Source organism: Bradyrhizobium sp. 14AA, assembly GCF_054185205.1.
Genome location: NZ_JAVAYM010000026.1, coordinates 1 through 111,757 on the forward strand (window position 1 = coordinate 1; position 111,757 = coordinate 111,757).

The window sequence follows — 111,757 nt, forward strand, 5'->3', positions numbered from 1 at the left end:
TGCCAGCTCAAACACTTCCGACGCTTGGCAACCCGCTATGACAGGCGAACCGCCAACTTTACCGGCTTCATCCATCTCGCAGCCGCAATGATCTGGATGCAATGAATGTCGATCGGTCCTAGTGCGCAATTGCGCACGGGGGCCGGGACCCACCGCGTGATCTATCGAACGAGACCGGTGGCAATACCGAACGACCAGTCCTCGCCAAACATCTCCCTGTGGTTATGGGTCCCGGCCTACGCCGGACGACTTGAGGATAAGTCTTGGCGCTTCTCACGGATGACGAACTCGTTGGTTGGTTCGCACCACGTGAATGCGCTAGGATCACCCCTGCCGCCGTGCCGTAAGCCCGCGGCATTCCGGGACGCGCATCCCGTTCTCCAACAAGCCTGACCGCACGCCTCGCGCCGTTCGCGTGGCCAACGATGGGATTTCACATGCGCGTCCTCGCCTTCCTCGCTGCGCTTTCGCTCGGCGCAAGCTCCGCCCTCGCCGCCGAAGAACCGAGCGGCTGCGACAAGTTCAAATGGCCGATCGAGCGCGAGCGCGCGGCGCTGACCGCGCCGGATCGCGCCAGGCTCGCATCGGAGAGCGAGCAGGCCGTGCTGCCGACATCGGCCATCACGCTGGGGCTGGTCGCGCCTGCCGACGCAAAACTGCCGACGCCGCCGGAGCGGGCGCCGAAGGAGGGCACATTTGCCGGCTTCACTTGCATCAAGGGCGCGAAGGCCGGACTCTACACGATCAGCCTCTCGGCCGGCGCCTGGGTGGACCTGGTGCAGGACGGGCATGTCCTCAAGCCCATCGCCTTCAGCGGTGCCACGGATTGCGACGGCATCCGCAAGACCATGAAATATTCGCTGTCGGCGCAGCCTTTCGTGGTCCAGGTCAGCGGGGCCAGGGAGAATTCACTCTCGATCGCGATCCTGCCGGTCTTGCCTCTGGAATAGGCCCCTCGGTTAGACAAACGGTCGCCTTTGACCCGGGCGCTCATCCTGCTATCTTCGCAGCTGCGATATCCTGGCCGGCCGTAAGCCGCTGCCGGGGCCCCGTGGAGCAGCGCTTCCGCCCGTCGCGACCTGACCCACCAACGCCAGATTTGCGCGTGCTTCTTGCGCGCGCGAGCTCGCAAGGAGCGCATCCATGATTCGTATTGCCGGACTTTTCACCGCCTTCGTCATCCTCGCGGGCGCGAGCCTCTCGCCGGCCATCGCCGAGGACAAGACCATCACCGTGTTCGCGGCGGCGTCGATGAAGAACGCGCTCGACGAGATCGACGCGGCCTACACCGCCAAGACCGGCGTCAAGTTCAGCGTCAGCTATGCCGCGAGCTCGGTGCTCGCCAAGCAGATCGAGCAGGGCGCGCCCGCCGACGTGTTCGTCTCCGCCGACACCGACTGGATGGACTACGCCATCTCCAAGAAGACCATCAACGAGCCGACCCGCGTGAACCTGCTCGGCAACAGCATCGTGCTGATCGCACCGAAGGATTCCAAGGTCGACAACGTCACCATCGCGCAGGGCTTCGACCTCGCCAAGCTCGCCGGCGACGGCCGGATCGCAACCGGCGACGTCAAGTCCGTGCCCGTCGGCAAATACGCCAAGGCCGCGCTGGAGAAGCTGGGTGCCTGGCAGGCGGCCGAGCCGAAATTCGCCATGGCCGAGAGCGTGCGCGCCGCGCTGACGCTGGTTGCCCGCGGCGAGGCGACGCTCGGCATCGTCTATTCCACCGACGCCAAGGTCGAGCCCGGCGTGAAGATCGTCGGCACCTTCCCGGCGGACTCGCATCCCGCGATCATCTATCCGGTCGCAGCAACGACGACCGCAAAGCCCGAGACCAACGACTACCTCGCCTTCCTGCGCTCGTCGGCGGCCAAGACCATCCTGGAAAAATACGGCTTCAAGTTCCTGGTCAGCCCGACAACCTGATTCTTGCAACCTGATTTTTCGTGTTCAACATCTCTCCCGCCGAATGGACCGCGATCCTGCTCTCGCTCAGGGTCGCCATCATCGCCACGCTGGTCGCAACGCCGTTCGGCATTGCGCTGGCGTGGCTGCTTGCCCGCAAGGATTTTTGGGGCAAGTCGGTGCTCGACGCATTCGTGCATCTGCCGCTGGTGCTGCCGCCTGTCGTCACCGGCTATCTCCTGCTCCTCACCTTCGGCCGCAAGGGACTCGTCGGCGGCTTCCTGGCCGACACTTTCGGCATCGTCTTCGCGTTCCGCTGGACCGGAGCTGCGCTGGCCTGCGGCCTGATGTCGTTCCCGCTGCTGGTCCGCCCGATGCGGCTGTCGATCGAGGCGATCGACCGCCGGCTCGAGCAGGCCGCGGAGACGCTGGGCGCCGCGCCCTGGAAAGTCTTCTTCACGGTGACGCTGCCGCTGGCGCTGCCCGGCGTGCTCGCCGGCATGGTGCTGGGCTTTGCCAAGGCGATCGGCGAGTTCGGCGCCACCATCACCTTCGTCTCCAACATTCCCGGCGAAACGCAGACGATTTCGTCCGCGATCTATTCGCTGATCCAGACGCCGGACGGCGATGCCGCCGCGGGCCGGCTGGTCATTGTCTCGATCGTGCTCGCACTCGGCGCGCTGATCGCCGCCGAATGGTTCGCTCGCCGCGCCACCGCGCGCCTGCACGGGAACTGACCATGCTGCGGGTCGACATCGAAAAACAGCTCGGCGAGTTCTCGCTTCAGGCAACCTTCACCGGCGAAGGCCGCGTCATCGGCCTGTTCGGCGCCTCGGGCGCCGGCAAGAGCTCGCTGGTCAACATGATCGCAGGGCTGCTGCGGCCCGACCGCGGCACCATCGTGATCGACGGCGAGACCGTCGACGACACCGCGGCCGGCATTCATGTGCCGACCTGGCGACGCCGCATCGGCTATGTCTTCCAGGACGCGCGGCTGTTTCCGCATCTGAGCGTCGCGCAGAATCTCGACTACGGAAGGCGGATGAACGGCCTCGCGCCCGATGCGGCCCAGCACAAGCGCATCGTCGACCTGCTCGACATCGGCGCGCTGCAGGGCCGCCGCCCCGGAAAACTTTCCGGCGGCGAACGCCAGCGCGTCGCGCTCGGCCGCGCGCTGCTGTCGAAGCCACGCCTCTTGCTGCTCGACGAGCCACTCGGCGCGCTCGACGAGGGCCGCAAGCTCGAGATTTTGCCGTATCTGGTTCGGCTGCGCGATGAAGCCAACGTGCCGATGGTCTATGTCAGCCACGACGCCGCGGAATTGCGCCAGCTCGCCACGCAGATCGTGATGCTGAAGCAGGGACGCGTGACGTCGTTCGGCGGGGTGAAGGTGTTGACGTGAGGAGTGTGCGTTGAGGCACGCCGGCGCAACACCCACCTCCGTCGTCCTGGCGAAAGCCAGGACCCATACCGCGTGACTTCTCGAGGAATCGCGGTGCGAGTACCGACAAAGAATAACTGCGAGTCTTCGCCAAACTTCGCCCTGGGGTAATGGGTCCTGGCTTTCGCCAGGACGACAGTGGGGCTTTACCGCGCCTTCCGCCGCTTCGGCTTCACCGTGCCGAACACCGCGGCCAGATCCTCACTCGCCGGCGCCGCGTCATCCAGATGCAGGCGGCTCTCCACATGCAGAAAATGCTCGCGCGACACGGCAATGGCACGCGCGACGTCGCGGGCGCGCAGGGCTTCGACGATGGCGCCGTGCTCGTCGACGGCGCAGACCGAATCCGTGGCGGGCTCGTAGACCGAGACCATCACCGAGGAGCGGCTGAGCAGGTCGGCGAGGAAGCGCGTGAGCTCGGCATTGCCGAGTGCCTCCACCAGATGGACGTGGAACGCACCGGACAGCCGCACCGAGGCGGCGCGGTCGCCGCGCGTTGCGGCGGCGCGTTCCTCGGCAAGATGGGCATTGAGCCGCTCGATCAGGGCATCGTCGACAAGGCGCACGAGCTGGGTCAGCACGCCGGCCTCGAGCACGCGATGCGCCTCATAGACGCTGCGGACGTCGTCGAGCGTCGGGCGCGGCACGCGGGCGCCGCGGTTGGGGATCATCTCCAGCCGCCGTTCCGCGCCCAGCCGGTGCAGCACCTTGCGAATACGCTCGCGCGACACGCCGAAAATATCGGCCAGCGGCGGCTCGGCGAGCTTGGTGCCTGCCTTCAGCTTGCCTTCCAGCAGCGCGTGCAGGATGGCCTGATAGACCGCCTCGTCCTCTGCCGGATTCGCCTTGCCGTTTCGCCTGCGCTGCGTCGCCATGGCGCTAGCTAGGCCCAAAGGATGCGCAGCGTCACCTCCAAAAAATGTGCACATTTGCTGCGCGATCGCGCAGCCGTCGAAAGCTAAATCCAATCAAGCCATTGAAATACCTATACTTTGTAAAAATGTGCACATTTGGCATGGCGCTTGCTGCTGACTCAAGGCAAGCTTTACGCACAACAAACGGGACATGCCCATGCACACACCCTCCCGACGCAGCGTTTTGATATCCGGCGCGGCCCTCGCCACAACTCTCGCGGCCCCGGCACGGCTGCGCGCCGCCCCCAAGGAGATCGTCATCGGCGGCCCCGCGGGCGCCGCGAAGTATTTCAACGCCGATCTGTTTCCGGTGCTGGAGAAGAAGCTCGACTGCAAGGTGCTCTATGAGGGCACCAACTCGCTGACCAATCTCCAGAAGATGCAGGCCGACAAGGCCGCGCCGAAAATCTCCGTCGTCATCATGGACGATCCCGTGATGCTGCCGGCCGCGAGCGAAGGCCTGATCACCAAGATGTCGGCCTCCTCGATTCAAAACCTCGGCAAGCTCGTGGACGGCTCGGTGCATCAGGACGGCCTATGGGCGAACTACCAGCGGCCCTGGGCCGGCATCGCCTACTCGACCAAGCGCATGAAGACGGCGCCGGCAAAATGGTCCGATTTGTGGGATGCGAAATATGCTTCCCGGGTGATCGTTCCGTCACTGTCGAACACCGAAGGCTTCTGGACGCTACTCGCGGCCGCGCATCTCGAAACCGGCAAGCCCTACAAGGAGGCGCAGTACGAGATCGACGCCGCCTTCAAGAAGGTGAAGGAGCTGAAGGCGAATTTGCTGAACGTCTATACCAACGCGCCGCAGGCCATCAATCTGATGGAGCAGGGCGAGGCCTGGATGATCGGCGGCCAGTTCTCGGCCTACACGCTGATCCGGAAAGCGGAGGGCTCGCCGGTCGATCTCGCCGTGCCGCAGGACGGCGGCTTTGCCATGCCCTCAGGCATCGCCAAGGTGGCTGGTGCGCCGGCCGGTGATCTCGCCGACGCCGTGATCGACTTCTTCCTGAGCCCGGAAGCGCAGACCATCCTCGCCGACAAGGCGTTCGTCGCGCCGACCAACAAAGGCACGCCAACGCCGGCGGGCTTCCCCGATCCCGCCGCCCTGTTCGCGCCGGACTGGGCGTTCGTCGCCAAGAACCGCGCCGGGTGGGTCGACCGCTGGAGCAAGGAGATGACATGAGCGAGAGCAGCCCGCATCTCGTCGTCCGCAGCGTCTCCAAGCGCTACGGGCCGACGACGGTGCTCGATCACATCGACCTGACCATCCGCCGCGGCGAGCTGGTGACGCTGCTCGGCCCCTCCGGCTGCGGCAAGACGACGTTGTTGCGCGCCATCGCGGGGCTCGCGCAGCCGGATGCGGGCAAGGTCGAGCTCGCCGGGCGCGACATCACAAACGTGCCGCCGCACAAGCGCAATGTCGGCGTTGTGTTCCAGAGCTACGCGCTGTTTCCGCATCTGACCGTCGCCGGCAATGTCGCATTCGGACTGAAGGTGCGCGGCGCCGCGAAGCGTGAGATCGACACGGCCGTCGAGCGCGCGTTGTCGCTGGTCAAGCTCGGCCATCTCGCGGGACGGCGCATCTCGGCGCTATCAGGGGGGCAGCAGCAGCGCGTCGCGCTGGCGCGCGCGATCGCGGTCGAGCCCGATGTGCTCTTGTTCGACGAGGCGCTCTCCGCACTCGACCGCAAGCTGCGGGAGGAGATGCAGGTCGAGTTGCGCCGCCTGCTCCAGGACGTCAAGGCCACCGCGATCTTCGTGACGCACGACCAGGACGAGGCGCTGACCATGTCCGACCGCGTCGCGGTCATGAACAAGGGGCGGATCGAGCAGCTCGCCGAGCCGCGCGAGCTTTACTTGCGGCCGGCAAGCCTGTTCGCGCTCAACTTCGTCGGACTGTCGACGCGGATCGCGGGCACGGTGCTGGCGGCCGACAACGGCAAGGTCGATGTCGAGACCAGGGTTGGCCGCCTCTCGGCACTCGGCAATTTCCAGGCCGGCTCCCCCGTCATCGTCGCGGCGCGCCCCGAGCAGCTTCGGCTTGGTGACCAAGGCCAGGCGAATTCCGCGATGGGACGCGTGCGCTCCGTGGTGTTCCAGGGCTCGCGCACGCTGGTCGAGGTCGATGCCGGCGCCGGCGAAAGCCTGCTCGCCGAACTCTCCGGGCGGGACGGCGCGATCCCGCGCGTGCATGACGAGATCCGCCTGAGCTGGCCCGTGACCGAGACCTTTGCGTTTCCCATGGAGGCGCAGGCATGAGCGAAGCGGCCCTCCCCGCGCCGGTGGCGACGCCAGCGGTGGATCGCGAGCGGCTCACGGCTGTTGGATTCGTGCTGCCGTCCTTCGTCATCATCGCCGGCGTCTTCGCGCTGCCGCTGCTGCTGCTGCTCGGCGTCAGTTTTGTCGACGCCAGCGGGCCCACTCTCGTCAACTACAAGCGCCTGCTCGGCACGCCCTATTATCTCGGCGTGATCTGGAATTCGCTGCGGCTCGGGCTGCTGACGACCATCATCGCCTTCCTGATCAGCTATCCCGCCGCCTTCGCGCTGGCGCGCGCCCGCGGGCCCTTGCGCTCGGTGCTGCTGGCGACGCTGTTCCTGCCGCTGGCGGCCAGCGTCATCGTCAAGGCGTTCGCCTGGACGATCCTGCTGCGCAGCGACGGCATCGTCAACGAGACGCTGATGGCGCTCGGCATCATCGAGGACCCGATCCGGATGATCTTCACCGAGACCGCGCTGATCGTCGGTGCCGTCAACATCTTCCTGCCCTTCATGATCCTGCCGATCTACGCGATCGTCGCGCAGCTCGACCCCCGCTATGCGGAAGCGGCCGCGACGCTCGGCGCCTCGCCGGTCGTGACGTTCTTTCGCGTGATCCTGCCGCTGACCTTGCCCGGCATCATCGCGGGCGTCGCGCTGGTGTTCTCGCTGTCGGTCTCCGCCTATGTCGTGCCGACGCTCTTGATCGGCGAGAAATATCCGACGCTCGCGACCACGATTGCAAAGGCCTACCTGCTGGCGCGTGAGCCCGGCTTCGGCGCTGCCGCCGGCGTCGTGCTGCTGGGAATCGCGATAGCCGTGGTCGCGCTGAGCGCGCGCCTGTCGCGGGAGCCGAAGTGATGATTCGGGCCGCAATCATCGCCTGCTGGGTGATGGCCATCGCGATGGCGCTGTTCCTGGTCCTGCCGCTGCTGGTGATCGCGGCGGCCAGCTTCTCGCCGACGCCGGTGTTCGACCTGCCGTTGACCGGCGCCTCGACGCGCTGGTATGGCCGGATCAGCCGGCTCGACGGCTTCTGGCCGTCGCTGTTGCTGTCGCTCCAGATCGCGCTGCTCTCGACCGCGATCTCGCTGGTCTCAGGCACGTTAGCTGCCATCGCGATCGCACGCGGAAAGCTGCCGGGTGCGGACGTGTTCGCCACCGCGCTGGTCTCGCCGCTGATGATGCCCGGCCTCGTGCTCGGCATCGCACTGCTGCAGGGCTTTCGCGCCATCGGGTTCAATACGCCCTGGGGCACGCTGCTGGTCGCTCATCTCGTGATCACACTGCCTTACGTCGCGCGCACGATGATCGCGGGGCTCGCGCGGTTCGACTTCACCCTGATCGAAGCGGCGCGCACGCTCGGCTGCACCTATCCCGGCAGCGTGCTGCGGGTGATGGTTCCGGCGCTGGCGCCGTCGTTCCTGATCGCGGGGATATTCTCCTTCCTCGCCTCGTTCGACAATTATCCGGTCTCGATCTTCCTCGCCGACGTCCGCACCAAGACGCTGCCGATCCGGATGCTGCAATATATCGAGGAGGCGCCCGACCCGACGCTCGCCGCGCTCTCCACCCTCATCCTCTTGGGCACGGTGATCCTGCTGTTCGTCAGCGACCGCGTCGTCGGCCTGCACCGCATGGCCGGAACCTCGGACTGATCCCATGAGCGAAGCAAAACAACCTCTCTCACAACGCGACTTCGCCGGCTACGGTCGCAAGCCGCCGAACCCGCGCTGGCCGAACGGCGCGCGCGTTGCGGTGTCGCTGGTGGTGAATTTCGAGGAAGGCTCGGAGTTCTCCGTCAATGACGGCGACGCGAACAACGAGGCGATCTACGAGGTCGTCCACAAGCTCGACGGCCCGGACAGCTGCATCGACAGCCATTTCGAGTACGGCACGCGCGCGGCCTGGTGGCGCATCATGGATTTGTTCGACGCCCACGGCGTCAAGGCGACGGTGAGCTGCTGCGGCCGCGCGGTCGAGCGCTCGCCGGAGCTGGCGCGCGACGCCATCGCGCGCGGCCACGAAATCTCGGCGCATGGCTGGCGCTGGCAGAGCCACGCCGACATGGACGAGGCGAGCGAGCGCGAGGTCATCGCGAAGACCGTCGCGGCGATCCAACGCGTCACCGGACAACGCCCGGTCGGCTGGCACACGCGCTCGGCGACATCGCCGAACACGCGCCGCCTGCTGGTCGAGGAAGGCGGCTTTCTCTACGACAGCGATGCCTATAACGACGACCTGCCCTATTACAGGGAGGTCGCCGGCAAGCCGCATCTGGTGCTGCCCTACGCGTTCGACACCAACGACATGCAGTATTACAACGCCTCACGCTTCAACGGCGCGGATTTTGCCGATTACGTCATCGATGCGTTCGAGTGGCTGCGGCGCGAGGGCGAGACCGCGCCGAAGATGATGTCGGTCGGATTGCATTTGCGCATGATCGGCCGCCCGGGCCGGATCGGCGCGCTGGACCGGATCCTCGCACACATGACCAAGAGCGGCGCTGCGTGGATCGCGCCGCGGGCGGCGATTGCGCGGCATTGGCGGGAGGTGGTGCCGGCGGAGGTGTGACGTGCCCCGGACGCGACGCAGCACGAAGTGGTGCGTCGCAGAGCCGGGGCCCACAACGTCCGCCATGGGTCCCGGCTCTGCGGCGCAGCGTTTCACGCTGCACCGCGTCCGGGACACGAGACTATCTCAAACCCCCGCCACCGACGTCCACAGCTCCGCCAGCTTCTTCCGCATCGCCTGCCGGCGCGTCAGCGGCGGCGGCGTCTCGTCTTCTTCCGGCAGGCGGAGGCCGACGACGTTGACGCGGCCGCCGGAGATGCTGCGCGCGACCAGCACGATCTCGTCCAGCGGCAGCTCGGCGCCCTCTTTCGGGGCGCGGTCGAGATGGACGTCGAAATAATCGGCGAGAGTCAGCTTGCCCTCGTCCTCGCTGATCTTCACGCCGTAGATCTCGGCAAGCTCGGCCAGCGTGTGCTCCGCCGAGACCATGAAGTCCCCGAGCAGATGCGGGTCGGGCGCCGAGCTCGGCTGCATGTCGACGAAGAAGCGGTCGAGCGACTCGGCCTTTTCCGGCGGCGCCAGCAGATAGATGTAGTCGCCCGGCGCGATCGGATCGGCCTCCGTCGGCGTCAGAATGTTCTCGTTGCGGATCACCAGCGTCGGCTTGGACCAGGACGGGATCAGGCCGCGGCGGAAATACAGGCTCTTGGGCCGGACAGGGTAGCCGACCAGCTGCTGCTCGAGCTGGCCGGGCAGATCGAGCTCGACGCGGCGCGGGCCGCGCTCGGCGCGCGGCAGCGCCACGTGCAGCTTGCGCGCGGCGGGCGCGAGCGTCCAGCCTTGCAGCAAGAGCGAGATGATGACGACGACGAAGGCGACGTCGAAATAGAGATAGGCCTTCGATAGTCCCACCAGCATCGGGATCGACGCCAGGAAGATCGCGACCGCGCCGCGCAGGCCGGTCCACGCGATGAAGATCTTTTCGCGCCAGTTGAAGCGGAACGGCGCCAGGCAGGCGAATACCGCGATCGGCCGCGCGACCAGCATCAGGACGAATGCGACCCCAACCGCCGGCAGCACGCTGGCGCCGAGCCGGCTCGGCGAGACCAGGAGGCCGAGCAGCACGAACATCACGATCTGCGCCAGCCAGGTCGCGGCGTCCAGGAAGGCCACCACCGAATTATGCGCGCGCGTCGGCCGGTTGCCGATGATGATGCCGGCGAGATAGACCGCGAGAAAGCCGGAGGCGTGCATGATCTGCGAGCCGCCGAAGATCACGAGCGCGGCTGTCGTCACGAACGGCGCATGCAGGCCCTGCGGCAGCGCCACCTGGTTGAGCGCGAAGACGACGAGACGCCCGCCGATGACGCCGACGACGGCGCCGAGCACGGCCTCCTGGACGAACTCCATGAACACGTGGCCGGGCGAGCTCGATCCCAGCGAGATGTACTCGACCAGCATCAAGGTGAGGAAGATCGCGAAGGGGTCGTTGGTTCCGGATTCCGCCTCCAGCGTCGCGCCGACGCGCGGGCGCAGGCGCAGGCCCTGGGTGTGCACCAGCAGGAACACCGCGGCCGCGTCGGTCGAGGCCACGACCGCGCCGACCAGCAGCGATTCCGTCCAGTTGAGGTCGAGCGCGTATTTGGCGAACGGCGCGGTGATCAGCGCGGTCAGCAGCACGCCGGCGGTCGCCAGCACCACTGAGGGCGCGAGCACGGTCCGGATGCTGGCAAAGCGCGTCCGCAAGCCGCCGTCGAACAGGATCAGGGCCAGCGCCACCGAGCCGACCAGATAGGTGGTGCGGACGTCGTCGAACTGGAGCTGACCCGGGCCGGAATCACCCGCGAGCATGCCGATCGCAAGGAAGACGAGCAGCAAGGGCGCGCCGAAGCGCAGCGCGAGCAGGCTCGACAAGATACCGGCCATGACGAGGACGGCGCCGAGCAATATGGCGAGGCTAACGGAGTCGAGGGAAGCCATCCACCTTCCGGGTACAAATCGCTGGAATAGGCATCCTTATCGTCGCAGCCCCTGCGCGCCAACCCATTTTCGCGCCTCGCGGCAATCTGCCCGTATTTTGCGGCCTTAACGTGCATCACTTAGCGGTGTATCGATGGCCCGGCCGCAGCCTTTGTGGGATTCTGCGGCGCCCTCGAATCAATTCCTCCCTGCCCGCTTCCCGACGAGACCGATGGACATGGACCTCAAAGACTTCATGGAGTTCGTGCAGACCACCGCACGCAGCGTCGGGGCGGAAGTCTCATCGCCCTGGTTCTACCTGCAATTCGGTCTCATCCTGGCCGCGGCCGGCATCGCCTATGCCTCGGAAGCCGGCGTTCGCAACCGCATCGACATGACCTCGCTGGCGATGGGCTGGCCGCTGCCGCTGCGCCACTTCTCCCGGGTGATGGTCTCCAGCGCCTCGACGGCGGTGTTCACCCTGCTCGTGCTCGTCTCGCGCGTGGTGATGTATCACGCGACCTGGCCGAGCCGCTCCTATCTGCTGATGGTCGCCGCCAAGCTGGGCCTCGCCTGGCTCGCGATCCGGCTGGTGACCTCGGTGCTGCGCAACGCCTTCATCGTCAAGCTGGTGTCGATCACGGCATGGTTTGTCGCCGCGCTCTCCATCCTCGGCCAGCTCGATGCGACGGTCGATCTACTCGATTCCGTCGCAATCGTGCTCGGCGGCCTCAGGCTGACCCCGCTGCTGGTGATCAAGGCCGGTGCGCTCCTGCTCATCGCGCTGTGGGCCACCAACATCGCCAGCAATTTCGCCGAGAGCCGGATCAACTCGACCACCGACCTGACGCCGTCGGTGCAGGTGCTGCTGGTCAAGATCATCCGCATCGGGCTGCTTGCGGTGGCGATCGTGATCGCGCTCGGCGCGGTCGGCATCGACCTGTCGGCGCTCGCGGTGTTTTCCGGCGCGGTCGGCGTCGGCATCGGTATCGGCCTGCAGAAGATCGTGGCCAATTTCATCTCGGGGATCATCCTGCTCGCCGACAAGTCGGTGAAGCCCGGCGATCTCGTCACCATCGGCGACAACACCGGGCGCATCAGCGCGATGAAGACGCGCTATATTTCCGTTGCCGCCGGCGACGGGCGTGAATTCCTGGTCCCGAACGAGGATCTGGTGACGCAGAAGGTCGTCAACTGGACCTATACCGACAAGAACACGCTGGTGAAGATCGCCTTCGGCACCAATTACGACGCCGACCCGCGCCTGGTCACCAAGCTCGCCGCCGAGACCGCCGCGGCCCATCCGCGCGCGACGAAAGGCAAGCCGCCGAACTCCATCCTGACCGAGTTCGCGGAAGCCGGGATGAAATTCTCGCTGACCTTCTGGATCGCGGACCCCGACGGCATGGACAACGTCAAGAGCGACGTGATGCTGGCGCTGTGGGACGCCTTCAAGCGCGAGGGCATCCGGGTTCCCTACCCCGTCCGCGAAATCCGCGTCCGCGGCGGCGCCCTGCCGGTGGAAACCACCGTAGAAGTCCCGAATTAGGCCCGCTTTCAGCGCGCAAGCAGGCACGCTTGGCTTGCATGAAGGCCCGCGATCATTAGATTAGGGCCTGAAATCAAGCCTTTCCGCCGATATCGAGACCACCCCAGAAGATAGCGCCCGCATGAGCTACGTCGAAGCCTCCGATACCTCCCTGCGCAAGACCGGACAGATCAAGCTGCATGGGCCGAGCGCCTTTGCCGGCATGCGAAAGGCGGGAGCGCTGGTGGCGAAGTGCCTCGACGAGCTCACCGACATCGTCGGCCCCGGCGTGCCGACCGAACGCATCGACCAGTTCGTCCGCGACTTCGCCTTCAGTCATGGCGCCTATCCGGCGACGCTGATGTATCGCGGCTATCGCTATTCGACCTGCACCTCGCTCAACCACGTGGTCTGCCACGGCATGCCCGGGGACCGCCCGCTGAAGGAAGGCGACATCGTCAACATCGACGTCACCTTCATCGTCGACGGCTGGTATGGCGATTCCAGCCGGATGTATGCAATCGGCCCGATCGCGCGCAGGGCGGAACGGCTGATCGAGGTGACCTATGAAGCGATGATGCGCGGCATCGCCGCGGTGAAGCCCGGCGCCACCACCGGCGACATCGGCCACGCCATCCAGAGCTTCGTCGAGCCGCAGGGCATGAGCGTGGTGCGCGATTTCTGCGGCCATGGCCTCGGTCGCATGTTCCACGACGAGCCGAACATCATCCACATCGGCCGGCCCGGCGAAGGCGTTCAGCTCAAGCCCGGCATGTTCTTCACCATCGAGCCGATGATCAATCTCGGCAAGCCGCATGTGAAGATCCTCTCCGACGGCTGGACCGCAGTGACCCGCGACCGTTCGCTGTCGGCGCAGTTCGAGCACTCCGTCGGCGTCACCGCCACCGGCGTCGAGATCTTCACGCTGTCGGAGCGGCACGGCGAGAAGCAGATCGGGTAGTCTTTCGCTTCGACAAGCCATCGGTCGAGGACGCCCGTTGGGCGGTCTTTTGGACCGCCCAACGATGACCCTCACAGCCTTCTGCCAAGGTCAGGCATGATTGACCTCGACGACCTCGCACAGGATCGTCTCGGCCTGCGCCAGCGCAGCAAGGCTCTGGATATACGGCACAAATCTCGGATCCTTGCGAAAATTCTCGATGTCCCCTGCGCTTGCCCATTGCGAGTAGTTGATCGCGCGTCGGCCCTCCTTGCTGGCATGGACGCTGGACGAGATGAATCCGGGCTGCTTGCTGAAGAAAGTCTCGGTGCCCTCCTTCAGCAATTGCACCAGCTTTTGCTGGTTTCCCGGGTCGACCGTGAAGACGTTGACGAGCGTCGTGATGTCGCTGCCGGTGCGGATGGTCGCTTGCATTTTCGAAGTCCTGTTCTGGCTATGGGACGGCACCATTTCGGCAGCGAGCAAGACGCCCGCTCCGAGGCCAGTCGCGACGAAGGCGCGCCGCGACGGCGTAGCTCTGGTCTGAGACATCGATGTTCTCCGTTTGTGAAAGATCGGCCGGCCGCTCGACGGGCCAACAGTGCTGAGACGAACGAGACAGGGGCCGGAAGACAGCCGGCGCGAGATTTTTTCGGCGCGGCCAGGATGATGAAGGCGGCTCTATCGCCGTCGGCGGAACGACGACGGCGGCCGCTTGTAGGTCGCCGCAAAGGCGTCGTTGAAGCGGCGGACGCTGCCGAAGCCCGCCGCAAACGCAATCTCTGCTAACGTCATCTCAGTCTGGTCGATCAGGCGCTTGGCTTCCTGCACGCGCCGCGTCGCCGCAATCTCGCTCGGGCTCGCGCCGGCATGGCGCATGAACAGGCGGAGCAGATGACGCGGCCCGACGCCAAGGGCTTCCGCAAGTTCCGTCGTCGACGCCCGGTCCAGAAAGCCGACGTCGATCATGCGCATGCCGCGCGCGACGGTGGTGGCCGTTCCCATCCAGGCGGGCGAGCCCGGCGCGGTTTCCGGCCGGCAGCGCAGGCACGGACGAAAGCCGGCCCGCTCGGCAGCCGCCGCGGTCGCGTAGAAGGTCACGTTCTCGGAGCGGGCGGGGCGGACGGGACAGACCGGCCGGCAATAAATCCGCGTCGAGCGAACGCCGGAAAAGAACAGGCCGTCGAACGCGCGCGCACGCGAAAGACGCGCCCGGTCGCAGGTGTCCCAGTCGAGATGCGGTGGCAGGGTTTGTCGATGCGCAGGGCCTGTCGTCATGGGGCAAGAATAGTTGCGGTGGGGCGTGCCGAGTAGCTGAAATCGGACTCGATCGGGTGATGAGGTCCGAATTCGGCCAGCCGGCCCCGCCGCTGCGGCTCATGGTGCCCATACATCCCGGAGGACATCGCATGAGCACGCAGGCCCAACCAACGACGTCACGAGAAACCACGCTCGCGTTCGAGATCGGGCTCCTGCTGCTGCTCTCGCTGATCTGGGGCGGCTCGTTCACGCTGATCAAGATCGCGATCCCGACGATTCCGCCCTTCACGATGGTCGCCGCGCGGGTGACGATCGCTGCCATTCTCCTGGTCCTGATCGCTCGCGCGCAGGGACACGCCCTGCCCCGCCGGGGACCGCTGTGGGCAGCGTTCCTCGTGCAGGGGCTGCTGCAAAGCGCAGCTCCGTTCACCCTGATCAGCTGGGGCGAGGCGCATATCGCAAGCGGTCTCGCCGGCGTGCTCAATGCGACGCCGCCGATGTTCGTGCTCGCGATCGCATTGATGACCGGGCGCGGACGGCAGACCGTCAGCGGCCGGAAGATCATCGGCGTTGCGCTCGGCCTCGCGGGCGTGGCCGTGACCATGGGCGCCGACGCGCTCTCCGCGATCGGTACGACCGCTCCGCTGGCCCAGATGGCGATACTCGGCGCGAGCCTCTGCTACGCGCTCGCACCGCTATGGGGCCAGCGCTTCTCGGGCCTGCCCGCAATCGTCACGGCGGCGGGGGCCATGGGCTGCGCCGCAATGCTGATGCTGCCCGCGGCCGCCGTTCTCGAACAACCGTGGACACTGGCGCCGCCACCCGCGCAGGCGATCACAGCGGTGATCGCGCTCGCGGTCATCTGCACGGCGTTCGCGATGGTGATCTACTTCCGGCTGATCCACACGCTCGGCCCGCTCGGCACAACCAGCGGCAGCTATCTGCGCGCGGGCTTCGCAGTAGCGCTCGGCACGGCGTTTCTCGGCGAGCGCTTGACCTGGTCCAGTCTTGCCGGAATGGCGCTCATCGTGGTCGGCGTGGTGGCGGTCACGGTGCCCGCTCCCGCACGAACCGCCAGGACACCGAGCGGCGCACCGTCACGCAATTGACGGTTGCAAAAGCGCAGGTCCCCGGCGATGCTGGCGGCCGATGCCCGCCAAGCCGGACCACGACAAGAGCAAGCCCGAGGACGCGCCGCACTATCTCGGCCACCGCGAGCGGCTGCGCGAACGCTTCTACAGCGCGGGCGCGGATGCGCTCAGCGACTACGAGCTGCTCGAGATGGCGCTGTTTCCGGCGCTGCCGCGGCGCGACACCAAGCCGCTGGCGAAGACGCTGATCAAGATTTTCGGCTCGTTCGCCGAAGTCGTGCACGCGCCGGTGGCGCGCCTGCGCGAGGTCGAGGGCATCGGCGAGGCCGCGATCAACCAGCTCAAGCTGATCGCCGCGGCCGCGCATCGCGTCGCCAAGGGCGAGGTCAACAGCCGCAACGCCCTGTCGTCCTGGAACGAGGTGATCGACTATTGCCGCACCAGCATGGCGTTTGCCGACAAGGAGCAATTCCGCCTGCTCTTCCTCGACAAGCGCAACCAGCTGATCGCCGACGAGGTGCAGCAGACCGGCACCGTCGACCACACCCCGGTCTATCCGCGCGAAGTGATCAAGCGCGCGCTCGAGCTGTCCGCGACCGCGCTGATCCTGGTGCACAACCACCCCTCCGGTGATCCCTCGCCCTCGCAGGCCGACATCCAGATGACGAAGGCGATCATCGACATCGCAAAGCCGCTGGGTATTTCGGTGCACGATCACATCATCGTCGGCAAGAGCGGGCACGCGAGCCTGCGCGGGATGCGGTTGATCTAGAGTCGCAGACGCCGCCGGGAGCGCCATCAAGCGCCCGCCGCGACGATTTCGCGCGCGGATTGAGGGCGCGAACAATCCTCGTTCGAGCCCTCAACTGCAACAGGCGCTCAATCAATCCGTCGCGTCAATTCACAGGCGTCGCCAGCAGCTCGTTCAAATTGGCGTCGAGCTGCGCGAGCAACTCCGGGTCCACGCCGAACAGGCCGAGATGTCCGCAGATGCTCTTCAGCGGACGGAACTGGCTTCCCGGGATCAGACGCTGCTCGACCTCACAGTCGGCCGGCGGGAAGAACATGTCGTGACTGATCGGCATCACGTAGGTCTTCGCCTTGATACGGCCGAGCGCCGCAGCGAGATCGCCGCCGGTGTTGCGGCTCACGTCGCCTCGTTGCCACTTCCACGCCATCGCAAGCAGATCGTTTGGATCCATCGGCGCGAAGTATCCCGTCATGAAAGTATCGACGAAGGCCTGCATCGAGTCGAAGCCGAGCGCCTTGTGCCGGCCTTCGCGGAAGAAGTCGGTACTCCACCCCATCACCGTCCACAGCCTGGCGTGGCGCTTGAGGCCGGCGGCGACATCGGCCGGCGAACCGTACTTGCCGGCGTTGAACCCGGGATCGGATGTGATCGCTTCGGAGAGCGTCTCGGCGAAGACGAAGTCGTGCTCGGTGTTCCTGGCGGTGCCGGCGAGCGGAGCGGCGCGCTTGACGAAGTCGGGATAACGCACGGCCCACTCATAGGTCTGTTGTGCGCCCATCGACCCGCCGACGACCAGCGCGAGGCTCTTCAGACCGTACTTCCCGGTCAGAAGCTTGTGTTGGGCGCGGACGTCGTCGGCAATGCGCACTTTCGGGAAGGTCGGTCCGACCTGCGCTCCACTGCTGTTGTGCGGTGAGGTGGAAAGGCCATTTCCGATCTGGTTGACAACGACGATGAAATACTTCGCCGGATCGAGCGCACGCCCGTTGCCGATGTAGACCTGCTCCATGATCTTGCTCGTTCCCGAGTACCAGGTCGGAACGAGGATCGCGTTGTCCTTTGCCGCGTTCAGCGTTCCGTGGGTCGCCACCGCAAGCTGACAGTCCGGAATAAGGCCGCCCTCCTCGAGCTCGAGGTTGCCGATTCCGATCATCTCGTAGGGGCCGTGGCCTTCCTGACCGTAATAGGGATTTGTGCTCATTGGATGTTTCCTTCCGTTGTTGTCATCATCAGGTCATCGCAAAGCCCTGGTAGCCATTGGCCGCAAGTTCGTCGCACTGCCGGTTGTAGTTGCCGACGCCGCCAATGTAGGACAGCAGGCGTCGCGGCTTTCCGTCGACGTTCGAGCCCATGTACCAGGAGTCGGTTTTCACGACGAGGGTCGCGGCCGCGGTTTCGTCGTGGTGCTTCACCCAGTTGTCCTCGAACTCCTTGGTTGCTTCGACGACGCCTTTGCCGTGCTCCCTCGCGTAGGCAATGCAGTCGGTGATCCAATCCACCTGCTGCTGCAGACAGGTTGTCATGTTGCAAAGTGCGGCGGACGGAGCGAGCGGCGCGCCGGTGGTGAACAGGTTGGGATAGCCGTGCACCTGCAGCCCCATCGCGGTGCGGATCTCGTCGTGCCACCTGTCCTTCAGCGAAACGCCGTCGCGGCCGCGGATGTCGATGCGGCTGAGAGCGCCGGAGCCGGCGTCGAAACCGACGGCCAGGATGATGATTTCGGCTTCGTGGACCTTCCCGTCGGAGGTCTGGATGCCTTCGGGCACGATGCGCTCGATCGGTGTTTTGCGGCAGTTCACGCCTTCGACGTTGTCCTGCAGATAGGCCTCGAGATATTTGTTCTCGAGCGGCACACGATGCGTGCCGAATCCGTAGTCGCTCTCGGACGGAATGAGCAGGTCGCACAGCTTCGGATCGTTCCGAAGCCGCTGCCGCAACTTGCCTCGGACGAATTCGGAAACGACCGCGCTGACCGCCTCGTCGAAGAACATTTCCGGGAACGTCGCAAGCCACATCGAGAGCGATCCGTCGTTCCAGTATTTTTCCAGGACCTCGGTGCGCTCATCGGCCGTCAGCTCGCCCCAAGGGCGGTTCTCGAAGTCATAGTCGAAGCCGGCGAAGGTGGAGCGCACGCGGGTCTTCAACTCATTGAACCGGCTGCTCCAGCGATCCCAATCCGCTTGCGAATATTTCGGGTTCTTCATGGGCACGACATATTGCGGCGTACGCACGAACACCTTCATCGACCCGACCTCGGGGGCGATGGTCTGGATCACCTGGATGCCGGTGGCTCCGGTGCCCACCACGGCGACCCGCTTGCCTTTGAGATCGATACCCTCTTTTGGCCAGAGACCGGTATGGGTGATCACGCCTTTGAACGTGGACTGGCCCGGGAAGCGGTCGTTCAGCGGCGCCGACAGCATGCCGCAGCAGGCCAACAGGTATTGCGTATCAATGCGTTCGCCATCGGAGGTGACGACATCCCAGCGGCCGTCCTTCTCCCGATAGGTGGCGGACTCGATCCGGGTGCTGAACTGGATGTCCTTCTTGAGATCGAAGCGATCAGCGACGAAGTTCAGCCACTGCTCGGTCTCGGGCTGCGCCGGAAAGCGCTCGCTCGGCTTCCACGCCTTGTACAAGTCCTCGGAAAACCAATACTGGTACACCTCGACCTGAGAATCGAAGCGCGCGCCGGGGTAACGATTCCAGTACCAGGTCCCGCCGACGCCGGAGCCCGCCTCGAAGGCACGGACCTTCAATCCCAGTTGCCGCATGCGGTGCAACTGGTACAGACCCGCGATGCCAGCCCCGATAACGACCGCGTCGAGGGTCGTCTTTTTTGATCCGTTCGATTCCCTGGACTTGATTGCAGTCTGGTCCATTTCCCTCTCCTGCTTTTTTTGGCTGTGCACCGTGCCCACTCGACCGAATTGGAGGTGGAGTTTGCGTCTCCATGGCGATCCGACGAAACTGCCGGGCAGGTCTCAAGGGCCCTGAGGGGTCTCAAGCCGCCCACGCATCGCCGGCGGAACGTGCCGGAAACTAGTTGCCCCGAGGCAGGGCGGGCTTGAACGAAGCCGACCTTTCTTTGGACGAAAAGCGTGTGCGGCGCAGCGAAGGTCTGGGCGAGCTCTGGGCGAACTAATGCATTTGGCCCCATGCAAAAAGCGCCGTATCCTGCGGCACCGATGCCCACATCATCGGAAAGAAGAGCCGGCGAACGGCCCCCAAACGTGCGGAGGCTGCGCCATGAGCAAGTTGATTGCGGTCGAGGAGCTTCCGCGATACGCACCGGGTGAACTGAAGCTGGACAGTTCGGCAGTCGGCCGGCCTGATTTCCGCATGCGGGTATTTCGCTATGCGCCCTCGGACATTTGGGTCCCCCCGACGGAAGACTTCCTGATCGTCGTCTACCGGCAAGGGGCCACCACCATGAACCGCCGCGTGACCGGCGCATGGAAGCAGGAGCGCGTCGGGCGCGGCATCACCACACTTCTGACCCGCGCCGAGCCTTCGCATTGGCGATGGGCAAACGATATTGAGGTCAGCCACTTCTACATCTCACCGGCCTTCATGATGAAAACCGCCAGCGAGGCTTTCGATCGTGACGTCGGCGCCATTGAACTTCATGACCTGCTCGGAATCGATGACCCCGTCCTGGGCTGGATCAACGAACAAATGGCTCACGAAGTCGCCGCCGGCGGTCCCGGCGGAAGACTCTGCTACGACGCGCTGTCGCTCCAGGCCAGCGTCCACATCATGCGGAAATACGCCGCGGTGAAGTTCAAGATGCCTTCCGCGCAGGGACATTTCAGGCCGGCTCATGCCCGGCTGATCGAGGACTATATCCAGCAGAATATTTCTCGAAACATCACGCTCGACGAACTGGCAGCCATCTGCAACTGCACGCCGATTCAATTCGCCCGTAAATTCCATGCTCACTACGGGATACGCCCTCACGCATTTGTTCAGAAGCAGAAAGTCGAACAGGCATGCCAGCATCTGCGACGGAACAATCTGGCGCTCAAGGAGATCGCACTCCTCAGCGGCTTTGCCGACCAGAGTCATCTGAACAGGGTCTTTCGGCAGCACCTCAATTGTACGCCGGCTGAATATCGCAAGGGCTCCTCGGGAGCCTGAAGGCGTTCCGCGTCCTCGCGGCGGCGGACAATGGATCACATCATCGTCGGCAGGAGCGGGCATGCCAGCCTGCGCGGGATGCGATTGATCTAGATCGTCGAATCACATGACAAGAGCAGCATGAGCGACTGGCTGCACAATCTGCCGCTGCCCTTGATGGCGCTGGTGATCTTCGGCTTCACCTATCTGCTGGCCGCGGCCATCTTCGCGGGCATCGCGCTTGCCGCCACGGGGGAGCGCGCGAAATCGCTGAAGGCGATCTCGCCGGGCATGCTGCCGGTGCTCGGCATCATCTTCGGCCTGTTCGTCGCCTTCACGGCGGCTCAGGTCTGGGGCGACAGCGACCGCGCCAGCGCCGCGGTGAGCCGAGAGGCCAGCGCACTGCGCAGCGCCGTGCTGCTGGCCGCAGGCCTGCCGGCGGAGCAGGATGCGAAGCTGCGCGGCCTCGTCCGCGACTATGTCGGACAGGCCGTTGCGGTCGAATGGCCGATGATGGCGCACCAAGCGGCCTCGCTGAAGGTGACGCCGCCGCCGCTCGCCGATGCGCTGCAGCTCGTCATCACGATGACCCCGCAGGGCACCGGTCAGGCCAATGTGCAGCGCGAGCTGATTGCGGCGCTGGAGCAGGCGCTGGACGCGCGGCGGCAGCGGATCATCGTCAGCCTCGCCGCGGTGAACCCGGTCAAATGGTGGTGCCTGTACCTGCAGGCGGCCTGCGCGCTCTTGGTGATCGGTCTCGTTCATTGCGACAACCGCCTGGGATCGGCGATCGCGATGGGCCTGTTCGCGACCGGCGTCGCCACCTCCGTCCTGCTGATCGCCGCGCATGACCGGCCGTTCGCCGGCCAGATCTCGATCCAGCCGGAGCCGCTGCTGCAGATCATGCCGGAAGCGGCAGCGAAGAGCTAAGGCGCGACGGCTCTTTCGTGCCTCAATAGCAGTAGCGCGGATCGACCGGGACGTAGCGGCCGTCGGGGCGCTGCATGTAGCAGCCGCGCTGATAGGCGTAGTAGCCGGAGCGGCGGCGCTCGCCCTCGGAGGCGATTGCGGCACCCGTGCCGGCACCGACGACGGCGCCGATGGCTGCTCCCCGGCCTCCGCCGATCGCGCCGCCGATGATCGCCCCGCCGACACCGCCGAGGATCGCGCCGCCGACGGCATCCTGGGCCGCGGCTTCACGGACCGGCATCGCCATCGCAACCGTAAGACAGGCCGCGATACCCAAACTTCCAATACGAAGACCTCGAAGCATGCTCGCCCTCCCTGTGGTCCGGCGAATTTTAACGTCCGGCGGGGATTTGGGCCAGATCAAATCGGCTTCCGTCCGCCCCAAAGCGCGCCGGGATGTCGCCCAGGTCCCAGCCCGCGCGGGACGCCGGTCGCGCCGGCCTCATTTGTCGACCGCGAAGGCGAGCACGATCCTTTCGGGTGTCTGCTTGAAATCCCTGGTGACGGCGTCGCGCACGAGCCCTGCGAGCTCGTTCAGCGGCTTGTTGTCATAGAGGCGCGGGAATTGAACCGTCACCGACACCAGCCTCCCATTGTGCCAATTGAAGCCGACCGCCGGCTTGACGCCGGTCGATTGCTCGAGGTCGGCCTCCACGGCTTTCGACTGCTTGAACCCTTCCGTCACCGTGCTGACGGCATCGCAGCCCGCAAGGGTCGTTGCGCAGACGAGCAGCAGCACAAATCTGGACATGAGGATTCCCGCGGCGATGACCGCGCACATGATTGTTCCACAATGCCGGTGACTTCAACGGATGGTTGTGTTGGAGGCTTGATACCCACCGGCTTGAACGAGCCGCGAGCCGTCATCCCGGATCAAGCCAGCGCAGCACGGCCTCGGCCGTGTCGGCCGGCGTGGTGTTGAAGCAGATCGCGGCATCCGGTGCCAGGCGGTGGACGAGGTTGAGCACCTTCTCGAACAGCAGCAGGCGCTCCTTCGGCTCGCGCAAGCCCGCGCCGATCACGATGCAGTCGAAGTGTTCGTCGCGCAGCGCCGCCGTGACGCCGGCTTCCGCGGTGACGTCGAGATCGATCAGGCAGCTCGTGACCTCGAAACCGAGATCGCGCAGGCGCAGCAATTGCGCCTCGATATAGCCGCGCACGAGCTCCGGCGTGAGCTGCGGGAATGCGCTGTAATCCGCATTGCCGGGTTCGATGCCGATCGCGAGGACGCGCTTGGCCATGCAGAGCTCCTTGCCGGACTGTCTGCATCATTAACGGACGGGCAACCCGGCCGGTTCCCTCGCGGGCGGGCGCCCTGCGCGCCCCGGATACTGCCTCTCATTTCCCGCCGAGGCTGTAAGCCATTTCACACACACCGGGCCTGCAGCCTGCCAGATTTGCGGGAGATCACGCTGCAGTCACGCCGTGATCACGGCACCTGGCTTACTTTGATTGGCACGGAGACTCGATCATTCGATCAATTTGCATTCATCAATTTGCAGGAGCGGGAAATGGTGGTGTCATTCGAGAGTTTCAAAAACGAATATGAGCGGAATTGGGCCAGCCTCGAGATCCGGCCCGGGCGCCTCCACGACGCGAATGCGATCGCCCGCAAGGCGATCAACGGCAAGGCAACCTATCAGCAGGTCGAACGGCTGACCGGCGTGCCCTGGTATTTTGCCGCCCTCTGCCACTACCGCGAGTCCAATTTCGATTTCGACACCTATCTCGGCAACGGCGAGTCGATCCACCGCGTGACGAGCCTCGTTCCGAAAGGGCGCGGCCCGTTTGCCACGTTCGTGGACGGCGCGGTGGACGCGTTCAGGCTCGAACATTTCATCGGCGCGCAGGACTGGAGCATCGCGCGGATCCTGTACCGGCTCGAGGCATTCAACGGCTTCGGCTATCACGCCAAGGGTTGCAATTCGCCCTACCTCTATGGCGGCTCGACCCTGTACGGCCCGCCGGAGGCAAGGGCCGGCAAATTCGTCCGCGATCACGTGTTCGATTCCAACCACGTCGACAACCAGCTCGGCACGGCGGTGATCCTGCATGCGATGATGTCGCTCGACTCCTCGATCGCTCTCGACGGCAGCCCGCAATTCGCGGGCCGCGCCGAGCCGGAAGACGAGGCGGCATCGACGGTCGTTCTGATGCAGCAGGCGCTCAACAAGCTCGGCGCCAATCCACAGCTCGCCGAGGACGGCATCAGCGGTCCCAAGACCAGGGCCGCGGTCTCGCAGTTTCAGCAGCAGAACGGCCTGAAGGACACCGGGCTGCTCGACGCGGCCACGGTCGCCGCCCTGACCCGTGCGTCACAGTCGGGCGCCACCGGACAGACCGGCGATCTGTCCCCGATCCTGACGCGGCTGGAGGACCTCGCGCAGCTGCTGCGGCCGTCAGCCGGCGCCGTCACGCCGGTAACGCCAGTAACGCCGATACCGGGCAACACGCTGCCCGCCACCAACGATCCGATCAGCCTGTTCGAACGGCTGTTCTCCCTCGTCAACAAGACGGCGCCCCTGCCGGGGACATCCAACCCGACCAGCATCACTGCACCCGTCGATCAGCTGAAGACGGTCGTCGATCTGCTCAGCACGCTGCTCAACAACAACGGCAAGCCCATGCTGGGCCAGGTCAATGGCGCGCTCGGCGAGACCATCGGCAAGCTGCTCGACGGCAAGAAGACCGCACTCGGGATCGGCGGCTCGCTGCTCACCGCGCTGCTCTCTTCGGTGACGGCGAGCCCCAATGCGGGCGGCATTGCCGGTTTGCTCGGGACGATCGTGTCGGCGGTGCCGGGCCTTGGCCAGTTCGCGATGCCGATCTCGCTGGCGCTCACGGCCTGGGGCGTGCTCGGCAAGATGGAGAAATGGGCGCAGGGCACCGCGCCGCCGCCGAAGGTGACGACGTAGCTGCGCGAACCGGCGGCGCCTACTGACGCAGCATGATCAGGGGGTCGGCGGTGTCGGGGACGCGCCGCCACTGCGCGTTGTCGTCGGCCTCGAACTGCCAGACGTCGCCGGATTTCGACATCAGGATGATCTGGCCGCGCTCGAGCCGCCATTGCGTCGGATTGAACTGCGCGATCGCCGGATCGCATTTCGGCTTGAGGAAGACCTGGAAATTGTCCGGGCTCACCTCGGTATTGGTCAGCGTCAGGCCGCAGACCGGCTGGCCGTTACCGCGCACCATCGACCAGTCGCCGATCATCTGATCCATCGACTTGGCCATCGAGCGTGCAGCGGCGAGATCCTGCAGGATGTAGACGCCTTCGCCCTGGCGCAGGCCCTCGAAAATGCCGGCCTCGACCTCGGTGAAATCGATCACGGCTTCACCGGTCGCGTCCTGCAGACGGACGATGTCGAGACCCCGGACGCTCCAGGCGACGATATCCTTGGTGAACGGCAGCGCGGCCTTGCAGGCCGGCTCCAGCTCCAGCTTGTAGCCCTGACCCGCAGCGTCGGCCTTGAGCGTGACGACGCAGGTCTTGCTGCGCTCGGTGGTCGAGAGCTCCCACTGCCCGGGCATCGATTTCTTCAGGCTCGTCGCATCCTGCGCATGCGCAGAACCCATCGCGGCAACGCATGCCGCGATGGTGAATGCGAGAACCCGAAGAACGGTCATCAGCGCCCCTTGAACGGCGTTTCCGCAACCGGCGTCAACGGCGCCTTGCCGGCGAACCAGGACTTGAGGTTGTCGACCACGAGCTGGTCCATCGCGTTGCGCGTCACCACCGAGGCCGAGCCGATATGCGGCAGCAGCACGACGTTCTGCATCGCCTTGAGCTCGTCCGGCACGGTCGGCTCGGCCGCGAACACGTCGAGGCCGGCGGCGAGGATGGTGCCTGACTTGAGCGCCTGCACCAGGGCCGGCTCGTCGACCACCGAGCCGCGCGCCACGTTGACCAGCACGCCGCGCGGGCCGAGTGCCTTCAGCACCTCGGCATTGATCATCTTGTTGGTCGAGGCGCCGCCCGGCACGATCACCATCAGCGTGTCCACCGCCTTCGCCATCTCGATCAGATCGGGATAGTGCTTGTAGGAGACGTCCTTGGACGGGTTGCGGGTGTGGTAAACCACCGGCACCAGCGAGGCATCGAGCCGGCGCGCGATGGCCTGGCCGATCCGGCCCATGCCGACGATGCCGACCTTGCGGTCGCGCAGCGAGCCGACGCTGAGCGGATAGTTCTGCGTCTGCCAGAGCCCGGAGCGCACGTAGCGGTCGGCCTTGATGAACTCGCGCAAGGTCGAGATCAGCAGGCCCATCGCGACGTCGGCGACCTCCTCGGTCAGCACGTCGGGCGTGTTGGTGACGATGATGTTGTGCTCGGCGGCATATTTGGCGTCGATGTGGTCGTAGCCAACGCCGAAGCTCGCCACCATCTCGATCTTGGGCAGCTGCGACAGCGAATCCTTGTCGGCGCGCACCGTATGATAGGTCACCGCCACGCCGCGGATCTTTTCGCGGATCGCCGGCGTCAGCCGCTCGAGGTCGCCGCGCGTCTCGGCCTTGTGGACGACGAAATGATCGGAAAACCCGTTCTCGAGGATCGGCCGTACCGGTCCATAAATCAGAAGATCGATCTTTTCGGACGAAATCGAACCGGTAGACATCAGTTTTCCTTTCCAAGCGCGCTTTCGTGCCAGCGCCGTAAAACGAGGTGGGAAACTAGCGCCAGCACCCCATAGATGACAATCCCGGCCAGCGACAACAAAAGCAGCGCGGCGAACATGCGGGGTATGTTCAATCGGTAGCCCGACTCGGCGATCCTGTAGGCCAGCCCGGAGCCGGCGCCGGCCGTTCCCGCAGCGATCTCGGCCACTACGGCACCGATCAGCGACAGGCCGCCGGCGATGCGCAGGCCCCCGAGAATGTAGGGCAGCGCCGCCGGCAGCTTCAAAAAGCGCAGGGTCTGGGGCGGCGAGGCGCCGTAAAGCTGGAACAGCCCGGCGAGGTTGCGATCGACCGAATTCAGCCCGAGCGTGGTGTTGGACAGCACCGGGAAAAAGGCGACGATGAAGGCGCAGACGACCACCGCGGTCTGCTGCTCCAGATAGATCAGCAGCAGCGGCGCAATCGCGATCACCGGCGTCACCTGGAGGACGACGGCATAGGGGAACAGCGAATATTCCACCCATTTCGACTGGTTGAACAGCAGCGCCAGCGCGACGCCGCCGATGCTCGCGGCGACGAAGCCTTCAAGCGTGGTCAGCAGCGTGGCGGCGAGCGATTGTGACAGCACCGCCCAGTCCTTGATCAGCGTCAGGACAATGACTGAGGGCGCCGGCAGCACATAAGGCGGGATGTCGTTGATGCGAACCACCAGTTCCCAGGCGAGGATGCCGGCCGCGAACACGCTGACGGGCAGCACGAAACGCATCGCGCGTTGCGCGCCCGATGGTTTCGCGACGACGACAGGCTGCACATTCATAGCGTCGACTGCCCCGAATAGGACGGCGCCAGCGCGGCCGACACCTTCCGGCAAGAATCGGAATAGGCCGCCGAGGTGCGAAATTCCTCGCCGCGCGGCTCGACGGTCTCGATGCGGATGTCGGCCTGGATGCGGCCGGGCCGCGCCGTCATCACCACGACGCGCTGCGACAAATAGACGGATTCGAACACCGAATGGGTGACGAAGATGACGGTCTTGCGCAGGCTGCGCCACAGTGCGAGCAGATCGTTGTTGAGGCGGAAGCGCGTGATTTCGTCGAGGGCTGCGAACGGCTCATCCATCAGGAGGATATCGGGGTCGGTGACGAGCGCGCGCGCCAGCGACACCCGCATCTTCATGCCGCCGGAGAGCTCGCGCGGGAAGGCATCGGCGAAATCGGCGAGACCCACACTGGCCAGCGCGTCGTCGGCACGCGCGCGCCCTTCCGCCTTCGGCACGCCTGCGAGCTTCAACGGCAGCCGCACGTTCTCGCGCACGCTGGTCCAGGGCATCAGGGTCGGCTCCTGGAACACGAAGCCGATGCCGTGACCCGGCAGCACCTCGCCCTCGTGACGCGCCACCCGCACGGTGCCCGACGACGGCGAACTGAGCTCTGCGATGATGCGCAGCGCGGTCGACTTGCCGCAACCGGACGGACCCAGCAGCGAGATGAACTCGCCCTTGCGCACCGCGAGATCGAGCGGGCCGAGCGCCATGACGCCGTTGTCATAGGCCTTCGTCACCCCGCGCAGGCTCACGGCCAACGCCGTCAGGCTGGCCTCGACACCTGACGAGGTTTTGACAGCTGACATGGACCTTGCGTTACGGCTTGTTCGGGCGCAGCTCGACGCCGACGCCCTTGTTGACGAAGCGCAGCGTGTAGGATTTGCGGAAGTCGAGATCCGCCTTCACCACACCGGCCTTCACCATCTTGTTGAAGAAGGAGGTGTAGCGGTCGTCGCTCATCGCGCCGATGCCGTTCTTCAGGGACTCACCGGAATCGACGATGCCATGTTCCTTCATCTTGGCGACGGAATAGGCGAGCAGATCGTCGGTCATCTCCGGATTGAGCTTCTTGATCATGGCGTTGCCGGCGGAGTTGTCGCGGTAGATGTAGTTGTACCAGCCGATCATGGAGGCATCGACGAAGCGCTGCACGAGATCGGGCTTCTTCTCGACGACGTCGCGGCGGGTCTCGATCAGGGTCGAATAGGTGTTGAAGCCGTAGTCGGCGAGCAGCAGCACGTTGGGCTTGAAGCCCGCGGCCTTCTCGACCGCGAAGGGCTCGGAGGTGACATAGCCCTGCATGGCGCTCTTGGGGTTCGCGATGAAGGGCTGCGGGTTGAAATTATAGGGGCGGACGTTCTTCTCGCTGAAATCATATTCGGACTTCAGCCACTGGAAGTAGCTGCTCATGCCCTCCTTGGAGACGAACAGCGTCAGCGGCTTGAGGTCCTCGATCTTGCCGACCTTGGCATCCGGCTGCGTCAGCATCACCTGCGGATCCTTCTGGAAGATCGCGGCGATGGTCACGACGGGGACGTTGTTGGCGACCGCGTCGAACGACATCAGCGTGTTCGCCGCCATGAAGAAATCGATCTTGCCCGCGATCAGCAGCATCCGGTTGTTCTCGTTCGGACCGCCGGGGACGATGGTGACGTCGAGGCCGTATTTCTTGTAGGTGCCGTCGGCGACCGCCTGGAAGAAGCCGCCATGCTCAGCCTCGGCGACCCAGTTGGTGCCGAAGGTGACCTTGTCGAGCGTCTCGGTGCGCGCCGGGGCAACCGAGACGAAGGCAGCCATCAGGCCCGCCGTTAATGCTCGCCACAGATGAGAAGGGGTCATATTGGCACTCCGTCGATCGCTTCCAGCCCAATCGCGTCTGGCTCATGTGAAAGCAACGCGATAAAACCGCATGAAGTTCGGGGACGCGAGCCGGCCAGGCCCGCGTCCCCTGATAACCCCAAATTACGTGACAAATTCGGGCAAAGAAACCACGATGACGCCATCCCGCGACTGGACCGAGATCCGCTGGGCCGATGCTCCCCTCGCGGAGACCTCGCGCTGGATCGCGGTACTGCCGCTGGCGGCGACCGAGCAGCACGGCCCGCATCTGCCTGTCACAACCGACGTGCTGATCGCGGACGCCTATCTGGCGCGCGTGCGCGAGCTGTTGCCTGCCGGCATTCCCGCCAGCTTTCTGCCCGTTGAACCGGTCGGGATTTCCACCGAGCATATCGACTATCCGGGCACGCAGACGCTGCCGAACGACGCGGCGCTGAAGAGATGGACCGGGATCGGCGAGGAGGTCGCGCGGCGCGGCGTGAGGAAGCTCGTCATCATCACCAGCCATGGCGGCAACAGCGCGGCGATGATGCTGGTCGCGCAGGATCTGCGCGCGCACCGGAAGCTGTTCGTGGTGACGACGTCCTGGTCGCGGCTGTCGGGCGCGGACAAATTGTTCCCGGCCGATGAGGTGCGCCACGGCATTCATGGCGGCGCGATCGAGACCTCGATCATGCTGGCGCGTTATCCGGAGCAGGTGCGCAAGGATGCGATCGCGGATTTTCCCGCGAGCAGCATCGCCCTGGAGAAGCAGTATCGCTGGCTGTCGACGCAGCGGCCCGCGCCGTTCGCCTGGCAGGCGCAGGATCTCAATGAGAGCGGCGCGATCGGCAATGCGACATTGGCTGTCCCCGAAAAGGGCGAGCGGCTGCTCGACCACGGCGCGGCGGCTTTCTGCGAGCTGCTCACCGAGGTCGATAACTTCGACGTGAACAGGCTCGCCAAAGGCCCCCTCGGCTAGCCTGCATCCTCCTGAAATCACTCACGAAAGACCGGGATTCCGGGAGCGCCGAAGGCGCTTTCGAACCGGTTTCGGCATGCCTCCGTCCAATTGGGCACGCGGGCCACAACGGACCGCCTCAACCCGGATGGAGTTTCAAATGTCGATCAAGACCAAAATTGCCGCTCTCGCTCTCGCCACCCTCGCCGTCACCGGCAGCATCGTGTCCACCACCTCGCAGGCCGAAGCCAAGCCGCTCGGCTGGGGCTGGGGTGTGGGCGCCGGCATCGCCACCGCCGCCGTCGTCGGCTCGGCGATCGCGGCCAGCAACGACCCCTATTACTACGGCTATCACCGCTGCGGCTGGGTCGCCCAGTACAACGCCTTCGGCCAGTACGTTGGCCGCGTTCGTAGCTGCTACTGATCTGAGGACCTGAGGCCGATCTTACGTGGATCCTGCGTCCGACACGGGCGCCTCATCCACCCCGTGTCGTGCCCCCGACCCCGCCCGGCTGTCCCCCCGGGCGGGGTCATCCTTTTTGGGCCGCGAGAATTTGTTGCAGTCCCGTCACACGGAGGTGCGAACCATCGTATGCGGCAATCAGTACCAGTTGCTATTGCGAATTAATCGCAATAAGGTTCGCAACAAGCTCAGGGGCTTGGGAAGAAATTGCGTCGAATCGAGATCATCTCGGCCGACTGCGCGGACAACCAAGACCTGATGACAGGGCCGTCGCGAATCGGCAGGGATGTCGGTTGCGGCGAATGGGACATATTCGCGTTTGGGGGCGTGCGTTTTGACGTTGAGAGGTCACCGTTACAGATATTTGCGGACGGCCGCGGCGATTGCCTCGGGCGTGCTGATTTTTCCCGCCGCCGGCCGCGCGGCCGATCTGCCGCTGAAGGCCCCGGCGCTGAGAGCGGTCTACGACTGGACCGGTCTCTATATCGGCGCGCATGCGGGCTATGGCCACGGTTCGTCGCGCTTTGCGTTGAACGACGGCACTGCCATCAACGACAGCGGCGTCTTCAGCGGCATGATCGGCGGCGTGCAGGCGGGCTACAACTACCGCCTCAACTCCGGCTGGCTGGTCGGCGTCGAAGGCGATTTCTCGTTCCCCAACTACATCACCTCGAATTCGATCGTCTCGTTCCTCGCGACGCCCGCCAACACCGTCACGCAGCAATGGGACTACACCGCCAGCCTGCGCGGCCGCGTCGGCTACACCAGTGGTCCGTGGCTGGTCTACGCCACCGGCGGCTTTGCATGGATGGGCGAGCGCTATTTCGACACGCCGGCCTCCGGCGAAACCGTCCCGAAAATCCTGAACACGCGGCCCGGCTGGATTGCGGGCGCCGGCGTCGAATACGGCTTCGCGCCGCATTGGAGCGCACGGCTCGAATATCTCTACAGCCGCTTCGATGGCGCCAACGTCGCCTTCTCGACGGGCGCGCAATACAGCTCCTCGGCGCTCGACTTCCAGACGATCAGGCTCGGCCTCAACCGCAAGGTCGATTGGCCGGCCATGCCGGGCTACGGCCCCAAGAACTTGCCGAACAGCTCGCTGATCGACACGGAATCGGATCGCTGGGAGATTCACGGCCAGAGCACCTATCTGCCGCAAGGCTATCCGTCGTTCCCAGCCCTCTACACCGGACCGAACTCGCTCTCACCGTCGAGGCAAGCCAAGGCGACGTGGAGCAACAGCCTGTTCCTGAACGCACGGCTGTGGGACGGCGGCGAGGTCTATTACAATCCCGAGCTGCTTCAGGGTTTTGGATTGAACGACACGGTCGGCGCGGCCGGCTTCCCGAACGGCGAGGCGCAGAAGTCGAACTTCCCCTACCCGCACTACAACACCTCGCGCCTGTTCGTGCGCCAGACCTTCGGCTTCGGCGGCGAGCAGGAAGAGCTCGCGAGCGGCCAGTTGCAGCTGGGACAGAAGGTCGACGTGTCCCGCCTCACCGTGCAGGCCGGCAAGTTCGCGGTGGTCGACGTGTTCGACGGCAATGCCTACGCCAAGGACACGCGCAAGGACTTCATGAACTGGTCGATATGGGCGCCGGGCGCCTTCGACTATTCCGCCGACAAGGTCGGCCTCACCTACGGCGTCACCGCCGAGCTCAACCAGAAGCAATGGGCGCTGCGCGGCGGCTATTTCCTGATGGTCGCGGAGCCTAATTCAAATCATTTCGACACCAGGGTCGGGGAGCGCGGCCAGTACGTGCTCGAGCTCGAGACCCGCTTCTCGCTGTTCGGCCAGCCCGGCAAGCTCAGGACCATGGGCTGGCTCGACAGCGCCAACATGGGCAGCTTCCGCGAGACGCTGGACAATCCCGCGCTCAATCTCGACATCGCGCAGACCCGGCGCGGCCGTCTCAAGGTCGGCTATGTCGTCAACCTCGAGCAGGCGATCACGGAAGATGTCGGATTGTTCGGCCGCTGGAGCTGGAACGACGGCAAGAGCGAAACGCTGGCCTTCACCGACATCAACCGCAGCCTGTCCGGCGGACTTTCGATCAAGGGCATGAAATGGGGCCGGCCCGACGACGTGATCGGCATCGGCGGCGCCGTCAATGCCATCTCGCAGGACTACCGTGACTTCCTGGCGGCCGGCGGCCTCGGCGTTCTCGTCGGCGACGGCGCGCTCAACTACCGCAAGGAGCGCATCCTCGAAACCTATTACGCCTACGCGCTGAACAAGAATCTCACCCTCACCGCCGACTACCAGCTCATCGTCAACCCAGCCTACAATGCCGATCGCGGGCCGGTGTCGGTGTTCTCCGGACGGCTCCACGGCGAGTTCTGAGCCGCGGCTCAGAACAACAGCGCGACGCCAGAGACCAGCAGCAGCGCCAGCACGATCTTCCGGAACGCGACCTCGTCGATCCGGCCGAACAGCTTCAGCCCGAGCCACGTCCCGGCAAACAGAAACGGCAGGCCGAGCGCGAACAGCTTTGCCGTCTCGAGCGTCAGCGCTCCCTTCGCACCCAGCAGCAGCGCCGCCACGGCGAACACCACGACTGCGACCGGCTGGAACGTGGCCCGCTGCATGTCCTTGGGCAGGCCGCGCAGATTGCACCAGATGGTGATGATGATGCCGGCAAGGCCGGTCAGCCCGCCGAGCAGGCCGTTGACGAAACCGACCGTGATGTCGGCGGCCCGCGGCATTACGGTCGCGAGCTTGAGCTGCGGCCGGAGCAACGCATAGAGGCTGTAGCCGATCAGGATCATGCCAACCACGACGCGGACGCGTCCGGGGTCGGCCCAGGTCAGAAGCGACACGCCGACCGGTACGCCAAGGACGGCGCCGACCATGAACGGCCACAGCCGCCGCCAGTCGAGCGCCGCGCGCAGCTTCCAGACCGAGTAGCCCTGCACCAGCAGGCCGAAACCGACGATCAGGCTGGCGCTCTGAAGCGGCGTTAGCACATAGAGCCACAGCGACGCCGCGATCAGGCCGAAGGCAAAGCCGGAGAGACCGGCGACGAACCCGCCGGCGAAGGTGGCCAACAGAAAAAGCGGAAGCTCGCTTGCGATCCCGTCCATTGCTCGCTCCATAACTCAGCGAGCAGCGCTTGCGTGGGATCACCACTTCACGGGGAGGCTGCGACATCCCCGGGCTACAAGCCTAGGTGAAGCCGCTTCCTTCCACAACGACCTTGTTACGCGGCCCGGATCGCGTCCAGGAACTTTCCGACCTCGGTCTTGAGACGGGTGCTCTCTCCCGACAGCGATTTGGCTGCCGTGAGCACGTTGGAGGATGCCGATCCGGTCTGGCTCGCGCCGCGCTGCACGTCGACGATGCTGGCGGAGACCTGCTGGGTGCCGCGCGCCGCCTGCTGCACGTTGCGGGAAATCTCCCGCGTCGCCGCGCCCTGCTCCTCGACCGCCGAGGCGATTGCGGACGCGATCTCGGACATGCGGGTGATGGTGTCGCCGATCGCCTTGATGGCGCCGACGGACTCCTCCGTCGCCGCCTGGATCCCCGTGATCTGCTGGCTGATCTCGCCGGTGGCCTTGGCGGTCTGCTCGGCCAGCGCCTTGACCTCGGACGCGACGACCGCAAAGCCGCGGCCGGCCTCGCCGGCGCGCGCCGCCTCGATGGTGGCGTTGAGCGCCAGCAGATTGGTCTGGCCCGCGATCTGGCTGATGAGTTCGACGACATCGCCGATCCGCCCCGCGGCCTTGGCGAGCTCGCCGACATGGTCGTTGGTCCGCCCCGCCTGCTGCACAGCCTCGCTGGCGACGCGCGCGGAGTCCTGGACCTGCCGGCTGATCTCGTCGACTGAGGATGCCATTTCCTCCGCGGCCGCGGCAACGGTCTGCACGTTGGTGGAGGCTTGCTCGGACGCGGCCGCGACGGTCGCAGTGACCTTTTCCGATTGATCGGCCGTGCTCGTCAGCGTTCCCGCCGATACCTCGAGCTCCGAGGATGCCGACGAGACGGTATTGATGACGTCGCCGATCATGGCTTCGAAGTCGCGCGCGATCTGGTCCATGCGCTGGCTGCGCTTGAGCTTCGCCTCGGCCTCGATTGCGGCCGCCTGGTCGGCGGCCTTCTGGGCGAGCAGCGAATCCTTGAAGTGCTGGAGCGAGCCGGCAACCTGGCCGATCTCGTCGTTGCGGCCGGTTGCGGGGATCTCGACCTCATGCCGTCCAGCGGCGAGCGTCGCGATCACGTCCGCGAGCCGGCTCAGCGGCGTCACCACGCGGCTGCGCAGCATCATGGTCACGCCACCGAGCGTTCCGAGCAGCGCCAGCACGGCCACGCCCGCAAGCGCCAGCATCGCCAACGCGCCATCGCGCGAGGACGAGGCGCGCTCGGCAGCTTCCGCCAGCGCGGCGTCGCGCACGCCGTAGAACATCTGGATGGCCGGCACGATGACCTTCGCCAGGTCGTCGGCCCCGATGGTGTATTTGCCGTCACCGCGTGCCGCGGGCATCTCCTTCTCGACGGCGAGCGCAGCGGTGCCGAAATAGGACTCCGTCGCCGCCTTGAACGCGGTGGCGATGCGGGGCGGATTTCCGAGCTGGTCGGTGCCGGCCTCGATACGCTCGCGGTCGGCCTCCACGCGTCCCTGCATGCGATCCATCAGCGACAATTCCGCCGCCGTCAGCGGCCGGCGCGTACTCAGCGCCGGCGACAGCGAGGCCGCGCGGCTGCCGGCCGCGACACGCAGATCCTGCGCCGTTCGCGCCAGGCTCAGCAGCGCAGCAAGCGAGGAATCGGCGTTGATGACCTTGGCTTCGAGCCGGTTCATGACCGGTTCGATGCCGGCGAGGACCTCGGCGACGCCGGGCAGGTAGCCCTTGATCGCAGCACCGTCGCGCGCCGCCAGCGGAACGCTCATGGCGCGATCCGCCGCTGCGTTGATCTCCTTCAGCCGCCGTGCGGCACGGTCGAGAATCTCGGCCATCGCCGCGCCGTCATCCAGCACCATGATGGCTCGCCTTGCACCCTCGAAGGCGGCATCGGCGGCTTTCCCGGCCTTCGTGGCAGCGTCGATCTGGGCCTGCGTCGCGGCGGTTTCCTGAAAGATCGGTCCAATGTAGGGGGCGCGAAGGCCGGCGACCTGCTGGCTGACCATCAGGGTCGCGCCAAAAGCGTCGACCGTCTTGATCGCGTCGGAGCGGTTCGTGAAGATGCGCGCCTGCGGTATCAGCACCTCGGCGCCAAGGATGACTGCAAAAACCGTCACCGTCAGCATCGACAGCGCGAAGAGCTTCCCGATTCGCATCCTGGGTCCCCGAATACTTTTCTACAAATGCCGAAAACCTAGCGGGCGGCCACTAAGAGCCCGTTAAGCAGCGGCCCGTAGTTCCGCGGGGTGTCGTATCGTCGCGGCCGTCCGGAATACCGCCGGGCACGAGGTTCCCTCGTGGGGAGGAATGCAACAGAATTGCCGGCATTTCCTCGCCGAATACCTATATCAATGCTTGTGCCGCCATCCGGCCACACTCGCTTACCCCTGGAAGGTCAATGCTCTCCGTCGAAGTCGTCATCGTTGTTGTCCTGATCGTCATCAACGGCCTGCTGTCCATGTCCGAGCTGGCCGTGGTCTCGTCGCGGCCGGCCCGCCTCTCGCTGCTCGCCGCCAAGGGCGTGCGCGGCGCCGAGCGGGCGCTGACGCTGGCGGCCGATCCCGGCAAATTCCTCTCGACGGTGCAGATCGGCATTACGCTGGTCGGCGTGCTCTCCGGCGCGTTCTCGGGCGCGACGCTCGGGCAACGGCTGACGCAATGGCTGGTCGAGCTCGGCTTGTCCGCAGGGATTGCCGACATCGTCGGCGTCGGCATCGTCGTTACGCTCATCACCTACGCGACGCTGATCGTCGGCGAGCTGGTGCCGAAACAGGTGGCGCTGCGCGACCCCGAAAGCATCGCGGTCAGGGTCGCGCCTGCGATGCACGTGCTTGCGAAGATATCGCTGCCGCTGGTCTTCCTGCTCGATCTCTCCGGCAAGCTGATCCTTACGCTGCTCGGCCGTGGCGGCAAGGCCGAGGAGAAGGTCTCGGAGGACGAGATCCATCACCTCGTCAGCGAAGCCGAAAGCGCCGGCGTGCTCGAGCCGGGCGAGAAGGAGATGATCGCCGGCGTGATGCGGCTCGGCGACCGGCCGGTCGGCGCCGTCATGACGCCGCGCACCGAGGTCGACGAAATCGATTTGAGCGACGCACCGGAAACCATCCGGGCGATCATCGCAAAAAGCCCGCATTCGCGCTTTCCGGCTTCGGACGGCGATCGCGACAAGCCGATCGGCGTGCTCCAGGCCAAGGACCTGCTGGTCGCGTACATGAACGAACGCGCGCCCGATCTGCGTTCGCTCGTCCGCGATGCGCCAGGCATTCCCGCCTCGGCGGATGCCCGCGACGTGCTCGCGATCCTGAAGGCTGCTCCAGTTCATGTCGGGTTCGTTTACGACGAGTACGGCGCATTCGAAGGCGTGGTCACGGCGGCCGACATTCTGGAATCGATCGTCGGCGCCTTCCATTCCGAGGAGGGTCCGCCGGAGCCGGCCTACGTCAAGCGCGCCGACGACTCGTTGCTGGTCGCCGGCTGGATGCCGGTCGACGAATTCGGCGAGCTGCTCGGCATCGAGCTGCCGCCGCACCGCTACAACACAGTGGCCGGCCTCGTGCTGCAACAGTTCAACGCGCTGCCTGATGTCGGCGACACCTTCGACCTCGGGGTCTGGCATATCGAGGTGATCGATCTCGACGGACGACGGATCGACAAGATCCTGGCGAGCCGGCGGGGCGAGCAGGCCGCGGCGTGAGCAACTCCGCTCGTCGCTTCCCTTCTCCCCTTGTGGGAGAAGGTGGCGCGAAGCGCCGGATGAGGGGTTGCCCCCGCAGATTGCTCTCTCGCAGATGTGCGCGTGGAGAGAACCCCTCACCCGGCTGCGCTTCGCGCAACCACCCTCTCCCACAAGGGGAGAGGGTGCACTGTCGTCGTGACGGCGAACGAAATTCCAATCGCCAAACCCTCACCCGAACCTCACCCCGATCCGCTTTTCCTTGCGCCAGACCACGGTGCAGGACAGATGCTTTCCGTCGGCCGGGACGAACAGGGTGAAATGTTCGGGGATGCCGACGGGGCTGGTGACGTCGAGGGCTGCGCCGGTGTCGGAGAAGTTACGGACGGTGCAGTCGATCGCGCCGCCGCCGAACTCGATCGTTCCGGCCTTCAGCACGCGGTGTCTTGCCTTGTCGCGCCGTTCGTCCATGGGGACAGCCCACACCCAAAGTTGAACCAAGCGTTAAACGCAGCCTTATTCGCAATGAAGTTATGCGCTGAAGCCGGTGGCCTTGCAAGGCCACCGACACTCACAGCGCCGGCTGAAACGTCTCCGACCGCGCCATCCGCCAGGCGTCGCGATATCGCCGGTCTTCGGTGCCTTCGAGCAGCTCGCCCGGGCGCAGCGCGGGATAGAGCTGCGCGAAGGATCTGACGTCGGTCGTCGACGTGCGCTGGGTAAAGTGGATCGGGCGCAGCTCCTGCGGGTGGGTCAGGCCGGCCGCGGCAATCAGCTCGGTCAGCGAGTGCAGCGTCGCATGGTGGTAGTTGTGCACGCGATCGATCTTGAGCGGCACATAGAGCGCACGTGCGCGCGTCGGATCCTGCGTCGCGACACCGGTCGGACAGCGGTCGGTGTGGCAGCTCAGCGACTGGATGCAGCCGAGCGAGAACATGAAGCCGCGCGCCGAGTTGCAATAGTCGGCGCCGATCGCCATCGCGCGGGCCATGTCGAAGGCGGTGGCGATCTTGCCGGACGCGCCGATCTTGATGCGGTCGCGCGCATTGATGCCGACCAGCGCGTTGTGGACGAAATTGACACCCTCGCGCATCGGCATGCCCAGATGGTCCATGAACTCCAGTGGCGCAGCGCCGGTGCCGCCTTCATTGCCGTCGACGACGATGAAATCAGGATAGATGCCGGTCTCCAGCATCGCCTTGCAGATCGCCAGGAATTCCCAGGGGTGGCCGATGCACAGCTTGAAGCCGGCCGGCTTGCCGCCGGAAAGCTTTCGCATTTCGGCGATGAACTGCATCATCCCTGTTGGCGTCGAGAAGGCGCGGTGCGAGGCCGGCGAGATGCAATCCTCGCCCATGGCAACGCCGCGGATTTTCGAAATCTCTTCCGAGACCTTCGCCGCCGGCAGCACGCCGCCATGGCCGGGCTTGGCGCCCTGGCTGATCTTGAGCTCGACCATCTTGATCTGGTCCTGGCCGGCGACGCGCGCGAACGCTTCGGGGTCGAACGACCCGTCGAGATGGCGGCAGCCGAAATAGCCGGAGCCGATCTCCCAGATGATGTCGCCGCCCATCTCACGGTGATAGGGGCTGAAGCCGCCCTCGCCGGTGTCGTGTGCGAAACTGCCCTTCCTGGCGCCGGCGTTCAGCGCACGCACCGCGTTCGGGCTGAGCGCGCCAAAGCTCATCGCGGAGATATTGAACACCGAGGCCGAATAGGGCTTTGCGCAGTCCGGCCCGCCGATGGTGACGCGAAACCTCTCCTCGGCATGCGCCTTCGGCGACACCGAGTGATGCATCCACTCATAGCCCTCGCGATAGACGTCCTCCTGGGTGCCGAACGGACGCTTGTCGAGCTGCATCTTGGCGCGCTGATAGACCACCGCGCGCGTGTCGCGCGAGAACGGCATGCCGTCCTTCTCGCTCTCGAAGAAATACTGCCGCATCTCCGGGCGAATCTCTTCGAGCAGGAAGCGGATATGCGCCGAGATCGGGTAATTGCGCAGCACCGCGTGGCTTTTCTGCATGAGATCGCGCACGCCGAGCAGCGTCAGGGCGCCGAAGATCGCGATCGGGATCAGCAGGATGCCGAATATCCTCCGGTCCGCGATGCCGACGCCGATCAGCAGCGCGGTGACGACCGCGCAGATCGTCAGGATGATGAAGCGCGGGGAGAACGGAAGCAGCAGGGTTTCCATGATCCCCTCTTCCGCCAGCGCCAGACGTTTGGGCGATTCCTGAATCTTGTTGTCGTCGGCCACGATTCCCATCCTCTCGCCAGCATGAGGCGGTACGATACGCCCGCGCCTGTCATACGGATATGACGCGGCCCTTGTTTCAAGCTAGCGAATTCGGCCAAGGCAAATCAATCAGCCGAGAGGTTAGGCTTTTGCGGTGCAGCAGAGGGGTGGGGGTGGGGTGGGGCTAGCCGCGCATGACGCCTTACCCACCGCCGTCGTCCTGGCGAAAGCCAGGACCCATTACCCCTAATCGGGGTTGTTACGAAGACTGACAGCCGCCGGTCTTCGCCAAACTTGATTCGGTGGCTATAGGTCCTGGCTTTCGCCAGGACGACACCGAGATGGCGAGCGGCGCTTACCGCTCGACGAAGGCCTTCTCGATCACGAAGTGACCGGGCTTGTTGCCGCTTCCCTCGATGAAATCACGGCCTTCGAACATCACTTTCAGCTCTTCGAGCATCGCCGGGCTGCCGCACATCATGACGCGGTCGGTCTCGATGTTGAGCGGGCCCTGGCCGATGTCGTTGAATATCTGCTCGGAGTTGATGAGGTCGGTGATGCGGCCGCGGTTCTTGAACGGCTCGCGGGTCACGGTCGGGTAGTAGATCAGCTTGTCCGCGAGCAGCTCGCCGAACAATTCGTCTTCGCGCAAATTCGCGACGAGCTTCTCGCCATAGGCGAGCTCGGAGACCTGGCGGCAGCCATGCACCAGCACGATCGAGTCGAACTGCTCGTAGACCTCGGGGTCCTTGATCAGGCTGGCGAAGGGCGCGAGGCCCGTGCCGGTCGAGAGCAGCATCAGCCGCTTGCCGGGAATGAGGTTGTCGGTGATCAGCGTGCCGGTCGCCTTGCGGCCGACCAGGATGGTGTCGCCTTCCTTGATCTTCTGGAGGCGCGAGGTCAGCGGACCGTCCTGCACCTTGATCGAGAAGAACTCGAGCTCTTCCTCGTGGTTGGCGCTTGCCATGCTGTAGGCGCGCAGCAGCGGGCGGCCGTCGACCTCGAGGCCGATCATGGCGAACTGGCCGTTCTGGAAACGGAAGCCGGTGTCGCGGGTGGCGCGGAAGCTGAACAGGGTGTCGGTCCAGTGCTGGACGGAAAGAACCTTCTCTCGGTAAAACGCGCTCATGATTTTCGATATTCCGAATAATTGCGGTTTTAGGGCAAAAGCGTTGCCCGGCCCCTGAAAGCGGGGCGGACACCATTGCCATGGCGGAGGATTTCGCGTGTGTGATCTACGCCATTGAGACCAATAATCAACCTCGTTCCGGATGCAATTGACGCCGGTCAAACCGGCATTTGCCGCAGAACTGGTCACATCATTAACGAATCTGCTGTCGGGCGCGGGCGGAGGGCAATTTCTTTTCCCTCCAAGGCTCGAATGCAGCACTTAATTTCCGTCACGCTCGCGAGAATTTCATTAAGAATAGCTCTGATTTTCACCCCGGTTTGGCGCCGTTTCCCGCATTTTTGCGGCTTTTGGCGCCAGGAACACTGAAACGAGCGACGAAGGCACATGGCAGACGGCGAGCGGATCTTCGTCCAGGCGATCAGGCGCTATTGTGCGGACCACGGCATTGCCGTCGATGTCCGCGCCGGTGGCTGGCTGATCGCGATGCGCCGGGGCGAGCAGCGCCACTTCGCCTTCGGCTACGACATCGGCCTCAACAGCGCCATCGCGCACCGTCTGGCCAACGACAAATCGGCCACTGCCGAGGCGCTGACGCCGGCAGGCGTGCCCTGCATTCCGCATCACCTCTTCCTCAATCCAAAGCTGGGCGAGAAGGTTGTTGGCCCCACCTGGCGAGAGGCAATGCTCGAGCTGCTGCACGATCATCCGCTAGGCGTGGTGGTGAAGCCGAACGAGGGAACATCGGGGCGCTCGGTGTTCAAGGTGACGACTGAGGCGGAACTCGACCACGCGGTTGGCGAGGTCTTTACGATGAGCGCAGGGCTCGTGATCTCGCCCTATGTCGCGATCGAGGACGAGGTCCGCGTGGTGCTGCTCGGTGATGTGCCACTCGTCGTCTACAGCAAGCAGCGTGGCATGGATTGGCGTCACAATCTCGATGCCGGCGCAAAGCCGGTGTTGCTGGAGGGCGGCGAGGTTCGAACGGCCTGCGTGAAGCTGGCGATCGAGGCCGCGCGCGCCATCGGCATCGTCTTCGCGTCGATCGACGTGGTGCGCGTCGATGGCACATGGCGCGTGCTGGAGATCAATTCCGGCGTGATGATGGAGGCGCTGGCGAAGCGGCATCCGGCGCTGGTGCAGGCGGCGTATGACGCGGCGCTGGACCGGGTGTTTGCAGGAAGCTAGCTGAGCGCCACGCGGGCGGTGCAATCCTTCTCCCCTTGTGGGAGAAGGTGGCGCGAAGCGCCGGATGAGGGGTCTCTCTCCGCGCGTCCAGGAGGAGATGGGGTCGCGGAGAGAGACCCCTCACCCGTCTCGCCGCTGCGCGGCGAGACACCCTCTCCCACAAGGGGAGAGGGTGCAGCGAGATCGCCGCATACCAACGCTAATTATTCGCGCTCGCGGAATCGTCCATCGCCTTGAACGCTTCCTCCAGTTGCAACGAGATCGGCACGTTGAGCCGTTCGCCGGTGGGAAGCCTCGCGGTGAACCATTTGTTGTAGAGCGGGACGAGGTCACGGTTGGAGCCGAGCTTGCGGAAGGTGCGCTCGACCACAGCGGAGAGCTGCGGCTCGCCTTTCCTGAACATGATGCCGTAGGGGTCGTAGGACAGGTAATCGCCGGTGACGCGGAACTTGTCCTGCGCCTTGTGGCGCGCGATCAGGCCGAAGAGCAGGATGTCGTCGGTCGCGAACGCATCGGCCTTGCCGTCGACGAGCATCTGGTACGACTGCTCGTGGTCGGGCGAGGCGACGATGTTGAGGCCGAGCGAGAACTTCTTGTCGGCCGCATGCATCGCCTGCTCGTTGGTGGTGCCCTTCGTCACCACGACCGTCTTGCCCTTGAGATCAGTGACGGCCGCAACACTCGACGCCTTCGGCACCATCAGCTTGGTGCCGGCGACGAACATCAGCGGCGAGAAGGCGACGCGCTTGCCGCGCTCGGCATTGGCGGTGGTCGAGCCGCATTCCAGGTCGATCTTGTTCTGGAGCACGGCGTCGATACGGTCGTCCGAGGTGACCTTGACGTAGTCGATCTTCAGATTGGGATCGTCGACCTCGACGCCGATCTCCTCGACGATGGCCTCGCAGAGCTCGAGGCTGTAGCCGATCGGACGGTTGGCCTGGTCCATGAAGGAGAACGGCGGCGAGCTTTCGCGATAGCCGAGCCGCACGGTGTGACTGCTCTTGATGGCCGACAGCGTCGGGCTAAGCCCTTCGCTGCCGCCGGTCTGCCCCAAGGCGGCGGTTGCCAGCAGACACGCTGCCAGCGACAGGACGCCCGAAATCGCCGTTGAAAGGCGCATGACGCACTCCCGTCAATGGCCGGCCATCGCGGGCAGCTCGCCCGGCACCATGTCCGGCGTCGTCGCCTCGCCGGGTCCAAGCTCGTGCTCGGGCCCGAGCTCGCCTTCCCATTTCGCGACCACGGCCGTCGCAAGCGAGTTGCCGATCACGTTGGTGGCGCTGCGTCCCATATCGAGGAACGTGTCGATGCCCATGATCATCAACAGGCCCGCCTCGGGGATGCCGAACTGCGACAGCGTCGAGGCGATCACCACGAGCGACGCGCGCGGCACGCCGGCGACGCCCTTGGAGGTGATCATCAGGGTCGCGAGCATCGCCAGTTGCGTCGCGAGCGACATCTCGATGTGATAGGTCTGCGCGATGAAGATGCTGGCGAAGGTGCAATACATCATCGTGCCGTCGAGGTTGAAGGAGTAGCCGAGCGGCAGCACGAAGCTCGAGATCCGCGACGAGGCGCCGAACTTGGTCAGCCCCTCCAGCGTCTTCGGATAGGCCGCCTCCGAGCTCGCGGTGGAGAACGCGATCATCAGCGGTTCGCGGATCAGCTTCAGCAGATGGCTGTATCTCGGCCCGATCACGATGAAGCCGACGACCATCAGGATGGCCCACAGGATCCCAAGCGCGAGATAGAAGCCGCCCATGAAGACGACGAGCTTCCACAGCACGCCGAGGCCGTTCTTGGCGACCGTGGCCGTGATGGCCGCCCAGACCGCGAGCGGCGCGAACAGCATCACGTAGCTCGTCACCTTGAGCATGATGTGGGCGACGTCGTCGATCATCGCCAGGATCGGCTTGGAGCGCTCGGGCATCGAGCCCATCGCCACCGAGAAGAACACGGCGAAGATCACGATCTGGAGGATTTCGTTCTGCGCCATCGCGTCCGCGATCGAGGTCGGGATCAGATGGGTCAGGAATTTCTCGATCGAGAAGGCCGAGACCGGCAATCCGGTCGATTGCCCCGCCGTGGGCAGCGTGCCGGGGAAGTTCGCGCCGGGCTGGAGCAGGTTGACCATGACGAGGCCGAGCAGCAGCGACACGAAGGAGGCGCTGACGAACCAGCCCATGGTCTTGGCGAAGATGCGCCCTAGCCGAGAGCCGCTTCCCATATGCGCGATGCCGCCAACCAGGGTCGCGAACACCAGCGGCGCGATGATCATCTTGATCAGGCGCAGGAACATCATGGCGATCAGGTTGATGGAGGAGGCCCATTCGGCTCGCGTGTCGGGCAGGAAGTTGAAAATCGCCGCCCCCATGACGATGCCCAGCACCATCGCGGACAGAATGTATTGCGTAAACCTGTTCGCCATTGAAAGACCCCCACACCACCGACCGCTTCATGATGTCGCAGATATGACGACGACGCAACACGCTTGGGTGCACCGCGATGCCGGGAGGTTCCCGTTGCGAAACCGCAGGCCGCGATCTAGCCTTCATGCAGCGCACAACGCATGCGGCTTGCACGTTTTCTTTGCGCCGGCTGCATCAATAATCGTCAAACAAGCCAAGAGGGAAACGCCATGAGCGGCAGTGTCAATCATCAGATTCTCCTGGTGGAAAAGCCCAGCGGCAAGCTCGGGCCCGAGCACTTCAAGATGGTGGAGAGCGCACGACCGGAGCCGAACGACGGCGAGGTCTTGCTGCGCGTGCGTTACATCTCGCTCGACGCCGCCAACCGCGCCTGGATGCACGGCGCGACCTATCGCTCGGCCGTCGAAGCGAACAGCGTGATGGCCGGCGGGGCCATCGCCGAGGTCGTCAGCTCGAAGGCGCCGGGGTTCGCGCCCGGCGACATCGTGTTCGGCGACACCGGCTGGCAGGAATATGCCGCCGTGCCTGCAAAGCACCTCACGAAAATGCCGAAGCTCGAGCCGATGACGCATCTGCTCAGCGTGTTCGGCATCGCCGGCCTCACCGCCTATTTCGGCCTGCTCGAGATCGGCAAGCCCAAAGAGGGCGAGACGGTGGTGGTCTCGGCGGCCGCGGGCTCGGTCGGCTCGATCGTCGGACAGATCGCCAAGATCAGGGGATGCCGCGTGGTCGGCATCGCCGGCGGCGCCGACAAGTGCAGCTGGCTGACCTCCGAGCTCGGCTTCGACGCCGCCGTCGACTACAAGGACGGAGCCGTGTTCAAGGCGCTGCGCGCAGCTGCGCCAAAAGGCATCGACGTCTATTTCGACAATGTCGGCGGCGAGATTCTGGAAGCCTGCCTGCCGCAGATGAACAATTACGGCCGCATCGCCTGCTGCGGCGCGATCTCGCAATATGACGGCGCGCCCTCCGCGCACGGCCCGCGCGGCGTGCCCGGACTGATCGTGGTGAAGCGGCTCGTGATGCAGGGCTTCATCGTGATGGACTACATGAAGGACAGCCAGCGCGCGCTCGCCGAGCTCCAGGGCTGGGTCAAATCCGGCAAGCTGAAGGTGCAGGAGGACATCATCGATGGCCTCGCGAACACGCCGACAGCGCTGATCGGATTGCTTGCGGGCGAGAACCGCGGCAAGCGCATGATCAGACTCTGACGACGTAGTTACGTCGCAATTGCGCAGGTAATATCTACTTGCGGTAGAGGCCAAAGCGGCCAAAGATGCCGCTCGCGAGCCATTGCTCGCGACGATTGCGCTTGCATCACTTTTGAAAATCGTCGGCGTTACCGACAGGGCAGGAATTCACCCAGATGTTCAACACGTTGAAACATGCATCAACGCGCAGCGCGTTGATGGCTGCCGCGCTCTTCGCAACTGCAACAGGCGCATTCGCGCAAGCCCCGACCGAGGCTCAGAAGAGCGCCATGCGGTCCGCATGCCGCTCCGACTTCATGGCGCACTGCTCCAGCGTGACGCCCGGCGGCGTGGAAGCTTATCAGTGCCTCGAGAAGAACATGTCGAGCCTGTCATCGGGATGCCAGGCCGCGGTTCGCGCGGTCGAGCCCGCAGCGGCGCCGAAGACGGAAGCGGCGCCCGCCAAATCCGAACCGGCCAAATCCGAGCCGGCAAAGACCGAAGCGGCGCCGGCCGCCGCGCCGGCGCCGAAGGCTGCCGCGGCCAAGCAGCCGAGCACCGCGCAGGTCGCAGCTGTCAGGAGCGCGTGCCGCGCCGACTATCCCAAGGTTTGCGCCGGCGTGCCGCCGGGCGGCGCCGCCGCGGCCGAATGCCTGGAGAAGAACAAGGCAAAGGTTTCGCCGGCCTGCGAGAAGGCCTTGAGCGCCGCGGCGGGTGGCGGCGCGGCAGCGCCTGCGGGCGCGGCTCCTGCAGCGGCAGCAGCACCGGCGGCCGCGCCGACCGTGATCGTTCTGCGCCCGCTGCGTCCGCGCGAGGAGCTGTTCATCATCCGCTCGGCCTGCGCCGCCGACATCCGCACGCTCTGCGCCGGCGTCGCGCCCGGCGGCGGCCGTATCGTGCAGTGCGTCGCCAGCAATGCCGCATCGCTGTCGCCCGCATGCAAGGACGTGCTGGCGCCGTTCGCGGCGCGATAGAACGGCGCGCAACTCACGCGCTGAAGCGCGCATCGATATTTGGCGGCGTGCGCAAATGAATTTTCGCACGTCCGCCGCGACAAAGCCTTTGTGGATATTCGATTTCAATCACGACAAAACCGGGAGGACCACATGCGCTCGTTCCTGCTCATCGCTTCTGCACTGTTCGCTTTCGCCGCAACCATGACGTTCGAGGCCACCGACGCCAATGCGGTGGTGTGCGCCCGCGGCGTCTATCGCGCCGGTTGCGCCGGACCGAACGCGGCCGTCGTGGTCCGCAAGCCGGTTCCGGTTGTCCGTTGTACCAGGGTGCTGGTGGACGGCGTCTACGTGAAGCGCTGCGTCTGACCCTGGGTGGCCAATCCGGCCCGGTTTGGCTATCATTCATGCCTGAGGATTTCGGACACGCGCAAGACGTGCGTCCGAAAGCGAGCTTTGGCGTGCCGGCCTTGCCGATAATTCCGCTGGCGCCGGACGTCGGAGCACATTAGTCTACCCCTAGATAGTAAGTATACTGTCAATTAGGGAGGCAGACGTTGCGGATCGCCGTGATTGGCGGGGGGCCCGGTGGGCTCTACTTCGCCTATCTCTGGAAGAAGCGTCACCCCGAGGATCAAGTCGACCTGTTCGAACAGAACCCGGCCGACGCGACCTGGGGCTTTGGCGTCGTGTTCTCCGACCAGGCCCTGGAATTCCTGCGCGCGGACGACCCCGAGACGGTCGATGCGATCGCGCCGCACATGGAGAGCTGGGAGAACATCACGCTGAACCTCGGCGGCGACAGCGTCGCCATCGACGGGGTCGGCTTCTCCTCGATCGGGCGGCTCGAGCTCCTGAAGTTCCTGCAGCAGCGTGCGCTCGACGTCGGAGTCACGCCGCGCTTCGACACGCAGATCCACGGGATCGACCAGCTCAACGGCCACGATCTGATCGTCGCCGCCGACGGGTTGAACTCGCTGGTGCGCCGCGGCTATGAGGGTGATTTCGGCACCTCGCTGTCCTATTCCTCCAACAAGTTCGTCTGGTACGGCACCTCGAAGCGCTTCGACACGCTGTCGCAGACCTTCGTGAAGACCGACCGCGGCGCCTTCAACGCCCATCACTACCGCTACTCGCCGACCATGAGCACCTTCCTGGTCGAATGCGACCACGCCACCTGGCAGGCCTATGGCTTCGCCTACAAGGACGTCGAGCAGTCCAAGGGCGTCTGCGAGGAGGTGTTTGCCGACACGCTCGGCGGCCATTGCCTCGTCTCCAACAAATCGGTCTGGCGCAATTTTCCATGGGTCTGGAACGAGCACTGGTCATTCAAGAACATGGTGCTGATCGGCGACGCCCTGCACTCGGCGCATTTCTCGATCGGCTCGGGCACGCGGCTCGCGATCGAGGATTCGATCGCGCTGGTCAAGGCGCTGGAATCGGATGCGCATCTGACGACCGCGCTGCATCGCTATCAAGCTGCGCGAAAACCGGTGGTGCAGAAACTCGTCAACGCGGCGCGCACCAGCGCATTCTGGTACGAGCATTTTGCCCAGCACATGCAGCTCGACCTGATGGACTTCGCCTACAGCTACATCACCCGCTCGGGCCGCATCGACGATTCCCGGCTGCGGACGATGTCGCCCGCCTTCATGGCGCGTTACGAGGCCGCGAAGAACGGCGAGGACGAGGCATGAGCAACGAGATTCGCGACCAGGTGCCCGCCGATAGCCCGGGCGCGCGCGAGATCGGCTTTGCCGTTCCGCAACACTACAACGCCAGCCGCGTGCTGTTCGACAATCTCGCCAAGGGGCACGGCGACAGACTTGCACTGATCGGGCCGGCTGGCACGCGGACCTATGCCGAGCTCTGTGCGGAAGCCTGCCGCTGGGGCAACGGCTTTGCATCGCTCGGCCTGAAGCGCGGCGATCGCGTGCTGCTGTTCCTCGACGACACGCCGGCCTATCCCGCCGCGTTCTTCGGCGCGGTGCGGGCGGGCTTCGTGCCGCTCCTGATCAACACGCTGACCCCGCCGGACCTGCTGCAATTCTATCTCGCCGATTCCGGCGCGAGCGTTGCGGTGGCGGATGCCGAGTTCTGCGCGCGGTTCAACGCGGAAGCCTGCAAGGACACCGATTTGCGCACGCTGATCGTCGTGAACGGCGAGGTACGCGACCACGCTGCGCCTTCGGCACTCGCGGCAGCAGGCTGGCTTGCGCAATTCCCGACGGAGCTGGCGGAAGCGGACACCCATCGCAACGAGATGGCGTTCTGGATGTACTCGTCCGGCTCGACCGGCCGGCCCAAGGGCATCGTGCATCTCCAGCACGACATGGCCTATAGCGAGGTCGCCTTCGCGCAGAACGTGCTGAAGCTGACGCCGGATGACGTCTGTTTCTCCGTGCCGAAGATCTTTTTCGCCTACGGCTTTGGCAATTCCGTCACCTTCCCGTTCTCGGCCGGGGCGGCGACGCTGCTGCTGCCGGGCCAGCCGAAGCCGGCCGCGATCTTCGCGGCGATCGAGCAGTACAAGCCGACGATCTTCTTCGGCCTGCCGACGCTCTATACCTCGCTGACCAAGGCCGATGGCGCCAACAAAACGAACTTCTCGTCGCTGCGCATGGCGCTCTCGGCCGCCGAAGTGCTCTCCGCCGAGGTGTTCAACGGCTGGAAGACGCTCACGAGCCTCGAGATCGTCGAAGGCCTCGGCTCGACCGAGGTGCTGCACATCTATCTCTCCAACCGCCCCGAGCGGAAGAAGCTCGGCGCCGCGGGCCTGCGCGTGCCCGGCTACGAGGTCGCGCTGCGCGACAAGGACGGCCGCGAGGTCGGCGACAACGAAGAGGGCATCTTGTGGGTGCGCGGCGATTCCAACACGCCGCTGTACTGGAACCGACCGGACAAATCCGCCGAGACCATCCGCGAGGGCGGCTGGATCTACACCGGCGACCGTTTCGTTCGGGATGCCGATGGCTTCCACTTCTTCCGCGGCCGCGCCGACGATCTGATCAAGATCTCGGGCCAGTGGGTCTACCCGCTCGAAGTCGAGCTGTGCCTCGCCGACCACCCCGACATCCGCGAATGCGCGGTGTTTGCGGCCGAGCTGCCGGATCGCCGCATGACGCTGAAGGCGGTGGTGGTGATGAACAACAGTACCGCCGATCAGGGCGAAGCGACGCGGCGCTTGCAGGATTACGTCAAGGGCAAGCTGCTTCCCTACAAATATCCGCGCGAAGTGATCTTCACCGACGAGCTGCCGAAGACGGGGACGGGGAAGATCGATAGGCAGGCGTTGCTGAGGATGTGAGGCGACGGCGTCGCCACATATGGGTCCCGGATCTGCGCTTCGCTTGTCCGGGACGACGACGGAGAATGACGCACCTGCGCGGCAAGCTCACCCCGCCTTCCCCAGATGCTCCAGCGCATCCTCGGCCCGCAACGGCACCCTTGATGCTTCATTGTTGAGATCGACGAGCTGCACCAAAAGCCCCATCAGCGCCTTGCGGTCTGTGGGTTTCAGCGGTTCCAGCATGCGCGCCTGGGCACGCTCGACGGCGGGAATGATCTCGCGCAGGATCGCGGCGCCCGACTTGGTGAGGTGGAGCAGCTTGATCCGCTTGTCCTCGGGCGCCGGCTTGCGCTCGATATAGTCCTTGGCCTGGAGCCGCTCGATCACGCTGCCGAGCGTGGAACGGTCGAAGGCGATCACGGCCGAGAGCCGCGTCGCGTCGATGCCGGGATGGGTGTGGATCGCGATCAGCGCCGCATATTGCACCGGGGTGAGATCGAACGCCTTGCACTCCTCCATGAAGATCGAGACCGCGATCTGCTGCATGCGCCGGAACAGATAGCCCGGCGCGGCATAGACCGCGTCGATCGTGATCGGAGTGGCGGGCTTACTCGGCATCGGGCTGTTTCTCCGGCGCGGCATTGGCGAAGGCCGGCAGCGCCTTTGCTGCCGCTTCTGCGGCGAGCAGGCGCGGATAGGCCGAGACGTCGACGCCGAAACGACGCGCATTGGCGAGCTGTGGCACCAGGCAGAGATCGGCGAGCGTCGGCGCATCGCCGAAGCAGAACGGGCCCGGCTCGTCTCTGATCAGCGTCTCGCAGGCCGACAGCCCCTCACGGTTGACCCACGCCGCCCAGTCCTGGACCTTCTCTTCGGGCAGGCCCAGCTCGCGCAGCCGCGCCAGCACCTTCAAATTCTGCACCGGATGGGTGTCACAGGCGATCGCCAGCGCGAACGCCCGCACCTTGGCGCGCTGGAACGCGTCCTTCGGCAGCAGCGGAGGATTGGGGTGGGTTTCGTCGAGCCATTCGATGATCGCGACCGATTGGGTCAGCACCGCACCGCTATCGCTCTCCAGCGCGGGCACCAGCCCCTGCGGGTTGATGGCCAGATAGGCGGGCGCGCATTGCTCGCCCTTGCGCAAATGATGCGGCAGGTGCTCGGCGCCGAGACCCTTCAGGTTCAGCGCGATCCGCACCCGGTAGGCGGCGCTGGAGCGGAAATAGCCGTGCAGCTTCATCGAGACCTCCCATACGTTCTTGTCGTTCCGGGGCTCGCCAAGCGAGAAACCGGAACCTCGAGATTCGATGCTATCGCATCGCTCCGGAATGACGACAACCGATAACCGGCCACGTTGACGCTAGCCAGATCGTCAGTATACTGTCAATCAACAAGACGAACGGGAGCCGCACCATGGAAGCCGTGACCAAGACCCCGGAACGCGAGGCGTTCTACCGGAAGATCGACGGCGAAAACCTCACCGCGCTGTGGACGGTGATGAGCGATTTGATCACGCCGGAGCCGAAGAGCGCCTGCAGGCCTCACCTCTGGAAGTTCGAAATCATCCGCGACTACATGACGGAGGCCGGCAAGCTGATCACCGCCAAGGAAGCCGAGCGGCGAGTGCTGGTGCTGGAGAATCCGGGCCTGCGCGGCCAGTCCAAGATCACGACCTCGCTCTATGCCGGCGTGCAGATGGTGGTGCCCGGCGACGTCGCGCCCGCCCATCGGCACAGCCAGTCGGCGCTGCGCTTCGTGCTCGAAGGCAAGGGCGCCCACACCGCGGTGGACGGCGAACGCACCGCGATGGAGCCCGGCGACTTCATCATCACGCCGTCGATGACCTGGCACGATCATTCCAACGAGACCAGCGAGCCGATGTTCTGGCTCGACGGCCTCGACATCCCGCTGGTGCAGTTCTTCGACTGCTCCTTCGCGGAAGGCTCGAAAGAAGACCAGCAGAAGATCACCAGGCCCGCCGGCGACAGCTTTGCCCGCTACGGCCACAATCTGCTGCCGGTCGACGTGAAGCGCAGTTCGAAGACCTCGCCGATCTTCAGCTATCCCTATGCCTACACCCGCGAGGCGCTGGAAAAGGCCCGGACGAGCCAGGAGTGGGACGCCTGCCACGGGCTGAAGCTGAAGTTCAGCAACCCCGAGACCGGCGATTTCGCGATGCCGACCATCGGCACCTTCATCCAGCTGCTGCCGAAGGGCTTCAAGACCGCGCGCTATCGATCGACCGATGCGACCGTGTTCTGTCCGATCGAAGGCCGTGGCCGCAGCCGGATCGGCGATGCCGTCTTCGAGTGGGGCCCGCGCGATCTGTTCGTGGTGCCGAGCTGGCAATGGGTCACGCATGAGGCCGATGAGGACGCCGTGCTGTTCAGCTTCTCGGATCGGCCCGTGCAGCAGAAGCTGGATCTGTTTCGCGAGGATCGCGGGAACGCGTGAGGGCCTCGCAGGGTGGGCAAAGGCGCAACGCGCCGTGCCCACCATGCGTCCGCAATTGATGAAGATGGTGGGCACGCTTCGCTTTGCCCACCCTACGGCAGCGGTGAATGCGGTTAGCGCCAGTGCAGCAGCCGCGTCTCCAGCCAGCCGATCACCTTCCCTACCACCAGCCCGAACACCGACAGGATCACGACGCCCGCGAGCAGCTGATCGGTCTGCATTAGATTGCCGGCCTGGAGTACGAAGGCGCCGATGCCGTATTGCGCGCCGATCATCTCGGCGCTGACGACGAGCAATAGCGCCACCGACGCGGTGATGCGGAAGCCGGCGAGGATCGCGGGCAGCGCGCCGGGCCAGATCACCTTGCGCACGATGGTGGCAAACGGCACGTTGAAGCTCTGCGCCATGCGGATGAGGTTGCGCGGCACCGCATCGACGCCGCTGTAGACCGAGATCGCGGTCGAGAAGAACACTCCGAGCGCGATGGTCGCGATCTTCGGCTCCTCGCCGATGCCGAGCCAGAGGATCAACAGCGGCAGCAGCGCGATCTTCGGGATCGGGAACAGCGCGGAGATGAAGGTGATGCCGACGCTGCGCGCCAGCCGCGACAGGCCGATGGCAAAGCCGACGGCGACGCCGGCGGCAGTCCCGAGCACCCAGCCGACACCGATGCGCAGCAGCGAGGCGGAGAGATGCTGCCATAGCGCGCCTGACGCCGCGAGCTGGTAGATCGCACGCACGATCGCCGATGGCGCCGGCAGGAACAACGGATTGACAAGACCGGTGCTGCCCGCCGCCTGCCAGACCGCGATGACGAGCGCGAGCGCGATCCAGCCGCCGAAGCGGCTCGACGCGGGCACGAAGCCGGCGCCGCGAAAGCGGACGCGCCGCGTCGCCTCGTCTTTCGCTGCTGTTTCCGGCGCCGGCGCGCGATCAAGCATGCTGCACCTCGCGCTCGGCATCGATGGCCTCGTTGCGGATCAGCGACCAGATCTGGTTCTGCAGCGCGAGCAGCTTTTCCCGCGCCGCCGCCTCGCCGCGTTCGGCGCGCGTCATCGGCACGGTGACCACTTCGCGAATGCGCCCGGGTCGCCGCGACAGCACCACGATGCGGTCGGCCAGCCGTGCAGCTTCTTCGAGATTATGGGTGACATAGACCGCGCCCATGCCGCCGTCGGCAAGCAGGCGGACGAAATCCTCCATCAGGAGCTCACGCGTCTGCGAATCCAATGCCGAGAGCGGCTCGTCCATCAGGAGAATGGCGGGCTTGACCGCGAGCGCACGCGAAATGCCGACGCGCTGGCGCATGCCGCCGGAGAGCTGCTTTGGATAGGTCGTGCGAAAATCGGTCAGGCCCGTGCGGCGCAGGGCGTCGTCGACCAGCGCGCGGCGCTGGGTGGCCGAGAGCTGGGTGTGCAGCAGTGGAAATTCAACGTTCTCCTCCACCGTGGCCCAGGGCAACAGCGCAAAGTCCTGGAACACGAAGGTCAGCGGATTGAGGCTATCCGCCGGCGGCGCGCCGCGCAGCTCGGGTGCGCCCGAGGTCGGCTGCAGCAGCCCGCCGAGGATCGACAGCAACGTGCTTTTGCCGCAGCCCGAAGGCCCCACGATCGCCACCACCTCGCCGGCACTCAGGGTGAAGGAGACGTCGTCGAGCACGGCGAGATCGCCGAAGCGATGGGAGATGTGGTTGGCGATCAGGTCCATGCCACGGCCTCAGTGTCGTCCCGGCCTAGTGCGCAATGCGCACGGGGGTCGGGACCCATAACCACCGAATTGAATTTGGCGAGGACAGGCAATGATCATTTTGCGTCACAACTCCCATTCGGCGTATGGGTCCCCGCTTTCGCCGGGACGACATCGAGCATCAATCGGCCTTCACATAATCCTTGGCGATGATCGCATTCGCATCAAAGCCTTTGTCCGCGAAACCTTGCTCCTGGAGCCATTTGATCTGGTTGTCGACGTTCTTCACGTCGAGCTTGCCGTCGGGATCGATATAGGCGCAGTTGCCGACCACCTGCTCGACGGGCAGATTGGTGTACTTGGCGATGATCTCCAGCAGCGGCTTTGTCTGCTCGTTGATCGGCGCCACGCCGTCCTTCATCGCGGCGAGGATCACGTCGTGATATTCGCGGTCGGCTTTCGCGAGCACGCCGAGGAATTTCGTCACCAGCGCCTTGTTGGTCAGCGTCTTCGGCGAGGCGAACACCGCGCCCAGCTGCCATGGCGTCTCGTCACCGACCCAGCCCAGAAACTTCGCGCCGCCCTCGTCCATCAGTTTTCGCGCGGTGGAGATGGGAAGAAGCGCCGCATCGACGGTCTCGCCCTTGAGGGCTGCAGCCGCGTTCGACAGCGATTGCAGCGGCACGATCTTCACGTCCGCGAGCTTGAAGCCGTATTTGTCGGCGAGCAGGCCGAGCGAATAGTGAAAGGAGGAGCCGACCTGCGTCATCGCCACGCGCTTGCCCGCGAGATCCCTCGGCGTCTTCAGGCCGGCCGCGTAAGCGCTGTTGCTGGCGAAATAGCCGATCAGGGGATAGCCGGCCTTCTCGCGGCTCATGCCGCCGATCACCTTCAGCACGCCCTTGCCGGCGAGATTGTAGAGACCCGCGGTGAAGGCGGTGACGCCGAAATCGACGTCGCCCGAGGTGGTGGCGACCGCGATCGGCTGTGCTGCATCGAAGAACTTCAGCTCGACATCGAGACCGGCCTCGCGGAAATAACCCTTGTCCTGCGCGATGAAGACCGGCGCGGAGGATGACAGGCGGAGCACGCCGATCCTGGCCTTCAGCGCGTCCTCGGCCTGCGCCGTGCCCATCGCCATGATCGCCAACAGGCCAGCAGCTGCGAGCCGTGCAATTCCGATCATCCCGTTTCCTCTCGTGGTTGTCTTGCAGTCCGTCAGAGGCCCTCAGGCACCACCTGGTCCCGCCCGATGAAGGCGCCCTGTTGTTTCAACGTTTCCTGCAATTTTTCAATGGGGATTTCGCGTGGAATCCGGTTTCCGGCAAGCGCCAGCGCGGCGGCGGAACCGGCGGCCTCGCCCATCACGAAACAGGCCCCGGAGACCCGCGCCGCCGACTGGCCCTCATGGGTCATCGAGGCACAGCGGCCGGCGACCAGCAGATTGTCGACGCCTTCCGCCACCAGCATCCGGTAAGGCAGCTCGTTATAACCACGCGATTCCGGGATCGGCGGGAAGGTGAAGACGACATCGCCGGAAACATGGGCCTCGATCGGCCAGCCATTGACGCCGATGGAGTCCTCGAACGAGGCGCAGCCGAGCACGTCCTCGCCGCTGAGCTGGTAGCCGCCCCTGATGCGGCGGGTCTCGCGGATGCCGAGCTGCGGCGGCAGGTCGACGATGTAGGACTTTTCGAAGCCCGGCACGGTGCGCAGGAATTCAAAGGCGGCGAGCGCCTGCTTGCGGCCTTCGATCTCGCCGCGGGTGAGGTCATCGGGCTCGACGCCGTTGATGGCATGGCCGTCCTCACGCGCCACTTGGGTGAAATTCACCCGCCATTCGATGCCGGATTTTTGCGGCCGCACGATCGCGCTCTTGCGCGGGAATGTGTGGGTGCCGGCGGCGACCGCCTTTTCCATCAATTGCGGAATGGTGCGCCAGGCATCGCCGGCCTTGTCAGGATCGATGCCGTTGAGGCGCAGCATCATCGAGGGATACATCGGATGGCCATGCTCATCGCCGATCTCGAACGGCGCGCCGGCCCAGACCGCGAGGTCACCGTCGCCGGAGCAGTCGATGAAGATCTCCGAGCGCACCGCCTGACGGCCCGCCTTGGTCTCGACCATCAGCGCGTCGATGCGGCGGTCGTCCCCCATCACCACGCCGGCGCCGAGCGCGTGGAAGAGCATGTGCACCTTGTGGCTTGCGAGCAGTTGATCGGCCGCGATCTTGTAGGCCGCCGTGTCGTAGGCCTGCGCAAACACCTTGCCGAGGATCAGGTGCGGCGTGTTCAGGCCGTTGAGCAGGTCGATCCGTGCCAGCAGCTCGGACGCCATGCCTTGCACCAGCCGGTGGGCCTGGCCGTAGACATTGCCATGCAGGCCGCAAAAGTTGGTGACGCCGGCCGCGGTGCCCATGCCGCCGAGGAAGCCGTAGCGCTCGATCAGCAGCGTTTTGCGCCCGGCGCGCGCGGCTGAGGCCGCAGCGACGATGCCGGCCGGCCCGCCGCCGAGCACGACGACTTCATATTCGCCATAGAGCGGCACCTGACGTGCCGGTTCTTCGATCGTCGTGGCCCGCATCGCGCGTTCCTTCCCAAAATTCCTTGCTTGGGTGCGACTATGAATTAACGCGCATGAAGCTACAATCCACCAAAATATACGATCAGCTTTCTCGAATCGCGAAAGGTCGACATGGACATCCTCGTGAACCTCCAGGCCTTCCTCGCCACCGCCGATGCGGCCGGCTTCTCGGCCGCCGCGCGAAAGCTCGGCGTCTCGACCTCGGTTGTGGCAAAACGCGTCACGCAGCTGGAGGCGCGGATCGGCACGCCGCTGTTTCACCGCTCGACCCGGCAATTGCGGCTGACCGAAGCCGGCCAGCGCTACGTGCATCGCGCGCGCGGCGTCGTGAGCGACGCCACCGACCTGCTCTCCCGCATGGGCGAGAAGGGCCACGATCTCGTCGATCACCTCCGCATCAAGGCGCCGACCTCGCTGACGGTGGCGCGGCTCGCCGACGCCTTCAGCGCATTCCAGACCCAGAACCCGCGGCTGAAGCTCGATATCGTGCTGATCGATCGCCCGGTCGATCCGGTCACCGAAGGGTTTGACATCGCCATCGGCGCCTTTCCGCATTCCTTCGGCGGCGTGGTGGACGAGCCGCTGTGTCCGCTGAAGCGGCTGCTCTGCGCCTCGCCCACTTATTTGAAGAAGCACGGCGCGCCAAAGCATCCGCGCGACCTCGTCGAGCATCGTTGCCTCAGCTTCATGCCGACCGGCCCCGAATGGGTCTTCGACGGACCGCGCGGCCGCATCAGCATCCAGGTCAGCCCGCTGCTCTCCTCCAACGAAGGACACGTGCTGGCGCGCAGTGCCATCGCCGGCAACGGCATCACGCTGATCTCGCATTATCTCGTGGCTGACGCCTTGCGCGACGGCACGCTGAAGCCGGTGCTGCGCGACTTTCCGATTCCGGAATTGTGGGTCAAGGCCGCGATCCCCGAACGGCGGCGCAATGCTGCGGCAGTGCAGGCGCTGCTGACGTTGCTGAAAACGTCGCTCGCGCCGTCGCTGTAGGCATGGTCGCGCACCCGGTGGCCGTAGCCCGCATGAGCGAAGCGACATGCGGGACCTTTCGCGGCATTCCCGGATATCGCTTCGCTCATCCGGGCTACACACTATCGTCGTAAGTTAGCGATTGCCCTCGATCAACGGACCTGAGAGAAGGGGCGCCATGAATTCGACAGTGCTGAAATTCGCCCTGCCCGCCCTGATCGTTCTCGCGATCTCCGCCACTCCCGCGGCGGCCGTGGAGCAGAACTGCCGCTTCATCCAGGCCAAGCCCGATCGCGAGGCCTGCTACAAGCGCCAGGAGGACGAGATGGCGGCGAAGCGCAAGCCCGTTGCACCAGCCAACGACGGCCAGACGCTCGAAACGCTGCGCCAGATGCGGCAGGACGACGACGCTGTCTATCGCAGCATCAACAACATCTGCCGCGGCTGCTGACGTTCAGCCTTTCCCGCCACCCCACTTCGCCGCCCGCTTCTCCGCAAACGACGCCAGCCCTTCGGCTGCCTCCGCGCTCTGGCGCTTGAGCGAATGCAGCTGCACGAGCCGCTTGTAGGCGGCATCGTCCACGGCCATTCCGCCGAACGAGCTCTCCAGCGCGAGCCGCTTGGTTTCGGCCATCGCCTCCGGACCGTTGGCGAGCAGTTGCTCGACCACCTTGCTGCCGGCGGCTTCGAGATCGGCCAGCGGCACCACCTCGTGGACGAGGCCGATGCGGCGGGCGTCCTCGGCGCCGAAGCGCTCGCCGGTGAGCGCGTAGCGGCGCACTTGGCGCACGCCGATAGCGTCGCAAAGCTGCGGGATGATGATCGCGGCGGTCAGGCCCCAGCGCACCTCGGTGATGGAGAACAGGGCGTTGTCGGCGGCAATCACGACGTCGCAGGCCGCGATCACGCCGGTGCCGCCGCCGAAGCAGCCGCCCTGCACCAACGCGACCGTCGGGATCGGCAGCGTGTTGAGCCGCTGCACGGCTTCGAAAGTCGCCCGGGACGCCGCCTCGTTCGCCTCGGCCGATTGCGGCCGCACGCCGTTGATCCATTTCAGGTCGGCGCCGGCCTGGAAATGCTTGCCGTTGCCCTTGAGCACGACGACGCGCAGATTGGGCTTCTTGCCGAGATCGTCCATGGCCGCGAGCACACCTGATATCAGCGCGCCGTCATAGGCGTTGTTGACCTCGGGCCGGTTCAACGTGACGGTCGCAACCCCACGCTCATCAAGGGTCCACAGGACGGGGCTGGCGGTCATCGGCGATCCTCCGGTCGTTTGTTTGGCGCGCACTATGACCGAGGCCGTGCATTCCGATCCATATCTTTCCGGCGTAGGGCGGCCGCGTCCATCGCATGGCGGCTTGTGTCATGCTGGCGCCGGGCGACAGTTCGGGATCAGGGACGGGACATCACATGCGGATCTGCATTTTCGGCGCGGGCGCCGTCGGCAGCCACCTTGCGGTCCGGCTGGCACGCGCCGGCCACGAGGTCAGTTGCGTGATGCGGGGCGCGCATCTGGAGGCGGTGCGGGCGGGTGGCCTGAAGCTGCGGGTCGGCGATTCCGAGGTCAGCGCCAAGGTGAACGCCTCAGGCGACCCGGCCCAGCTCGGTCCGCAGGACGTCGTGATCTCCACGCTGAAGGCCACTGCGCTCACGGGACTGGTGTCCAGCATCAAGCCGCTGCTGCAAGAGGACACCGCCATCGTGTTCGCGCAGAACGGCATTCCCTGGTGGTACGGCATCGGCCTGCCGCCCCGGCATCCGACACCGCCGGATATTTCCTTCCTCGATCCGGGCGGCCGCCTGCGCGCCTGCATCCCCAAGGAGCGGATCATCGGCGGCGTCATCTTCTCCTCCAACGAGGTGACCGCGCCCGGCGTCGTGCAGAACCTCACGCCGGACCGCAACCGGCTTTTGATCGGCGAATGCGACGATCGCAATTGCGAGCGCATCACGAAACTCCGCGGCGCGTTCAACGACGCGCGGCTGGAATCACCGCCGGTGGCCGAGATCCGCGAGGCAATCTGGTCAAAGCTGCTGACCAACATGTCGCTGTCGGTGCTGTGCCTGCTCACCGGCCAGACTGCGCGCGGGGTGCGCGACGACCCCGCTTTCGCCGAACTCATTCCGCGCATGCTGAACGAGGCCAACGATATCGCCCAGCACTTCATTCCCGAGGTCAAGCGCGTCACCCGCAGCGGCCCCGCCCCCAACCACAAGCCGTCGCTGCTGCAGGATTACGAGCTCGGCCGCGCCATGGAGATCGACGTGCTGGTGAGGGCGCCCGCCGCCTTCGCGCGCACCGCCGGCCTGTCGACACCGACGCTCGACCTGATCGCGGCACTGGCGATCCAGAAGGCACGCGACAAGGGGCTCTATTCAGCCTGAGCCTCAGGCGAGCGTATCGATCCAGGCCGCGAGCGTATCGAGCACCTCGGTGAGCGCCTCGTCATTGGTCCGGCCCGTCTTCTTCAACACCGCGAAAGAGTGGTCGCCGCCTGCGACCTCATGCAGCGTCGCCTTCGCCCCGAGCTTCTCGACGACAGGCTTGAGGTGGCTCAGGTCGGCAAGCCCGTCGCGCGTTCCCTGCAGGAACAGCATCGGGATCGCGATGCCCGTGAGGTGATCGGCGCGCTCGGACGACGGCTTCTTGTCGGCATGCAGGGGAAAGCCGAGGAATGCGAGGCCTTTGACGCCAGGCAGCGGGGCCTTGGACTGCGCCTGCGAGGTCATGCGCCCGCCGAACGATTTTCCGCCCGCGACGAGCTTCAATCCGGGGCATAGCCGCGCCGCCTCCTCGACCGCCGCGCGAATCGCCGCGTGCGCGACCGCCGGTTGGTCGGGGCGCCCGTGTTTCTTTTCCATGTAGAGAAAATTGAAGCGGAACGTCGCAATGCCGCGCTCGCTGAGGCCGGCCGCGACCTTCTCCATGAAGGCATGCCGCATGTCCGCACCCGCGCCGTGCGCGAGGACGTAGCAGGCGCGTGCATCGGCCGGCTGCGTCAGGATCGCGGAGACCGTGCCGATACGCTCGATGTCGAGCTTGAGCTCTTGAGTTTTGGTCGCCACAATCAGCCATCCCGACAGACGCTGTTACGGCCGCCTTGGTAGCGTCACCGGCGCAGCCTGAAAACACAATAATTGCCGCCGCGCCCTGGCTTACCAAGCCGGAACGCCGCATCAACCGAGGTGACCATGTCCTATCGCTCCTCCTGGATGACCGAAGAGCTCGACGTCTTCCGCGACCAGTTCCGGAAATATCTTGCCAAGGACCTGGCGCCGCATGCCGAGAAATGGCGCGAGCAGAAAATGGTCGACCGCTTCGCCTGGCGCGGGCTCGGCGAGATGGGCGCGCTGCTGGCGAGCGTGCCGGAGGAATATGGCGGCCTCGGTGCCAACTTCGCCTATGACGCCGCCGTGCTGGACGACCTCGAAAGCACGGTGCCGGAGCTGACCACCGGCGTCTCCGTGCACAGCGCCATCGTGGCGCACTACATCCTCAATTACGGCTCGGAGGAGCAGAAGAAGCGCTGGCTGCCGAAGATGGCCTCGGGCGAGATGGTCGGCGCCATCGCCATGACCGAGCCCGGCACCGGCTCGGACCTCCAGGCCGTCAAGACCACCGCCAAGAAGCAGGGCAATTCCTACGTCATCAACGGCCAGAAGACGTTCATCACCAACGGCCAGGCCGCCGATCTCGTCATCGTGGTCGCGCGCACCGGCGAAGCCGGTGCGAAGGGCATTTCGCTGATCGTGGTCGAGACCGCGGGTGCGGACGGCTACAAGCGCGGCCGCAACCTCGACAAGATCGGCCTGCACGCCTCCGACACGTCGGAACTGTTCTTCGACAACGTGACCGTGCCGCCTGAGAATTTGCTCGGCAAGGAGGAAGGCCAGGGTTTTGTCCAGCTGATGCAGCAATTGCCGCAGGAGCGCCTCGCGCTCGCGGTCGGCGCCGTCGCCGCGATGGAGCGCGCCGTCAAGCTCACCACCGACTACACCAAGGAGCGCAAAGCCTTCGGCAAGCCGCTGATGGATTTCCAGAACACCGCCTTCAAGCTCGCCGAGCGCAAGACCGAGGCGATGATCGCGCGCGTCTTCGTTGACTGGTGCATCGAGCGGCTGGTCGCCAAAGATCTCGACACCGTCACGGCATCGATGGCGAAATATTGGTGCTCGGAGAAGCAGGTCGAGACCGCCGACGAATGCCTGCAGCTGTTCGGCGGCTACGGCTACATGCAGGAGTACCCGATCTCGCGCATCTTCATCGATGCCCGCATCCAGAAGATCTATGGCGGCACCAACGAGATCATGAAACTGCTGATCGCCAGATCCTTATGATCAGCTCGTTGTAGCTGGTCACTTCATCCGCTTGTCGGCGGCGATGAAGTCGATGAAGGTCCTGACCTTCGCGGAGAGATATTTGCGGCTCGGATAGACCGCGAACAGCTTTCCGACGAACATGATATGCCCCGGCAGGACGTGCTCGAGACGGCCGGCGGCAATGTCGTCCGCGACCAGCCATTTGGGCAGGAACGCGAGGCCCATGCCTTCGATCGCGGCCATGTGCAGCAGCGTTTCGTTGCCGCTGCGCAAGACCGGATTGAGCTTGATTGTCTCGGTACCGCGCTCACCCGTGTAGGAAAAGGTCTCGCCGGGATAGAGCGCGTAGTGCAACACGGGGACGCCGGCGAGATCGGCGAAATTCGCCGGGCGGCCCGCGCGTTTGAGGAAGGCGGGAGCGGCCACCATGTAGAACGGGACGCCCGTGATGGGACGCGCGATCAACGCCTCGTCGGGCGTGCCGGTCGCGCGCAGGGCAAGGTCGAATCCCTCCTCGACCAGATTGACCAGCCGCCCGCTGAGATCGATGTCGAGCCGCACCTCCGGATAGCGCGCCTGGTAATCCGCCAGCACGCCCGCGAAGATCGTGTTCGCCATCCACACCGGCGCGGTCAGCCGCAGCGTGCCGCGCGGAACGACGGTGGCCTTGCTGACGGCGGCTTCGACCTCGTCGAGCGAATCCAGCATCTGCCGCGCCTGCTCGAAATACAGCGCGCCGCTTTCGCTCAGGCTGACGCGCCGGCTGGTCCGGTTGAGCAGCCGCGTGCCGAGCCGCTTCTCGAGCTGCATCACGTGCTTGCTCGCCATGGCAGGCGAGATGCGCAGGCGCTGCGCCGCGGTCGCAAAGCTCTTCAGCTCGGCGACCAGGCAGAACACCCTCATGCTGACCAGGGAATCCATGAGATCATCAATATCCAGGAAAGGAACCAATCCTGAATGGGATAATGATCAAAAATGGAGAAACTATCAAATGGTGGCAACCCTCACACTCTGGAGAACCACCATGTCCACCACCACCCTTGAGACCGCCGCCCCGGGCCGGGCCCTCCGCATCGGCCTCTGGGCCGCGCAGGTCCTCGTCGCCTTCGTCTTCATCTCGGCCGGACTGTACAAGCTGCTGACCCCCATTCCCCAGCTTGCCGCGGCGATGCCCTGGGCCGGCCAGTATTCCGAAACCTTCGTTCGCGCCATCGCGCTGGTCGATCTCGCCGGCGGGATCGGCATTCTCCTCCCGGCGCTGACGCGGATCCTGCCGCGGCTGACGGTGCTGGCCGCGCTCGGCTGCGCGGTGCTGCAGGTGTTTGCGCTGGTCTTCCACATCTCGCGCGGCGAGGCCGCGGTGACGCCGCTCAACATCGTCCTGCTGGCGCTCGCCCTGTTCGTGCTGTGGGGACGCAACAGCAAGGCGACGATCACGCCGCGGCAGATCTGACCGGCCGCCGCAGCCATGATCTCTGACAAAGGATGGTCCCGCAGGGGCCTGCTCGCCGGCGCTGCGATCCTCACGGCCGGCGGCTCCGCCGCCGCCAAGGAGGATCGCCTTACTGATGGCGTCGTGATCCTGATCGACAGCAACGAGCCCTACGTCATGGGCCACGCCATCAGCTACTCGGCCAATCTCGCAAAGCACTTCGCCGACAAGGGCGCGAAGTTGCTGATCGAGGTCGTCGCCAACGGCAAGGGCATCGACGTCTTCCGGGCGGACAGGACGCCGCTGGTCGAGCCGCTCGCGACGCTGCGGCAGTCGCTGCCGAACCTCACCTACAGCATGTGCGCCTCGTCCAAGGTGATCGCGGAAGCCAAGGAGCAGATCTCGATCCCGTTGATAGCAGGCGCGAACCTCGTTCCCTTCGGCATCGGACGCGTGGTCGACCTGCAATTGAAGGGCTGGGCCTATATCCATCCGTAAGGCGGCTCGCGAAGGCGACGCAAGGCTGTCGCGCCGATCAATCCTGATCGCCGCGCCGGCGCTTCTTGCTTCCCTGCGTGCGGCCCGCGCGCAGGACAGCTGGCCGCCGCCGTTCGAGGCCGGGCGCAGCCAGTTCACGGTGGTGCGGCCGCGCGCATTGATGCCACAGCTCAGGCTTCAGGACGTGCACGGCCGGGAGGCGATCGTGACGGCGAAGCCGGGCCGCATCACATTGGTGAACTTCTGGGCGACGTGGTGCGCAGCCTGCAAACTCGATCTGCCCATGCTCGCAAGCCTTGCAGGATCGCGGCCCGACCGGCTCGACATTGTCGCGATCTGCACGGACACCAGGGACCTGCGCAAGATCCGCACATTTCTCGGCGGCCTCGCCGTGCCGAATCTCGCCTGCTATGTCGATGCCTATGGCGCGGCGGCGAAGGCATCCACCGAGATGTTCTCGATCCTCGGCATGCCCATCACCTATCTGGTCGGAACGGGCGGGCGCCTCGACGGCTACATCGCCGGCGCGCCCGACTGGCTTTCGCCGGCGGGCGCGCGCTTGCTGCAATTCTATCGCGAGCAGGCTTAGCGCCGCTCAATTCGGATGCCACCAGCGGCCGCCGATGACGACGCCTTCGGAGACGATCTTGCGATCCCCGATCAGGTGCTCGCCGACGACGTCCTCATAGTCGAACTGGCCTTGTTTGACCGAGATCAGCGTGGCATCGCCGACGCAGCCCGGCTTGAGGCTGCCGAGCTCGGGGCGCCGCAATGCCATCGCGGCGTTCACCGTCGAGGCCGCGACGACGTCGGAGAGCTCCATGCCCATGCACAGGAACTTCGACATGGTCGTCACCTGGTCGAAGGCGGGACCGTCGATGCAGAGCTGGTGGATGTCGGAGGAGATGGTGTCCGGATAGAAGCCGTTGGCGAGCATGGCGCGCGCGGTCTTGAACGCGAACGAGCCCTTGCCGTGGCCGATGTCGAACAGCACGCCGCGCTCGCGCGCGTCCAGCACCGCCTTCTTCACCGTGCCCTGCGCGGTCGCCGGCGTGTTCGGGAAGGGGCGGAACGCGTGGGTCAGCACGTCGCCGGGACGCAGGCGCGCCAGCACCTCCTCATAGCTCGGCGGCGGATGGTCGATATGCGCCATCAGCGGCATGCCGACCTCGTTCGCGACCTCGAGCGCGATGTCGAGCGGCACGACCCCCGAGGTGCCCGAGGAATGCAAGCCCACGCGCACCTTGATGCCGACGATGAGATCGCGGTTGGCATCGGCCACCTGGGCCGCCTCGATCGGATTCATCAGCCGCAACTCCTCGCTCTCGCCGACCATGATCCGGTGCGAGAAGCCGAAGATGCCGGCATGCGAGACGTGCAGATAGGCGAGGATGCGGACCTGGCTCGGCTCGATCACATGCTTGCGGAAGCCGGCGAAATTGCCGGGCCCCGCGCTGCCGGTGTCCACCGCCGTGGTGACGCCGGAGAGGCGGCAGAATTCCTCGGCGTCGATGCCGAGCGAGGTGCCGCCCCAATAGACATGGGTGTGGAGATCGATCAGCCCCGGCGTCACGATGAAGCGGGAAACGTCGCGCACATCGGTGCCCGGATCCGCCTTGAGCCCAGTGCCGATCGCAGCGACCTTGCCACCCGAAAATGCGACATCCGTCACGGCATCGAGCTTCTGAGAGGGGTCAACGACCCTTCCGCCGCGCAGGATCAAGTCAAAAGGCATCATGGTCTCCGGGTGTAGCAAGGACGGGCATGGACCGGGCTGAAAGGCGCGCTTCCAGCCCGGTCGTTTCTGTTAGCAATTTTCGCGCCGATCAAGCAATCAGCGGGCATCCTGTCCGTTCGGCTTGCGGGCCGCCTTCGGCGCCTCGTCCTTCAGCCGCTCCAGGGCATCAGGCATCATGCGGCCGAACATCGAGCTCAGCATCGCGGTCGGGATCAGGCCCGCATTGCTGCCCTCCTGGCCCTGCCCGCCGGACATCAGGAATTGCGGCACCAACGGCTGGTTGATCTTGGTGAGCGCCTCCGCGAATTTCGCGAAGTTCTGCTCGGCCAGCCTGAATTCCGGTCCGCCATAGGCATCGACCGAGAGCTTTGTCGCCTGGGCGTTGGCGGTGCCCACGGCCAGCACGCGATCGGCTTCGCCCTGGCCTTCGAGCCGGGACTGCTGACCGACCGCGGCCGCCGTCACCTTGCGGGTCTCGGCGTCCTTCTGTGCACGGGCGAGCGCGGCGGCGCCCTCGTTCTCGTTCACCTTGATCTGGATGAGCGACTGCGTCAGCGCAGATTGTGCCGCCGCCGTCGCCTTGGCCTCGTTCAGCGCGCGTTCCTGCACCGCGGCCTTCTCCTGCTCCTGATAGGTCTCGATCTGCTCGCGTGCGATCTGGCGCGAGCGGAGCTGGATCAGGATGTTCTCGATCGTGTGGTCGCCGCTCGCCGCGCGCGGCGTGCCGATCAGGACCTCCTGGAGGTCGAGCGAGTAGCTCTCGAACTTCGCCTTCATCTGCGCCGCGGATTCCTCCTGGACCTGCGCCCTGTTCTGGAGCAGCTCGATCAAGGTCATCTTCTGCGCGATGTTCTTGAAGAACGCGCTGACCATCGGATCGAGCGTCTGCTCGACCAGCTTCTTCACGTCGCCGAAGCGCTGGATGATCATCGGCGCCTTCTTGTAGTCGATATGCATCACCACCGAGAGCGGCAGCGTCGGCTCGAACGCGTCCCTGGTGATCAGCGAGATCTCCGAGAGGTTCTCGTCCAGCTTCATCGCGCCGACCTCGCCGCGCACCCATTTCAGGATGAAGTTGACGGTCGGGATGATCTCGATCTTGCCGGCATAGGTGTTGAAGGCGTATTTGCCGGGCAGCAGCGGATCCTTCCAGACGCCGCGGCCGCCGTTCACCACGAGCTCGCCGTGGCGGTACTGCTCGCCCGACACGTCGTCGCTGTGCGGACCGGTGTAGAAGATGACGACGCCGACATTGCCGACCGGGATCACCGTCTTCGGCACCGCCTCGACCGTCGCGAACAGACGATTGATGTACCAGGTGCCCTCGACGATGACCTGGAGCTGCCGGCCGCGATAGCCACCGGCGGCCAGGAATTTCTCGGGCTCCTGGAAATTGTTGTGAAAGATATCATCCTCGCGCAGGTCGGTGCCGACCTCCGGCGCGATGATCTCGCCTGATGGCAGCGACGGGCCGTCATGCACGGTGACGACGCCGACCAGATCGTGGTCGGCCGCGAGCACGACGGGCGCAAAACCCCAGCGCTCGGCGATGGTGAGCTGCATGGCGTCGAGCACGCCGCGTTCCTGCTCGCTCAAGGCGTGGCCGTAGACGCGATCGTCGGTGATGATCGCGAACTGCGTCGTGTTGATCGCGTAAGTGCCTTCACGCAGGATCTTCCGTTGCGGCCCCTTCTGCCCGCCGCCGAGCAGGAAGCGTCGCGCGTCCTGGAAGTCCGACCTGTCCTCGCTGTCGTTGGCACCGAGCACCTGTGAGGCGCCAAGCGGCGCGCCGTCGCGCGCGAACACATAGGCGATCTTGCCCTGTCCGACCGTGACCAGATCCGATTTATGAATCCGGTACATGAACGGAAAGAACACGTGCAGGCCGCCGCGCAGCACTTCAGGCTCGTAACCGGCTTCACCGTTCAGCGCGATGAAGCCGCCGTCGATCGATCCGGTCGTCGACCATAGCTTCTCGACGATGCCGACCTGGTTGTTCGGAATGTAACGAAAGATATTGGCGAGGCGCAGCACGATCACGAACGCGAGCGCTACCGCGGCCCACAGCGCCGGCTGGATCAGCCAGGCGCCATTGAAACCATTGAGGTCCATAGCTCATCTCCACAATTCGCAACTGGGCGGCCTGGGTTAACCAAGGCCACACCCCAGAATTGCGGGAGCGGAGATGTGAAGAGGGCCCGCGCTCCGCAAGCACGATGGCGCGCAAAGCAGTGCCGATCTTTTTTTATTGGGGCCTTGACTGGCGGGGGAGAAAGGGACAGCGAACGGTTCTGAAAAACCGGATTTTAGGCTGGCGATCCCGGGAAGACTCGAACTTCCGACCTACGGTTTAGGAAACCGTCGCTCTATCCGGCTGAGCTACGGGACCGCGGAACCCGTGGGTACGGGTCCGATGCCGTCATAGCAGAGCAAAATGCGGTTCGCCAGCCGTCAGGCGGCCAGACCATCGTCAACCTGAACAAGGCGGCTATACAATCGCGTCCAGGCCCCTCTCGGCGGAGCAGCTCACATGATCGAAAGCATCAGCGCCATCACGCTCGGCACGCATGACATGGGGCGCGCCGTGCACTTCTACCGGTCGCTGGGGTTCGAGCTCCTGTATGGTGGCGAAGCCGCCGCATTCACGAGCTTTCGCGCCGGCACCGGCTATCTCAACCTGACTGCGCAGCCGGACGACAAGCGCTGGTCCTGGTGGGGCCGCGCCATCTTCTACGTCGCCGATGTCGACGAGACCTACGCGCAGGCGCTCGCTGCCGGATGGCAGCCGTCGACCACGCCGCGCGATGCCGAATGGGGTGAGCGATACTTCCATCTCACCGACCCCGACGGCCATGAGCTCAGTTTCGCGCGTCCGTTGTCCTGACCGAATAAGTCACGTCCGCTGACGCTCTGAACGCACAAGTGGCGCTGTCTCAGCCGCCGTGGCAAGCTCGGCGCGGTTGTCTCAAGCGAGAATTGTATCTGGGTTCTAACCAGGGAGAACGACCATGGTAACCTATGTCGTGCTGTCGAACTTCACTGATCAGGGTGTCCGCAACGTCAAGGACTCACCGAAGCGGGCCGACGCCTTCAAGGAAATGGCCAAAACGTTCGGCGTGACCGTGAAAGAGATCGTCTGGACGCAGGGACGATATGACGTTGTCACCGTTCTCGAGGCTCCAGATGAGGCTGCCGCGATGTCGCTCAGCCTTAGTCTCGCCGCACTCGGCAATGTCCGCACCGAAACGCTGCGCGCGTTTTCGGCGCCAGATATGACAAAGATCGTCGGCAAGATGCTCTGACGCTCAAGCCCGCGGGAGCGCACTGGACCCGGGATGGCAATCCCGGGAATAGGCCTCTCATGCCTTGATATTGTTGTCCTTCACCACCTTGCCCCAATAGGCGACCTGCTTGTCGAAGAAGGTCTTGAAGGCGGGGCCGTCCTGGAGCAGCAGCGTCATGTGCTGGGTCTCCTTGAGCTGGGCAGCGGTCGCAGGCTCGCTCAGGATCTCCTTCGACGCAGTCGCCATGGCGGACACGATGTCGGGCGGCGTGCCCGCGGGCGCGAAGATGCCCCACCATGCCAGCGTCTCGAAGTCCGGAAAGCCGGCCTCGATCGCGGTCGGCGTGTCCTGCAGGGCCGGCAGCCGCTCGCGGCCGAGCTGCAGGATCGGACGCAGCATGTTGGTGCCGAGCTGGGCCGCGACCAGCGCGGCCGATCCCGCGATCAGATCGACATGGCCGCCGAGCACGTCGTTCATGGCCGGGCCGCCGCCGCGATAGGGCACATGCATGATCTCGACGCCGGCCTTGTTGCTGAGCACGGTCATGGCGAGATGACCGAGCGTGCCGATACCGACGGAGGCATATTTCACCGCGCCGGGCGTTGCCTTGCAGGCCGCGACCACCTCGGCAAAGCTCTTGTAGGGACGGCCGGCGCCGGCGGCGATCACGTAAGGCGCGGTGCCGATCAGCAACACCGGCATCAGCTCGCGCTCGACATCCACAGGCGGCTTGTCGAGGATCGACGGAATCACCGCGTGGGAATCGAAGGTGACGAGGAACGTCGAACCGTCCGCCGGGCTCTTGGCGACTTGCGCCGCACCGAGCGCGCCGGCTGCGCCGGATTTGTTCTCGACCACGACGATGCGGTTGAGTTTTGTCTGTAGATTGCTCTGGAGCAGCCGCGCCATCGCATCGGTCGAGCCGCCCGGCGGAAACGGCACCACCAGCGTGATTTTCGAGGCTTGTGCGCTTGCCGGTGCCATCGCCAGGATGGCGGGCGCGGCCAGCAGCGCCCGTCGTGTGATCGTCATAGTCCCCTCCCTTTGTTTCAGCGCCTGGCTTTTGCTCTTTGGCGCTTCAGGTCGTTCCGAAACCCGACCCCGCTTTCTTGTATTCTGGCCGAGGCGGACTGAAGATGTCCAGCACGCGGGCGCCATCGGGGCCGGCGCGCATGGTGTGCGGCACATTGCCGGGCGTGCGCCAGAAATCGCCCTTCTTCACCGGGATTTCCTCGTCGCCCTGGACGCGGATGGCGGAGCCGTCGAGCAGCACGCCCCATTGCTCCTCGGGATGATGATGCAGCGACCCTTGCGCATGCGGCGCCAGCGTCACCACCGACAACATCGCCTGCTCGCCGGAGAAGATGCGCGTGGTCACCCCCGCGGCGAGCTCGCGGAACAGGCCGTCGTCGGGATTATCGATATTGTGGAATTCGTCCTTCTGGCTCACGTCATTTTCCCTTCTACGTTTTATCTTGCTCGAGACTGACGCACGGCGGCCGAGAGCCGGTCTTTGAACTCGCCCCTCAAGGTCACAAACAAGCTCGACCATTTCCGGCTCTTGAACTCACAGCCACCTCGCGGACAATAATCTTTATCGTGATAGTCCCCGAAAACGACGCCGAGCAGGGTCATTCGACGGCCCCACACACGAAAAAGGGCGCTCCCTGACGCCCCGAACTCGAACTCGCAGTTCGTTTCAAATATCTGCCAATCCCTCACGTCGCGTATTTGGCACTCCTGGATCGTCTTGTTGAATGGCCCGTCCTTGTCCGTTTTTCCCGTGGCTTCGATATCATAACCGACAACCGCCAGAACACGCTCCAGCTCCACCAGAGTTTCGGGCTGCTCATAAATTTCGTACGGCGTCACGTCTGCGGGAAATTCAAGTTTTGCGACAGCCCAATCGACGCTGCCCTGTCTCGGTGCAGCATCAGAGACCCACAGAAGCAGGAAACCAGGCAGGACGATCGCGTAATTCCTCATCATTTAAAGTAACCTCAGCATCAAAAAGCATGAGAGAACTTTGGCCGAAACAAACGTCGTGAAATCACGTTCGAAAATAGCAATGGCCGACTTCGACTTGCGATCAGTTCAGCCATTGCCTTGACTTAAACCCCGCCTGATCAGGACTTTCCATAAGACCCCTGATAGCGGCCCTCGCGGATCGCCTTCAGCGTCTCCTCCTCGCGCGCGACCTGGACACGCACCGCGTCCAGCAGCGCCGCGGCGCCGGCGACGGGGAACGACACCACGCCGTCCTCGTCGCCGACCACGATGTCGCCGGGCGCGATCACGCTGCCGCCGATCGTCACGGGCACGTTGATCTCGCCGGGGCCATTCTTGTAGGGGCCGCGATGGATCACGGCGCGGGCGTAGCAGGGGAAGTCATCGGCCGCGAACGCGGCGACATCGCGGATCGCACCGTCGATGACATAGCCTTCCGCCTTTCGCCACTGCGCGATGTTCTTCATGATCTCGCCGACCAGCGCGCGGGTCTCGTCGCCGCCGCCATCGACCACGATGACGTCGCCCGGACCGACCAGTTCGAGCGCGCGGTGGATGGCCAGATTGTCGCCGGGCCGGGTACGCACCGTGAAGGCCGTCCCCACCAGCTTGCCACCGCGATGATAGGGCTTGAGCCCCACCGCGCCCGGCAGCCGGGCGAGATTGTCCGAGATGACCGAGGTCGGCGCACCTCGAAAGCCCTCGATGATGTCGGCCGGCGGCTTTGGCACGCTGTTCGCCGCGATGGTGATGGTCATGTCGCAAAATCCTTTCGTGATTTTCTCACTCGGCGCGCACCTGCGGAATCGGGAAGGCGCGTCCGCATCGTCTTCTTGGCGCCGCCTCACGGCGCTCACGGTGCGAAGTCTAGCAGCGGGCCGGCCCCGCGCTGTGACTCCCGCGCCACGTCAAGCAAAAAATGTCAGCATCACAGACCAGAAATTCCCGGGTTCCACGGGTGACAAGCCGGCAATAAAGGGGCAAAAATTCGGCTCGACTCAGTTCGGGTTGAGTTTGATAGGGAATGCTCTTTTAGAATGTCGTCCGTGTTTGCATCGCGTCGTGCGGCGCTTCTCGTTGCCGCAGCAGGGCTTTTTCTGCTGACGCCGTCGCATGCCCAGGCGCAATGGTGGAAGCGCGCGCCGGTCGATTTCGAGGAATGCGCCGACGCCGCCGAGAAGGCAGCAACCAAGACCGAGAAAACCGCTGCGCTTGCCGATTGCAATGCCAAATTCGCCGGCCGCCGCAAGGCGGGTGGCGGCTATTCCTATTACGACTTCCTCCAGGACCGCACCTTCGACATCGCCGGACCGAATCCGACGCCGGAGGAGCAGAGGAAGATCGACGAATCCTACACCGCCTATCTCGCCAATCAGCGCCGCAGCAATGAAGCGGCCCAAGCCACTGCCCGCCAACAGCGCGAGCAGCAGGAGCAACAGGTCCAGCAGCTTCAGCAGGTGGCAATGCGAACCGACGTCGAACGCGTGCCCGTCCCGGTCGAGCGGCCGAAGGTGCAGCAGACAGGCACCCCGCGACCGAAGGGCGCACCCTGCACCAAGGGCTCGTTCTCCTGCGAATGGCCGCGCCTGTCGGAAAGCCTGAACGATCTGAAGAAGCTGTTCAATCCGACGCCGAGCAAGCCGGCGAAGAAGGGCTGAGCGGCCTCACACTCCGCCGCAGACTTGTAGGGTGGGCAAAGGCGCGCGCTTCGCGCGCCGTGCCCACCGCTTCAGCAAGACAAGGAAGATGGTGGGCACGCTTCGCTTTGCCCACCCTACAAACTCTGTCGTCCCGGCGACGGCGGAGGGTGTCACGTCAGTTCTTGTGCTTCTTCTTGGCCCGCTTCGGCTTGACCTCCGGCGCATTCACCGGCGCTGACGTCGATGGACCACCCAGCTGCGACCGGCTCTCCTGCAATCGCCTGTCGTAGCCGGGCGAGTTCATCACCGTCGGCGGCCTGGCGTAAGCGAGCGTCGATGCGCCGCAGAGGGCAGCCAGTGCGAGCCCGGTCATCCAACAACGCCTCATCGCACGCCTCCGTCCCACTCAAGCCGTCCCGCGAATCTGGAGCGGCGTCAGCCGCGGCGGGCCCACGCCCACGACTTCAGCCTGCTTGATCAGCGCAACAATGCGGCGCATCAGCGGCACGGCAATGCCGTTCTGGTCGGCAAGCGCAATGACGGCGCCCTGAAGATAGTCGATCTCGGTCTTGCGACCCTGCTTCAGATCCTGCCACATCGAGGAGCGTGCCTCCGGATCGATCTTCATCGTCCGCCCCAGGATGGCATTGAAGATCACATCCGGCAGCTTCAGCAATGTCGGCGTCCAGTTCAGCGGGATCGGCGTCGCCGAGACCGGCGTGATTCCGGCGGCCTTCATCGCAGCCAGCCCCTCCGCCATCTGATCGGCGAACAATCGTCGCCAGTCGCGGTTCGCCAGTTGCGCGGCGAGCGGCATGTCGGACAACGCGCTGAGCGCGTTGTTCAGGTTGATGATCAGCTTGCCCCATTGCACGCCGGTGATGTCGCGGCTCCCGCGCACCGTGAGGCCGGCGACCGAGAGCGCCGCGGCCGTGTTCTCGGCGTCCTCTCCGACATGAATGTCGCCGGAGGTCGAGCGGTGGAAGCGGCCCTCGCCCATCGCGATCACGTTGAACGGCACCATGCCGGCCAGCACGCGCCGGCCGCCAAGATCGTCGCCAAGCCGCTCGCGCAGCACCGCGACATTGCCGATGCCGTTCTGAAGCGAGACGACGACGGCATCCTGCGGCGCATGCTGCGCAATCTGATCCGCGACATCGGCGGTGTCGGCGCTCTTCACCGTGACCAGCACGATGCCGGCGCTGTGGAAGATCGCGGGATCTTCGGAGAGCGCGAGCTGGCCCGCGCCGAGCTTCTTCTCAGAGCCGTCGAAATCGGTCAGAAGCAGGCCGAACCGCTCGATCTCGGTCTTCACCCGCGGCCGCACCAGCAGCGCGACGCGGCGGCCCGACGCCGCCAGCTGGCCGCCGACGAAACAGCCGATGGCGCCCGCGCCGGCCACCACGATCGGTCGATCCGTAACCACTGGCTTCGCTCCCTGAATGACCGGCCTTCGATAGCAGAGGCGCGGCCGGCTGCCCATCGCGGCGCATCCGCCTTGTAACCGTCATGAGAGCCCCATATGTTTTCGCCCCAGGGGCTATCAGCGGCGAGAGCTCGCCGAACGAGACGCCAAAGGAGAGCACCATGGGCCTACTCGACGTCCTCAACGGCATGCAGAACGGCCCGCGTGGCCCGAGCACGCCAAGCTCCGAGAAATCCTCCGGCGGCATGTCGCCGATGACCATGGCGCTGCTCGGCCTGCTCGCTTGGAAGGCGTTCAAGCACATGACCGCAGGTCAGCCCGGGGCGGCGCCACAGCAGCGGTCGCCGCTGCCGCCTCCGACGCCGGTGAACACGGGCAATGCCACGCTTCCCGGCGGCGGCGGTCTCAGCGATCTGCTCAAGGGTGGCCTCGGCGGCCTGCTCGCGGGCGGCGCGGCCGGCACCGTGCTCAGCGGCGGCCTCGGCGACCTCCTCAACCAGCTCCAACAGGGCGGTCATGGCGAGACTGCGAATTCCTGGGTCGGCAAGGGCGAGAACAAGGCGATCGCGCCCGGCGATCTCGCCAATGCGCTCGGCGCGGACCAGATCGAGAGCCTGTCCGCCCAGAGCGGCCTGTCGCGCGACGAGCTGCTGTCCGGCCTCAGCCAGTATCTGCCGCAGGTGATCGACCATCTGACGCCCGACGGAAGGTTGCCGACCGAGAACGAAATCTCGGGCAGAATTTAATCAACGTCTGATCTGCGCGTTCAGGAGAAGGGGAGCACACTCATGAGTATGGGCGGCCTGTTGTGGATCATCGTCGTCGGCTTCGTTGCCGGTCTCATCGCGCGCTGGCTCGCGCCGGGGCCGAACAATCCGAGCGGCTTCATTCTCACCGCCATCCTCGGCATCGCCGGCGCGTTTCTCGCCACCTTCGTCGGCCAGGCCATCGGCCATTACAGCCCCGACCAGGGCGCCGGCTTCATCATGGCCACGGTCGGCGCGGTGGTGGTGCTGTTCATCTGGCACCGGCTGGTGGCGAGCGGCGTGATCAAGGGGTAGCGGCGTAAACCGTAAGGGCACGCTGCCGCCTCACACCCCGTCATTGCGAGGAGCCCTTGCGACGAAGCAATCCAGACCGTCGCTGCGGACGCTTTCTGGATTGCTTCGCTTCGCTCGCAATGACGAGTTCACGTAATCAAATGCATCCCCGCGTCCATGCGCACGACCTCGCCGGTCATGTTGCTGGAGGCCGGCATGGCGAGGAAGCAGACGAGCTGCGCGATGTCGTCGGCGGTTGATGCGACCTTGAGCGGCACCTTCGCCACCACGCTGTCGCGCACCTGCTTTGCGCCGTCCTCGCCGCGGCCCTTGGTGAACCAGGGCGTGTCGATATAGCCGGGGCATACCGTGTTGACGCGGATCAGCGGCGCCAGCGCGCGCGACAGCGACAGGGTCATCGTGTTCAATGCGCCCTTGCTCGCGGCATAGGCGATCGACGAGCCGACGCCGCTGATGCCGGCAACCGACGAGACGTTCACCACCGCCGACGGACGCCCCGAGGCGTTCGCGCCGGCTTCGAGCAGGCTGCGCGCGGCGCGCACCATCTGGAACGGACCGATGGTGTTGACGCCGTAGAGCCGCTGGAAATCCTCTGCCGAGAGCCCGTCGAGATTGCCGTGAGCGACGTGCTTGGTGGTGCCGGCATTGTTGACGAGGATGTCGAGCCGGCCCCAGCCGCTCGCTGCCGCGACGATCTTGCGGCAATCCTCATCCTTTGAAACGTCGCCCTGCGCGACCAGAACTTCCGCCGCGCCCGCCTTGCGGCAGACTTCGGCCGTGGCTTCCGCTTCCTTCTGGCTCGAGGAGTAGTTGATGACGAGCCGCGCCCCGCTGCGCGCGAGGATCTGCGCGGTCGCAGCGCCAAGGCCGGAGGCGGACCCCGTCACGATTGCGCACAAGCCTTCCTTTGCCATCCGGTATTTCCTTCCCGTTGTAAGTTGCTGGCGCCCTGTTTACCGAGTTTGCCGCGGCCTGCAAATCAAGAGCCTGCAAATCGAGTAAACTCCGCTAAGCGGAATTAGCCTCCTGTAGGCCCTTGCGCCCATGCCCGCGCCGCAGATTGACCTGCGGCCAACGCTTGTCAGGGCCATGGCTTTTTCCGATCATCGGGCGCAAGAAGAAACCTGCGCGCCGGCCTGCCGGGCGGGACGCGCCAATGGTAAAACACGGGGAACGCTGTGGCGGAGAGTGACAATATCGTCGTCGAGACCGCGGAAAAAATCTTCGCCGATCTCGCCGATCCGCAAACCATCAACAACGACAAGAAGGATGCATGGCGGGCACCGCTGTGGCAGGCGCTGAGCGAAGCCGGCCTGCCGTTGTCGTGGGTGCCCGACGACCTCGGCGGCTCCGGCGCGAGCCTCGCCGACGGTTTTGCGCTGCTCAACGCCGCCGGCCGTTTTGCGGTCGCGGTTCCCCTGGCCGAGACCATGCTGGCGGGCTGGCTGCTCGCACAGGCAAAGATCGCCTCGCCCGAGGGGGAGATGACGGTGCTGCCGGCATCGCCAAAGGATCGTATCACGCGCGATGCCGACGGCGCACTCTCCGGCCGGACGCGCGGCGTGCCCTACGCCAAGGCGGCGAAGCACTTTGCGGTGCTGGCGCATGGCAAGGACGGCGCCGTTATTGCTCTGGTCGATGCGAGCAGGGTCCGGATCGAATCCGGGCTCAATGTCGGCTACGACCACAGCGATACCGTGACGCTCGACAAGGTCCAGCCCGTGACCATCAAGGCCGCGCCGAAGGGATGTGACCAGACCACACTCATGCTGATGGGCGGCGTCGCGCGCAGCCTGCAGATCGCCGGCGCGCTGGAATCCATGCTCGACATCTCCGTGCGCTATTCCAACGAGCGCGTCGCCTTCGAAAAGAAGATCTCGAAGTTCCAGGCGGTGCAGCACAACCTCGCGCGCCTTGCCGGCGAATCCGCCGCCGCACTTGCGGCGGCGACATCGGCGGCGGATGCCATCGCCAATGCAAAGTCCTTCGACGACGAAGTCTATCTCGAGGCCGCCTCGGCCAAGATCCGTTGCGCGGAAGCTGCGGAGAAGGGCGGCGCCATCGCGCACCAGGTGCACGGCGCGATCGGTTTCACCATGGAGCACATCCTGCATCGCTACTCGCTGCGGGCGCTGGCCTGGCGCGACGATTTCGGTTCGGAGAGCCACTGGGCGGTCGAGCTCGGCAAGCTGGTTGCGACCAGAGGCGCCGACGAATTGTGGCCGCTCGTGGCGTCGCGCTGATCAGGGGACGAGAGAACAATGACCGCTGCCCTCCGTTTCGATCCGATCCGCCTGCCGGAAAAGTGCGAGCAATTGCGCAAGGAAGTGCGCGCCTTCCTCGCCGAAGAGATCGCCGCCGGCACCTTCGATCCGCACAAGCCCAACCGCGAAGACACCGACGCGCCGGAATTTTCCCGCCGGGTCGGCGCCAAGGGCTGGTTAGGGATGACCTGGCCGAAGAAATATGGCGGCCAGGAGCGCTCGTTCCTCGAACGTTACGTGGTGACCGAGGAGATGCGCGTCGCCAACGCGCCGACGCGGCGCTTCTTCGTCGCCGACCGCCAGAGCGGGCCGGTGCTGCTCAAATACGCGCCTGAGCACATCAAGATGGACATCCTGCCGCGCATCTGCCGCGGCGAGATCTGCTTCGCGATCGGCATGAGCGAGCCGAACTCCGGCTCCGATCTGTTCGCGGCCAAGACGCGCGCGACCAAGACCGACGGCGGCTATCTCATCAACGGCACCAAGATCTGGACCTCGTCGGCGCATATCGCCGACTACATGATCGCGATCTTCCGGACGTCACAGCCGACCAAGGAAAACCGCCGCCACGGCCTGACGCAGTTTTTGGTCAAGATGAAGCAGCCGGGCATCCAGGTGAACCCGATCGGCCAGATCACCGGCCAGTACGAGTTCAACGAGGTCGTCTTCACCGACTTCTTCGTGCCCGACGATCACGTACTCGGCGAGGTCGACGGCGCCTGGAAGCAGGCAACATCGGAGCTCGCCTATGAGCGCAGCGGGCCCGAGCGTTTCCTGGAAACCTATTACGTGTTGACCGAGCTGGTCCGCGCGGTCGGGCCGAATCCGGATACGCGCAGCGCCGAAGGCATCGGGCGCCTCGTCGCGCAGCTCCACACCATGCGGCGCATGTCGGTCTCGGTGGCGGGCATGCTGCAGGCCGGCAAGGAGCCTGTGGTTGAGGCCTCCATCGTCAAGGACATCGGCACGGTCTGGGAGCAGCAGCTTCCGCACCGCGTGCGCGATCTCGCCGCCTTCGTCGAGGAGACCGCGACCAACCGCGAGACGCTGGAGCGGCAGCTCGACTTCGCGATCAAGACCGCACCGAAACTCACCATCCAGGGCGGCACCACAGAAGTGCTACGCGGCATCATCGCGCGTGGTTTGGGCCTGCGCTAATTCATTCGAGGATCATTCATGAGCACGTATAAAGACATCGGCGTCGAGAAGGTCGGGCACGTCGGCACCATCGAGATCCGCAGGCCCCCGCTGAACTTCTTCGACATCTCGCTGATCAACCAGATCGCCGATGCGCTCGACGAGTTCGACCGAGACATCGAGATCCGCGCCTCGGTTCTCTCGGCGCAGGGCAAGGCGTTCTGCGCCGGCGCCAACTTTGGCGATCCAGCGCGGCAGGCGCAGGAGGCGCGCGAGGCCGAGAAGAAGGGCGATCCGGCCGACAATCTCGGCCCGATCAACCATCTCTATATCCAGGCCGTGCGCATCTTCCGCGCCAAGAAGCCGATCGTCGCCGCCGTGCAGGGCGCCGCCATCGGCGGCGGGCTCGGTCTTGCTGTATCGGCGGACTTCCGCGTTACCTGCCCCGAAGCGCGCTTCTCCGCGAATTTCACCAAGCTGGGCTTCCATCCCGGTTTCGGCCTGACGACGACGCTGCCGGAGCTGATCGGCAAGAACAACGCCGAGCTGATGTTCTACACCAGCCGCCGCGTCACCGGCGAAGAGGCCTACAAATGGGGCCTCGCCAACGAGCTGGTGCCGCAGGACCAGGTGAAGGCAGCCGCGATGAAGCTCGCCGGCGAGATCGCCGAATGCTCCCCGCTCGGCCTCCTCTCCACCCGCGCCACGATGCGCGCAGGGCTTGCAGATCGCGTGATGGCCGCGACCAATCACGAGCTCGCCGAACAGACAAGGCTGCGCGCGACGGAGGATTTCAAGGAAGGCGTGAAGGCCACGGAAGAACGGCGAGCGGCGAATTTTAAGGGAAGGTGATTGCGGCAGCGTGTCGCGCCGCATCGCGCTGGCGTCGCGACATCCTCCGCCGTCGTCCTGGCGAAAGCCGGGACCCATTACCCCAGGGAGGGGTTGTGGCGCGAAGCTGGCAATCGCAAGTCTTCGCCAAACTACTCCCCGGGGTAATGGGTCCTGGATCAGCGCTCGCTCTGCTCGCTTGTCCAGGACGACAGCGGGGGGTGTGGCCGCCTACTTCCTTCCCACCACCAGCGCATCCACAATCGTCACGCCCTGCCCCTCGGCGTGCACCAGCACCGGGTTGAGCTCGATCTCCGCAATCTCGCCCGCATGCCGCGCGGCGAGCACCGAGATGTCGGCGATCAACTGTGACAAGGCCAAAACATCCGCCTTGGCCGCCCCGCGAAAGCCGTTCAGCAGCGGCGCCGCCTTCAATGCCGCCAGCATCGCACCCGCCTCCTCCACCCCGACCGGCGCCGGGCGATAGACGACATCGCGGAACAGTTCGGTGGTAATGCCGCCGAGACCGACCATCACCATCGGCCCGAACGTCTGGTCCGTCATCGTTCCCACGATGATCTCGACGCCCTTCTTCGCCATCGGACCGATCAGCACGCCCTGAATGGATGCCTCCGGCCGGTGCTTGCGCGCATTGTTGAGCAGCGCCTCGAACGCCAGAAACACCTCGCCCTTGGTGGTGATGTTGACGCGCACACCGCCGACCTCGCTCTTGTGCGCGATGTCGGGCGACTGGATCTTCATCACCAGGGGGAAGCCGACCTGGGCGACCGCTTCGTCCAGCCCCGCCTTGTCCGTCACCAGCACTTCGTCGGGTAGCGCGATGCCGGCGGCGCGCAGCAACGCCTTGCTGTCGGCTTCCGACAATACAGGTGATGTCAGATGCGCCAAGAGATCGCGCGGCTCCAGCCGCACCTCATCTGCGGGCTTCGGCAGAGTGAACTTCGCGTAGTCGACGAGCTGCCGCAGCGCGACGCCGACATGGGTGAGGCCCGAGAGCACGACCACGCCGGATTTGGCAAGCTCGCGGCGCGCGAAATCGGACGGCACCGTGTAGGAATAGAACACGACCGGCTTGTGCTGTGCGCTCAGCACCGGCGCCAGCTCCTCGTCCTTGAACGGCTTGCGCACCTCGCTCGACAGCGACAGCACAACCAGGACCGCATCGACCTCGGAGGACGCAGTGAGGAGATCGACGCTCTTCTGGAGGCCGCCTGATGTGACGCCCTGCGCGGTGACATCGATCGGATTGCGCGCAGTGCCGTAGGACGGCATCAGCGCCTTGATTCCCGCCTGGATCGTCTCCGAGAGCTCCGGCACCTGCAAGCCTTGCAGCGCCACCGCATCCGCGCCCCAGATGCCGGCGCCGCCGGACACGGTAACCACTGCGACGCGATCGCCCTTCGGCAGCGGGTTGCTCGCGAGCACTGCCGCAATCGTCAGCGCCTCGTCGAGATCGTTGGAGACGATAAGACCGTATTTGGCGAACACCGCGTCATAGGCCGACGACCAGCCGGCCATGCTCGCCGTGTGCGAGGCGGCGGCGCGCTGGCCCGCGCCGGAGTGACCGACCTTGGTCACGATAATCGGCTTCTTCACCTCCGCGGCACGCCGGGCGGCGGCCAGAAACTTGTCGACGTCGCGAATGCCTTCGATGAACAGCAGGATCACTTCGGTCGAGGTGTCCTGCACCATGTAATCCAGGAACTCGCCGGCGCCGAGATCGGATTCGTTTCCGGCACTGACGACGTAGCTCACGGCAACGCCAAGCGCCCTGGCACGGTGATAATAGGCAAAGCCGATGCCGCCGCTCTGCGCGACGATGCCGATCCGCTTCGTCGTGGCGACCAGCGGCGCCACGCCCGGCGTGACGTCCACGGCGGGACTGAACGTCGCCGCCACGCGCTGCACCTGGCTGAAGAAGCCTTCGGCATTCGGACCGGATATCCGCATGCCCGTGCGCTTCGCCAGTGCGGCGATCGCATCCTGCATCGTCGCACTGTCACCGCCCTCCTCGGCAAAGCCGGAGGAGATGATCACGGCGTTCTTGACGCCGGCGATAGCGCATTGCTCGAGCGCGGCCAGCACCGCGCGTGCGGGGATGATGATGACCGCGAGATCGATCGGCGCGCCGATCTCGGCAATCGATTTGTAACAGGCGAGCCCGTCGATGTCGGCGTAGTTCGGGTTCACCGGATAGATCTTGCCGGGATACTCGTTCTTGCGCAGCATCGACAGGAGTCGGCCCGGAATCTTCTCGTGATCGCGCGAGGCGCCGATCAACGCGATGCTCGCGGGGGCGAAGAAGCTGTCAAGCGGATGCGGCATGACGTGATCCTTATTCTTCTTACCGCCGCACTCTATTTAATCCGTCATCCCTGCGCAGCGGCGTTGCCGCTGTCGCTGGAGGCGCGAGCCAGGCGGTGCGAAGCATCGCGTGGCGAGCCTCGAAGGATGAGCGGCCCCGCCGGTGGCCATCGCCCTTCGAGGCTCGCCGAAGAGGCGAGCACCTCAGGGTGACGGATAACGATTGAAGGATCAACTCACGCGGAACGTGACCCCACCCAGCAAGAACTCATTGCCTGCCACGGCATGACCTCTTGCCTTCGCCGCATGCAGCACGCTCGCGGGATCAGAGACTCTAAACTCCAGCGCGCTCATGATCTCGCTGGCACCCTTCACGAAACGAAAGGTCGCGTTAGGCAGTTTCAGCTCGGCGTTATCGCTCGGCGCAACACCAATGATCTTCCCCCAGTGCTCCGCCAGCGCCTGCGGGTCCGGGCTCTGCATCTCCACGGCCATCAACGCCTGCGTCACATCCTTGCGGATGAATTTTTGCCAGTCGGGTCCCGCCGGCGGATACGGCCCCAGAATGTCGTCGCTGCCTTCGGTGTGGTTGAACTCGATGAAGGCAGCGCGGCAGTCGCGCGGATGAAGTTGCACGCCGTGATAGGGCGCGTGGTCGATGACGTTGGCGGTGCGCACGCCGATGGCGTTGGCGTTGCGGCCGCGCTCGTCGGGATCGTTGCAGCAGAAGATCGCCATGTAGCCGCCGCGGCCACCGGTCTTCTCGATGAAGCGCCCGGCCGTGGTACCGTCCTTGAACGGCGCCACCACCTCCAGCAGGATCGTGTCGACCGGAAGCAGCGCGTTCTCCAGGCCGTATTTCGCGACATTGCCGTCGCGATAGCAGACGGCGAGGCCCATGATCTCCGCGATGTCAGAGATCACGGGCGCGAGCTGCGGCGCGACGAGGCAGATCTGCCGCAGCCGCATATAGGGCGCCATCGTCATGCGCCCCTGAAGATCGGCTTGCGCTTCTCCACAAAGGCCTTTGCGGCCTCCTTGTGGTCCTCGGTGTCGCCGCAGCGGGTGTGGTGGATCGCCTCGCCGTCGAAGCAATCCTCGAGCGCCAGGTGCTCGGCATTGTTGATGTTGCGCTTGATGAAGCCGAACGCGATCGAGGGCCCCTGCGCCAGCGACAGCGCGAGCTCGTGCGCGGCAGTCTCGATCTCGGCGTCGGGAACGACCTTCGTCACCATGCCGATCGCCTGCGCTTCCTTCGCGGTCAGCACCGGTGACATCAAATAGAGCTCGCGTGCCCGCGCGCTGCCGAGCAGCTGTGTCAGGAAATAGGTGCCGCCGTAATCGCCGGAGAAGCCGACTTTTGCGAAGGCGGTGGTGATCTTGCAGGACTCCGAGGCGATGCGCAGGTCGCAGGACAGCGCCATCGACAGGCCGGCGCCGGCCGCGGCACCGTCGAGCTGCGCCACCACGGGCTTCGGCATCTGGTGCAGGATGCGCGAGACCTCCATGCCGCGGCGCAAATTCGCAAGCTTTTGCTCGAACGGCAGCGGCGCGCGGCCAGCCGCCATCGACTTGACGTCCCCGCCGACGCAGAACGAGCCGCCGGCACCCCTAAACAGCACCGCGCGCACCTCCGGATCGTCAGCCGCGCGCCGCGCGGCCTCGACCAGCCCGGCCACCATCTCGGGGTTGAGCGCGTTCTTCCGCTCGGGGCGGTTCATGGTGATGGTGAGCAGCCCGCCTTCGAGCTTTTGCAGGACCATGTCGTTCATGGGACTCTTCCTTGTTGTTGTTTAGCTCGGTCTATCGCCACACTCGTCATTGCGAGGAGCGAAGCGACGAAGCAATCCAGACTGCCTCTGCGGAAACTCTCTGGATTGCTTCGCTTCGCTCGCAATGACGAGACCTATTTTTTCACCAGCGGACAGCGCGACTGCTCCAGCGACTGAAACGCTTCGCTGCCGGGGACGGTGGCGAGCAGCTTGTAGTCGTCCCAGCGGCCCTTGGACTCCGACGGCTTCTTCACCTCGAACAGATACATGTCGTGGATCATGCGGCCGTCCTCGCGGATCTTGCCACCCTTGGCGAAGAAGTCGTTGATCGGCGTCTCCTTCATCACCTTCATCACTGCGGCGGCGTCGGTCGTGCCGGCCGCTTTCACCGCTTTCAGATAATGCGTGACGGACGAGTAGACGCCGGCCTGCGCCGAGGTCGGCGGCCGCTTCACGCGCTCCTGAAAGCGCTTCGAGAAGGCGCGCGTCTCGTCGTTCATGTCCCAGTAGAAGGCTTCCGCCAACAACAAGCCCTGGGCCGTCTCGAGCCCGATCGAGTCGATGTCGGTGACGAAGGCGAGCAGCGGCGCGACTTTTTGGCCGCCCTTCATGATGCCGAATTCCGCCGACTGCTTGATGGCGTTGACGGTGTCGCCACCGGCATTGGCGAGCCCGATCACCTTGGCCTTGGAAGCCTGCGCCTGGAGCAGGAACGAGGAGAAATCCGACGAGTTGAGCGGATGACGGACGCTGCCGAGCACCTTGCCCCCGGTCTTGGTCACGACGTTGCTGGTGTCCTTCTCCAGATCCTGCCCGAAAGCGTAGTCGGCGGTGAGGAAGTACCAGGTGTCGAGGCCCGACTTCACGGCCGCGAGGCCCGTGACGTTGGCCTGGCCGTAGGTGTCGAACACGTAGTGGATGGTATAGGGACCGCAGGCTTCGTTGGTGAGACGGATCGAGCCCGGACCGTTGAACATGATGATCTTGTTGCGCGCCTTCGCAATCTCGCCGGCGGCGAGCGCAGTCGCGGAGGCCGCGACGTCGTAGATCATCTCGACGCCCTGATTGTCGAGCATGTCGCGGGCGATGTTGGCGGAGAGATCGGCCTTGTTGAGATGGTCGGCCGCCAGCACCTGGATCTTGCGTCCCAGCACCTCGCCGCCGAAATCCTCCACGGCCATCTTGGCCGCAGTCTCGCTGCCGGGGCCGGTGATGTCGGCATAGAGGCTCGACATGTCGAGGATGCCGCCGATCTTCAGCGGAGGCTTGTCCTGGGCCTGCACGGCGTTCGCACTCAGGGCAAACGACGCAGCAAAAATGCCCGACAAAATTCTCTTCATGGAAAAAGACCTCCCTTATCGCGCCGTGCTCTGATGGCGGCTTGGTTATCGTTGTTGCCGCAATCATGCCGCATGCGCGAGAGGGCAGCAAGCAGAAGCGCGATGCGCAGCTCGCGACGGCCTTTCGTTTTCCGCAAAGCGGAATGGTCGGAAGACGCAAGATGTTTCCGCATCGTCATTCCGAGCGCAGCGAAGCAATCCAGACTGCCACTGCGGAAAGATTCTGGATTGCTTCGCTGCGCTCGCAATGACGGAGCATGAGGAAGCCCCTTCGCTACCCACCACGCTTGAGTTAACATTGGAGCATAACGCAACCTCTCCGGGTCACGTGACGCGACCGCTTCACCTCATCGCCGCAATTCTTCTCCTCGCTTGTCACGCGGCGTTCGCCGCGCCGTGCCAGTTCGAGTCCCAGGGCGAAGGCCGTGTCGCCGCCATCGTCGATGCACGTAGCGTCCGTCTCGATGACGGCCGCGAGATCCGCCTCACCGGCATCGAATCGACGGCGACGACGAAGCAGGCGCTGGCATCGCTGCTTGCGGGCCGCGACGTGATCCCGCGCGGCACGGACGACACGCCCGACCGTTACGGCCGCCAGGGCGCGCTCGTGTTCATCGGCGAAAGCGACGTCTCCGTGCAGGCGATGCTGCTCGCCCAGGGCGACGCGATCGTCTCCGCCGAGATCGCCGAAAAGGACTGCGCGGCCGCCCTGATGTCGTCGGAGGCCGAGGCGCGGCGCCAAAAAAAGGGAAACTGGGCTGACCCGTTGGCCATAAAAAACGCGGAAAGTCCGGACGATATTTTGGCGGGGATCGGGCGCTTTATGGTGGTCGAGGGCAAAGTCCTGTCGGTCCGGCAAGCTGGGGCAATGACCTACCTCAACTTCGGACGGAACTGGACACGCGGCTTTGCTGCGACTATTTCAAGGCGCACACTAGCGGCGTTCGAAAGCGCCGGAATTGCTGTCAAGTCCTTGGAAAATCGACGTATTCGAGTCCGAGGCTGGATCGAGGGGAATACGGGGCCGCGTATCGATATCCGCCTCGTGGGACAGGTCGAGTTGCTGGGCACAAACGAGCCGACGACAGGGGTAAGGCCCTAAAAACGGGCCGGGCATGGGTTAAGCGACGTGATTGGGGTGCTAGAACGGCACGGATGGAGCGAACGCCGCCGCCTGCGGGCTGCGCCGGCGGTGCTTTGCCTCGTGATGGGCGCGGCCCTCGCCGGCTGCGGCGACATGGGCCGGTTCCAGACCGCCGCTGCCCCGCCGACTGTCGCGATGCCCAAGCCGAAGCCGGCCGTCGCGCAGACCCCCGCCACTGAAAAGGAACATGAGCGCATCCTGGCGAGCTATGGCGGCACCTATGACGATCCCAGGCTCGAATCACTCGTCAGCAAGACCGTCGACCGGCTCGTTGCCGCCTCCGACCGCCCCGACCAGGGTTACAGGGTCACCATCCTCAATTCCGGCGCCGTGAACGCCTTCGCGCTGCCGAACGGCCAGCTCTATGTCACGCGCGGACTTCTTGCGCTTGCCAGCGATACCTCGGAACTGTCCTCCGTGCTCAGCCACGAGATGGCGCATGTGCTGTCCAAGCACGCCGCGATGCGCGAGGATCAGGCGCGCCAGGCCGCGATCGTCACCCGCGTCGTCACCGACATGAGCAACGATCCCGATCTCACCGCGCTGGCGCTCGCCAAGACGAAGCTCACCATGGCGAGCTTTTCGCGCAACCAGGAGTTCGAGGCCGACGGCATCGGCGTCGGCATCTCCGCCAAGGCGCATTTCGACCCTTATGGTGCTGCACGGTTTCTTTCGGCGATGGAACGCAATGCCGAGCTGAAAGCCGGCAAGGCTTCGCTCGATCCGCGCGCGCAGGATTTCACCTCGTCGCATCCGGCAACCCCGGAGCGCGTGCAGAACGCGCAGACCATCGCGCGGCAATATGCTGCGCCCGAAGGCGCCGAACGCGACCGCGAGAGCTATCTCGCCGCGATCGACAACCTCGTTTACGGCGAAGACCCCAGCGAAGGCTTTGTCCGCGGCCGCCGTTTCCTGCATCCGAAGCTCGGCTTCACCTTCCAGGCGCCGGACAATTTCACGCTCGACAACACCGCGCAGGCGGTGATCGGCGTGCGCGACGGCGGCTCGCAGGCGATGCGCTTCGACGTCGTGCGCGTGCCGGCGGAGCAGTCGCTCGGCGATTACCTCAATTCCGGCTGGATGGAAGGCGTCGAGAAGGCATCCATCGAGGACGTCACCATCAACGGTTTCCCGGCTGCCTCTGCCACCGCCAAGGGCGACCAGTGGCAGTTCAAGGTCTACGCGCTGCGCTTCGGCAGCGACGTCTACCGTTTCATCTTCGCCGCGCGGCAGAAGTCGACCGAGAGTGAGCGCAACGCGCGCGAGACCGTCAACTCGTTCCGCCGCCTGACGCTCGACGAGATCCAGGCCGCGCGCCCGCTGCGCATCAAGGTCATCACCGTGCAGCCCGGCGACACCGTGGAATCGCTCTCCCACCGCATGGCCGGCGTCGATCACCCCGCCGAACGCTTCCGCGTGCTCAACGGCCTCGATCGCAACGCACAGGTGAAGGTGCGTGATCGCGTGAAGGTCGTGGCGGATTGACGCGCGGCGCTGCGAGCTAGTTGACCAGCACCGCGCCGTCGCAGCGCACACCCGACACCCATACGTCCGCCTGGCCAACGCGAACTCCGAGCGTCGACAGCACCGAGGCGACGAGCTGGTCGATCGAGCCGGTCGCTCCGGACAGGATGCCGCTGACCGACGGCGTCAGTCCCGGGATCGGAAGACCGACGCCGCCGACGCTGAGCGAGAGATCGCCAAGCAGGCTCGATGTCAGCGACGAGGTGAAGTTCCGCGTGCTGACCGTCTTCGCCAGTTGCGACTGGATGTCGACATAGGTGAAATCGACCGAGGTCGGCGAGGTGTTCCCCATCGTCGCATGTGCGCGGCCGGAGACGTTGAGCCCGCCGACATTGACGAGCACGGCCGCAGGCGGATTCGGCTTGACCGAGAAATTCGTCATGTCCGCCATCGAGACATTGCCGATCCAGGCATCCACGAGTCCCGGCGTCACGCCGAGCGTTACGACCGAGTTGGTGATGTTCGCGCGGCTGCACGCGATGGCGTCGAGCGTGGCCGTGCCTTGCGCGATCTCGACATAGAGCGGCAGATTGATCGCGGGGACGATGCCGCTGCCGCCGATCTGGACCATCAGCAGGATCCGTGTCTGGGCGGTATGAACGCTCGCGCCCTGCGTGCCGACCGCGACCCAGCTTGAGCCCACGGGCCGTTCGCCAACGGTTACGACGAGGCTGGCAGCGGCGATGCCGGGCAGCCCGAGGTTCACGGGCGCCGTGATCTGGTGCGTGCCGTTGGCCACTTCCGCGATCGCCGAAAGCAGGCTGAAGACCGAGACGCTGACGCCGACCTTCGGCCTCTGTCCGGCGATCATGCCGTTATAGGGCCCCAAATCAATCACCGAGCCGAGGCTGACCTTGGTCGAGAGACCGGACAGCGCCTGCGATATGCTCGACAGGGCAATGGTTGCCGAGCTTGCGCCATTGGCGACCTGCTGGGCGGCGAGCGCGGCGGCAATTGCATCGGGCAATTTGACGTTGCCCGACAGCAGATCGTTGTAGGTCACGCCGGTCAGGTTCACGCGCGTCGCCAGCGCAGAGAGGTAGTCGAAGGCATCGATCCTGGCGTTGACCAGCGACTGGTAATCCATGGCCGACAGCGAAACCGTAGTGCCGAGCATGCCACCGAGAATGGCATTGAGCAGGCCCCCGTTGAGCGAGACCAGGCGCGAGCCGATCGCGAACGAGGCAAATGCCGTGCTCGAGGCCGTCGCCTGCGTGTTGATCGCGAACTTGTCCTTGCCGGTGATGTAGCGCGCGAAATACAGCGGCGTCTCGGTCTTCAACGTCACGCGCGCGGCATTGGCCGTCCCCGTGGACGGCGTGACGAATCGCGTCTGCGGCGCAGTCGCGGGATTGGGCGTGTAGGTGCCGACGTCGACGGCGACCAGCGAAGCGGCCGGGTAGTTGTTTTTCACGACAGTTGCGGACGCAGCGTTATAGGCGTTGGACAGATTGCTCGCGGCGACGATGGCGGCGAGGTCGGCGGCGCTCTGGGCTTTCCGCCTGTCCGTGAAAATCGAGCCGACATCGACGCCGAGCGCGGTGCAACCGATGACGAGCGTCATCAGACCGGCGCTCATGATGGTGAAATTGCCTGAGCGATCGGTCGCGAAGCGGAGAATGAGCGTCGTCAGCTTCATCTCAGAATCCTCCGTAGGGAATGACCGCCGCTCTGGAGATCGATTGCGGCAGCGGAGGCACGAACGGGAGCGCGAAGATGAAGCTGGCGGACGCGTCGTAATTGACCCTCACGACATAGACATTCGGATCCGAGCTGGACGGTGCGGCAACGACGTTGATCTTTGCGGCGTCGAGGAGCGGATAGTCTGCAGCGCTGGACGTCACGTAGGACGTGGCAAGGCTGTTGCGTTCGCCGTCGCTGAGGCCCGCGACCGATGTCCGGGCGGCTTCGGCTGCAAGTTGCTGAACACCGTGAACCATCGTGAAATAGGAGCCGAAAACCACGATGCCGAACATCAATGCGAGGAAAATCGGAAGCATGATGGCGAATTCGACGGCAGTTGCGCCACTCTGATTTTTTGCAAACGACATGAGACAAAACCTCAATAGCCCGAATTTTTACGAGCTTGAGGAATACGGATTCACAAGGTATGGATGACCATGCACGCACGAGTTGAAGTGCCTATGCACGCAAATAGCCATATAGATTTCTTTGACGTCATCGACACCAAAGGCCAATTGCGGCTGAGCTTCTAGCGCTCAACCCTAGGGGCGCCGGCAGGCTGCGCCGAATCAGAAGAGCACTATTTTTATAGGGAGATAATTTTCCTTGATGGCACCTGCCCGGAGGAGCCCTGTGCTTCGACAGCAGATTCAAAATATTCCCATGGAGACCATGCGAACCGTCGTGGCGATCGCCGATACGGGCAGCATGTCCAAGGCGGCCGAGCGGCTCAACCTCAGCCAACCGGCGATCAGCGCGCAGATAAAGCGCCTGCAAGGTCTCATCGGCGGGGAGTTGTTCTCGCGGACCGCAAACGGGACCGCCGTGACCGAGCTTGGCAAGCTCGCGCTTCAGCAGGCCCGTCGCATCATCGACGCGAATGATCAGCTTCTCAGGCTGGGAGGATCGGACAAATCCGCCGTACGCCGGCTTGGCGTGAGCCAGCTCCTGGCAGAACAGTTGTTCGACGAGTTCAGCAAGGAAACGTTCACCAACGTCTTCGTCTCTGCCGAGCTCTCCAGCGAGATTCGACGCGGCCTCATCGAGGGATTTGTCGATGTCGCGTGCTTGTTCCTGCGCGAGAATTTCGGGCAGGAGTTCGAGGACCTGATCGTCGGTGAATTCCAGTTCGAGACGAGCTGGGTCAGGTCGAAAGACTTCGTCGCGCGGCCCGGCGCGCCGATTCCGATCATCACCTTGCCCGAGGACAACTGGATGATCGGGCCGCTCGATCGCAGCGGAATCGCCTACCGGATCGTGCTGCGAAGTTCGGATTCCGCCGTGCGCATCAGTGCCGTTCGGGCGGGCCTCGGCATATCCGCCATGCCAAGCGTCCTGGCCGGGTCGGACATCATAAAATCCAAAGACTATTACCTGCCAAAGCTGCCGCCTTCGCGCGCCGTCGTCTGCATCCGCGACGGGCTCGTCGATCCGGACGTCAAACAGCTGGCAAAGCGGCTGTCCGTTCTCCTTGCCAAACTCAACAGCGACGAGAACGCGCTGCGGAACGGCGTTCCACGCAACTGATCGACCGGCTCAGTTCGTGGAGGAGCCCCCGGCGTCCATATCCCCCGCCTCGCGCTGGCCGCTGAGCCAGAGCGCCAGCAGGGTCCAGAACGCGCCGGACAGCAGATAGGCGCCCGAAGCGATAACGCCGAGATTGGTGGCGAGCAGCAGCGCCACCAGCGGGGCGAAGCCGGCGCCGAACAGCCAGGCCATGTCGGAGGTCAGCGCGGAGGCCGTGTAGCGATAGGCTTGCCTGAAGTTCGAGGCGATTGCGCCCGAGGACTGGCCGAAGGACAGGCCGAGCAGGATGAAGCCGATCACCATGTAGATCGTCTCACCGAACGCGCCGGCGTCGAGCAGCTGGGGCGCGAATCCGCTGTAGATCGCGATCGCGATCGCCGATCCCATCAGCAGCGACTTGCGGCCGACGCGGTCGGCAATGATGCCGGACAGCACGATCGCGCCGACGCCGAACACGGCGGCGACGATCTCGATGATCAAGAAGCGCACCGGGCTTTCGCGGGTGAACAGGAACACCCAGGACAGCGGAAACACCGTAACCATGTGGAACAGCGCGAAGCTCGCAAGCGGCGCGAACGCGCCGAGCATGATGTTCTGGCCTTCGCGCGCGACGGTCTCGGAGATGCGCGCCGGCTGCAATTCGCGGGTCTCGAACAGCGAGGAATATTCTTCCGTCGTCACCATGCGCAGGCGCGCGAACAGCGCCACGACGTTGATGGCGAAGGCGACGAAGAACGGATAGCGCCAGCCCCAGTCGAAGAAATCATCGGCCGAGAGATTGCCGGCGAAATAGGCGAACAGGGCGCTCGCCACGATCAGCCCGAGCGGAGCGCCGAGCTGCGGCACCATCGCGTACCAGCCGCGCTTGGAGGGCGGCGCGTTCAGCGCCAGCAGCGACGCCATGCCGTCCCAGGCGCCACCCCAGGCCAGACCCTGCGCGATACGCGCCAGCGCCAGCAGCCAGATCGCGGCAACGCCGATCTCATGATAGCCGGGCAGGAACGCGAGCGCCACGGTGGCGGTGCCGAGCAGGAATAGCGCCGAGACCAGCTTGGCCGTCTTGCCGTACTCCCGGTCGACCGTCATGAAAATGACGGTGCCGATCGGCCGGGCGATGAAGGCCAGCGCGAAGATCATGAAGGAATAGAGGGTGCCGGTCAGCTCGCTCGTGAACGGAAACACCAGGCGCGGGAACACGATCACCGAGGCGATCGCGAACACGAAGAAGTCGAAGAATTCCGAGGTGCGGCCGATGATGACGCCGATGGCGATCTCGCCGGGACTGGCCTGGTCGTGGCCGTGCTCGCCCGAGTGGAGGTCTGCCATTGCAGGGGTCTGTGCCGTCGCCATTCGTGCGCCCTTAACGTCCTGAAAACCAAAGCCGACCGCCCGGCGAGGGCCAGGCAATCTGGCCCTGTCTGACCCAACATCCCGCAGTGCAACATTGGACAAATTGTCCAATGTCCGGATTGCTGCGCCGCAGCTACCCGTTGGCCCCGCAAAGGAAACTCATTCTCATAAGGCTCGGCCCGTGTCCCGTCTCAAGATCCTGTCGCTGCTACCCCTGGCAGTTGCGCTCAGTGGCTGCAACTACGTCGTGCTGGCGCCCGCCGGCGATATCGCGGCGCAACAGCGCGACCTCGTCATCATCTCCACCGTCCTGATGCTCCTGATCGTCGTCCCCGTGATGGCGCTGACGGTGCTGTTCGCCTGGCGCTACCGCCAATCCAACACCTCGGCCCGCTACGAGCCGGAATGGGATCACTCGACCAAGCTCGAGCTGGTGATCTGGTCGGCGCCGCTGCTGATCATCGTTTGCCTGGGCGCGCTGACCTGGATGGGCACGCACCTGCTCGACCCCTATCGCACGCTCGGCCGCATCCATGCCGACCGCGCGGTGGACCAGTCCAAGGCCCCGCTCGAGGTCGACGTCGTCGCGCTCGACTGGAAGTGGCTCTTCATCTATCCGGATTACGGCATCGCCACCGTCAACGACCTGGCAGCTCCCGTCGATCGTCCGATCAAATTCCGCATCACCTCCTCCTCGGTGATGAACTCGTTCTACATCCCCGCGCTGGCCGGCCAGATCTACGCGATGCCGGGCATGGAGACAAAGCTCCACGCGGTGGTGAACCACGCCGGCACCTACAAGGGCTTCTCGGCGAACTACAGCGGCGCCGGCTTCTCCGGCATGCACTTCAACTTCCAGGGCCTCGACGACAAGGGCTTCGACGCCTGGATCGCGCAGGCCAAGTCCGCCGGCGGCTCGCTCGGCCGCACTGAATATCTCCAGTTGGAGAAGCCCAGCCAGAACGAGCCGGTGCGTCGCTACGGCACCGTCGATGCCGATCTCTACCGCCTGATCCTCAACATGTGCGTCGAGACCGGCAAGATGTGCCAGAGCGAGATGATGGCGATCGATGCCAAGGGCGGTCGCGGCCATGAAGGCCTGAACAACACCCTGCCCCTCACTTACGACAAGTACGCCCGCCGCGGCACCCCGCTCGGGCCGGAGCCGACCTTCGTCGCCGGCACCTGCACGCCGGATGCGCCGCAGGGGCAGACCACCGCGTCGATCAAGGCTCCCAACGACAGCGCGCCGCTCATCGGCGCTGGCCTGAAGCGGCCGTCGTTCGCGCCGCTGAAGTCCTCGTCCTTCTTCCTCGGACAGCGTCCGAAGTCAGACTCCTAAAGAGAGCTCGCATGTCTCCTGATCTTCTCAAGCTCATCTTCGGCCGGCTCGGCCTCGAGTCGCTGCCGTTGCACGAGCCGATCGTCGTCGGCACCTTCGCGGTGGTCGCGCTCGGCGGCGCCGTGATGCTCGGCGGCCTCACCTATTTCCGTCTCTGGGGCTACCTGTGGCGTGAATGGTTCACCACGGTGGACCACAAGCGCATCGGCATCATGTACATGATCCTCGGCATCGTGATGCTGCTGCGCGGCTTCGCCGACGCGCTGATGATGCGCGGCCAGCAGATGCTCGCCTTTGGCGGCTCCGAAGGCTATCTCAACGCCCATCACTACGACCAGGTCTTCACCGCCCACGGCGTGATCATGATCTTCTTCGTGGCGATGCCGCTGGTCACCGGCCTGATGAACTACGTCGTGCCGCTCCAGATCGGCGCCCGCGACGTGTCGTTCCCGTTCCTGAACAATTTCAGCTTCTGGATGACGGTCGGCGGCGCCGTGCTCGTGATGGCCTCGCTGTTCATCGGTGAATTCGCCCGCACCGGCTGGCTGGCTTATCCGCCACTGTCGAACATCGGCTACAGTCCCGACGTCGGCGTCGATTATTACATCTGGGCGCTGCAGGTCGCCGGCGTCGGCACGACGCTATCCGGCATCAACCTGATCTGCACCATCGTCAAGCTGCGCTGCCCCGGCATGACCATGATGAAGATGCCGGTGTTCACCTGGACCTCGCTCTGCACCAACATCCTGATCGTCGCTTCCTTCCCCGTCCTGACCGTTGTGCTCGCGCTGCTCTCGCTCGATCGCTACGTTGGCACCAACTTCTTCACGAACGATTTCGGCGGCAGCCCGATGATGTACGTGAACCTGATCTGGATCTGGGGCCATCCCGAGGTCTACATCCTGGTTCTCCCCGCCTTCGGCATCTTCTCGGAGGTGACCTCGACCTTCTCCGGCAAGCGGCTGTTCGGCTACACCTCGATGGTCTACGCCACGGTGGTCATCACCATCCTGTCGTACCTGGTGTGGCTGCACCACTTCTTCACGATGGGTTCGGGCGCCAGCGTCAACTCGTTCTTCGGCATCACCACGATGATCATCTCGATCCCAACGGGCGCGAAGATGTTCAACTGGCTGTTCACGATGTATCGCGGTCGTATTCGCTACGAACTGCCGATGCTGTGGACGATCGCCTTCATGCTGACCTTCGTGCTCGGCGGCATGACCGGCGTTCTGCTCGCGGTGCCGCCCGCCGACTTCGTGCTGCACAACAGCCTGTTCCTGATCGCGCATTTCCACAACGTGATCATCGGCGGCGTGGTGTTCGGCGCGTTCGCCGGCATCAACTACTGGTTCCCGAAGGCGTTCGGCTTCAAGCTCGATGTGTTCTGGGGCAAGCTGTCGTTCTGGTTCTGGGTCGTCGGTTTCTACCTCGCCTTCATGCCGCTTTATGTGCTCGGCCTGATGGGCGTGACTCGCCGCCTCCGCGTGTTCGACGATCCGAGCCTGCAGATCTGGTTCGTCATCGCCGCGATCGGTGCCTTCCTCGTCTTCCTCGGCATCCTCTCGATGCTGATGCAGTTCGCGGTCTCGTTCCTCAAGCGCGAGCAGCTCAAGGACGTCACCGGCGATCCCTGGGACGCGCGCACGCTGGAATGGGCGACCTCCTCGCCCCCGCCGGACTACAACTTCGCCTTCACCCCCGTCGTTCACGACAATGACGCTTGGTGGGACATGAAGAAGCGCGGCTACCACCGTCCGCTGACCGGGTTCAAGTCGATCCACATGCCCAGCAGCACCGGCACCGGCATCATCCTCGCCGGCTTCGCCACCGCGATGGGATTCGGGCTGATCTGGTACATCTGGTGGCTGGCCGCAGCGAGCTTCATCGCGATGCTCGTCGTCGGGATCGGCCACACCTTCAACTATCACCGCGACTTCGACATTCCGGCTGACGACGTCATCCGGACCGAGGACGCGCGCACCAAACTGCTCGCCGGAGCCAACTAAATGACGATCGCTGTCAATCCCACCCAATCGGGCGAGCCGCTCTTCTACCTCGCCGACGAGCATCCGCATCCGGAAGGCTACAGCACCTCGCTCGGCTTCTGGATCTATCTGATGAGCGACTGTCTCATCTTCGCGATGCTGTTCGCCGCCTTCGGCGTGCTCGGCGCCAACTACGCCGCCGGCCCCGCGCCGAAAGACCTGTTCGACCTCGACCTGGTCGCGGTGAACACCTCGATGCTGCTGCTGTCGTCGATCACGTATGGCTTTGCCATGCTGACGATGCAGCAGAACAAGATCGCCCAGACGCAGATGTGGCTGGCGATCACCGGCCTGTTCGGAGCCGCCTTCATCGGCATCGAGCTCACCGAGTTCGCCCACATGATCCATGAGGGCGCCACGCCGCAGCGCAGCGCCTTCCTGTCCGCCTTCTTCACCCTGGTCGGCACCCACGGCCTGCACGTCTCCTGCGGCCTGATCTGGCTGGTGACGCTGATGGTGCAGGTCTGGAAGTTCGGCCTGATCGAAGCCAACCGCCGCCGCCTGATGTGCCTGTCGATGTTCTGGCACTTCCTCGACGTGGTCTGGATCGGCGTCTTCACCTTCGTCTATCTCCTGGGAGTTCTGCGATGAACACCGATACGCACGCAGCTGGCGCGCACGACCACCACCACGGCGACAGCCACGCCCACAGCACGTTCTCGGGCTATATGCTCGGCTTCGTGCTCTCGGTCGTGCTGACCGCGATCCCGTTTTGGCTGGTGATGAGCGGCGTGCTGCCGAGCAAGCAGATCACCGCACTGGTGATCATGGCCTTCGCGGTGGTGCAGATCGTCGTGCACATGATCTACTTCCTGCACATGAGCCCCAAGTCCGAGAACGGCTGGAGCATGATGGCGCTGATCTTCACCATCGTCATGGTGGTGATCGCGCTGTCCGGTTCGCTGTGGGTGATGAACCACCTCAACAGCAACATGATGCCGATCCACCAGATGAGCGGAATGAAGTGAGCGAAACCCGGACCGTGACAGGCAAGGAAGACGGGACGCGCGGCAAATTTGCAAACAGCAAGGCTGCGCGTCCCTCCTTGTGGCTCACGGTCCTCTCGCTCACGGCCTTTGTCCTTCTGATCGCGCTTGGTGTCTGGCAGATCGAGCGCCGCGCCTGGAAGCTGGCGCTGATCGACCGCGTCGAGCAGCGCGTCCATGCCCCGGCCCAGCCGATTCCTTCGTCTGCTTCATGGCCGGCGGTCTCAGTCGCAAACGACGAATACAGGCACGTCAGCCTCACCGGCCGCTTCCTGCATGACCGCGAGACGCTGGTTCAGGCCGTCACCGAGGAAGGCCCCGGCTATTGGGTGCTGACGCCGCTCGAGCGCAGCGACGGCACGCAGGTCCTGGTCAACCGCGGTTTCGTGCCGTCCGAGCGGCGCGACGCATCGACGCGTTGGGACGGCAATCCGGACGGCCAGGTCGAGATCACCGGCCTGTTGCGCATCACGGAGCCGAAAGGCGGATTCCTCAGGAACAACGTGCCCCAGCACAACCGCTGGTACTCGCGGGATGTCGCCGCGATTGCGGCGGCACGCGGCCTCCAGAATATCGCGCCCTTCTTCGTCGATGCCGACGCCGGATCACAATCCGGCAGCGGTCCAATCGGCGGATTGACCGTGGTCCGCTTTCCCAATAACCACCTGATCTACGCGCTGACGTGGTTTGCCCTGGCATTCATGCTGGCCGGTAAACTTCTCGTCACATTCGGCGGCGGGCTGTTCCGCCGCAAGCGCTTCGTCCACGAACCCGCCGGCGGCTCGGATGCCGTCGCCCGCAGGACGGGATCAGATGCTGGAACGATCGTCGAACAGGCCTGACGACGGAAGAACGCCTTCCCAACCGCTTGGCGAGCTGACCGTCACGCTGCAATCGCAGGCGGACGCACGCAGCGAGCTGATCGGTGCTGCGCCGACCGACGACGAGACCAACCGCAAGAACATGGCGCTGCTGATCCAGCTGCGCTGGACCGCGGTGGTCGGCCAGATCGTGACCATCGGCGGCGTGCATTTCTGGCTCGGCATCCCGCTGCCGCTCGAGCGGATGGGCGCGGTGATCGGCGCGCTGGTGCTGCTCAACGTCTCCAGCCTGGTCTGGGTGCGCCATCGCGCCGCGATCTCCAGCAACGAGCTGCTGGTCGCCTTGATGCTCGACGTCGCCGCGCTGACTGCGCAGCTTTACCTCAGCGGCGGCGCCACCAACCCCTTCACCTCGCTGTTCCTGCTCCAGGTGACGCTGGGCGCGGTGCTGCTCGACGCCCGCTCGACCTGGTCGCTGGTCGCGCTCACCTGCGCATGCTTCGTCTGGCTGACGCTGGCCTACCGGCCGCTCGACCTGCCGCCAAATCCGCTCAGCGAGACCTACACCCTCACCGTCGCCGGCATGCTGCTGGGCTTCGCGCTCAACGCCGTGCTGCTGGTCGTGTTCGTCACCCGCATCAACAGGAATTTGCGCGAGCGCGACGCGCATCTGGCGGCGCTGCGCCAGCATGCGGCCGAGCAGGATCACATCGTCCGCATGGGCCTGCTCGCCTCCGGCGCCGCGCACGAGCTCGGCACGCCGCTGGCCTCGCTCTCGGTCATCCTCGGCGACTGGCGCCGCATGCCCGATCTCGCCGCCGACCAGGAGCTCGCCGAGGATCTCGCGGAAATGGAGACCTCGCTGCAACGCTGCAAGTCGATCGTGACGGGCATTCTGGTGTCGGCGGGCGAAGCGCGCGGCGAAGGCTCCTCGCCGACGACGGTGACGGCTTTCGTCACCGCGCTGGTGGAGGAGTGGCGCGACGCGCGCTCGGCGCGCACGCTGTATTTCGTCAACACCTTCGGCGAGGACGTCGCGATCGCCTCGGACATCGCGCTGAAGCAGGTGATCTTCAACGTGCTCGACAACGCCTACGAGGTCTCGCGGGAATGGGTCGAGCTCGTGGCCGAGCGCGAGGGCGACAACCTCGTGCTGGCGATCAGCGACCGCGGCCCGGGCTTCGCGCCGGAGATGCTGGCGCAGCTCGGAAAACCCTATCAGTCGAGCAAGGGCCGCGCCGGCGGCGGGCTCGGCCTGTTCCTGGTCGTGAACGTGGTGCGCAAGCTGGGGGGCTCCGTGACCGCCGAGAACCACAGGAAGCGCGGCGCCACCGTCCGCCTGACGCTGCCGCTCGCGACGCTGGCGATCGGAGGTCAATTTGACGCCTGATCGCTCGCTGATCGTGGTCGAGGACGATGCCGGCTTCGCGCGCACGCTGAAGCGTTCGTTCGAGCGCCGCGGCTATGATGTCGTGCTCGCGGCGTCGATCGAGGAGGTGCGGAGCGTGCTGGAGGAGCGATCCTTCGGCCATGCCGTGGTCGACCTCAAGCTCGGCGGCGCCTCGGGGCTCGCCTGCGTCGAGCTTCTGCACACGCACGATGAGGACATGCTGATCGTCGTGCTCACGGGCTTTGCCAGCATCTCGACCGCCGTCGAGGCGATCAAGCTCGGCGCCTGCCACTATTTGGCAAAGCCATCGAACACCGACGACATCGAGGCCGCCTTCAACAAAGCCGAAGGCAACGCCGAGGTCGCGCTGGATTCGCGGCCGACATCGATCAAGACGCTGGAATGGGAGCGCATCCACCAGACCCTGATCGAGACCGATTTCAATATTTCGGAGGCGGCGCGGCGGCTCGGGATGCACCGGCGGACGCTGGCAAGGAAGCTCGAGAAGCGGCCGGTGAAGTAGCTCTTTCGTCGTCCCGGCGAAGGGCGGGATCCATAACCACAGGGGAGTAAGCGTAGGGTGGGTTAGCGTAGCGTAACCCACCTCTTTGCTTTCCATGCGGGGAGAGAAGCGGTGGGTTACGCCAAGCAGATGCACTTCGTGCATCTGCAGGGCTAACCCACCCTACGAAACTCAAACAAAAAGCCCGGCCGAGCGGCCGGGCTTTTGATCTGTTGCGATCGACGCAGGAGGCGCTTACGCGGCCTCGTCGGCGACGGTGGTGTCGTCGCCATCGGTATCGTCGGCCTCGCCCTCGGCATCCGCTTCGCCCTCGGCGGCTTCGGACTTGGCACCGGTGCGGCGCGGGCTCTTGGCGAGCTGGGCCTCGATCTCCTTGACCGCTTCGGTCTCGGTCGAGTGCTGCACCACCGCGATCTCGCGGGAGAGACGATCGAGCGCCGCTTCATAGAGCTGGCGTTCGCTGTAGGACTGCTCGGGCTGCGACTCCGAGCGATAGAGGTCGCGCACGACTTCCGCGATCGCGACGATGTCGCCCGAATTGATCTTCGCTTCGTATTCCTGGGCGCGGCGCGACCACATGGTGCGCTTGACGCGGGCGCGGCCCTTGAGCGTCTCCAGCGCCTTCTTCACCAGCGCGGGCTCGGACAGCTTGCGCATGCCGACATTGGCGACCTTGGCGGTCGGAACGCGCAGCGTCATCTTGTCCTTGATGAAGTTGATGACGAACAGCTCGAGCTTCGCACCGGCGATCTCCTGCTCCTCGATGGCCAGGATCTGGCCGACGCCGTGAGCGGGATAGACGACGAATTCGTTGGCCTTGAAGCCCTGACGCTGGGTCACGACCTTCTTTTCCTCGACCTTCGGCGCAGCAGCCGCCGGCTTCACAGCGGGCTTGGCGGCAACGGGAGCCTTGGCAGGAGCAGCAGCAACAGGAGCCTTCGACGCGGCGGGCTTGGCAGCGGGAGCCTTGGCAACAGCAGGCTTGGCAACGGTCGCTTTCGCGGCCGGTTTGGCAGTCTTGTTAGGCATTGCGCTTCTTTTGTTCTTCGAGGACTTTGCAGCCGGCGGCGCCTTGGCAGCGGTCCGACCCTTGGATGCGCTACGGCTGGCCGTGGCGACTTTTTTGGCCTCCTTATGGGAAGCCCTCGCTGAAGTACTCTTTTTACGCGTTTTCTGTGACACAGCCTGCGCGCGGAAACTGCCACGCCCCTGTTCGACATTTGGTTTCACGGGAACCCAACGGGGCCAACTGGGCTGACGGGGTTCGGCTTAATGTGCCCAATATAGCACATTTCCCGCAAAAATCAATGATTTAGGGGTCTTGAGGGCTGGTTTTCGGCAGCAACGCCGGTATTAGGGTTAAGTTTGGGCGCGAATTAGTCTCCCGAGCCCGGGTTCGGAGAAAAATATTTCTCGAACTTGCCTTCCATGCCGTCGAATTCCTTCGCGTCGGCAGGTGATTCTTTCTTCTGGGTGATGTTGGGCCAGCTCTTGGCGTAGTCGGCGTTGACCGAGAGCCACTTTTCCAGGCCCGGTTCCGTGTCCGGCTTGATGGCGTCGGCGGGGCATTCCGGCTCGCACACGCCGCAGTCGATGCACTCATCGGGGTGGATGACGAGCATGTTGTCACCCTCGTAGAAGCAGTCGACCGGGCAGACCTCGACGCAGTCGGTGTACTTGCACTTGATGCAGTTTTCAGTGACGACGTAAGTCATCCAACGCTCCGAAAAGCTCTTTTAAAAGTCGCGGCTTGCGTAGCGCGGATGGCCCGGCGCCGCAAGGTCGGCAAGGCCCGATCATGACGGCTTTGCGCGTTTGATCGACCAAGAAATGAATTCAAAGCGCAATTAATTGCGCTCACCGAGCTCCTCGTAGAGCACGCGGGCCGAGGCGGCATCGCCGCGGCGCTCGTTGAAGCCAGTGACTTTCAGCACGCGCACGGTGCGATCGAGCGCGACGGTGATGACGTCGCCGATCTTGATCGCATGTCCCGGCGACTTCTCGCGCTCACCGTTGACGCGAACGTGGCCGGATTCGACGAGCTCGGCCGCGGAGGTGCGCGCCTTCACCACGCGCGCGTGCCACAACCATTTGTCGAGGCGCTGCCGCTCGGTCGTGGGATCACTCCTTGCGGCCGGACAGTTGCTCTTTCAGCGCCGCGAGCTTGGCGAAGGGCGAGTTCGGATCGACGGGGCGATCGCGCTCGCGCGGGTTGGCGCTCGAGGCGTAGGGACGCAGCGACGGACCGCCCTGGCGGTCGCGGCCCTTGTCGCGGTCGCGGCCACGGTTGTCGCGGCCCTTGTCGCGATCTCCGCCGAACTTGCCCTTGTTGTCACGGTTGCGATCGCGATCCTTGTCGCGGTCCTTGCCCTGGAAGCTGCGATTGCGATCGTCGCGGCGCTCACCGCCCTCGCCGCCTTCACGCGGCTTGCGGAAGTCCTTGGCCCCGTCGCGACGATGACCGCCGCCGTGACGATGACGCTCGCCCCGCTTCTCGCCATCGGCTGACTGCGCGGCCTCGCCTTCAGCGGGCGTGGCGCCTGCCTCGGCGCCGGCCTGCGGACGCTGATTGTGGTGACGCTGGTGGCGATGGCGCTCGTGGCGCGGCTTGCGGTCCTCGTGACGACCACCAGGACGCCAGACCTCGACGAGCTCGGGCTCTGTGGGCGTGGCCGCAGCTTCCACCGGCGCGGCGGCATCGGCCGATGCAGCGGCTTCGGTTGCAGCGGTCTCGGCGGGAGCGGCCTCAAGACCGGCAGGCTCGGCAGGCGCAGCAGCGTCATCCACCGGCGGCGCGATGCCGGGGGCGTCTTCGGGCGTGACGGGCGCTTCAGGAGACGCTTCGAGCGCCGGCTCTTCCTGCGCGGGCTCGTCGTGCAACTCCATGCCGGGCGCGTCTTCGACGGTGACCGGCTCTGCGGCGGCTTCGATCGCGGTGTCCTCGGCCACAGCCTCTGCGCTGACTTCAGCAGCCGGCGTCTCGGCAGCAGCAGGCGCCACCGGCTTTTGCGGCAACGGCGGACGCTTCTCCATGCGGTAGCCGAGCGCGCGCAGCACGGAGGCGAAGTCCTCGCCGGCGGAGCCGGTGAGCGAGGTCATCGCCTGCGTCACCACAAAACTGCGGCCGTCGAAGGCGCCGGCGGGCTTTTCGCCGGGCGAGTTGTCGCGCCAGGCCAGCGCCGGACGGATCAGATCGGCCAGACGCTCCAGGATGTCGACGCGCACGGCGCGTTCGCCCGCCTGCTTGTAGCCGAGCACGCGATAGGCATCGCGCGGCAGCTGCTTGTCGACCGGGAACGAGGTGCGGCCCGACGATGCCAGATGCTGCGCGCCCGAGAGCGAGGAGAGATCGACATTGTCCTGCTTCAGCGCCCACAAGAGCGCGGCCAGCGCGCGCGCGGCGGGCTTCAGCAGGCCGGGGAAATAGAGGTGATAGGCGCCGAAGCGGACGCCGTATTTGCGCAAAGTCGCGCGCGAGGGCTGGTCGAGATCCTTCAGCTCGTTGGCGATCTTCGGACGCTCGAGCACGCCGAGCGCCTCGACCAGCTGATAGGCGATGCCGCGGGCAATGCCGGTGACGTCCTCGGCCTTGCTGAGCTCGAACATCGGCCCGAGCAGCTTTTCGATATGGGTCTTGAGCCAGAGCTCGAGCCGGGCCTCCACTTTCTCGCGCGGGCCGCCGGTCAGGCGCTCGTCCGAGATGATGCGGATGCGCGGATGCAGCGCGTCCTCTGCGGCAGACAGCCGCGCCACGGCATCGCCGGTCCAGCGGATGATGCCTTCCGAGGTCAGCACGAACTGCTCGTCCGGCGCGTTGCCCAGTTTCTCGGCGCGCGCGTTGATCTCGCCGGCGAGCACGGCCTGCGCTGCAGCCTGCAACGCTTTCGCATCGGAGCCGGCTTCCGCCGCATCCGGTGCAAAGGTGAAGCCATCGAGGCGGCCGATGACATGGCCTTCGACGATGACTTCGCCGGTCTTGCCGATTTCCGTATTCAAGCTCGTGTTCTCCCGCAGGCGGCGCATCAATACACTGGTACGACGATCAACGAAACGCTCAGTCAAGCGTTCATGGAGCGCATCCGATAATTTATTTTCGACCTCCCGCGCGATCCCCTGCCAGCGTTCGGGGTCTTTCAGCCAGTCCGGGCGGTTGGCGACGAAGGTCCAGGTGCGGATCTGCGCGATCCGGGCCGACAGCGTGTCGATATCGCCGTCGACGCGGTCGGCCTGGTCGACCTGGGCGGCAAACCAGGCGTCGGGAATGCATCCCTTCTGCATCAGGAAGCCGTAGAGCGTGGTCACCAGCTCGGCATGGGCCGCCGGCGACAATTTTCGGTAATCGGGGACCTGGCAGGCCTCCCAGAGACGTTCCACGGCCGCCTTGCCATGCGCGATATCGCGCACCTCGACGTCGCGGGCGGCGTGGTCGAGCACGCGCATGTCCTCGGCGATGGGCGCGCGCGTCAGCGCCTCATGGCCGGGGGCGAGGTTCAGCGAGACCTGGAGCGCGCCGAGCGAGGCGAAATCCAGCTTCGAATTGCGCCATTGCAGCATCTTCACGGGATCGAAGGTGTGGTTCTGCAGCGCGTTGACGAGCTCGGGCTCGAACGGCGCACAGCGGCCCGTGGTGCCGAATGTGCCGTTGCGCGTGGCACGGCCCGCGCGCCCCGCAACCTGCGCGAATTCGGCCGGCGTCAGGCGGCGGAACTGGTAGCCGTCGAACTTGCGATCGGAGGCAAAGGCGACGTGGTCGACGTCGAGATTGAGGCCCATGCCGACGGCGTCGGTGGCGACGAGGTAATCGACGTCGCCGTTCTGGAACATCTCGACCTGCGCATTGCGCGTGCGCGGTGACAGCGATCCCAGCACCACGGCGGCGCCGCCATGCTGGCGGCGGATCAGTTCGGCGATGGCGTAGACCTCATCCGCCGAGAACGCGACGATCGCAGTCCGGCGCGGCTGGCGCGTGATCTTGCGGTCGCCGGCGAATTCCAGCTGCGACAGGCGCGGCCGCGTGATCATGGACACGCCCGGCAACAGGCGCTCGATGATCGGGCGCATCGTGGCGGCGCCCAGCAGCAGCGTCTCGTCGCGGCCGCGGCGATTGAGGATGCGGTCGGTGAAGACGTGGCCGCGTTCGAGATCGGATGCGATCTGCACCTCGTCGACGGCGAGGAAGGAGACATCGAGGTCGCGCGGCATCGCCTCGACGGTGGAGACCCAATAGCGCGGGTTCTTCGGCTTGATCTTCTCCTCGCCCGTCACGAGCGCGACCGCTTCGCTGCCGACCCGGGCGGCGATCTTGTTGTAGACCTCGCGCGCCAAGAGGCGCAGCGGCAGGCCGATCATGCCCGAGGGATGCGCCAGCATCCGCTCGATGGCGAGATGGGTCTTGCCGGTGTTGGTCGGCCCGAGCACCGCAGTGACGCCCGCGCCGGGCAATCGGTCGGAGAGCGCGCGCTCGGAAGCGAAGGGGGAGGAGGAGGCCATGTCTGACGGATTAGGTAGTGGCGATTTGGGCGAATGTCAGTGCTGTTTGGGGCGGTGATGGGGACCGAGACCTGTCAGCCATGTCTCCGAACGCTCCGCTGCCGCCGCACTCACTGCTGTCATCGGCCGGCTTGACCGGGCGATCCAGTACGCCGAGGCCGTCGTGGGTAAGCCGGGAAGCCGCGGCGTACTGGATGCCCCGGTCAAGCCGGGGCATGACAGCGGAGTGTGTGGGAGCATCTCCCCAATCCTCGCGCAACTGTCTCACTTTGCGACGCTTTTCCCGTTGGTCTTAAGCTTCGGAACGACTCTAGAACGAATCGCGGCCGAATCGCTGACTCCCCCTGGAGTCCCGTTCCGTTCACGCAACATGTCGCGGGACCCGTGTGAGTTGTGCACTAGATGGAGTTTTGTGCCGCCGCACAAGCGGCGTTTCGGGGGCTGGTTCCTTAAAATTGGGGACGGCGCGGAGTCGAATCAGAATCGGGGAGGAGTCAAATGGATTCCAGGTTCCGGCGCCCCCTCCGAAACAAAACCGCGAAAACAACCCCATGCACAGTAGGTAAGTTATTGAATTAGCAAGTCTTTTATTTTCATCGAAGGCGCGCTTTCTTACCCTCCCCTGAAGGGGTCCGGGACGAGCGTAGCTCGCCCGTGGGTCGTGGACGCATGGAGCGCAGCGAAATGCGTCACGGGGTGGGGTGATCTCTCCTCACGGGGACTGCTCGAATGGAGAGATCACCCCACCCCGCTCGCGCTGCGCGCGATCGACCCTCCCCCTCTAGGGGAGGGTAAGCAGGCGTCACTGCGTCTTGGCGACCTTCGGCGGCTGGGCCGAGGTGATGAAGCTCGTCGCTTCCAGCATCGCCGGCCCCAAGGGCGTCGGCACTTTCAGCCAGAACGGAACCAGGATGCGCGTGCCGGCCACCGGCGCGAACGCGATCTCGATGTTGCGCTGGGCGGCGAGGTATTTGATCACGGGGCGGTCGGGGATGTAGCCGGCGACCGGCACGAAAAACAGCGAACAGACCACGACCGGGCCGTGATAGCCCTTCTCGGCCTTCACGGTCTCCATGCGCTTGAAATCGAGCTTCAGATCGTAGCGCATGCGGCCGTCGAACACCGGCGCGGCGTTGTGGCAGGCGTCGGGCGTGACGGGGTCGCCATTGCCGGGCACGCGCAAGAGCGAGGCCGTCATCGGGTCCCAGACGCCGCGGCGATGCGCGTCGGTGACGACGATGCGGTCGGCATCGACCGGCGGCTCCGGCAGAATCGCAAAATCCTTCACATTGCCCTTGTCGAGCGTGATGCGGATCTCTTCGGTCTTCTTCGAGGTGGTGGTGGAGGCCTGGTAGCCGGTCGCAACCAGCGCGCCGTTGACCACCCGGCCCTGCGAGGCGCCAGTGCCGGACCCGCCCGCGAAGGATTTTAGGAGCCCCGAGGTGCCCCCCGAAGCCGCGGCCGCGAACACGTCGTCCTGGATGTCGATGTTCCAGGCGCCTCGGCCGACGGGAATGCCCGCCAGCGTCGCCTCATATTGCGCCTCGAGCTTGCCCTGCGCCGCCACGGGCTCGGCGCCCCAGGCCAGCACGAGCCCGCAAAGGACCGCGAAGGCCAGCCGGCCGGCCGGGCGCAGCCGGGGCGTTGACTTAGGCGTTGTGAGCACGAAGCAATCCAATCGGGGCGCGAACGGTTGTTACTTAAGCCAAAAACCGCGGCAAACAATGTGTCCGGACGTACAGGACGCGGAACTCGACCCCACTCTTCGGGCCCGAATGCGCCCTTTATGTGATGGTAAGGTGCGACAATCATTGCCGTTTTGGTGATCGGGCGGTGGTAAGCTCTTGCCGCTTATTCCCCTGTCATACCCCGCCTTGTGCGCACTTGCGCACTGGAGCGGGGTATCCAGTACGCCGCGGCCTCCCGGCTCCAGCCGCACCGCCGGTGGAATACTGGATCGCCCGGTCCCGGCTCCGCCAAGGCTACGCCGGGGCTCGGCGGGTGCTTGGCTCGCCGAAGCCTTGGCGGAGGCGGCAAGCCGTGCGATGACACCTCGGGTGGGGCAGCGCGCGGGGCACGAATCCCCGCCCAAATCCTTGACTACCCGCCCCTTCCCCCCTATACGTCCGCCCGCTCCCTGCAAGGACACAGAATTAGCCCCCGTGGCGCCCAGAATGGCGGCCGCAATCGTTGGGGGATCGAAACAAGGATTTTGCCATGTCTCGCCGCTGCGAACTGACGGCCAAGGGCCCCCTCGTCGGCCACAAGGTCAGCCACTCCAACATCAAGACCAAGCGCCGCTTCCTGCCGAACCTCGTCAACGTGACGTTCATCTCGGAAGCCCTGGAGCGCAACGTGCGCCTGCGCGTCTCGACCAACGCGGTCAAGAGCGTCGACCACAATGGCGGCCTCGACGCCTTCCTGCTCAAGGCCAGCGCCGACGCCCTGTCGCCGCGCGCCCTCGAGCTGAAGCGCGCCATCCAGAAGAAGGTCGGCGACGCGCCGGTCAAGAAGGCCAGCTAAGCCAAGTTTTCCAGAATTGGGCGGGGGCTAAGTTGCGTCGCGTGGCGTAGGCTTAGCCAGTAGAGTTTTGAGTCGCGGCCGGATCGAAAGATCCGGCCGTTTTGTTTTGGGGGCGCGCCGTATGACCACAATCCATTTGGATCAAAGTGCTAACTCGCCACTATCCCAATCTATGTCCTGCGACTAAGTTGGCTTCCAGAAGTAGTGAACTTCTCACAATGCAACATCAATGCAGCTTCTTAGATGACGAAGCCGACGACTCTTACCGACGAAGAACGGCGCGTGATAAAGGCCCTGTTGGCCGAAGGCATGCGGAACCAAGATATTCATACACTCATAAACTATGAACGCGCGGCAACGATTAACTTCGGTCGCATTGCAGGCATTAAGAAGGATTCGGGTATCGCTCCTGCTTCACCCGAAGAGGTCGCCTTTTTTAAGCGAAAGAAGAAGAGCTACGATCCTATCACCGGACTCAACCTCTATGCTGATGAGCGTCTAATCCGCGCTCGCGAGGCGATGATCCTAGCCGTCACGATCTTCAACAGCGGTGGCTACAAGTTCAAAACAGAAGTATTCGCCGTGCTAGCCAATATCGCGTGGACATATTTGTTACACGAGCATTATCACCGCGCTAAGATTTCTCCACTTAATGCAGACGGAACAACCTTCGCTCTTAGCTACATGCTCCCTCGAACTGATTGCCCGTTATCAAAAGGAATCAAGAAGAATTTACTCTCGTTAAAGACCATCCGGGACGACGTTGAGCATAAAATGCTCGGAAGGAGTGATGCGACGTGGTTGCCACTCTTCCAGGCAAGCTGTTTGAATTTTGACAAGACTCTTGTTGCTTGGTTCGGCTCGCGGTTGTCACTACAGCATGATCTCTCAATTGCGCTCCAGTTCGGAAAGCTTGACTTGGAACATTTAGCGCAACTTACAGCCTATGATGTCCCTCCAAACATCACTGCACTAGATGCGGCCTTGAAGAAAGATATGAGCGAGCAGGAATTGGACGATTTGGAGTACCAGTTCAGAGTCGTATACACGTTTGATAGTGCCTCGAAAGGGAAGGCGCACATCCAATTCCTTAGTCCCGATTCCGCTGAAGGTAAGACCGTTCAAAACGTCCTCCAAAAATTCAAGATCGCGGATGAACTATATCGGTACAAACCCGGAGACGTCCTAAAGATCGTACGGCAAGCAACATCCAAGCCGTTCTCTATGAATGACCACACCGCAGCTTGGCAGAAGCATAAGGTGAGGCCACCCAAGGGCACAAAGTCACCTGACAAAACCAATAGAGAATATTGCATCTACCACGCCGCGCATAAAGACTACACCTACAACGACAAGTGCATCGCGCTTCTTGTTGGTGAGCTTGGCGAAAGCAAGAAAGCTATGACAACGACAGAACCTAAATCAACAGCGCAAGGAGCGCCCGGATAGTTCGGACCATCATTCAGACTTCCACGATAGAAGCTCCTTCCTATACTCGCCCCGGCAGCACACCCGGAGGCACGTCCCGTGGAGCACGTGCGCGACACCGACCGCAAGCTAGAGCCGAAAAACCTCGTCATCTGCTGTGATGGGGACCGGCAACGAGATTTCGGAGAACATCTCCAAACGTCCTGCAGCTCTATCGCTGCCTGCGCAAGACGGACAAGACGCAGCCGCTGCAGATGGTGTTCTACGATCCCAGGGTCGGCACATCGACTGCACCCGTAAACACCCCCCTCACCCGTTAACCGTCCGTTAACCAACGCACCCTAGCTTGCTGTAATCGTCCAGCCATCAATAGCTCGAAATGCCTTCCCGGTTCGCTCCAGGAGAAGCGCCGATGTGCGTTGCGTTGTTGACGTATGCCGATCTCAGTGCCCGCCTCGATATCTCGCGCGAGGCCGCGCGGTCGCTGGCGAGACGACGCCGGCTGCCGCGCTCGCGTTCGGATGACGGCAAGGCCCTGGTGAGCGTTGATCTCGCCGAGCTACGGTACACGCCCCGCCCGCGACGTGCTCGCCCGGCGGACCCCATCGCCGCCTCCATGGCAAGGATCGAGGCCGTCAATACCGAGGCCTTCAAGGCGGAGATCGCGCGGCTCGAAGACGTCGCAACCGCCTACAGGGCCGTGTTCGAACGCGAGCGGGAGCGCGCCGATCGCCTCGCCGTCGAACTGCAGCAGGCGACCGCCGAGACCATGGCAGCCAACGTGTGGGCGGCACGACTGGAAGACGAAGTGACGGCGCTGCGGAGCGATCGCCGGGGCGGCTCGATCGCGGGACACGCCGCGCGTCGATTGGGACATCTGGCCGCCGCCATCGTCAAAGCAGACCGCGCGGCTTGCAGGTAGCGCTCGAAGACTTCTCCATTCCCGGCTTGCCGGACCAATCGCGAGGGAAAAATGGCTGGCAATATCGATATTCATGAAATGAAGGCCCGCATCGTCGTGTTCGGTGTCGGCGGCGCAGGCGGTAATGCCGTCAACAACATGATCACGGCCGGGCTGCAAGGGGTCGAGTTCGTGGTCGCCAACACCGACGCGCAGGCGCTGGCCATGTCGAAGGCGAAGCACCTCATCCAGCTCGGCACACATGTCACCGCAGGCCTCGGCGCCGGCTCGCAGCCCGAATTGGGACGCGCCGCGGCCGAAGAGGCCATCGATGCGATCCGCAATCAGTTGACCGGCGCGCACATGGTGTTCGTGACTTCAGGCATGGGCGGCGGCACCGGCACCGGAGCTGCACCCGTTGTCGCCAGGACCGCGCGCGAGCTCGGCATTCTCACGATCGGCGTGGTCACCAAGCCGTTCTACTTCGAGGGCCAGCGCCGCATGCGCTTTGCCGAGGCCGGCATCGAGGAGCTGCTGAAGACGGTCGACACCCTCTTGATCATCCCGAACCAGAACCTGTTCCGGGTGGCCAGCGAGAAGACCACATTCGCCGATGCCTTCGCCCTTGCCGACCAGGTGCTTTATTCGGGCGTGGCCTGCATCAGCGACCTCATCGTCAAAGAAGGCCTGATCAATCTCGATTTTGCCGACGTCCTCTCCGTCATGAAGGAGAAGGGCAAGGCCATGATGGGACGAGGCGAGGCCTCCGGCGAGAAGCGCGTGCTCGCCGCCGCCGTGGCCGCGATCTCCAATCCGCTGATCGAGAATCCCTCGATCAAGCGTGCCAGTGGCCTCATCATCTCCATCACCGGCGGCAAGGATCTGATGCTGTACGAGGTCGACGAAGCCGCGACCCGCATTCGCGACGAGGCCGACCCGGACGCCAACATCATCGTCGGCGCGTCGTTCGACGAAAGCCTCGAAGGCATCGTCCGCGTCTCGGTGGTGGCGACCGGGATCGACAATCTCGATCCGGCGCAGGCGCTGCCGGTGGAAACCGCCCTCACGCAGCTCGCTGGCAGGCTGCGCAACGACGGCCGCCGCATCGCCGATCGCATCGAGCGCAGCGCACCCATTCCGCAAGCGGGCAGCCCGCCGCTCCGCCCGCAGCCGCACCACCCCGTGGGGCCACCGGCACGGCCGGGTCTGGACTATGCGCCGCAGGCGGCGCTTCAGCCGCTCGATCCTTACGGCCGCGCCCCTGCGCGCCATGCGCCCGACGAGGCCGCTCTCGATATCCCGGCCTTCCTGCGCCGCGCCGCCAACTGAGCGGTGGCAGGAGCCAGGGTCGCCAATGCAGGAACTAAATCGCTGCTACGCGACAACGCGCTGAGATTAGCCTTGTTCTAGCCACGCACGCGGTGGCTCGCTCTCCCGCTTGCGGGAGAGGGTTGGGGAGAGGGTGTTTCCGCAATGGGACACTCCCAATGTGGAAAGAGCCCCCACCCGGCGCTTCGCGCCGACCTCCCCCGCAAGCGGGAGAGGTTGAGCGAGCCCGCGGCCCGCTCGATCCAACAAAAAGCCATTCTGCTCCAGAGTCCGCGCGCTTAGAGCGCGCAGATCATTCACGCTGCCGTGCTGCGCGGGCTCTCCGCGGTTTCCTTCTTGTCCGACTCCTTGTCGCGCGACAGCCAGGCCGGAAAGCGAAGCAGGCGTTCGTTGGTGTCTTTCGGCAGCTCGACGGGCGGCGCTTCCACGGCCGAACTCGGCAAGTCCAGCGCTGCCTGTCCGGATCGCACCGCATCCGAACGCTGATCCAGTTCGCGCAAGAGAGGATCGAGCACGCTGTCGATCTCGGTCGCCACCGACACGAGGAAACTATTGAGCTCGCGCGCCTCGGGCACGACGGCCGCAGCCGATTCGATCGCGCTGGAGAGACCGTCGACAACGGGCGCAAACGCACCGGCGGCTTGCTTGACTCGCGTCTTGATCACTTCGATCTCGCTCAGGACGCGCTCACGCTCCCGCCTTTTCTTCTCTTCCGAAAGGCGGGCTTCGATTTCGGCGATCTGGGCCGTCAGGGTCGTGGCTTCGGATGCGAGCGCATCGCGTCGTCCGCGCGCGCGATCGAGATCGCGGCTGAGATTGTCCACTAAGTCGTCCTTTCCGAACATGGCTTTGCTCCGTAGGACAGGCGCTTTGCCCTGTAGGACGGCCTTGGCGCGAACCGCCAGCCTCGCCACCGACCGGATGGCCGGATCGGCCGAAACAGGCATCAACCTCGGTCGCGTCACATGGGCCGACATGGTGATCCCCCATCGTCAACATTAGGCAACCGCATGGTTAACAAGAGGTTAATATCAACAGACGAGAACCCTCGCCCAAAAACCTCGTCATCCTCTGTGAACGTCCTGAATCTCTATCGCTGCCTGCGCAGGACGGACAAGACGCAGCCGCGGCAGATGGTGTTCTACGATCCCGGCGTCGGCACGGTGACGGAGCCGACGACGTGGCACCGCTGGAAGGCCAACATCAAATTGGTGCCGGGGCTCCGCACCGGCTGCGGGCTCAACAACGACAAGCTCGCGGCTCCGCGTCCGGCTCCCCCTACCCCCGAAAATCGATGCTCCGCAGCACGATCCCCGGCGGGGTGCCCTCGAACTCCGTTGCCTGATATTTGCGCCCCACGCAGGCCTCGATGCGCTCGCGCAGGCGCATGAACTGGGCTTCGCGCTCATTGGGCCG

Annotated in this window: 108 protein-coding genes, 1 tRNA gene and 4 pseudogenes (1 of these 113 cut by a window edge); 59 read left to right on the forward strand and 54 right to left on the reverse strand. The window is 64.8% G+C overall.

Annotation, left to right across the window (positions count from 1 at the left end):
• The 5 genes and pseudogenes from RAD15_RS34700 to modC all read left to right on the forward strand — a co-directional run.
• Nucleotides 1-105 (forward strand): annotated as a pseudogene (locus RAD15_RS34700) (IS5/IS1182 family transposase); the annotation flags it as partial.
• Between the two features lie 332 nt (nt 106-437).
• Entirely contained in the window at nt 438-950 is a 513-nt protein-coding gene (locus RAD15_RS34705; protein WP_458183190.1) for a hypothetical protein, read from the forward strand.
• Between the two features lie 193 nt (nt 951-1,143).
• Nucleotides 1,144-1,929, forward strand: a complete 786-nt coding sequence (gene modA / locus RAD15_RS34710; protein WP_458183192.1) for a molybdate ABC transporter substrate-binding protein — start codon at nt 1,144-1,146, stop codon at nt 1,927-1,929.
• Between the two features lie 20 nt (nt 1,930-1,949).
• Nucleotides 1,950-2,645, forward strand: a complete 696-nt coding sequence (gene modB, locus RAD15_RS34715) for a molybdate ABC transporter permease subunit (protein ID WP_458183194.1) — start codon at nt 1,950-1,952, stop codon at nt 2,643-2,645.
• Nucleotides 2,646-2,647: 2 nt separating this feature from the next.
• Nucleotides 2,648-3,310: a molybdenum ABC transporter ATP-binding protein gene (gene modC / locus RAD15_RS34720; protein ID WP_458183196.1), complete on the forward strand. Its 663-nt coding sequence runs from the start codon at nt 2,648-2,650 to the stop codon at nt 3,308-3,310.
• Between the two features lie 185 nt (nt 3,311-3,495).
• On the opposite strand, the gene RAD15_RS34725 is transcribed toward modC, so the two are convergent.
• Nucleotides 3,496-4,224 (reverse strand): GntR family transcriptional regulator, encoded by a 729-nt coding sequence (locus tag RAD15_RS34725; RefSeq protein ID WP_458183198.1) that lies wholly within the window; start codon nt 4,222-4,224, stop codon nt 3,496-3,498.
• A gap of 196 nt (nt 4,225-4,420) precedes the next feature.
• On the opposite strand from RAD15_RS34725, the gene RAD15_RS34730 reads away from it, so the two are divergent.
• From RAD15_RS34730 to RAD15_RS34750, 5 genes are read left to right on the forward strand one after another with little or no spacing between them, the layout of a single operon-like run.
• Nucleotides 4,421-5,455, forward strand: a complete 1,035-nt coding sequence (locus tag RAD15_RS34730; protein ID WP_458183201.1) for an extracellular solute-binding protein — start codon at nt 4,421-4,423, stop codon at nt 5,453-5,455.
• Nucleotides 5,452-6,531, forward strand: a complete 1,080-nt coding sequence (locus RAD15_RS34735; protein WP_458183202.1) for an ABC transporter ATP-binding protein — start codon at nt 5,452-5,454, stop codon at nt 6,529-6,531. The genes RAD15_RS34730 and RAD15_RS34735 overlap by 4 nt, the downstream gene beginning before the upstream one ends.
• A complete protein-coding gene (locus tag RAD15_RS34740; RefSeq protein ID WP_458183204.1) occupies nt 6,528-7,391 on the forward strand; it encodes an ABC transporter permease in 864 nt (287 codons plus the stop codon). The genes RAD15_RS34735 and RAD15_RS34740 overlap by 4 nt, the downstream gene beginning before the upstream one ends.
• Nucleotides 7,391-8,188, forward strand: coding sequence for an ABC transporter permease (locus RAD15_RS34745; RefSeq protein ID WP_458183206.1), 798 nt, complete (start codon nt 7,391-7,393; stop codon nt 8,186-8,188). The genes RAD15_RS34740 and RAD15_RS34745 overlap by 1 nt, the downstream gene beginning before the upstream one ends.
• A 4-nt stretch (nt 8,189-8,192) precedes the next feature.
• Complete coding sequence (locus RAD15_RS34750; protein ID WP_458183208.1) at nt 8,193-9,104, forward strand: polysaccharide deacetylase family protein; 912 nt, start codon at nt 8,193-8,195, stop codon at nt 9,102-9,104.
• 126 nt (nt 9,105-9,230) lie between these two features.
• Here RAD15_RS34750 and RAD15_RS34755 read toward each other — a convergent pair whose 3' ends face one another.
• Entirely contained in the window at nt 9,231-11,024 is a 1,794-nt protein-coding gene (locus RAD15_RS34755) for a potassium/proton antiporter (protein ID WP_458183210.1), read from the reverse strand.
• Between the two features lie 211 nt (nt 11,025-11,235).
• Here RAD15_RS34755 and RAD15_RS34760 point away from each other — a divergent pair, with 211 nt between their 5' ends.
• Complete coding sequence (locus RAD15_RS34760) at nt 11,236-12,552, forward strand: mechanosensitive ion channel family protein (RefSeq protein ID WP_458183212.1); 1,317 nt, start codon at nt 11,236-11,238, stop codon at nt 12,550-12,552.
• A 121-nt stretch (nt 12,553-12,673) separates the two neighbouring features.
• On the forward strand, nt 12,674-13,492 hold the full coding sequence (map, locus tag RAD15_RS34765; RefSeq protein ID WP_458183213.1) for a type I methionyl aminopeptidase: 819 nt from the start codon (nt 12,674-12,676) through the stop codon (nt 13,490-13,492).
• A 90-nt stretch (nt 13,493-13,582) separates the two neighbouring features.
• Here the strand turns inward: map and RAD15_RS34770 are convergent, their stop codons facing one another.
• Both RAD15_RS34770 and RAD15_RS34775 read right to left on the reverse strand, forming a co-directional pair.
• Nucleotides 13,583-14,023 carry an antibiotic biosynthesis monooxygenase family protein gene (locus RAD15_RS34770; RefSeq protein WP_458183215.1) on the reverse strand — a complete coding sequence of 147 codons (441 nt, stop codon included), beginning with the start codon at nt 14,021-14,023 and terminating at the stop codon, nt 13,583-13,585.
• Between the two features lie 129 nt (nt 14,024-14,152).
• Complete coding sequence (locus RAD15_RS34775) at nt 14,153-14,749, reverse strand: bifunctional transcriptional activator/DNA repair enzyme AdaA (RefSeq protein ID WP_458183216.1); 597 nt, start codon at nt 14,747-14,749, stop codon at nt 14,153-14,155.
• A gap of 131 nt (nt 14,750-14,880) precedes the next feature.
• Between RAD15_RS34775 and RAD15_RS34780 the strand changes: the two genes are divergently transcribed.
• Together RAD15_RS34780 and radC are read left to right on the forward strand one after the other, a co-directional pair.
• Nucleotides 14,881-15,840 (forward strand): DMT family transporter, encoded by a 960-nt coding sequence (locus RAD15_RS34780; protein WP_458183217.1) that lies wholly within the window; start codon nt 14,881-14,883, stop codon nt 15,838-15,840.
• A gap of 40 nt (nt 15,841-15,880) precedes the next feature.
• Nucleotides 15,881-16,594, forward strand: coding sequence for a RadC family protein (gene radC, locus RAD15_RS34785; RefSeq protein ID WP_458183219.1), 714 nt, complete (start codon nt 15,881-15,883; stop codon nt 16,592-16,594).
• Between the two features lie 124 nt (nt 16,595-16,718).
• Here the strand turns inward: radC and RAD15_RS34790 are convergent, their stop codons facing one another.
• Together RAD15_RS34790 and RAD15_RS34795 are read right to left on the reverse strand one after the other, a co-directional pair.
• Complete coding sequence (locus RAD15_RS34790) at nt 16,719-17,774, reverse strand: alpha/beta fold hydrolase (RefSeq protein ID WP_458183220.1); 1,056 nt, start codon at nt 17,772-17,774, stop codon at nt 16,719-16,721.
• A 28-nt stretch (nt 17,775-17,802) separates the two neighbouring features.
• A complete protein-coding gene (locus RAD15_RS34795; protein WP_458183222.1) occupies nt 17,803-19,455 on the reverse strand; it encodes a flavin-containing monooxygenase in 1,653 nt (550 codons plus the stop codon).
• A 367-nt stretch (nt 19,456-19,822) separates the two neighbouring features.
• On the opposite strand from RAD15_RS34795, the gene RAD15_RS34800 reads away from it, so the two are divergent.
• Nucleotides 19,823-20,713 (forward strand): helix-turn-helix domain-containing protein, encoded by an 891-nt coding sequence (locus tag RAD15_RS34800; protein WP_458183224.1) that lies wholly within the window; start codon nt 19,823-19,825, stop codon nt 20,711-20,713.
• A 120-nt stretch (nt 20,714-20,833) separates the two neighbouring features.
• On the forward strand, nt 20,834-21,622 hold the full coding sequence (locus tag RAD15_RS34805) for a bestrophin-like domain (protein ID WP_458183225.1): 789 nt from the start codon (nt 20,834-20,836) through the stop codon (nt 21,620-21,622).
• A gap of 22 nt (nt 21,623-21,644) precedes the next feature.
• Here RAD15_RS34805 and RAD15_RS34810 read toward each other — a convergent pair whose 3' ends face one another.
• The 3 genes from RAD15_RS34810 to RAD15_RS34820 form a co-directional block, all read right to left on the reverse strand.
• Entirely contained in the window at nt 21,645-21,965 is a 321-nt protein-coding gene (locus RAD15_RS34810; protein ID WP_458183227.1) for a YMGG-like glycine zipper-containing protein, read from the reverse strand.
• Between the two features lie 138 nt (nt 21,966-22,103).
• Complete coding sequence (locus tag RAD15_RS34815) at nt 22,104-22,412, reverse strand: hypothetical protein (RefSeq protein WP_458183228.1); 309 nt, start codon at nt 22,410-22,412, stop codon at nt 22,104-22,106.
• 112 nt (nt 22,413-22,524) lie between these two features.
• Complete coding sequence (locus tag RAD15_RS34820; protein WP_458183229.1) at nt 22,525-22,902, reverse strand: hypothetical protein; 378 nt, start codon at nt 22,900-22,902, stop codon at nt 22,525-22,527.
• Between the two features lie 273 nt (nt 22,903-23,175).
• On the opposite strand from RAD15_RS34820, the gene RAD15_RS34825 reads away from it, so the two are divergent.
• A complete protein-coding gene (locus RAD15_RS34825) occupies nt 23,176-24,576 on the forward strand; it encodes a peptidoglycan-binding protein (RefSeq protein WP_458183359.1) in 1,401 nt (466 codons plus the stop codon).
• A 19-nt stretch (nt 24,577-24,595) separates the two neighbouring features.
• On the opposite strand, the gene RAD15_RS34830 is transcribed toward RAD15_RS34825, so the two are convergent.
• From RAD15_RS34830 to RAD15_RS34850, 5 genes are read right to left on the reverse strand one after another with little or no spacing between them, the layout of a single operon-like run.
• Nucleotides 24,596-25,288: an AprI/Inh family metalloprotease inhibitor gene (locus RAD15_RS34830; RefSeq protein WP_458183231.1), complete on the reverse strand. Its 693-nt coding sequence runs from the start codon at nt 25,286-25,288 to the stop codon at nt 24,596-24,598.
• Nucleotides 25,288-26,277, reverse strand: a complete 990-nt coding sequence (locus tag RAD15_RS34835; protein ID WP_458183232.1) for a 2-hydroxyacid dehydrogenase — start codon at nt 26,275-26,277, stop codon at nt 25,288-25,290. Before RAD15_RS34835 ends, RAD15_RS34830 begins: the two co-directional genes overlap by 1 nt.
• Nucleotides 26,277-27,095: an ABC transporter permease gene (locus RAD15_RS34840; protein ID WP_458183234.1), complete on the reverse strand. Its 819-nt coding sequence runs from the start codon at nt 27,093-27,095 to the stop codon at nt 26,277-26,279. Before RAD15_RS34840 ends, RAD15_RS34835 begins: the two co-directional genes overlap by 1 nt.
• Nucleotides 27,092-27,907, reverse strand: a complete 816-nt coding sequence (locus RAD15_RS34845; RefSeq protein WP_458183236.1) for an ABC transporter ATP-binding protein — start codon at nt 27,905-27,907, stop codon at nt 27,092-27,094. Before RAD15_RS34845 ends, RAD15_RS34840 begins: the two co-directional genes overlap by 4 nt.
• Before the next feature lie 10 nt (nt 27,908-27,917).
• The gene (locus tag RAD15_RS34850) at nt 27,918-28,940 is read right to left on the reverse strand and encodes an ABC transporter substrate-binding protein (RefSeq protein ID WP_458183238.1); all 1,023 of its coding nucleotides are present in this window, start codon (nt 28,938-28,940) and stop codon (nt 27,918-27,920) included.
• A gap of 154 nt (nt 28,941-29,094) precedes the next feature.
• Between RAD15_RS34850 and RAD15_RS34855 the strand changes: the two genes are divergently transcribed.
• The 3 genes from RAD15_RS34855 to RAD15_RS34865 all read left to right on the forward strand — a co-directional run bounded on the left by RAD15_RS34855 (nt 29,095) and on the right by RAD15_RS34865 (nt 32,690).
• Nucleotides 29,095-29,901, forward strand: coding sequence for a creatininase family protein (locus tag RAD15_RS34855; RefSeq protein WP_458183240.1), 807 nt, complete (start codon nt 29,095-29,097; stop codon nt 29,899-29,901).
• 139 nt (nt 29,902-30,040) lie between these two features.
• Entirely contained in the window at nt 30,041-30,304 is a 264-nt protein-coding gene (locus RAD15_RS34860; RefSeq protein WP_458183242.1) for a hypothetical protein, read from the forward strand.
• Between the two features lie 403 nt (nt 30,305-30,707).
• Nucleotides 30,708-32,690 carry a carbohydrate porin gene (locus tag RAD15_RS34865; RefSeq protein WP_458183243.1) on the forward strand — a complete coding sequence of 661 codons (1,983 nt, stop codon included), beginning with the start codon at nt 30,708-30,710 and terminating at the stop codon, nt 32,688-32,690.
• An 8-nt stretch (nt 32,691-32,698) separates the two neighbouring features.
• Here RAD15_RS34865 and RAD15_RS34870 read toward each other — a convergent pair whose 3' ends face one another.
• The gene (locus RAD15_RS34870; protein ID WP_458183245.1) at nt 32,699-33,430 is read right to left on the reverse strand and encodes a sulfite exporter TauE/SafE family protein; all 732 of its coding nucleotides are present in this window, start codon (nt 33,428-33,430) and stop codon (nt 32,699-32,701) included.
• Between the two features lie 116 nt (nt 33,431-33,546).
• Nucleotides 33,547-35,622: a methyl-accepting chemotaxis protein gene (locus tag RAD15_RS34875; protein ID WP_458183247.1), complete on the reverse strand. Its 2,076-nt coding sequence runs from the start codon at nt 35,620-35,622 to the stop codon at nt 33,547-33,549.
• Nucleotides 35,623-35,864: 242 nt separating this feature from the next.
• Between RAD15_RS34875 and RAD15_RS34880 the strand changes: the two genes are divergently transcribed.
• Entirely contained in the window at nt 35,865-37,160 is a 1,296-nt protein-coding gene (locus RAD15_RS34880; protein ID WP_458183248.1) for a hemolysin family protein, read from the forward strand.
• 210 nt (nt 37,161-37,370) lie between these two features.
• Here the strand turns inward: RAD15_RS34880 and RAD15_RS34885 are convergent, their stop codons facing one another.
• The 3 genes from RAD15_RS34885 to RAD15_RS34895 form a co-directional block, all read right to left on the reverse strand.
• The gene (locus RAD15_RS34885) at nt 37,371-37,610 is read right to left on the reverse strand and encodes a PilZ domain-containing protein (protein WP_458183249.1); all 240 of its coding nucleotides are present in this window, start codon (nt 37,608-37,610) and stop codon (nt 37,371-37,373) included.
• 100 nt (nt 37,611-37,710) lie between these two features.
• Nucleotides 37,711-39,408: an FMN-binding glutamate synthase family protein gene (locus RAD15_RS34890; protein ID WP_458183250.1), complete on the reverse strand. Its 1,698-nt coding sequence runs from the start codon at nt 39,406-39,408 to the stop codon at nt 37,711-37,713.
• Nucleotides 39,409-39,733: 325 nt separating this feature from the next.
• Nucleotides 39,734-40,507, reverse strand: a complete 774-nt coding sequence (locus RAD15_RS34895; RefSeq protein ID WP_458183251.1) for a ferredoxin--NADP reductase — start codon at nt 40,505-40,507, stop codon at nt 39,734-39,736.
• A gap of 387 nt (nt 40,508-40,894) precedes the next feature.
• On the opposite strand from RAD15_RS34895, the gene RAD15_RS34900 reads away from it, so the two are divergent.
• On the forward strand, nt 40,895-41,695 hold the full coding sequence (locus tag RAD15_RS34900) for an ATP-grasp domain-containing protein (protein WP_458183252.1): 801 nt from the start codon (nt 40,895-40,897) through the stop codon (nt 41,693-41,695).
• Nucleotides 41,696-41,894: 199 nt separating this feature from the next.
• Here RAD15_RS34900 and RAD15_RS34905 read toward each other — a convergent pair whose 3' ends face one another.
• Together RAD15_RS34905 and RAD15_RS34910 are read right to left on the reverse strand one after the other, a co-directional pair.
• Nucleotides 41,895-42,815 (reverse strand): amino acid ABC transporter substrate-binding protein, encoded by a 921-nt coding sequence (locus RAD15_RS34905; protein ID WP_458183253.1) that lies wholly within the window; start codon nt 42,813-42,815, stop codon nt 41,895-41,897.
• A gap of 12 nt (nt 42,816-42,827) precedes the next feature.
• Nucleotides 42,828-44,123 carry a dicarboxylate/amino acid:cation symporter gene (locus tag RAD15_RS34910; protein ID WP_458183254.1) on the reverse strand — a complete coding sequence of 432 codons (1,296 nt, stop codon included), beginning with the start codon at nt 44,121-44,123 and terminating at the stop codon, nt 42,828-42,830.
• 210 nt (nt 44,124-44,333) lie between these two features.
• Between RAD15_RS34910 and RAD15_RS34915 the strand changes: the two genes are divergently transcribed.
• From RAD15_RS34915 to RAD15_RS34935, 5 genes are all read left to right on the forward strand, one after another.
• Entirely contained in the window at nt 44,334-45,335 is a 1,002-nt protein-coding gene (locus RAD15_RS34915) for an NADP-dependent oxidoreductase (RefSeq protein WP_458183255.1), read from the forward strand.
• Between the two features lie 155 nt (nt 45,336-45,490).
• Nucleotides 45,491-46,288 carry a cysteine rich repeat-containing protein gene (locus RAD15_RS34920; RefSeq protein WP_458183256.1) on the forward strand — a complete coding sequence of 266 codons (798 nt, stop codon included), beginning with the start codon at nt 45,491-45,493 and terminating at the stop codon, nt 46,286-46,288.
• 132 nt (nt 46,289-46,420) lie between these two features.
• Nucleotides 46,421-46,636, forward strand: coding sequence for a hypothetical protein (locus RAD15_RS34925; RefSeq protein WP_458183257.1), 216 nt, complete (start codon nt 46,421-46,423; stop codon nt 46,634-46,636).
• Nucleotides 46,637-46,824: 188 nt separating this feature from the next.
• A complete protein-coding gene (locus RAD15_RS34930; RefSeq protein WP_458183258.1) occupies nt 46,825-47,964 on the forward strand; it encodes an FAD-dependent monooxygenase in 1,140 nt (379 codons plus the stop codon).
• The gene (locus tag RAD15_RS34935; RefSeq protein ID WP_458183259.1) at nt 47,961-49,574 is read left to right on the forward strand and encodes a benzoate-CoA ligase family protein; all 1,614 of its coding nucleotides are present in this window, start codon (nt 47,961-47,963) and stop codon (nt 49,572-49,574) included. Before RAD15_RS34930 ends, RAD15_RS34935 begins: the two co-directional genes overlap by 4 nt.
• An 87-nt stretch (nt 49,575-49,661) precedes the next feature.
• Here RAD15_RS34935 and RAD15_RS34940 read toward each other — a convergent pair whose 3' ends face one another.
• A complete protein-coding gene (locus RAD15_RS34940; RefSeq protein WP_458183260.1) occupies nt 49,662-50,174 on the reverse strand; it encodes a MarR family winged helix-turn-helix transcriptional regulator in 513 nt (170 codons plus the stop codon).
• Nucleotides 50,164-50,796 (reverse strand): maleylacetoacetate isomerase, encoded by a 633-nt coding sequence (maiA, locus tag RAD15_RS34945; RefSeq protein WP_458183261.1) that lies wholly within the window; start codon nt 50,794-50,796, stop codon nt 50,164-50,166. The genes RAD15_RS34940 and maiA overlap by 11 nt, the downstream gene beginning before the upstream one ends.
• 173 nt (nt 50,797-50,969) lie before the next feature.
• On the opposite strand from maiA, the gene gtdA reads away from it, so the two are divergent.
• Nucleotides 50,970-52,010, forward strand: coding sequence for a gentisate 1,2-dioxygenase (gene gtdA / locus RAD15_RS34950; protein ID WP_458183262.1), 1,041 nt, complete (start codon nt 50,970-50,972; stop codon nt 52,008-52,010).
• 113 nt (nt 52,011-52,123) lie between these two features.
• Here gtdA and RAD15_RS34955 read toward each other — a convergent pair whose 3' ends face one another.
• From RAD15_RS34955 to RAD15_RS34970, 4 genes are all read right to left on the reverse strand, one after another.
• A complete protein-coding gene (locus RAD15_RS34955) occupies nt 52,124-52,951 on the reverse strand; it encodes an ABC transporter permease (RefSeq protein WP_458183263.1) in 828 nt (275 codons plus the stop codon).
• Complete coding sequence (locus RAD15_RS34960; RefSeq protein WP_458183264.1) at nt 52,944-53,717, reverse strand: ABC transporter ATP-binding protein; 774 nt, start codon at nt 53,715-53,717, stop codon at nt 52,944-52,946. The genes RAD15_RS34955 and RAD15_RS34960 overlap by 8 nt, the downstream gene beginning before the upstream one ends.
• 160 nt (nt 53,718-53,877) lie before the next feature.
• Nucleotides 53,878-54,882 (reverse strand): ABC transporter substrate-binding protein, encoded by a 1,005-nt coding sequence (locus tag RAD15_RS34965; RefSeq protein WP_458183265.1) that lies wholly within the window; start codon nt 54,880-54,882, stop codon nt 53,878-53,880.
• Between the two features lie 32 nt (nt 54,883-54,914).
• Nucleotides 54,915-56,279 carry an FAD-dependent oxidoreductase gene (locus tag RAD15_RS34970; protein WP_458183266.1) on the reverse strand — a complete coding sequence of 455 codons (1,365 nt, stop codon included), beginning with the start codon at nt 56,277-56,279 and terminating at the stop codon, nt 54,915-54,917.
• A gap of 111 nt (nt 56,280-56,390) precedes the next feature.
• On the opposite strand from RAD15_RS34970, the gene RAD15_RS34975 reads away from it, so the two are divergent.
• Both RAD15_RS34975 and RAD15_RS34980 read left to right on the forward strand, forming a co-directional pair.
• A complete protein-coding gene (locus tag RAD15_RS34975; RefSeq protein WP_458183267.1) occupies nt 56,391-57,275 on the forward strand; it encodes a LysR family transcriptional regulator in 885 nt (294 codons plus the stop codon).
• A 157-nt stretch (nt 57,276-57,432) separates the two neighbouring features.
• Nucleotides 57,433-57,705 (forward strand): hypothetical protein, encoded by a 273-nt coding sequence (locus RAD15_RS34980; RefSeq protein ID WP_458183268.1) that lies wholly within the window; start codon nt 57,433-57,435, stop codon nt 57,703-57,705.
• A gap of 3 nt (nt 57,706-57,708) precedes the next feature.
• Here the strand turns inward: RAD15_RS34980 and RAD15_RS34985 are convergent, their stop codons facing one another.
• On the reverse strand, nt 57,709-58,512 hold the full coding sequence (locus RAD15_RS34985) for an enoyl-CoA hydratase-related protein (RefSeq protein WP_458183269.1): 804 nt from the start codon (nt 58,510-58,512) through the stop codon (nt 57,709-57,711).
• Nucleotides 58,513-58,667: 155 nt separating this feature from the next.
• Between RAD15_RS34985 and RAD15_RS34990 the strand changes: the two genes are divergently transcribed.
• The gene (locus RAD15_RS34990) at nt 58,668-59,642 is read left to right on the forward strand and encodes a ketopantoate reductase family protein (RefSeq protein ID WP_458183270.1); all 975 of its coding nucleotides are present in this window, start codon (nt 58,668-58,670) and stop codon (nt 59,640-59,642) included.
• A 3-nt stretch (nt 59,643-59,645) separates the two neighbouring features.
• Here the strand turns inward: RAD15_RS34990 and RAD15_RS34995 are convergent, their stop codons facing one another.
• Nucleotides 59,646-60,323: an alpha/beta hydrolase family protein gene (locus RAD15_RS34995; protein WP_458183271.1), complete on the reverse strand. Its 678-nt coding sequence runs from the start codon at nt 60,321-60,323 to the stop codon at nt 59,646-59,648.
• Between the two features lie 126 nt (nt 60,324-60,449).
• Between RAD15_RS34995 and RAD15_RS35000 the strand changes: the two genes are divergently transcribed.
• Entirely contained in the window at nt 60,450-61,595 is a 1,146-nt protein-coding gene (locus RAD15_RS35000) for an acyl-CoA dehydrogenase family protein (RefSeq protein WP_458183272.1), read from the forward strand.
• 18 nt (nt 61,596-61,613) lie between these two features.
• Here RAD15_RS35000 and RAD15_RS35005 read toward each other — a convergent pair whose 3' ends face one another.
• Nucleotides 61,614-62,498: a LysR substrate-binding domain-containing protein gene (locus RAD15_RS35005; RefSeq protein ID WP_458183273.1), complete on the reverse strand. Its 885-nt coding sequence runs from the start codon at nt 62,496-62,498 to the stop codon at nt 61,614-61,616.
• A 103-nt stretch (nt 62,499-62,601) separates the two neighbouring features.
• On the opposite strand from RAD15_RS35005, the gene RAD15_RS35010 reads away from it, so the two are divergent.
• The 3 genes from RAD15_RS35010 to RAD15_RS35020 all read left to right on the forward strand — a co-directional run bounded on the left by RAD15_RS35010 (nt 62,602) and on the right by RAD15_RS35020 (nt 64,096).
• A complete protein-coding gene (locus RAD15_RS35010) occupies nt 62,602-63,030 on the forward strand; it encodes a DoxX family protein (protein ID WP_458183274.1) in 429 nt (142 codons plus the stop codon).
• A 15-nt stretch (nt 63,031-63,045) separates the two neighbouring features.
• Nucleotides 63,046-63,507, forward strand: a complete 462-nt coding sequence (locus RAD15_RS35015; protein WP_458183275.1) for a DsrE family protein — start codon at nt 63,046-63,048, stop codon at nt 63,505-63,507.
• A gap of 160 nt (nt 63,508-63,667) precedes the next feature.
• Nucleotides 63,668-64,096: a TlpA family protein disulfide reductase gene (locus RAD15_RS35020; protein ID WP_458183276.1), complete on the forward strand. Its 429-nt coding sequence runs from the start codon at nt 63,668-63,670 to the stop codon at nt 64,094-64,096.
• Nucleotides 64,097-64,102: 6 nt separating this feature from the next.
• Here RAD15_RS35020 and RAD15_RS35025 read toward each other — a convergent pair whose 3' ends face one another.
• The 3 genes from RAD15_RS35025 to RAD15_RS35035 form a co-directional block, all read right to left on the reverse strand.
• Nucleotides 64,103-65,242, reverse strand: coding sequence for an amidohydrolase/deacetylase family metallohydrolase (locus RAD15_RS35025; RefSeq protein ID WP_458183277.1), 1,140 nt, complete (start codon nt 65,240-65,242; stop codon nt 64,103-64,105).
• 99 nt (nt 65,243-65,341) lie between these two features.
• Nucleotides 65,342-67,357: an SPFH domain-containing protein gene (locus RAD15_RS35030; RefSeq protein WP_458183278.1), complete on the reverse strand. Its 2,016-nt coding sequence runs from the start codon at nt 67,355-67,357 to the stop codon at nt 65,342-65,344.
• 200 nt (nt 67,358-67,557) lie between these two features.
• Nucleotides 67,558-67,634: transfer RNA gene (locus tag RAD15_RS35035), tRNA-Arg, on the reverse strand.
• 141 nt (nt 67,635-67,775) lie between these two features.
• Here RAD15_RS35035 and RAD15_RS35040 point away from each other — a divergent pair.
• Both RAD15_RS35040 and RAD15_RS35045 read left to right on the forward strand, forming a co-directional pair.
• Nucleotides 67,776-68,129, forward strand: a complete 354-nt coding sequence (locus RAD15_RS35040) for a VOC family protein (RefSeq protein WP_458183279.1) — start codon at nt 67,776-67,778, stop codon at nt 68,127-68,129.
• A gap of 124 nt (nt 68,130-68,253) precedes the next feature.
• Entirely contained in the window at nt 68,254-68,547 is a 294-nt protein-coding gene (locus tag RAD15_RS35045) for a GYD domain-containing protein (protein WP_458183280.1), read from the forward strand.
• 57 nt (nt 68,548-68,604) lie between these two features.
• Here the strand turns inward: RAD15_RS35045 and RAD15_RS35050 are convergent, their stop codons facing one another.
• From RAD15_RS35050 to RAD15_RS35065, 4 genes are all read right to left on the reverse strand, one after another.
• A complete protein-coding gene (locus RAD15_RS35050) occupies nt 68,605-69,561 on the reverse strand; it encodes a tripartite tricarboxylate transporter substrate-binding protein (RefSeq protein ID WP_458183281.1) in 957 nt (318 codons plus the stop codon).
• Nucleotides 69,562-69,607: 46 nt separating this feature from the next.
• The gene (locus RAD15_RS35055; RefSeq protein ID WP_458183282.1) at nt 69,608-69,979 is read right to left on the reverse strand and encodes a dimethylsulfonioproprionate lyase family protein; all 372 of its coding nucleotides are present in this window, start codon (nt 69,977-69,979) and stop codon (nt 69,608-69,610) included.
• Between the two features lie 20 nt (nt 69,980-69,999).
• Entirely contained in the window at nt 70,000-70,518 is a 519-nt protein-coding gene (locus RAD15_RS35060) for a hypothetical protein (protein ID WP_458183283.1), read from the reverse strand.
• Nucleotides 70,519-70,655: 137 nt separating this feature from the next.
• Nucleotides 70,656-71,294, reverse strand: a complete 639-nt coding sequence (locus RAD15_RS35065; RefSeq protein WP_458183285.1) for an RraA family protein — start codon at nt 71,292-71,294, stop codon at nt 70,656-70,658.
• A gap of 279 nt (nt 71,295-71,573) precedes the next feature.
• Here RAD15_RS35065 and RAD15_RS35070 point away from each other — a divergent pair, with 279 nt between their 5' ends.
• Nucleotides 71,574-72,194, forward strand: coding sequence for a hypothetical protein (locus RAD15_RS35070; RefSeq protein ID WP_458183286.1), 621 nt, complete (start codon nt 71,574-71,576; stop codon nt 72,192-72,194).
• A gap of 157 nt (nt 72,195-72,351) precedes the next feature.
• Here the strand turns inward: RAD15_RS35070 and RAD15_RS35075 are convergent, their stop codons facing one another.
• Together RAD15_RS35075 and RAD15_RS35080 are read right to left on the reverse strand one after the other, a co-directional pair.
• Nucleotides 72,352-72,564, reverse strand: a complete 213-nt coding sequence (locus tag RAD15_RS35075) for a hypothetical protein (protein WP_458183287.1) — start codon at nt 72,562-72,564, stop codon at nt 72,352-72,354.
• 18 nt (nt 72,565-72,582) lie between these two features.
• Nucleotides 72,583-73,602, reverse strand: coding sequence for a 2-dehydropantoate 2-reductase (locus RAD15_RS35080; RefSeq protein ID WP_458183288.1), 1,020 nt, complete (start codon nt 73,600-73,602; stop codon nt 72,583-72,585).
• Nucleotides 73,603-73,763: 161 nt separating this feature from the next.
• Between RAD15_RS35080 and RAD15_RS35085 the strand changes: the two genes are divergently transcribed.
• Together RAD15_RS35085 and RAD15_RS35090 are read left to right on the forward strand one after the other, a co-directional pair.
• On the forward strand, nt 73,764-74,348 hold the full coding sequence (locus RAD15_RS35085) for a YidB family protein (protein WP_458183290.1): 585 nt from the start codon (nt 73,764-73,766) through the stop codon (nt 74,346-74,348).
• A 42-nt stretch (nt 74,349-74,390) separates the two neighbouring features.
• Nucleotides 74,391-74,663, forward strand: coding sequence for a GlsB/YeaQ/YmgE family stress response membrane protein (locus tag RAD15_RS35090; protein ID WP_458183291.1), 273 nt, complete (start codon nt 74,391-74,393; stop codon nt 74,661-74,663).
• A gap of 128 nt (nt 74,664-74,791) precedes the next feature.
• Here the strand turns inward: RAD15_RS35090 and RAD15_RS35095 are convergent, their stop codons facing one another.
• Nucleotides 74,792-75,577, reverse strand: coding sequence for an SDR family NAD(P)-dependent oxidoreductase (locus RAD15_RS35095; RefSeq protein ID WP_458183293.1), 786 nt, complete (start codon nt 75,575-75,577; stop codon nt 74,792-74,794).
• Between the two features lie 264 nt (nt 75,578-75,841).
• Between RAD15_RS35095 and RAD15_RS35100 the strand changes: the two genes are divergently transcribed.
• Genes RAD15_RS35100 through RAD15_RS35110 form a run of 3 tightly spaced genes read left to right on the forward strand, consistent with a single transcriptional unit; the run spans nt 75,842 to nt 78,916 of the window.
• On the forward strand, nt 75,842-76,906 hold the full coding sequence (locus RAD15_RS35100; RefSeq protein ID WP_458183294.1) for an acyl-CoA dehydrogenase family protein: 1,065 nt from the start codon (nt 75,842-75,844) through the stop codon (nt 76,904-76,906).
• An 18-nt stretch (nt 76,907-76,924) separates the two neighbouring features.
• Nucleotides 76,925-78,085 (forward strand): acyl-CoA dehydrogenase family protein, encoded by a 1,161-nt coding sequence (locus RAD15_RS35105; protein ID WP_085351673.1) that lies wholly within the window; start codon nt 76,925-76,927, stop codon nt 78,083-78,085.
• Between the two features lie 18 nt (nt 78,086-78,103).
• Entirely contained in the window at nt 78,104-78,916 is an 813-nt protein-coding gene (locus RAD15_RS35110) for an enoyl-CoA hydratase/isomerase family protein (RefSeq protein ID WP_458183295.1), read from the forward strand.
• A 210-nt stretch (nt 78,917-79,126) separates the two neighbouring features.
• Here the strand turns inward: RAD15_RS35110 and RAD15_RS35115 are convergent, their stop codons facing one another.
• The 4 genes from RAD15_RS35115 to RAD15_RS35130 all read right to left on the reverse strand — a co-directional run bounded on the left by RAD15_RS35115 (nt 79,127) and on the right by RAD15_RS35130 (nt 84,332).
• On the reverse strand, nt 79,127-81,241 hold the full coding sequence (locus RAD15_RS35115; RefSeq protein ID WP_458183296.1) for an acetate--CoA ligase family protein: 2,115 nt from the start codon (nt 81,239-81,241) through the stop codon (nt 79,127-79,129).
• 210 nt (nt 81,242-81,451) lie between these two features.
• Nucleotides 81,452-82,201 (reverse strand): hypothetical protein, encoded by a 750-nt coding sequence (locus tag RAD15_RS35120; RefSeq protein ID WP_458183360.1) that lies wholly within the window; start codon nt 82,199-82,201, stop codon nt 81,452-81,454.
• A 2-nt stretch (nt 82,202-82,203) separates the two neighbouring features.
• Nucleotides 82,204-82,992 (reverse strand): enoyl-CoA hydratase, encoded by a 789-nt coding sequence (locus RAD15_RS35125; protein ID WP_458183297.1) that lies wholly within the window; start codon nt 82,990-82,992, stop codon nt 82,204-82,206.
• Nucleotides 82,993-83,126: 134 nt separating this feature from the next.
• Nucleotides 83,127-84,332: an ABC transporter substrate-binding protein gene (locus tag RAD15_RS35130; RefSeq protein WP_458183298.1), complete on the reverse strand. Its 1,206-nt coding sequence runs from the start codon at nt 84,330-84,332 to the stop codon at nt 83,127-83,129.
• A 247-nt stretch (nt 84,333-84,579) separates the two neighbouring features.
• On the opposite strand from RAD15_RS35130, the gene RAD15_RS35135 reads away from it, so the two are divergent.
• Together RAD15_RS35135 and RAD15_RS35140 are read left to right on the forward strand one after the other, a co-directional pair.
• Entirely contained in the window at nt 84,580-85,434 is an 855-nt protein-coding gene (locus RAD15_RS35135; RefSeq protein ID WP_458183299.1) for a thermonuclease family protein, read from the forward strand.
• Between the two features lie 36 nt (nt 85,435-85,470).
• Nucleotides 85,471-86,961 (forward strand): M48 family metalloprotease, encoded by a 1,491-nt coding sequence (locus RAD15_RS35140; protein WP_458183361.1) that lies wholly within the window; start codon nt 85,471-85,473, stop codon nt 86,959-86,961.
• 16 nt (nt 86,962-86,977) lie between these two features.
• Here RAD15_RS35140 and RAD15_RS35145 read toward each other — a convergent pair whose 3' ends face one another.
• Nucleotides 86,978-88,639: a pilus assembly protein TadG-related protein gene (locus RAD15_RS35145; protein ID WP_458183300.1), complete on the reverse strand. Its 1,662-nt coding sequence runs from the start codon at nt 88,637-88,639 to the stop codon at nt 86,978-86,980.
• Between the two features lies 1 nt (nt 88,640).
• Nucleotides 88,641-89,051 (reverse strand): TadE/TadG family type IV pilus assembly protein, encoded by a 411-nt coding sequence (locus RAD15_RS35150; protein WP_458183301.1) that lies wholly within the window; start codon nt 89,049-89,051, stop codon nt 88,641-88,643.
• 304 nt (nt 89,052-89,355) lie between these two features.
• Between RAD15_RS35150 and RAD15_RS35155 the strand changes: the two genes are divergently transcribed.
• A complete protein-coding gene (locus RAD15_RS35155) occupies nt 89,356-90,210 on the forward strand; it encodes a LysR family transcriptional regulator (RefSeq protein WP_458183362.1) in 855 nt (284 codons plus the stop codon).
• A 9-nt stretch (nt 90,211-90,219) separates the two neighbouring features.
• Here RAD15_RS35155 and RAD15_RS35160 read toward each other — a convergent pair whose 3' ends face one another.
• Nucleotides 90,220-91,560: an MFS transporter gene (locus RAD15_RS35160; protein ID WP_458183302.1), complete on the reverse strand. Its 1,341-nt coding sequence runs from the start codon at nt 91,558-91,560 to the stop codon at nt 90,220-90,222.
• 181 nt (nt 91,561-91,741) lie between these two features.
• Between RAD15_RS35160 and cyoA the strand changes: the two genes are divergently transcribed.
• From cyoA to RAD15_RS35195, 7 genes are read left to right on the forward strand one after another with little or no spacing between them, the layout of a single operon-like run.
• A complete protein-coding gene (gene cyoA / locus RAD15_RS35165; RefSeq protein WP_458183303.1) occupies nt 91,742-92,902 on the forward strand; it encodes a ubiquinol oxidase subunit II in 1,161 nt (386 codons plus the stop codon).
• Nucleotides 92,903-92,913: 11 nt separating this feature from the next.
• Nucleotides 92,914-94,911 carry a cytochrome o ubiquinol oxidase subunit I gene (cyoB, locus tag RAD15_RS35170; protein WP_458183304.1) on the forward strand — a complete coding sequence of 666 codons (1,998 nt, stop codon included), beginning with the start codon at nt 92,914-92,916 and terminating at the stop codon, nt 94,909-94,911.
• The gene (gene cyoC / locus RAD15_RS35175) at nt 94,912-95,541 is read left to right on the forward strand and encodes a cytochrome o ubiquinol oxidase subunit III (RefSeq protein WP_458183305.1); all 630 of its coding nucleotides are present in this window, start codon (nt 94,912-94,914) and stop codon (nt 95,539-95,541) included.
• On the forward strand, nt 95,538-95,918 hold the full coding sequence (gene cyoD / locus RAD15_RS35180) for a cytochrome o ubiquinol oxidase subunit IV (RefSeq protein ID WP_458183306.1): 381 nt from the start codon (nt 95,538-95,540) through the stop codon (nt 95,916-95,918). Before cyoC ends, cyoD begins: the two co-directional genes overlap by 4 nt.
• The gene (locus tag RAD15_RS35185; RefSeq protein WP_458183307.1) at nt 95,915-96,778 is read left to right on the forward strand and encodes an SURF1 family protein; all 864 of its coding nucleotides are present in this window, start codon (nt 95,915-95,917) and stop codon (nt 96,776-96,778) included. Before cyoD ends, RAD15_RS35185 begins: the two co-directional genes overlap by 4 nt.
• Entirely contained in the window at nt 96,750-98,147 is a 1,398-nt protein-coding gene (locus RAD15_RS35190) for an ATP-binding protein (protein WP_458183308.1), read from the forward strand. The genes RAD15_RS35185 and RAD15_RS35190 overlap by 29 nt, the downstream gene beginning before the upstream one ends.
• The gene (locus RAD15_RS35195; RefSeq protein ID WP_458183309.1) at nt 98,137-98,670 is read left to right on the forward strand and encodes a response regulator transcription factor; all 534 of its coding nucleotides are present in this window, start codon (nt 98,137-98,139) and stop codon (nt 98,668-98,670) included. The genes RAD15_RS35190 and RAD15_RS35195 overlap by 11 nt, the downstream gene beginning before the upstream one ends.
• Nucleotides 98,671-98,904: 234 nt before the next feature.
• On the opposite strand, the gene RAD15_RS35200 is transcribed toward RAD15_RS35195, so the two are convergent.
• The 5 genes and pseudogenes from RAD15_RS35200 to RAD15_RS35220 form a co-directional block, all read right to left on the reverse strand.
• A complete protein-coding gene (locus RAD15_RS35200; protein WP_458183310.1) occupies nt 98,905-99,900 on the reverse strand; it encodes a CarD family transcriptional regulator in 996 nt (331 codons plus the stop codon).
• A gap of 146 nt (nt 99,901-100,046) precedes the next feature.
• The gene (fdxA, locus tag RAD15_RS35205; RefSeq protein WP_011082989.1) at nt 100,047-100,385 is read right to left on the reverse strand and encodes a ferredoxin FdxA; all 339 of its coding nucleotides are present in this window, start codon (nt 100,383-100,385) and stop codon (nt 100,047-100,049) included.
• A gap of 132 nt (nt 100,386-100,517) precedes the next feature.
• Nucleotides 100,518-100,781: pseudogene (locus RAD15_RS35210) on the reverse strand (RNA-binding S4 domain-containing protein); the annotation flags it as partial.
• A gap of 10 nt (nt 100,782-100,791) precedes the next feature.
• Entirely contained in the window at nt 100,792-104,160 is a 3,369-nt protein-coding gene (locus tag RAD15_RS35215; RefSeq protein ID WP_458183311.1) for a helicase-related protein, read from the reverse strand.
• A gap of 802 nt (nt 104,161-104,962) precedes the next feature.
• On the reverse strand, nt 104,963-105,826 hold the full coding sequence (locus RAD15_RS35220) for a DUF3108 domain-containing protein (RefSeq protein WP_458183312.1): 864 nt from the start codon (nt 105,824-105,826) through the stop codon (nt 104,963-104,965).
• 551 nt (nt 105,827-106,377) lie between these two features.
• Between RAD15_RS35220 and rpmB the strand changes: the two genes are divergently transcribed.
• The 5 genes and pseudogenes from rpmB (at nt 106,378) to ftsZ (ending at nt 110,341) form a co-directional block, all read left to right on the forward strand.
• Nucleotides 106,378-106,683, forward strand: coding sequence for a 50S ribosomal protein L28 (gene rpmB, locus RAD15_RS35225; protein WP_458183313.1), 306 nt, complete (start codon nt 106,378-106,380; stop codon nt 106,681-106,683).
• A gap of 243 nt (nt 106,684-106,926) precedes the next feature.
• Nucleotides 106,927-108,132 (forward strand): DUF3644 domain-containing protein, encoded by a 1,206-nt coding sequence (locus tag RAD15_RS35230; RefSeq protein ID WP_458183314.1) that lies wholly within the window; start codon nt 106,927-106,929, stop codon nt 108,130-108,132.
• Between the two features lie 78 nt (nt 108,133-108,210).
• A pseudogene (locus RAD15_RS35235) lies at nt 108,211-108,407 on the forward strand (T6SS phospholipase effector Tle1-like catalytic domain-containing protein); the annotation flags it as partial.
• Between the two features lie 116 nt (nt 108,408-108,523).
• Entirely contained in the window at nt 108,524-109,033 is a 510-nt protein-coding gene (locus RAD15_RS35240) for a hypothetical protein (protein ID WP_458183315.1), read from the forward strand.
• Between the two features lie 51 nt (nt 109,034-109,084).
• Nucleotides 109,085-110,341, forward strand: coding sequence for a cell division protein FtsZ (gene ftsZ, locus RAD15_RS35245; RefSeq protein WP_458183316.1), 1,257 nt, complete (start codon nt 109,085-109,087; stop codon nt 110,339-110,341).
• A 296-nt stretch (nt 110,342-110,637) separates the two neighbouring features.
• Here ftsZ and RAD15_RS35250 read toward each other — a convergent pair whose 3' ends face one another.
• Complete coding sequence (locus tag RAD15_RS35250; RefSeq protein WP_458183317.1) at nt 110,638-111,318, reverse strand: hypothetical protein; 681 nt, start codon at nt 111,316-111,318, stop codon at nt 110,638-110,640.
• A gap of 33 nt (nt 111,319-111,351) precedes the next feature.
• Between RAD15_RS35250 and RAD15_RS35255 the strand changes: the two are divergent.
• Nucleotides 111,352-111,603, forward strand: a pseudogene (locus RAD15_RS35255) (phospholipase effector Tle1 domain-containing protein); the annotation flags it as partial.
• Between the two features lie 16 nt (nt 111,604-111,619).
• On the opposite strand, the gene RAD15_RS35260 reads toward RAD15_RS35255, so the two are convergent.
• A protein-coding gene (locus RAD15_RS35260) for a DUF1488 family protein (RefSeq protein WP_458183318.1) crosses the window boundary here: on the reverse strand, nt 111,620-111,757 show its final stretch. It continues 141 nt past the right edge of the window; only the last 138 of its 279 coding nucleotides appear in the window; the start codon falls outside the window, past its right edge; it ends in the stop codon at nt 111,620-111,622.

Excerpts from the sequence above, each read along its gene's own strand:
- RAD15_RS35020 (WP_458183276.1), top strand. The coding sequence starts at position 63,668 with ATGCCACAGCTCAGGCTTCAGGACGTGCACGGCCGGGAGGCGATCGTG.
- RAD15_RS34925 (WP_458183257.1), top strand. The coding sequence starts at position 46,421 with ATGCGCTCGTTCCTGCTCATCGCTTCTGCACTGTTCGCTTTCGCCGCA.
- RAD15_RS34910 (WP_458183254.1), bottom strand. The coding sequence starts at position 44,123 with ATGGCGAACAGGTTTACGCAATACATTCTGTCCGCGATGGTGCTGGGC.
- RAD15_RS34885 (WP_458183249.1), bottom strand. The coding sequence starts at position 37,610 with ATGGACGAACGGCGCGACAAGGCAAGACACCGCGTGCTGAAGGCCGGA.
- cyoC (WP_458183305.1), top strand. The coding sequence starts at position 94,912 with ATGACGATCGCTGTCAATCCCACCCAATCGGGCGAGCCGCTCTTCTAC.
- RAD15_RS34900 (WP_458183252.1), top strand. The coding sequence starts at position 40,895 with ATGGCAGACGGCGAGCGGATCTTCGTCCAGGCGATCAGGCGCTATTGT.
- RAD15_RS34750 (WP_458183208.1), top strand. The coding sequence starts at position 8,193 with ATGAGCGAAGCAAAACAACCTCTCTCACAACGCGACTTCGCCGGCTAC.
- RAD15_RS35050 (WP_458183281.1), bottom strand. The coding sequence starts at position 69,561 with ATGACGATCACACGACGGGCGCTGCTGGCCGCGCCCGCCATCCTGGCG.
- RAD15_RS35040 (WP_458183279.1), top strand. The coding sequence starts at position 67,776 with ATGATCGAAAGCATCAGCGCCATCACGCTCGGCACGCATGACATGGGG.
- RAD15_RS35125 (WP_458183297.1), bottom strand. The coding sequence starts at position 82,992 with ATGAACGACATGGTCCTGCAAAAGCTCGAAGGCGGGCTGCTCACCATC.
- RAD15_RS34800 (WP_458183224.1), top strand. The coding sequence starts at position 19,823 with ATGAGCAAGTTGATTGCGGTCGAGGAGCTTCCGCGATACGCACCGGGT.
- RAD15_RS34955 (WP_458183263.1), bottom strand. The coding sequence starts at position 52,951 with ATGCTTGATCGCGCGCCGGCGCCGGAAACAGCAGCGAAAGACGAGGCG.
- RAD15_RS35015 (WP_458183275.1), top strand. The coding sequence starts at position 63,046 with ATGATCTCTGACAAAGGATGGTCCCGCAGGGGCCTGCTCGCCGGCGCT.
- radC (WP_458183219.1), top strand. The coding sequence starts at position 15,881 with ATGCCCGCCAAGCCGGACCACGACAAGAGCAAGCCCGAGGACGCGCCG.
- RAD15_RS35215 (WP_458183311.1), bottom strand. The coding sequence starts at position 104,160 with ATGGCCTCCTCCTCCCCCTTCGCTTCCGAGCGCGCGCTCTCCGACCGA.
- RAD15_RS34735 (WP_458183202.1), top strand. The coding sequence starts at position 5,452 with ATGAGCGAGAGCAGCCCGCATCTCGTCGTCCGCAGCGTCTCCAAGCGC.
- map (WP_458183213.1), top strand. The coding sequence starts at position 12,674 with ATGAGCTACGTCGAAGCCTCCGATACCTCCCTGCGCAAGACCGGACAG.
- RAD15_RS35060 (WP_458183283.1), bottom strand. The coding sequence starts at position 70,518 with ATGATGAGGAATTACGCGATCGTCCTGCCTGGTTTCCTGCTTCTGTGG.
- RAD15_RS34835 (WP_458183232.1), bottom strand. The coding sequence starts at position 26,277 with ATGTCTACCGGTTCGATTTCGTCCGAAAAGATCGATCTTCTGATTTAT.
- cyoB (WP_458183304.1), top strand. The coding sequence starts at position 92,914 with ATGTCTCCTGATCTTCTCAAGCTCATCTTCGGCCGGCTCGGCCTCGAG.
- RAD15_RS34810 (WP_458183227.1), bottom strand. The coding sequence starts at position 21,965 with ATGCTTCGAGGTCTTCGTATTGGAAGTTTGGGTATCGCGGCCTGTCTT.
- RAD15_RS35135 (WP_458183299.1), top strand. The coding sequence starts at position 84,580 with ATGACGGAGCATGAGGAAGCCCCTTCGCTACCCACCACGCTTGAGTTA.
- modC (WP_458183196.1), top strand. The coding sequence starts at position 2,648 with ATGCTGCGGGTCGACATCGAAAAACAGCTCGGCGAGTTCTCGCTTCAG.
- cyoD (WP_458183306.1), top strand. The coding sequence starts at position 95,538 with ATGAACACCGATACGCACGCAGCTGGCGCGCACGACCACCACCACGGC.
- RAD15_RS34845 (WP_458183236.1), bottom strand. The coding sequence starts at position 27,907 with ATGTCAGCTGTCAAAACCTCGTCAGGTGTCGAGGCCAGCCTGACGGCG.
- RAD15_RS34730 (WP_458183201.1), top strand. The coding sequence starts at position 4,421 with ATGCACACACCCTCCCGACGCAGCGTTTTGATATCCGGCGCGGCCCTC.
- RAD15_RS34855 (WP_458183240.1), top strand. The coding sequence starts at position 29,095 with ATGACGCCATCCCGCGACTGGACCGAGATCCGCTGGGCCGATGCTCCC.
- RAD15_RS35130 (WP_458183298.1), bottom strand. The coding sequence starts at position 84,332 with ATGAAGAGAATTTTGTCGGGCATTTTTGCTGCGTCGTTTGCCCTGAGT.
- RAD15_RS35085 (WP_458183290.1), top strand. The coding sequence starts at position 73,764 with ATGGGCCTACTCGACGTCCTCAACGGCATGCAGAACGGCCCGCGTGGC.
- RAD15_RS34985 (WP_458183269.1), bottom strand. The coding sequence starts at position 58,512 with ATGACCGCCAGCCCCGTCCTGTGGACCCTTGATGAGCGTGGGGTTGCG.
- RAD15_RS35095 (WP_458183293.1), bottom strand. The coding sequence starts at position 75,577 with ATGGCAAAGGAAGGCTTGTGCGCAATCGTGACGGGGTCCGCCTCCGGC.
- RAD15_RS34890 (WP_458183250.1), bottom strand. The coding sequence starts at position 39,408 with ATGGGAATCGTGGCCGACGACAACAAGATTCAGGAATCGCCCAAACGT.
- rpmB (WP_458183313.1), top strand. The coding sequence starts at position 106,378 with ATGTCTCGCCGCTGCGAACTGACGGCCAAGGGCCCCCTCGTCGGCCAC.
- RAD15_RS35030 (WP_458183278.1), bottom strand. The coding sequence starts at position 67,357 with ATGGACCTCAATGGTTTCAATGGCGCCTGGCTGATCCAGCCGGCGCTG.
- RAD15_RS35000 (WP_458183272.1), top strand. The coding sequence starts at position 60,450 with ATGTCCTATCGCTCCTCCTGGATGACCGAAGAGCTCGACGTCTTCCGC.
- RAD15_RS34830 (WP_458183231.1), bottom strand. The coding sequence starts at position 25,288 with ATGACCGTTCTTCGGGTTCTCGCATTCACCATCGCGGCATGCGTTGCC.
- RAD15_RS34740 (WP_458183204.1), top strand. The coding sequence starts at position 6,528 with ATGAGCGAAGCGGCCCTCCCCGCGCCGGTGGCGACGCCAGCGGTGGAT.
- RAD15_RS34760 (WP_458183212.1), top strand. The coding sequence starts at position 11,236 with ATGGACATGGACCTCAAAGACTTCATGGAGTTCGTGCAGACCACCGCA.
- RAD15_RS34775 (WP_458183216.1), bottom strand. The coding sequence starts at position 14,749 with ATGACGACAGGCCCTGCGCATCGACAAACCCTGCCACCGCATCTCGAC.
- RAD15_RS34725 (WP_458183198.1), bottom strand. The coding sequence starts at position 4,224 with ATGGCGACGCAGCGCAGGCGAAACGGCAAGGCGAATCCGGCAGAGGAC.
- RAD15_RS35240 (WP_458183315.1), top strand. The coding sequence starts at position 108,524 with ATGTGCGTTGCGTTGTTGACGTATGCCGATCTCAGTGCCCGCCTCGAT.
- RAD15_RS34965 (WP_458183265.1), bottom strand. The coding sequence starts at position 54,882 with ATGATCGGAATTGCACGGCTCGCAGCTGCTGGCCTGTTGGCGATCATG.
- RAD15_RS34795 (WP_458183222.1), bottom strand. The coding sequence starts at position 19,455 with ATGGACCAGACTGCAATCAAGTCCAGGGAATCGAACGGATCAAAAAAG.
- RAD15_RS34905 (WP_458183253.1), bottom strand. The coding sequence starts at position 42,815 with ATGCGCCTTTCAACGGCGATTTCGGGCGTCCTGTCGCTGGCAGCGTGT.
- RAD15_RS34770 (WP_458183215.1), bottom strand. The coding sequence starts at position 14,023 with ATGTCTCAGACCAGAGCTACGCCGTCGCGGCGCGCCTTCGTCGCGACT.
- RAD15_RS35110 (WP_458183295.1), top strand. The coding sequence starts at position 78,104 with ATGAGCACGTATAAAGACATCGGCGTCGAGAAGGTCGGGCACGTCGGC.
- RAD15_RS34860 (WP_458183242.1), top strand. The coding sequence starts at position 30,041 with ATGTCGATCAAGACCAAAATTGCCGCTCTCGCTCTCGCCACCCTCGCC.
- RAD15_RS35120 (WP_458183360.1), bottom strand. The coding sequence starts at position 82,201 with ATGGCGCCCTATATGCGGCTGCGGCAGATCTGCCTCGTCGCGCCGCAG.
- RAD15_RS34970 (WP_458183266.1), bottom strand. The coding sequence starts at position 56,279 with ATGCGGGCCACGACGATCGAAGAACCGGCACGTCAGGTGCCGCTCTAT.
- RAD15_RS34755 (WP_458183210.1), bottom strand. The coding sequence starts at position 11,024 with ATGGCTTCCCTCGACTCCGTTAGCCTCGCCATATTGCTCGGCGCCGTC.
- RAD15_RS34920 (WP_458183256.1), top strand. The coding sequence starts at position 45,491 with ATGTTCAACACGTTGAAACATGCATCAACGCGCAGCGCGTTGATGGCT.
- RAD15_RS34745 (WP_458183206.1), top strand. The coding sequence starts at position 7,391 with ATGATTCGGGCCGCAATCATCGCCTGCTGGGTGATGGCCATCGCGATG.
- RAD15_RS35250 (WP_458183317.1), bottom strand. The coding sequence starts at position 111,318 with ATGTCGGCCCATGTGACGCGACCGAGGTTGATGCCTGTTTCGGCCGAT.
- RAD15_RS34895 (WP_458183251.1), bottom strand. The coding sequence starts at position 40,507 with ATGAGCGCGTTTTACCGAGAGAAGGTTCTTTCCGTCCAGCACTGGACC.
- RAD15_RS35160 (WP_458183302.1), bottom strand. The coding sequence starts at position 91,560 with ATGGCGACGGCACAGACCCCTGCAATGGCAGACCTCCACTCGGGCGAG.
- RAD15_RS34880 (WP_458183248.1), top strand. The coding sequence starts at position 35,865 with ATGCTCTCCGTCGAAGTCGTCATCGTTGTTGTCCTGATCGTCATCAAC.
- RAD15_RS34780 (WP_458183217.1), top strand. The coding sequence starts at position 14,881 with ATGAGCACGCAGGCCCAACCAACGACGTCACGAGAAACCACGCTCGCG.
- maiA (WP_458183261.1), bottom strand. The coding sequence starts at position 50,796 with ATGAAGCTGCACGGCTATTTCCGCTCCAGCGCCGCCTACCGGGTGCGG.
- RAD15_RS34805 (WP_458183225.1), top strand. The coding sequence starts at position 20,834 with ATGAGCGACTGGCTGCACAATCTGCCGCTGCCCTTGATGGCGCTGGTG.
- RAD15_RS35005 (WP_458183273.1), bottom strand. The coding sequence starts at position 62,498 with ATGGATTCCCTGGTCAGCATGAGGGTGTTCTGCCTGGTCGCCGAGCTG.
- RAD15_RS35105 (WP_085351673.1), top strand. The coding sequence starts at position 76,925 with ATGACCGCTGCCCTCCGTTTCGATCCGATCCGCCTGCCGGAAAAGTGC.
- RAD15_RS35230 (WP_458183314.1), top strand. The coding sequence starts at position 106,927 with ATGACGAAGCCGACGACTCTTACCGACGAAGAACGGCGCGTGATAAAG.
- RAD15_RS34850 (WP_458183238.1), bottom strand. The coding sequence starts at position 28,940 with ATGACCCCTTCTCATCTGTGGCGAGCATTAACGGCGGGCCTGATGGCT.
- RAD15_RS34840 (WP_458183234.1), bottom strand. The coding sequence starts at position 27,095 with ATGAATGTGCAGCCTGTCGTCGTCGCGAAACCATCGGGCGCGCAACGC.
- RAD15_RS34870 (WP_458183245.1), bottom strand. The coding sequence starts at position 33,430 with ATGGACGGGATCGCAAGCGAGCTTCCGCTTTTTCTGTTGGCCACCTTC.
- gtdA (WP_458183262.1), top strand. The coding sequence starts at position 50,970 with ATGGAAGCCGTGACCAAGACCCCGGAACGCGAGGCGTTCTACCGGAAG.
- RAD15_RS35190 (WP_458183308.1), top strand. The coding sequence starts at position 96,750 with ATGCTGGAACGATCGTCGAACAGGCCTGACGACGGAAGAACGCCTTCC.
- RAD15_RS35045 (WP_458183280.1), top strand. The coding sequence starts at position 68,254 with ATGGTAACCTATGTCGTGCTGTCGAACTTCACTGATCAGGGTGTCCGC.
- RAD15_RS35070 (WP_458183286.1), top strand. The coding sequence starts at position 71,574 with ATGTCGTCCGTGTTTGCATCGCGTCGTGCGGCGCTTCTCGTTGCCGCA.
- modA (WP_458183192.1), top strand. The coding sequence starts at position 1,144 with ATGATTCGTATTGCCGGACTTTTCACCGCCTTCGTCATCCTCGCGGGC.
- RAD15_RS35150 (WP_458183301.1), bottom strand. The coding sequence starts at position 89,051 with ATGTCGTTTGCAAAAAATCAGAGTGGCGCAACTGCCGTCGAATTCGCC.
- RAD15_RS34975 (WP_458183267.1), top strand. The coding sequence starts at position 56,391 with ATGGACATCCTCGTGAACCTCCAGGCCTTCCTCGCCACCGCCGATGCG.
- RAD15_RS35090 (WP_458183291.1), top strand. The coding sequence starts at position 74,391 with ATGAGTATGGGCGGCCTGTTGTGGATCATCGTCGTCGGCTTCGTTGCC.
- RAD15_RS35075 (WP_458183287.1), bottom strand. The coding sequence starts at position 72,564 with ATGAGGCGTTGTTGGATGACCGGGCTCGCACTGGCTGCCCTCTGCGGC.
- RAD15_RS35155 (WP_458183362.1), top strand. The coding sequence starts at position 89,356 with ATGCGAACCGTCGTGGCGATCGCCGATACGGGCAGCATGTCCAAGGCG.
- RAD15_RS34940 (WP_458183260.1), bottom strand. The coding sequence starts at position 50,174 with ATGCCGAGTAAGCCCGCCACTCCGATCACGATCGACGCGGTCTATGCC.
- RAD15_RS35025 (WP_458183277.1), bottom strand. The coding sequence starts at position 65,242 with ATGCCTTTTGACTTGATCCTGCGCGGCGGAAGGGTCGTTGACCCCTCT.
- RAD15_RS34990 (WP_458183270.1), top strand. The coding sequence starts at position 58,668 with ATGCGGATCTGCATTTTCGGCGCGGGCGCCGTCGGCAGCCACCTTGCG.
- RAD15_RS35145 (WP_458183300.1), bottom strand. The coding sequence starts at position 88,639 with ATGAAGCTGACGACGCTCATTCTCCGCTTCGCGACCGATCGCTCAGGC.
- RAD15_RS34935 (WP_458183259.1), top strand. The coding sequence starts at position 47,961 with ATGAGCAACGAGATTCGCGACCAGGTGCCCGCCGATAGCCCGGGCGCG.
- RAD15_RS35115 (WP_458183296.1), bottom strand. The coding sequence starts at position 81,241 with ATGCCGCATCCGCTTGACAGCTTCTTCGCCCCCGCGAGCATCGCGTTG.
- RAD15_RS34820 (WP_458183229.1), bottom strand. The coding sequence starts at position 22,902 with ATGGCCAAGCGCGTCCTCGCGATCGGCATCGAACCCGGCAATGCGGAT.
- RAD15_RS34705 (WP_458183190.1), top strand. The coding sequence starts at position 438 with ATGCGCGTCCTCGCCTTCCTCGCTGCGCTTTCGCTCGGCGCAAGCTCC.
- RAD15_RS35065 (WP_458183285.1), bottom strand. The coding sequence starts at position 71,294 with ATGACCATCACCATCGCGGCGAACAGCGTGCCAAAGCCGCCGGCCGAC.
- RAD15_RS34875 (WP_458183247.1), bottom strand. The coding sequence starts at position 35,622 with ATGCGAATCGGGAAGCTCTTCGCGCTGTCGATGCTGACGGTGACGGTT.
- RAD15_RS34980 (WP_458183268.1), top strand. The coding sequence starts at position 57,433 with ATGAATTCGACAGTGCTGAAATTCGCCCTGCCCGCCCTGATCGTTCTC.
- RAD15_RS34790 (WP_458183220.1), bottom strand. The coding sequence starts at position 17,774 with ATGAGCACAAATCCCTATTACGGTCAGGAAGGCCACGGCCCCTACGAG.
- RAD15_RS34960 (WP_458183264.1), bottom strand. The coding sequence starts at position 53,717 with ATGGACCTGATCGCCAACCACATCTCCCATCGCTTCGGCGATCTCGCC.
- RAD15_RS34915 (WP_458183255.1), top strand. The coding sequence starts at position 44,334 with ATGAGCGGCAGTGTCAATCATCAGATTCTCCTGGTGGAAAAGCCCAGC.
- RAD15_RS34815 (WP_458183228.1), bottom strand. The coding sequence starts at position 22,412 with ATGTCCAGATTTGTGCTGCTGCTCGTCTGCGCAACGACCCTTGCGGGC.
- ftsZ (WP_458183316.1), top strand. The coding sequence starts at position 109,085 with ATGGCTGGCAATATCGATATTCATGAAATGAAGGCCCGCATCGTCGTG.
- RAD15_RS35010 (WP_458183274.1), top strand. The coding sequence starts at position 62,602 with ATGTCCACCACCACCCTTGAGACCGCCGCCCCGGGCCGGGCCCTCCGC.
- fdxA (WP_011082989.1), bottom strand. The coding sequence starts at position 100,385 with ATGACTTACGTCGTCACTGAAAACTGCATCAAGTGCAAGTACACCGAC.